The sequence below is a fragment of the Ruminiclostridium papyrosolvens DSM 2782 genome (assembly GCF_029318685.1).
Taxonomy (GTDB): Bacteria; Bacillota; Clostridia; order Acetivibrionales; family DSM-1351; genus Ruminiclostridium; species Ruminiclostridium papyrosolvens.
The window spans coordinates 2,458,014-2,573,356 of the sequence record NZ_CP119677.1; the positions used below are offsets into that span (position 1 = coordinate 2,458,014).

A 115,343-nucleotide genomic window follows, 5' to 3' on the forward strand; every position below is an offset into this window, starting at 1 on the left:
TATTAATTTCCATAAGATGTCTTCGACTATTTTCGTAATTATCTTGAGTTTTCTTAAGCTTTATAAGTGGTTCTTCAAGAGATTCAATTATTCCTTTAACCGTCTGGTATAGGTTTTCTTTTCCCAGTCGCACAACAACCTTTTTTTCACAACAACCTTTTTTTCACAAGCAAGCTTGTGTGTTGGGATAAACACCAAAGAGGGTATATCTTTTTCGGATAACCCCAAAAAATTCTTTAGCTCTGTAATTGAACTCGTATGGGTAACTGCAAGCTCATTTATTTCATCTGTCTTATAGTCAAATGTCGGATATATGCACCTTAGCACTGAGGGCGTATTATCATTTACGAATCGAATTAGTGGATTTGTCAAGGCACGATAATCTTTGGCTTCATGCCACAACAACGAATCAGGAAGTTTTTCTTCACCATGCTTCCCGGCAAAAACAAACAAAATAGTATTCCCAGTCACATCATTTAAAGAATTCCAGTATCTTTTAACTTGCTGATAAGTTTCTTCGGCATCCGCATCTCTTGCCAAAAGACACATAATCCACGAGAAGCCTCGTTCGTATGCACTTTCTAAACTGTATTTTAAAAAATCCACAATCGGTATTTTCACGATTTCCATAGTTTGTTTCTCCTTTGATAAAAGTTAGGTATTGTATTAAAAGTAAGTAAAATGCATAGATATTGCTAAAATCAAAATTTTTGAATTTAGCTCTTATTTTTATACGTTATCACTATTTATTAAAAAAGCATCAAGTACATTATAAATTCCATCAACACCATTTGCATAAGATACAGTATAATTACTTGTATGAACTTCTCTATTCTCACTTCTAGAAATTTTTGATTTTATTATACTCCTATGCTTCTGCCAGTACATAATTAGTTCTTTCTTATCCAAAGATATAGTAAATTCATCTATATTTGGTATATAATTTGTATTACCATAAAGTGTATATGTCCGTGACAAATTAGATAATAAATAATCTATAAAATACTTGCAATTACTTTCACTTATTTCTGGATTAAAGCAATAGCCAAAAATGTAATCATTGACTGTCTTCCGTATCCCTTGATTATCTTTGTACCCTGTTATGTCATAATAACCGCACCCAAGACTATTATCTGGAGACATACTATTTCCTAACTGGTATAATATAAATATTTTCATATTATTCTTTAAGATAAGCAGTCTATTGTCCAAATCAATAATTTCACCTAAATTACCCTTTAACTTAACAAACTCTGAATATTTTCCGCAAACATTTTCAATAGAGAGCTTATCAACCTCATCAAAGATATTTATTTTTTTGTCTATAAAGCGAACTTTAAATATCCGAAAAATCTTTTGAGAAATCTCACGCATTTCTCCAATTAATCGGGTACTAATATCACCTTTAATACTAAAATCACTTGATGGAATAGCTTGAGGATTTCCGTGTATATAAAGTGACCTCTCTAAATTAAACAAATCACTACCTCTTTCTGCACAACAATATAAACGGAATTTCAGTAAATCATATAATCCCATGACGCCTCGTTCTTCTTTACTTAAAGCATTTATAATCCCTTCACTTATATGCTCACCTTCACCAAATATCCACTCTGCAATTCCATGGATATTTTTATTGTCATTATTTAAAAACTCTCCTTCAATATCGTTCCAACCAACTTTATCAAGCAATTTTACAATAAAAAATACCAAAGTACTTCTAAAACCAATGTTAATTTTTTCAATTTTAAGAAGTGAATGTTTATGTAAATTAAGTACCGCATAATTTATTACCTCTTTGGCTTTTTCAGGTGTAAATTGTGCATGTAAAGAATTTACCAATGTCCTCCAAAGTCTCTCATGGCGTTCTTCATTTTCTAAAAAAGAAAATTCTTTACTGTTAAGCACATCTTTTATTGTTTTTACAGACAGAATATCATCTTTTAAGTTAACATAGAACCTATATTGCTCTGTTTTTATAGGATTTGACTGATTAACAATAAGATTTAAATATCTTTCTAAATTTCTATCCCTGTCATTCAATATCGTACCATTAAAGCAAGCATATGATGTAATCATTTCCTGCGTTATTGTTTCTCTATTCAAGGGTTTACCTGTCGAAGAATCTATAAATTTTTGATTTACGCTAAACACTTTATCTATAAGAAATTTTTGCCTTTTAGAAAGGGTTTTGATGTACTCCGTGTAGTAAGTGGAATTCTCATACGAGTTTTTACCATCTTTATCTGAATTTTTGCTTTTTGGATACCCATCTTCATTCTTTGAAACAACCGAGAAGAATCCTTTTCTGCCCTGAGTTTCTGTGTTATATATTTTTCTAAAAACGTTAGGGTAGTTTATGTAAATCAATATTAAATGTATAATATCCTGCTTATCAAAATCACAATTTTGGAAATCCGTTTGTTCAATCCCAAGTAATACAATTGTATTAACAAGCCTCTTCAACTTTCTGGCATCGCCGATAAATGATATGTATAGATGAAAATCCTTTGATTCAAAAATATTTCTTAGCCCTTCTACTGCTTTTGATACAAGTTCATTATTTGCAGATAAGTTTTCGGCTAAAGACGAATCCTTGTTTTCTATAAAATCTTTAAGCAATAACTTTTTGTCTAAATATAGGCTGATTTTCATGTTAACAAATTTTTCTAAAAATTCCGAAATCTTTTCAGTGTTAAAATTCTTTCGTCCACGAGCTGCAATATTTTCTGTATCATAGCAAAGCACATATGAAATATTCGGTAGCATAAAAGATTTTTTCACTACAAAAAGTATTTCTTGAATCTCTAAAAAATCCAATCGGTCTAAATCATCAATAATAATGATAACTTTTTTATCTATATGCAACAATGCTTCTTCCAACTTCTTAAAAACATCATCTATTGACTCATTCTCAATAGATAAATCAAACCGCAATCCTGAGTATGAAAACGACGGTTTAGTATTCTTTAACATTTTGGCATATTTCGAAAGAAGTGACCCAAGTTCAGGCACAAAAACCTGTTTTTTAATTTCTTTAACTAAGCCATCAATAAAAATCCTTAATAAATCCTCTCTATTTTCATATCTTAACGGTTCAAAATTATATACTATTATTTGGCTGATATATTTCCCTTTCCAATACTCCTTGCAAAGATTGATAAAACTTGATTTACCTGTCCCCCACGGTGCATCAATTCCAAATACTAAACTGTCCGGCAATCCGTGATTATAAATGCTCTCAGCAAAACTTTCAGCTTTATCATTAAACATAAATTTATCATCATTTTTATTATTAATTTCCTTATCACTCATGAAAAATGACGTTGCTTTATCATCAAAATTCTGTAAAAGTGATTTTCTCAAAAATCCAGAAAGCCAGAAAACAAATGGCAGTAAAATAATAATAAACAGCTGCCGCCAAGATAAAAAAATCAACCACTTCTTAGTATTATACAAACCAAAGAAATCAAATACGCAAGTGACTATCACTCCCATAAGTAACGGAAATAACAAATCGATTCTATAAGTTATAAATAAAGCTGATGTTCTCTCACTTAATTTGCACTCGTTAAGTGTAAGGCTTTTAAATATAAATGATACTCTTTCCTTGATTTTTGGAAAAAGGCAATAAGTAAACCCAAAGAAATAGGTTATTGAAATCATCCAAAGCCATAAATCCGATATATTATTAATTAGCGTTCCTGCTATTATTTTTAACATATAAATGGATTCAGTAAGAATAACTCCCAACAGAAATGTTTTTATAAATAATATATAGTTTACAGAATATATTTTTTGAGCTTCCTTTTTCATTACCATCCTACTTTCAGTTTATCCTATATTTACTTCCCATCTCACTCAACCAATATTTTACCATAACTTCCTTTAAATTGGCAAAACATATATCCTTCCTGCAAAAACCCTCACATAACCAGAAAAAAAGCCACTATCAATGAATCCCAAAACTCATAAATAGCGACTCTATCTTATATAGGCAATCTATTATCACATAGGCAGTATGCCCGCCGACAGTTCCCCGTAAATCCCACTAATTAATATACGGTAATTTATCAAACTTCCCAAGCAAATACCCTTTCAGTATTGCTAAATCAATAGCATTTATTTCACCATCCATATTTAAATCTCCGACAAACATTTTGTCCTGTACCGGAAAACTCTCAATCTTACCCATCAGGTATTGTTTTAAGAATGCAAAATCAATTGCGTTTATTGTTTTGTCACCGTTATAATCACCCACTATTTCTGTGTCAATTGGTGTTTCCGCAACCCCTTCTACTGTTGGAATGATTACCTTCATTAATCCGCTTTTTGTATCAAACTCTACCTTATCAATACAGGTTTCCCTGTGATACCCAAGTCCGCTGGTATATTGATTCAGTGGTGTTACAAATCTGTGGTAAGCCATATAGTACTCATCCTTGTTGGGAAGCTTTATAATTGATTGATGTCCGGTTCCAAGAATATTCATGTCAGGATTCTTTGATAAAACCGTATACTGATATTGGATAGGCCCATACAGGCTGCTTGAAGTACCGTAGTTTATATGATAATTTTCACTCCCTGTATCGTCACATGACCATGTGAAATGATAGAGACCGTTTCTCTTTATCACTGTAATTGACTCTCTGAAATCAGTAGCACCACTCAGCTTACTCATGGACCCCGCTTTAAGGCTTATCATATCATTATTTAGCTGAACTATGGCAGGTGAACCATTGCCAAAAAGCAGATAGGAAGTTCCATCGTCATCAGTAAAGACTGACGGGTCTATAGTCTGACTTACTGTTACACTGTTTTCCAGATTCTCAGGTGTGATTAAGGGCGATTTCTCTGCTACAAATGGCCCTGTTGGACTGTTAGAGGTAGCAACCCCAATACAGGATTTACCGTCTGAACGCTTTGCACAGAAGTAGAAATAGTATTTTCCGTTCTTTTCTTCAATGGTTGGTGCCCAAGCACTTCCTACCGCCCAAGGAACTTCCTTCCCCACTCCTGCATCAAGAATAACGCCTTCATCTTTCCAGTTAACCATGTCTAATGATGAAAAAGCATGGAACTGCGTTCCGCTCCATCCTGAAAATCCGTCTGTGGTGGGATAGATATAGAATTTATCGCCAAAAACATGAATGTCCGGGTCAGCAAATTGTCCTCCTAAAACAGGATTATTGCAGAGTACGCCTTCTACTGTCCATACCTGAACGCTCCCATCCGGCATTTTGATTTTAACATAAATTGGCTGTGTCAAGTTCACCGTTTGCCCGTTTATTCCATCTATTGTACAACCGCTTGCCAGCTCATATGTCAAAGGCACTGACGAAATGTCCTTTACAGTACTGTTGCTTTTACTGATATATATGGTGGCCTTTTTATTTGAAGCATCACATTTAGTGCCTATAATACTGTAGCCTGTTGCAGATGCTCCTTTAATAATATTATTCTCCATAATTTTTGCTTTAACCTTCACCGTTGACAGTACTTTTCCGTCAGCCATCGGTGTTCCGAAGTTTGGAGTACCGTCACTGTTCCAGAACAATTTCTGAACCCGTGTATGTCTTCCTGCATCATACAGAGGTTCATAGCTGCCGCTAATGTACTTTTCTTCCTGGCGGGCATGGTATACAAGGATATCTTCACTACCATCCTCGGACACCGTAAAGGTATTGTGTCCCGGGCCATACTGTCCGGCTTCTGTATTGAAAGTCATCACCGGATGAGGTGTTTTCACCCATGAATCAGGATTCAACAAATCGCTTGTATCCGAGGCTGTAAGAAGTCCCAGACAATACAGAGCATCAGTACCGCTTGCAGAATATGAAATAAATATTTTACCGTTTCTTTTTATAACGCTTGGTCCTTCATTTACCTTGTAGGCATGAATTTCCCAGTCGTATTGAGCAGAAGCTATCTTGACTGCATTAGTGTCAATTGTATACGGATCTTTCATTCTTGCAATATACAAGTTTGAATTAGGGTCATTCTGTGCCCAAACCATATACATATTTCCATTATGCTCAAATACAGTTTCGTCCAGAGAAAAACCGCTAAAAGCCATATCCGAAGAATTAGTCTTTTTAACAAGTCCCTTGTCCTGCCAGTTTTCCTTTACAGTTGGATCAAGATTTCCCGGACACATTAATACATGGGGGCGTATTTGCCAAACGTCGGTGTTGGATATGGTAGTTGTATAGTAAATATACCAGTTTCCTTTAATAAAATGTATTTCAGGTGCCCAAACATGGGGGCTTTTGTTTCCACCCAGAGGAGCCTTTGTGTAGATTACCTTTTCGGTGGCAGTTTCAAGACCCTGAATTGTTGCTGCCTTTCTAAGTACGATTCTGTCGTACTGATACATACCTATATTGTTGTGTCCGTTTGAACCATCCGTATATGAAGCAGTAAAGTAGTAATTGCCGTCAGTATGTTTATAAATGCATGGATCTGCTCTGTTCAATATTAAAGGGTTGTCGTATTCGTTCTCATATACTGTTCCTTCGATTGTAGCTGTTCCATCAGTTGAATATTGAATCTGACTGATATCGTCCCATAACACTTTCGTATTTCCTGTTGTGCCATTGCTGTAATTGACTTTCACCTTTGAAGGTAATTCAGGTGTCTGACCTGCCTTTTTGGTAACCGTCACATCTTGTGCACTTACTATTTTTATCGGCTTGTTGGCGATGCCGAATTCATCTGCAATTTCTGTTTCATTAAGCGCACGATTGTACACTTTTACATTGTCAAAATAGCCTTTAAAGTAATTATCCGTAGAGTAGAAGGATTTTCCCAAATAAGCCAGCAGGCTTGTGCCCAAATCGGACATTGATATGGACACATTATTATTTCTGCCAAGCATTAAGCCATCCTTATAAATAGCCATACTCGTAGGTGTTATTACCAACTTAATATTCATCCACTTGTTTGCTGTGGATACAGTAGTTGCCTTAACCTCCTGCTCATTTGAGTAGGAATTTATTGTAATGGCATTTCTGCTTTCAGCATCCCGTGTTCTTAAAAACATGTATTTATTTGAATCCTTCCCTACAGTGAAAGTAAAAAAATTCCCGGACACTGTCACAGGCTTAATATCCATAGAAATAGTTACTGTATTCTTGCCATCAAAGAAACCCTGCGGGAATGCCGCAAAGGTGCCGGTTGTTCCATCCAGATATAACACCTGAGAATTCTTTTCAGAGTCTTTTACATAAGTTGAATTTCCATTTAAGGTACCAGTACGGTTATTTCCTGATGTATCAGCGATTGTATTGCCTGTCTTTGCTTCGTCAAATTTATATTCAAGTACAGGAGTTGTCTTGGGTTCTTCAACAGGTGCATAGCCTCCCCATTTAGCCATGACAGCGTTGTATTCAGCCTGTGTTATCTGCATTACTGTTCCATGACGTGGCCCAGTTGGCAACTTATACTCAGAAGTACTTAGTTTCGTAAACACGCCGGAAGTAATGTCTGTGGATACCATCGGATAGTAACCGCCTCCGCCGTAATAGTCTAATAGGAGACACCATTTGTTTTGACCGTTAAACTTGAAGATTGCCGGCCCTTCAACACCTTTCTGGCTTTCAACACTAGTTGATGGTAAAGATACGAAACTCTTATTCAGTAACTGATCACATTTATCTATAAGGATGTTCTTATTAACTTCATCTTTTGAAAACCTGTAAAACATGTTTTTTTGTTTGATGATGGTTGCATCTATTACATCATTACTTCTTTCAATATACAACTTTGGTTCGGTAAAGGTATAAAAGTCTCTTGTCTTTGCTACGTATATTCTAAACTTGCTAAAGTTATCTGCTCCTATTCGTGATGCCCAGAACATCACATATTCTCCTGTCTTTTCATCAAATACTATTTCAGGAGCCCAAGTACAGCCTGCATCATCTCTTGCAACCTTAACCAGCCTTTCTTTAGACCAATTTACCAAATCATTGGATTCCCAAGTAACAACCGATTTACTTCCATATGTTCCGGCTGCATCCCAGCCTTTACCATTTGCTATTCTTAGGTCTGTTGCTACCATATAGAATTTATCACCTTCAGGTGACCTTAAGATATACGGGTCACGTACACCTTTATCTCCAACAGTTGAAGTCAGTACCGGATTGTCCTTATTTAGCTCATCCCAATGAAGTCCATCTTTACTTGAGGCAAAGTATATCTGCTCTGCATCAGATCTGGCGGTGCCATTAAAATATGTAAAGAAATATCCATTATAATCTGATTCACTTATAGCTTTTGGTTTTGCCTTTACAGTAACAGTCAAATCTGCTGTACCGGATGCCGTTCCATTAGTTAGATGTGCTGTTAAGGTTACCTGAGTGTCTTTATCAGGTCTTGTGACGACACCTGCCGGTGTATTGTCATAGCCCGAATTAACTACTTCATTCACATTGACAATGGAAGGTTTATCCGTTGACCACGTTATTTTAACCGTTACTCCATCAGTAACAATTGCTGACGGCAAAGTAATATTTCCGCGTATATCATCTGCATTACGAATAAGAAGCTGCTTTTTGGCATTCTCAATTGTCTGATTCTGCCCTTGTGTCAATGCTTTAACCGTGACTAGAAATGTTTTAGTATCACTTTCATTTCCTCTTGTGATTGTTGCGGTAAGTGTTGCCTGTTTATCCATATCAGGGTAAACAGGGCGTGTAACCTCCCCGGTTGAGGAAATCAGACTTGTGTCAGATGATATCCACGTAATTGAACTGCCGTTTACACCTGATGTCGGCAAGCTGATTTTTGAGGTTACCTGACTCAAATCTCCAAGGGATAGAGCCGCTTTGTCCATTGCAACAATATCTGCTGCCCCTGTGTTGTTTAATTCTGCTATCTCTGTGCTGCTTAATGCCCTGCTGTAAAGCCGGAAATCTGCAACCTTGCCTTTAAAGTAATTATCAGCAGTGTATGGAGCTCTTCCAATAAAATTCGCTACCGTTGCTTCAATATCTTTGGGATTATATGCTATGTTTGCGTTCTCTGCGACCTTTACCCCATCTACATAAAGTGTACCTAAAGTCCCCTTTTGAGTATATGAAACATACCTCCACACCCCGGTGCTGAAGGCCGAGTTTACCTTGGTATTTTGTTCATCCGTCCAGTGTGCTTTTGCAAGCATAACTCTGTATGCTCCTGATTCCAGCAGGAGGCCGAAATAATGTGCATTGGCATCACTTTTTGAATCTGTAGTTGTACCGAAATTAAATACCCAGGACGGGGTAACATTTGACGAATCCACAAACACTCTGGCACTTACGGTAGTTTCTGAGAGCCCTGATAACAGGCCATTCGGCAGCTTTATATACCCTGAACTTCCATCCAATGCTACCGCACCCATTCCATTCTGAGCAGCTATCCAACTGCAGTTGCCATTCAAAATACCATCTCTGCCATTACCTGAGGAATCGGCAACTTTTAATCCTGTTCCTTCGTTAAACCTGTACCAAAGCATTAAGCCGGTATCGGCATTTGCTTTATTTGCAGGCATAAATGAAAATAGTCCTGTAAGAATCGAAGCAATTAGCAGACACGACAAAATACGCAATTTAATCATATGCTTTCCTCCTAAAATTTACTTATTAAAAATTTATGGGAGCTTCTATTTCTACAGATAGATATCATCAAATGAAATGTACAAGAATATTTTATCATAGTTATATACATATAAGTAAATGATTGTATTCATTACAAAAAAACTTGATATGTATTGCAAATATATTCCATTTCAATATATAATCTTTATGATTAAATTACATCGTGGGGTTAACATAAATGAAAAACGAAATTCAGAAGAATTTTCTAAGACAAATGACTGAGGCGGAAATCCAACTTCATGAAGATGCGGAAAAAAGAAACAAAGGAATTTTCACAAATAAACTATTTGAAATGAGGTTTTACGGCTACAATTCTGAATATAAACCGCCTAGCAAGCTATTGCGTGCAGTTATTTATATAGGCTTGCCCATAGCTGTTTTGATGGCTATATCGACTATAATAGACTTTATAGAATTAATATTATAGGACTGAATCCTTTTACGGACTCAGTCCCTACATGTTCTATTTCAGTTCCAGTAATTTTTCAACTATTTCAGCTGAATCTTTAACCAATTTGGGGCAAAGGGTTTTAAAAAGATTCTTTTCGCCAGCTGTGCTCATTTCTTCCGGGATACTAATATCATAACCTAATAATTCTTTACATCTGACTGAACCATTTAATTCTACAAATTGTCTTTTGTATTCCTGAACAAGTGCATAGGTTTTTTCCTTCGCAGCTGTATCATCTACTCGTACTTTTCCATATTTTAAACCGATTAACATTATAGCACCTGTCACCGCACCACAGGTCTCACCAATAAGCCCCATACCTCCACCGAAGCTGCCGGCAATTCTCAAAGCTAATACAGGGTCTAACCCTAATTCTCCTGAGTATGTAGAAAAAACCGCTTGCGCACAATTAAACCCGCTTAAAAAACATTGCTCTGAACATTCAACTTTATTCATAATCAAACCACCTTTCTCTAACAACAGTCTCTTTTATCAATCGCTTCCAACAGAACTCCCAAACTTTCCAATACCTGAACTCTTTTATTATGGGGAATTGAATTGTATATCTTACCAAAATATGAATTCTTGCTTTCTTCGATTTCTGTAAACAGTTTAGCTCCACTATCTGTCAGTGAAATAGTTACATACCTTCTGTCTTTCGGGTCTATATCTCTTTTTGCCAGTTCTGCCTTAACCAAGTTATTCACTGTTCTGCTCATGGTACTGTTTTCAAGATTTAATAATTCTGCCAACTCATTTAAGGAAATACTGCCTGAACGACCTATTTCAACTAAAGCATGACACTGGCCTAAAGTTACACTACAGCATGAAGTTTGGTTTTCCTCTAATACACCTAGTTTTCTCTCAAGTATTCTAATCAGTTCTCTTAATTTCTTTGAATCATCGGTAATGTTAGTCATATGCTTACCTCCTACAACAATTGTACCATACAATAGTTGCAACATGCAACTATTTAATTGAAAAGTATAAATCCATTTCCCTATTTAAAATCCTAAAAGCTCAATAACCTTTTTTTCAACAAGTCTGTTCTTACCTTTGTAGGGGAAATCATGTATATGAAGTGCCGGATTGAAGTTTAACTCGATGATGCTGTATTTATCTTTGGCTGGACTTGCTTTAATATCCATGATGATAATATCTGCTCCGCATATTTTTGCTCCCACAGCTTTTGCAGCCTTTACAGCAATAGTTTTGTACTCATTGATAATATCATCTGTAAAATCAATACTGTCTCCTCCGGTACTGATATTTGAATTTTCACGAAGATAAACTATTTCATCTTTTTCAGGTACAGAATCAAAATTTTTACTCTGAAAAGCCAGGTATTCCTTTTCAATAAACCCTAATTCTATCTTTTCAAGGGGTGTTACATATCCTTTTCCCCTTAATGGATCCTTGTTCTTTTCCTTAACCAGTTCTGCAATTGAGTGTTTACCATCTCCAGTAACATTTGCAGGTACTCTGTGAAGAATTGCTGCAACTTCTTCACCAATTACTAAAAACCTATATTCTTTTCCTGATATAAATTCTTCGATTAAAACAGAACTGTCATATTTAAATGCCTGCTCTAAAGCAGTTTCAACATCGTTCTCTGAATAAGGATTCTTTAGAATTACTACTCCTTGACCAAAGTTTGTTGATTTAGGCTTAATAACTATATCTTTTCCACGGAAACGTAAAATCTTTGCTTTATAATCATCACCGTGTTTAATTGTTACCCCGTCAGGTACACAAATCTCGTTTTCTCTTAATATTTGCTTCGTAACCTCTTTGTTTTCCATAATTAACGGAGAAATATACGAATCAATTGAAGTACGTGTTGCCTGCTTTAAGTATTCAATTTTCCCTGCTTTTTTTAATCTGATAAAATTATCATCCCAATCTAAAACTTCCACCTCAATATCCCTTTGCATTGCCTCTTTTATAATCATTTGAGTAGATAATTCCAAAGCTTCATAACCCTTCAACATTTTTCAGTTCCTCCCCTGTATTGTTTTTATTTTTGTGTTCCATCGCCTTACTAATTCCATAGGTGATAAAAGTATCTCCCTTTAATTTCATATCATTGATAATTTTATTCGAAGGAAGCAACGTTTTATCTATTAACTTTACAGATTCATTCATAACACATTCCATGTATTTGTTGCTATTTGCGGCATCATCCATAACCTTTGCTATATGAAAGAGTTTACAAAAAATGTACTGTCCCCAATCCTCTAACAGTACTTGCCCACCAGTGTAACGGAAAAGAGAAAGCTTGTTCTTCCGACCTGAAATAGCAATCAAATTATGATTTTTATTCATAAGATTCAGCTCTTTTCTTTTTATATTTTTACTATTTTCAAAAAGACAATAGAGCATAAAAACCTGTAAAAAATACATTTGTTCAATACTAATTCCTGCTCTTTCATAAGGATTAACATCTATAATCCGTACTTCAGCATACCCGACACCTCTTTTTTCAAGAGCATCAAGCTGACTTTCTCCTGTCTCAGTAACTTGCTTCAGACGTATAGCAGAATAAAATTCACTATCTTTTTGCAACACGTTATCGCTAAGCTGAATTTGTTTACCATCTTTGAACATTCCAATTTCTGAGTATTTTTTGCTTTTGGTTTTCATCAATTTTCTGATAGTTTCCAAATATTCAGATTTGCTATTGTAAGAAACTGTGAATTTGCCTTGTTCACCATTGGAATAACCGAATCGACTTACTCGTAAGGAGGTTGCATATTTCTTATAATTGTTTATAGGATTGCAACATTCAGGACAGCATTTTCTAATGGTCTTTAGTTCTTTTTGAATTACAGTATTAAATGTTTTATCTGTTGAAGGAGATGCTCCAAACAGGTATATCAACAACCACCTATATCTCAGGAAATTTCTTGCCATAGAAAAGTATGCTTTATCAATAAACTCATATTTACCTTCTCCATTACCCCAGTATTTGTATAAAACATCGAATAGCTCATCAGTGAAGGAAAAATTAAAATGGATACCTGAAATCATTTGCATTTTTTTACCATAGCGGGTTGCAAGTCCATGTCGGTATATTTCCTTCTCTCTACCTTCGGGGGTGTCATCAAATTTTGCGATTGGAATAATTTCTTCTGAAGGTAATCGTGGAGGCATACTTAATGGCCATAATAATTCATTTTTTAGTTCCTCATTAACTTTTAAAGTTAAGATTTCCAGATACTTATAAACCTCCTCAACAGAAGAAAGAGGTGGTGTTACAAGTTCCAGCTGACTTTCTGAAAAATCAGTAGTAACCTCACTGTTTTGAAGTTTATTTCCAAAGGCTACCGGGTGACTGGTTAACGCTAAATATCCGCTTTTAGTGACTCGCTGAGTTTCTCTTTCAATACCCCATTTACCTTTTAGAAAAATACTGCTGTCTGTTTTCTTGATAATGTCCAATACCTTTTCAAACTTCCAATTCATAATACCCTCTCAATCTATAATCTATATTCTAATGTTTCATAACTATCGAACAGTTACATTAAAAATTTTTTCCCGCTTTAAATATCAGGAAAAAATTATTTTAAAAAGTTTTGTATTTCAAAAATTGCTTCCTTATTTATTTTACAAAGAAAGCTTTGACCTTTTCGTGTATAATTAATTAACCCTGCATTCTGCAACTCTTTAAAATGATGAGAAATAGTTGACCGGGACAAGTTCATACAGCAACAGGCTTTTGTAAAACATTTTTCAATTCCGTCAGTACAGGTATATTCCCCATCCATACATTCGCCTTCTTCACACCACTCGTATAAGGCTTTAAATAAGTTAAATCTTTGTTCACATGAAAGTGCTTTAAATATTTTTACCAAATCTAATGTTTTCATAGTTCTATGGTAATCGAACAGTTAGTAATTGTCAATATTCTTTATTTCATAAAATATTTCTTTCTCCAGAATAAAGCCACATTAACCAATCCAATCATAACAGGCACTTCTACAAGAGGCCCTATAACAGCAGTAAATGCCTCTTTAGACTCAATTCCAAATACAGCAACAGCAACGGCTATAGCAAGTTCAAAGTTATTGCTTGCTGCAGTGAAGGCCAATGTTGTAGTTTTATTATAGTCAATTCCTGATTTATAGCTTATAAAGAAGGATGTTGAGAACATTATTATAAAGTAAATCAGCAATGGTAATGCTACTCTAACAACCTCTAACGGCAGTTGGACAATATATTGTCCCTTATATGTGAACATTACAATTATTGTAAATAGTAACGCTATAAGAGCTAAAGGACTAATTTTAGGAACAAATTTTTTAATATACCATTCTGTACCCTTTATCGGCTCCAATATTAATCTGGTGAGCATCCCAAGGACAAATGGAATACCCAGATAAACAGCTACGGACAGTGCGACTTCTCCCATTGAAATATGCACTTCATACCCTGTAAGTCCAAAAACAGGCGGTAACACTGTTACAAACAAATATGCAAATATTGAATAAAAAACTACTTGGAAAATAGAATTAAATGCAACTAAAGCTGCCGCATATTCGCTATCACCATCAGCAAGACTATTCCAGACAATAACCATTGCTATACATCTGGCAAGGCCAATTAGAATTAATCCTGTCATTAAAGCAGAATCTGATTTCAAGAAAAGAATTGCAAGAACAAACATCAAAATAGGTCCTATTATCCAGTTCTGAACCAATGAAAGTATCAATACCTTTGGGTTTTTAAAAACCTTACCCAGTTCCTTGTAGTTTACCTTTGCCAATGGCGGATACATCATAACAATTAATCCAATTGCAATTGGCAATGACGTTGTTCCAACTGACAGTTTTGATAATAAATTTGCTGCTCCGGGTACTGCCCACCCAAGTACTATACCGCATCCCATTGCAAGGAAAATCCATAGGGTTAAAAATTTATCCAGTATTGATAATTTTGAAGATTTCAAAAATTACTCCCCCTTAATTTATAATCTACAATATAAACTATTGCAAATATTATTTCAAGATTAGCTACAAAAAAACAACTATCCATATATTAATATATTCATGAATAGCTGTTATTAATCCTTAATCCTTACTCCTGCATTCCTTTTCCTTATCTTTATATATACTTAAATTATACTTTTTATAGGCCTTTTTATATTCATCAGCTGCTTTTGAGTATTCACCATTTTTATATAGTCTGTAAGCCTTCAAGGAAGGCTCCAAAATCTCAATTTTCGCCTTGCTTCTCAGTTTGTCTAACCAAGTGTTCAGTTTGTCTGAAACGGAAAATTCCCTTACAAGCATCATTTCCTTATATTCGTCTTTTGGGTGGATTGATTTCGGCTTATCTTTGTACTGCTTGGTATATTCGGCGTATTTTGTGTTGAATTCGTTTTCGTCAAGACTTATACCATACTCTTTTGCAATCGCCGGAACACTCTTTAGCTTTAATATGTATAACTCAACATCTTTTTTGTATTCAGCTTCTGACTTGTAGTCAAGGCCCTGACTGATGCTGGAGCCCTCGCCGCCTGCGCCTTCCAAGCTTGGCTTTACGTATTTATTGTAATAGTCATCTACTTCTTTTTGAGTCGCTTTGTAGCCAGAGTCGTTGTAGAAATAGTCATCTGCAAGTACTTTTTTGATTACTTCTTCTAGAATCAAATCATTAACATCTTCATCGGTTTTTTGCATTAGTGCTGAATTCCCTTTGTTTCTTTCAAAGAAAATATTTTTTTCATCAAGAAAAACGCTGGTTTCAACAATTTTACCGTTTATTTTCAGTGCTTGCTCTCCGAATACATATTTTGAAGCTTTATCGGTCTTCTTAGTCATGATGAACACTGTAGTTACAGTGGCGAGAACAAGCAATAAAATTAAGCTTATACAAATTATCCTATTTCGCTTTACAGATAACTTACCTACACTTAGCATAGTATTTCATCTCCCTTTACACAAATATATAGTTAATATTACAATAAATAATAAAAATTTACAATATTATAAAAAATTAAGCCAACCACCTAGTAAAGATGATTGGCTTAATTTTAAGCATATTGTATATGAGGGAAAATTACAATATTTCAATAATAGCATCTGCCATTGATTTTAGTATAAGGTTGCATGAAGTTGCACCTGCATCAAGAACTCCTCTTGACCTTTCGCCAAGTCTTGCTGCTCTGCCTATCTTCGCCACCATATCCCGTGTTGATTCCTTACCCTTTTCAGCTTCTGTTTTCATGTCCTCCAGTGCAGCTTTAAAATCCTTTCCACCAGCCAAAGCTGCCTTGTACCCTTCAATTGCCGGAACCAGAGTATCCATAAGCGTTTTGTCCCCAACCTTTGCTTTATCAAAAGCCTGCATCCCTTTTAAAGCACCTTCCAAGGTTGCTCCAAAAGCCTCTTTGTCTATATCTTCAACATCCTTGCAGGATTTCGCAAACTCCATAAAGAAGGTTCCGTAAAGAGGGCCCATAGAACCGCCGATTTCCAATATCAATGTTTTGCCCAACACATTAAACCCTTCTGATAAACTTACTTCTTTACCTCCAAGTTTATTCTTTGTCATGGTGAAGCCCTTGTTCATATTAACACCGTGGTCTCCGTCACCTATTAAGCCGTCAACTTCACTCAAGTAAGTCCAATTATCAATAATTGTATTTATGACATTATATACTACTGAAGATGCTCCTGAATTTTTAAAGCTGCTCATAGTCAATTGCTCCTTTCAGATTTAATAATAGCTGCTATTTAAACTGCTTCATTCCAACTGTATCTACTTCTTCGTCTACCAGTTCCTTCAATTCTTCATCGACTTTCATCAATGTAAGGGTAGCACCCATCATTTCAAGGGAAGTGAAGTAGTTGCCCACATAAGACCTGTATACCTTGATACCTTTTGCTGCAAGTATTTCTTCAACTTTGTTGTACAGTATATATAATTCCATTATAGGTGTTGCTCCCAGTCCTGAAACCAGAGCCACTACCTCATCCCCGTCAACAAAAGGATAATCCGGGAGAATAATATCAAGCATTTCCTGAGCCATTTCATCAGCTGTTTTAAGTGCTGAAACAGATATTCCGGGTTCTCCGTGATGTCCGATGCCAACCTCCATTGTTCCCGGTTCAATCTTGAAGTTTGAATGTCCTACCGCAGGTATTGTGCATGAAGTAAGACCAATACCCACGCTTCTTGTATTATCTATGGCTTTTTGTGCAGCAGCTATTACTTCATCAAGGTTTCCTCCTTTAGCTGCTTTAGCTCCGCCAACCTTCCACATTAATATTTCGCCGGCTACACCACGTCTTTTTTCCTTTTCTTCTTTAGGTGCAGAAGCAACATCGTCATTGGCTACAACAGTTTTAACTGTTATACCTTCTTCTTCCGCAAAGGTTGTAGCCATTTTTACATTCATATTGTCTCCGGCGTAGTTTCCATAGAGACATGCTACTCCATTTCCGGAATCTGCTTCTTTCATAGCATCCAGAAATGCTTTGGCTGTGGGCGATGCAAAAATCTCACCTACGGCAACGGCATCTACCATGTTTTTTCCGCAATAACCGATAAAAGCCGGTTTATGCCCTGAGCCTCCTCCGGTAACAACACCCACTTTACCGGGTACAGGAGCATTTTTATATTTAATTGTTCTTGGATTGTCGGTTTTAACAACTATATCAGAATGAGTCTTTAGAAAACCTTCCAGCATATCTTCTACACAATTGAATGGATCATTAATAATTCTTTGCATATTAAAATCCCCCTCTTTTCATTTAATATGAATTTATCTGCAGCTTTTATAAAATTCATTTTCGTATTCTGAAATTTTATTTACTTTTGCTTCTGAACCTCCACCGTCAAATTCACATCCCAACCATAAATTCACCAGTTGCTTTGCAAGCTCTATTCCGATTACTCGTGCACCGAGCGTCATTATCTGCGCATTATTGCTTCTTCTTGAACGCTCAGTTGAGAAGGAATCATGGCAGACGGCAGCTCTGATACCGGGAACTTTATTGGCAGCAATGGCCATTCCTATACCCGTTCCGCAAATCAAAATTCCTCTTTCATGTTTTCCCTCAGCTATTGACTTTGCAACGGCAACGGCAATATCAGGGTATAGAACAGGGTCGGTACTATATACTCCAAAATCTTCAACCTCTAACCCTTTTTCTATTAAAAGCTTCTTTATTACTTCCTTAAATTGAAATCCTGCTTCATCACAGCCTATAGCAATTGACATTTTAATCACCTCTATTTTTATTTGGTTAATAATTTTCTATTTTATAGTAAAGCCTCCATCAATAAGAAGGTTGTGTCCCGTAATCATACCTGCTGCACCACTACAGAGAAATGCTATTGTACCTGCAATTTCATCGGGTTCTGCAAAACGTTCTGATGGCATTTCTTTTTTAAATGCATCTCCAACAGGGCCTTCCCATGCCTTTTTACCCAAGTCGGTAAGAACTACTGTAGGTGAAACTGCGTTTACCCTGATACCGTACTTGCCCCATTCATATGCCATTACCTTTGTCATTGCAATAATTCCGCCCTTGCTGGCACAATATGCAACATGTTTGTCAAGTGCAATAACACCTGCCTGTGATGCCATATTAACTATAGAGCCTTTTTTGCCTGCGTCAATCATATATTTACCAACCGCCTGAGCCATCTTGAAGGAGGCTGTCAGGTTTATGCTTATTGTCTTATCCCACATATTATCATTTAAATTTTCAGCACTATCCAATGCTACTATTCCTGCACAGTTTACAAGAATATCAACACATCCGAAGCTTTTTACTGCCGCATCAATAACAGATTGTCTATAATCCGCATTTGTTATATCACCGGAAACACCTATGCAATTTTCACCCAGTTCATGTGCTATTTTATCTGCTTCTGGATTGAGATCCGCTAAAACACAATTAACACCTTTTCCTGCAAAAAAGTGTGCAGTAGCCAGTCCTATTCCTGCTGCACCTCCTGTGATTATTGCTGTTTTGCCTTGCAACGAGAAATTCAAATCTGCTCCGCAGTATTCCAACATAATTAGACCCTCCATTTAGCTACATTTTATTTATCTTGTACATTTCTGATTATAAGGAAAGGGAGCTTTACTCCCCTCCTTATAACTGGAATTATTTATATTATTGTGCTCTTTGCTTGAATTCTGCTACATTGTTCTTTGTTACGGGTTCGAAATCAATCCAGTATTCTTTGTCAACATTTTCGCCTTTAGCTTTAGCAACAGCAATTTCCAAAGCCTTACTTCCCTGTCCTGCGCCATCTTGGAATATTGAAGCTATTAATGTACCTTTTTCTACTGCGTCCAAAGCATCTGTTATGCCGTCAACACCTATTGTCGGGATATCCAGTTTCTTAGCTTCAATAGCTTTTCTTGCTCCAAGTGCCATTTCATCATTTTCAGCAACAACTGCATCTATCTTGTCAAAAGCCTGCAACCAGTTTTCCATAACTGTCATAGCTTCCGAACGTGACCAGTTAGCTGTCTTTTCTGCCAATACCTTGATGTCGGGATATTTCTTAAGTACATTTTGGATTCCCTCGCTGCGCTCCAACTGAGCTGATTGTCCGAGAGGACCATCAAGTATAACGATATTGCCCTTACCACCCAGCTTATCGGCTACTGCCTGCATTTCCAATTCACCTGCATATACATCCTTTGAACCAACGTAGCTGGTGAGTTTTTCGCTGTCAACACGTGTGTTAACTCCGATTACAGGTATGTTTGCGGCTGCCGCCTTATCAACAGCTACCGCACAGGCCTTTGCATCCTGAGGATTAAGGATAATAGCATTCACTCCGTCAGAAATCATTGTTTCAACCTGATTTATTTGTGTGTTTGGATCATAGTTACCATCATAAATTTTGAGCTCAACCCCTAATTCAGCGGCCTTCTTCTTTGCAGCATTTGAAAGGCGGACTGTGAATTCATTTTTCAGACTGTAAAGTGTCATTCCAACAACAAGTTTTTTGTCAGCCGGTTTGTTAGCTTGAGATGATGTGCTTGAAGACTTGGTTTCGTCCGATGAATTTTTACCAGTGTCAGAAGAACAAGCTGCGAAAGAGATTAGCATTATTACAGCTACTAGCATTGCCACGAGTCTTTTCATTGTTTTCATAACTATTTCTCCTTTAAATTTTAATTTAATAATAAACCGTTTTTTATAAACGGATATTAATCATTAGAACTGTTCAGACTATCCATCATAACAGCGGCAATAATTATCAAACCTTTAATAATTAACTGCCAGTAGGAGGATACTGCCATCATATCCAAACCATTATTCAGAGCTGCTATTATAAGAACACCCACAAGAGTTCCCCACAATCTGCCCTTACCGCCTGCCAAACTGGTTCCTCCCATTACAACAGCTGCAATAGCATCAGTCTCATAGTTTTGTCCTGCCATCGCCAAGCCGGAAGACACACGGGAGGTCAATACTACCCCTGCCAGTCCTGCCAAAACCCCTGCTATCATATATGCCGACCATTTTATCTTCTTGACGTTAATACCTGAAAGACGAGCTGCTTTGGCATTTCCGCCTACTCCAAAAATGTACCTTCCGTATTTAGCCTTGTATATAAGAATACTGCAAATAATAAATACTACTACAAGGATAATAACTGGGATTGGTATAATTCCAACATTACCGCCGCCAATTTTCAGAAACCCTTCACTTAATCCCGGTACCGGTTGTGCATTGCTGGCCAGATAAGTAATTCCTCTGGCGACACTTAACATACCCAACGTTGCCACAAATGCCGGAACTTTAAGCCAAGAGATTACTATTCCGTTCAAACTTCCAAGTATAAAACCTACGCCCAAGCCAACCAAAACTGCTACAAACCAAGGAATACTATGATTTTGAGCAACTAGTGCGGCAAATATTCCTGATGCGCCCAAAATTGAGCCAACAGAAAGATCAATTCCTCCGGTTAATACTACAAAGGTCATACCAAGGGCAAGTAACCCATTAATGGATGCCTGCCGTAACAGGTTAAAAACGTTATTTACATCAAGGAATTTGGGTTTTAGTAAAGCAAAAATCAATATAACCAAAAACAGTCCAATCAATGTTGCAAACTTCTCTAAAAACTGACCTGCAGTCATTTTTCTGTAATTTTTTATATTCTCCATTTTTCATACCCCACTATCACATTTTAGATACAGCAAGTCTCATAATGTTTTCCTGTACAAAATCTTCCCTCGTAAGCTCTCCGCCTAATTTGCGATTGCTGAATACAACAATTCTGTCAGCCATTCCCATAACTTCAGGCATTTCAGAGGAAATCATTATTATAGAATTTCCCTGTGCAACAAAGTCACACATAATCTTATAGATTTCAGATTTAGCACCTACATCAATACCTCGGGTAGGCTCGTCCAATATTAACAGTTTAGGCTTTTTTATCAGCCACTTTGCAAGAACAACCTTTTGTTGGTTTCCTCCGGAAAGAGATGATACTAATTGCTCTTTACCTTGTGTCCTGATACGAAGGGAAGAAATCTGTTTGTTAATCACTTCCTCCTCGGCTTTCATGTCAATCAGATAATTCTTTTCAAAGTCCTTCATGGAAGCCAGTGTAATATTAGTTCCTACACTCATATACGGAACAAGTCCTTCGCCTTTTCTGTCTTCCGTAACAAATGCCAAGCCCTGCTTAATTGCTTCCACAGGCTCCTTGGGATTTAGCTTTTTCCCCTCAAAGATTATTTCACCTTCATCTGCAGGACTTAGACCGAAAAGTGCCTGCATTACTTCAGTACGCCCTGCCCCAACCAATCCTGCAATACCGAGAATTTCTCCTTTTCTGACATCAAAATTTATATCAGAAAATTTGTTTTTAAGTGTCAGATTACGTACTTCCAATACCTTCTCGCCTATGGGAACATGCACCTTGGGATAAATGTCGCTAAGCTCTCTTCCAACCATGTTTTTTATGAGTATTTCATTGTTAATATCTTTAGCCTGCCAGGAATCCACATATCCACCATCTCTAAGCACGGTAATTTCGTCAGAAATTCTGAAAACCTCGTCCATCTTATGAGAAATATATATGATTCCCTTTCCTTCTTTTCTAAGATTGTTTATTATTATGAAAAGGTTATCCACTTCTTTATCAGTAATTGCCGAAGTAGGTTCGTCCATAATAATAATCTCTGCATTAAAGGAAATAGCCTTTGCTATCTCTACAAGCTGCTGGTCAGCAACCTGCAAATTCTGAAGCTTTTCTTTTGGGCTTATATTGTTAATATGAAGCTTTTTTAATAATTCTTCTGTTTGCCTGTACAGTGTTCTATAATCAACAAGCCCGCCTTTTCCGGGTTCACGGCCAAAATATATATTTTCAGCTACTGTCATTCCCGGAATAGGAGACAATTCCTGATGAATCATTGCCACTCCCAGATTTTGAGAATCTGTAGGGGAGTTAATTTCTACAATCTTACCATTGATACTGATGCTTCCTTTATCACTCTTTGTTACCCCGGCAAGGATTTTCATGAGTGTGGATTTTCCGGCTCCATTTTCACCCATAAGGGCATGAACTGAACCCTTTTCCAGTTTAAAATGTACATCATGCAATACATTTACTCCCGTAAAACTTTTGCTGATATCTTTCATTTCAAGTAAGCTCAATAATCACACCTCTTTTCCCATAACCTCTATGAAGTTACTCTTATATATTTTATGTCTCCCGCATTTCATGTTTTAATTATATAATTGAATTAACGCTCCAAAAGGTTTACTATTTTAATATTAAGTTTGATTTTTTATGATTTGAAAAGAAAAAATACATGAACCATCAAAATTCATGTACTACTAAATGTTTTTTTTATTTTCTTATACTTTCCTTTAACGTATAGAATTCTGCCTGTAGGTTACGGGGCTTACACCGAAAGTATTCTTGAAGACCACCGAGAAATATTTTGGATTAATGTACCCGCAAAGGCTGCTCACCTCGCCGATAGGGATGCTTGTATCTGAAAGCATCTGCTTTGCCATAGCCATACGTATACTTGTAATATATTCGTTAAAGCCCATTCCGGTACCCTTTTTAAACAGTGCACTCATGTATGCTGAAGTCCTATCAAATTTTTCCGCCACTATATTTAAATTGATATCACTGGCGGCATTTTCCCTGACATACTCTAATACATCCACTATAAGCTTTTTGTTAGGTACCTCAATACCACCCTCATTAGCCGCCCGATGAACTTGGTTGAGATAGCTGTTTATCTCCTGCTTGAGCTGTAAGAAACTCCATAGTTCAAAAAACGGAAGAGGCTTTACGATACTTTCCGTTCTTGTGCTGTTATACTTTAGAAGCTGACGGTCGATAGATTTAATAAGTTTTGTATAGCTTTGCTCAATAACTGACAGAGACTGTAATGATGGAGGTAACATAATTAGTTTTTCAAAAGAATTAATTATTTCTGCGTTATTAATCTTTGCAAGATTATTGGTTAAATTACCCCAGTCACTCAGCTCATGCCTGACCGTCATAGGTATTTCAGAAAACACCTGAACGTTGTTTCCGTTACGATACAATTTATATTTGGTTGCATCATTGGCAAAATTAAAGGTTTTGTTCAATAATATGGAGCCGTAGGCCACATCACCTATACCTGCAAATACATCTACGAGTAAATATTTCCGAATTAAGCTGCAAATTTTATTCAGTTCCTGCTTAGCGCAAAGGAGCATTGCGTCTCTTTTAAGGCCCTCAAATATGGAAACTATTCTACCTTGTTCATATTGAAAGGTAATAACAAAGTCCTCGCCCATTTCCTGAGTCAGAACTTCATCCGCTATATTTTTTATCGCAAAATCAATATAATCCTTGTTTTCATTATTCACTTGATATTGAATGGTGGCGCATAATAAGAGCTTTTCTTTAAAGCTGACACCCAAATCATAAAGCTCGGACAAATAACGCTTTGCTTCATCTCCATCGGCGGAATCCACTAAATTCTTAAGGAGCTTTTGTTTTACGGTCTCAACAACCTTCTTGTTTTCACTTTCACGTACAAATTTTTCATCAATTCTCTGTTTCTCGTTGGCAAGGCTTTTTACATAACCTTCAACCATGGCTACCAGTTCCTGCTTTTTAATAGGCTTTAGTACATACTCTTTAACGCCCAGCTTAATAGCAGACTTTGCATATTCAAAATCTGCATATCCTGAAAGAATAATAAAAGTTGGAGAATAGCCTGTTTCTTTGATGTTTTTAATCAAGCTAAGTCCGTCACAGAAGGGCATACGGATGTCAGTAATGACAAGCTGAGGTAAATGCTCTTTACATAGTTTGAGTGCCTCTATACCATTTTCGGCCTCATAGCAGCAAATATCAATATGTGCCAGTTCTCTTTTGAGTATTACAATTATACCCTTACGTATAACATCCTCATCATCTGCCACCAATATTTTAAACATCTTCTTCCCCTCCGTTTTGAATTCCTGATTCAACAACAATGGTTAAAGTAATTTTTGTTCCGCCATTTTGTTCGCTCTCGATGTGCATTCCGCTTCCGGCAGGACAAATCATCCCCACACGCTGATTTACATTAATAATACCAATTGAGTTTTTTGACTTAATTTTATTATAAATTGATTTGTTTTGTGCAATACAATCATTAATTTCTTCAAGACGTTCAATTCCCATTCCCTTGCCATTATCTTCAACAGATATAATAAGCTTGTTTTCCTTCATAAAAACGTTAACATATATCTCCCATGGCGGAAGCAAATCCTTAAAGCCATGTATAAAGCAATTTTCAACCAGTGGCTGAAGTATCAGTTTGGGAATCATAATATTTCTTAAATGTTCGGGGCATTCCATTTGAAAGATTAGCCTTTTGTTAAATCGCATCCTCATAATCTCTATATACTGCTCGATATTATTGAGTTCTTCACTAATTTTTACTTTCGGGCTTTCCCAATGCAGGCTGTAACGCATTAAATCTCCCAGATTTGCCAGTTCGTTTGCCACTACATAATACTCGTCTATTTCGCATTGCATTCTCATATTTTCAAGGGTATTATAGAGAAAATGAGGGTTTATCTGTGCTTGAAGGGCGTGTATTTCTGCTTCTCTTTGTGCTTTCTCTTTTTGAACCATTGAAACAAGCAGGCCCTGAAGTCTTTCTGCCATATGATTAAAGCTCTCTGATATTCTGGAAATTTCATTAACCCCATCCACCTTTATACGCACATCAAAACGACCCGCTTCAATATGTGTAATCATTTTATCAATTTCTTTGAGCTTTCTGAAAAAGATTCTGGCTGCTACATTGGTAAAAACTACTACAAACACAATACTGAGAATGGCAATCAAAACCAAAAGAGTATCTACTCCTGTAGTGGAAGCAAGAATTTTCTTCTTGTCCATAACTGCAACTCTGGTCAAGCCCGTAGTATCATCCTTGTCATATGCAATAAGATAATCTGCGTCACCCACTGTAATATCCGATGTACCTGATTTTTTAGGGAACTTTATTGCGTCAAATTCCTTCATGCTTTTATCATCCGAGGCAAAAACCAGTTTTTGGTTACGGTCAAAAATCAGATATTTCACTTCGGATGCCTGACTTAAAAGCTCGCTAGAATCAACAAGCTTGCTTATGGTCATATCTACTTCTATAAGGCCGATACACTTTTTTGTACGAATATCTGATATTTTTTGGTAAATAGGTAATACCAATTCTTCTTTATTTTCAAGCTCTTCATAATTAACAAGGTTTCCGAGAGTTCTGTCATATACACGTACGTTCCCGTATATATGTTCACTGTTGCTTTGCATAATTTCAGAATAATAATCGCGGTCAAATAGTCTGTCTATGTGATATGACCAATCAAAAAATTCGTCAATCTGTTTATTTGAAGAATATATAACAAGTCTGTTGAATTGATTGGTATATACATAACGTATATTGAGAAGTTCATTTTGAACACTGTAAACATAATAGTTCTTTTCGTGTGTACTTAGATTATTTTCAGGATTTAAATAATACTGGAATTCCTGACTGAAAACCAATTGATTAAGAGCACTGTTCATATTATTTATATTGGAGTTCATGTTGCTATCCAGCTTTTTTAAATTTTCTTGTACCTTTTTATTTGCTTCTTTCAAAAGATTATCTCTGACAATTTCAAAATATGATGCGGTTGTCACTATTGCAGGAATTATCATTATTAGTGAGAAAACAATAGTAACCTGCCATACCAGACTAAGTCTTGTAAGCTTTTTAATCAGTGTTTTCATAATCACACATCGTCCTATCTTGGTTATTTGAAATGTAGTAGACTATATTTATGATTTTATGTTAATTTTAAATTAAAAGCAAGTTATGTAAGCAATTAAAGGTTAAAACAGCCTAAATATCCTTGACTTTAGATTTCAAGCAAAATATTTCCTCCTGCATTTTATTAATTTTTCCAAGGTTCTCTATATTTTTTATCTGTAATTCATTATAGTCTGATTGAAGCTTAATCAACTCTGCTTTTTTATTCAACTCTGCATCTAACTTTATTTTGGATTCAAACTCTTTCAATTCTTCTGTTCTCTTATTATTTAATTCATTTAAATCTTCATGTAATTGAGTCACTTTTTTATTCAATAAATCATTTTCAAAGTCTTTATCTTTTAATATTTTGTTTAGCCTGTCAATTTCTTTTGATAATTTATCTGTTTCTGATTTAAGAACGTGGTTCTCGGTTTCGGTACTTCTCAAAACATTTATCTGCTCTAAGAGATCAAGATTTCGTTTATTTAATGAATTTATTTCATTTTTACTAGCTGCATCCTTCTGCTGAAATTCTTCAATTGTACTCATCAACTTCTCTTTTTCTAAGGACAGTCCGTTATTAGCAAGCTCCAAAATGTTGTTCTTTTCTTGTAATACGGATAAATTATTCTTCAGTGTCTCAATTTCAACCTTCATGTTTTCGAATTTTTGCTCATAGAAACTTTTTATACTTCCGATAGTGTCCTGACTTTTTACCGTAATAGTAGTAAATACATTTAATATATCATTTAAGCTTGAGGATATGAGGTTAATCTCATTTGCAAAGTTTATATTCTCTTCTCTGTGTTTTTGAGTATCATTTTGAGCATAACTTGTAATCATATTCTCCAAAAGCTGCTTTTTTGTGAACCCTTTTTCTTTAATAAGGATATTAAATATTTCTTTATATTGATTATCAACTCTTACACTTAGTGGATTATTGTTATTTATTATTAAATCATCAGAATTTTGCACCTTTTCATTATTTTCATTCAAAATTATCACCCTTTTTTAATAAAAATTTATTTTAAGGTAATTTTATATAATATTTTTCTCTGTGTCAACAATATAACACTAAACGTTTACATGAATTAACCAAACAAACTACTGTAAACATATAAATGGTTGTATACATTTGTATACACATCTGAATGTTACACAATGTAGTTTTGTAACATTCGGAATGGCTTAAAATCAGGGCTTTGGGGCAATTAAAAAAATTAACACATATTGAATGTTACATATTGTTGGTTTATAATATGATTAGTAACCAAGTTGTTTTTGAGCAACTAAATTGGATTCTGTTTCCAAAATACGAAAAAACTTTGTGGTAGAAGATAAGGAGAAAAATGAATACTGTTGAACCCATCAGAGAAATTAAAGTAATAAGAAATATACGTTCCATACTAAAAAGTCAATCTGTCAGAAATGAACTTCTTTTTATTTTAGGCATAAATGTGGGCCTTAGAATAAGTGATATATTGAAACTAAAAATATCTGATATTCTGAAATCAAATAAAGCACCTAAAGATCATGTTGTAATTACCGAAAAGAAAACCGGTAAAACAAAGAAATTCTATTTAGGTGATATTGTGAAAAAAGTTATTGAATCATATATTAAAGAAAATCCTTCAGTTGATATGGACAGTTTTGTTTTTGTCAGCCGTAAGGGCAGCAACTCCCCCATTACACGGCAACAGGCCTATAGAATATTAAACGGTGCAGCTGAAGCATTAGGCCTGGTAGAAAGAGATGACTTAGGAATCATAGTTACAGGTGAAATTGGCACTCATACCCTTAGAAAAACCTTTGGGTATCATGCTTTTCAAAATGGAACTTCCTTAGAACTGCTAATGGATATTTTCAATCATTCCTCGAAATCCCAAACCTTGAGATATATTGGGATTACAGAGGAACAGAAAAAGGATGTTTATTTACAGTCCAATCTGGGATAATTTATAAAAAAACTGCCACAAAACAATTTTGAAATCGTTGTTTTGTGGCAAGGAATTTTATACTTCTTTTATTTCTTTTTTTCTTCCGCTGAATAAAACTGATAATATAATACTTGACGCAAGTATAAAGAATATTATTCCCAATGAAAGTTCTATAGGAATTTTAATGTCAAACATAAGCACTGACAGCTTAACTCCCGTGAATACAAGAATCATCGCCACACCGTACTTAACATACTTGAATTTTTCATGGAGATTACCAAGTACAAAGTACATACTTCTAAGTCCCATTATGGCAAATATGTTTGAAGTGTAAACAATAAAAGGATCAGTAGTTACAGAAAAAATAGCAGGGATTGAGTCTACAGCGAATATAATATCCGTAAATTCTATTAAAATCAGAACAGCAAACAAAGGTGTAGCATACAAAATTTTGTTCTTTCTTACGAAAAATTTATCCCCTTCCACCTTGTCAGTAACCGGAATGATTTTTCCAAGAACCTTTATAATCTTACTATCCTTTACCGAGTCATTTTCTTCATTCTTAAAAATCATTCTTACGCCGCTGATAATTAGAATAGCTCCAAATACATAGAGAATCCAATGGAACATATTAACAATTGTAACTCCCAGTAAAACGAATATAAGCCTTAGTATCAGTGCTCCGATTATACCGTAGTTCAGTATTCTTCTTTGATATTCCTGCTTTATGCCAAAGCTGCTGAATACCATAATAAATAGAAAAAGATTATCAATGCTTAAGCTTTTTTCTATTACAAAGCCACCCAGAAATTCCAATGCCGATTCCTTGCCCATAAATAAGTATATTCCGGCATTAAAGGCTAAAGCCAACCCTATCCAGAACCCAACCCACTTTAGTGCTTTTTTTGTAGACATTTAATATCCTCCTGTTTTTTAAAATTTATATAAAAAAAGACTTTTAACATAATCAGTTTCTGATTATGTTAAAAGTCTCGTTAACCGTATAGGAAACTAAGCCAGATGCGTTGCATCATGTATGTTGACTTAGTTATTTAATAACTACTCCCCTTTAACGGATTCATTATAATATACAAACCGTATATTCGTCTATTAAGAGAATGTTAATTGTATGTTAATTAATTCTTTTTCCCTGATGAACTCAGCAATTTTTCTGGCAGCCAATGCGCCCTGACCAACTGCGGTAGCTATCTGCTTGAAGCCTCCTGCGCAGTCGCCTGCCGCAAATAGACTCAGAACATCATACATCATTTCATAAAACCCCCTCCAGCTCTTTTTCGAATAATTCCCAGCCAACCCGTTCTACTGTATATCTGAAACGCTCACCCTTTTTCCCGTGTTTTTCAAAAAATCCAAGAGTAATATCTACAATTTCAAACAGCTTATCGTTTGTAAATACTATGGGGAAAAGCTGTTTTCCTATTGCTATTCTGTTTCCGAACAGACCACCGAAGTAAACAATAAGGCCGCTTATACCCTCCCATGCTCCTTTAGGACATACTTTTACACATCTTCCGCAATACTTACATGCAGAGGCAGCGTAGGAAAACTCTTTTGCGGTTTTATTTATAGTTATAGCTCCATGTCGGCAAGCATTCTCACACAGACCGCAATAGATGCAATTATCCTTATTCCAATTTGGTTTTACAGCTCCCTTGACCCCAAGATCATTTTCTTCAGCTTTAAGACAGTTATTACTGCAAGCCGTAATACCAAGCTTGAACTTATGAGGTAAATCCTTGCCGTAATACCTCTTTCCAAACTCATTTGCAAGGTCTGTGGAATCTATAAGTCCATTACGACATACGCCGTTTCCCTGACAGGCTGTAATGGTTCTCACTCTTGGCCCGCTGGCTGCAGGATACAGTTTTGCCTCAGCAAGCTCCTGCTTTACTGCTTCAATGTCTTCTAATTTAATAAACGGGATTTCAATACTTTGTCTGGAAGTCATATGTATATAACCTTGTCCGTACTTACTTGCAATTTCATTTACTTTTTGCAGTTGTTCTGCCTGAATCCGTCCGCCCACAATACCCAATCTCATAGAAAAGTTATTTTTTTGAATCTGCTGAATGAAACCGCCTTTTTTTAGTTCATTGTAATCTACCTGTTCCATATCTTCTCAACTCCGCTATTATTATAATTTTTTAAATAAGCCAAATAGTGAATCAACAACCGCCCCGATATCTGAATACTTGATATTTTCATCAGGCACATAGCTGTCAAATGGTGATTCTCCTATATTAACAATTAATATTTCGTTATTTTCATTCAGTAACTTTAGCTTTTCTGCTTCATAATCATCCAAATTGAATACAGAGGTAATAAATATTTGTCCTGCATCGGTAAATATTCTGCCAATTTCACCAAGCTTTGCTATCTGGCTGTCCCTGTCACCGGAAGCATCTTCAAGTCCTGCTATACCGAGATAATTGGTAACATAATTCGATTTGAACAATTTGTACTCAAGTTCTTTTCCGATTTGGTGTAAGGAATGTGAATATTCTTCATTACCGGAGGTTAATACAACGAACTTGGCTTTGTGCCGGTAAATATCTTCTCTCAAATTTGAAGAAACCAGTCCCTGTTCCCAGTTGAATTCTCTTTCATTAATATGACTCCGGTGCGTTATACCGCTTTCGGAAGTACCCTCTTGAATAATTCCGCCGCCTGAAATCTCATAATTATCCACAATAACAAATCTACCAGTCATTTCCATTTGAGAAATAGGGTCAAAAGGAATAGGTTTGACGGTTTCAAGTATGCACTCAGCAACATCGTGTCTTTCAACCTGTTCCTTGAAGGTATCTATATTCAGTTCTGCTGCATCAATTATATTCAAAATTTCCGCCAGCTTTACCGTAATCCTTAGAGTTCCTATTTTGAGTTTATAATTCTTATTTTTAATCAGCGGAAATTTGCCTACCCAAAAAATATTTACTCTGAAACGTGAGCTTAAAACAGGCTGAATTTCATCTGCCCTGACCATTAACTCTCCTGATTTTATGTATATCTGCGTTTTCAGTGTTACACCTATTGCCTGTCCGGCATCGGCTTTATCCGCCGGAGATACATTAAAGCCCTCAATACTGTTTACAATACTTTTTTTCTTTGAAGGCAGGAATAAAACCTCATCTCCAGCCTTTAATGTTCCGCTGAGAATAGTACCTGCAACAATTCTTCGATCATCATTTTCCTCAGTAAATTTGTAGATATCCTGTACGGGCATACGGAAGGGCAGTTGGCTATCTTCCTTTCTGTTGGCGAAGGAATCTAATTGCGTCAGTACTGTAGGCCCCTTATACCAAGGTGTAAATTCGGATTTCTCTGCAATGTTGTCTCCGTTAAATGCACTTATGGGAATGAAGTTTATTGGTTTTATATTAATTTTGTTAAGGAATTCTGTAAACTCTTCGGTTATAGAATTAAAAACATCTCCATTAAAATCTACCAAATCCATTTTATTAACCAAAACCACAACCTGCTTAATACCAAGCATTGAAACAATGTGTCCGTGACGTTTTGAGTTCTCTTTGATTCCTTCATTGGCGTCTATTACCAGAAGTGCTGCTTCTGCTCTGGATGCACCTGTTACCATGTTTTTCAGGAATTCTATATGTCCCGGTGCATCTATAATAATGTAGTCTCTTTTATTTGTTTTAAAAAAACATCTGGCAGTATCAATTGTGATTCCCTGTGCCTGTTCATCTTTTAGCGCATCTAAAAGAAATGCATATTCAAAGGGTCTGGAATTCTTCCTGCAGTATTCTTTAACCAATTCCAGCTTACCTTCGGGAAGTGAACCTGTATCTGCCAGCAATCTGCCTATTACGGTACTCTTTCCATGGTCCACGTGTCCTACAATAACTATGTTCATTTGCTCTTTGTTGTCCATATTACATATAACCTCCCCTACGAAGTGTTTCAAGTCCGCCACCGTCATCTTTATCCTGTGCACGGCCGGATCTTTCTGCTATATTTGCAAATTTACCGCTTTTTAACTCTTGGATTATCTCGCTCACATTTTTCGCTGTAGATTCTACAGGAGATGTGCATGGGTAGCATCCAAGGGATCTATAACGTTTTCCGCTGCCCTGATCGAAATATAGCGATGTAATGGGAATATTCTCCCTTTCTATGTATTCCCAAATATTCAGTTCCGTCCAATCCAATAGAGGATGTATTCTGATATGTGTTCCCGGAGCAAAATCCGTTTTAAACTGATTCCAGAATTCCGGCGGTTGATCTCCCACATCCCAGTCGTTTTCCTTGTCTCTTGGTGAAAAATATCTTTCTTTTGAGCGGCTGCCTTCTTCGTCCGCCCTTACACCTACAATAACTCCTGTATATTGCTCTCTCTTTGAATCCAGAACATATTTGCCCTTGGCGTGGTCTAAAGAATATCTGTTCCATTCACCTGACAGTGTATTTTTTAATGCTTCTGATTTAAGCTGTTGGCAGCAGCTTATACGGTCTGCATTTCCGTCCGGAAAGGTTTTTTTCTGTGCCAGTGCTTCACTGTTTTCCCCATAAACCATGGTAAGTTTCCACTTTAACGCCAAATCGTCTCTGTATTTTATCATTTCAGGAATCTTATAATGTGTATCAATATGTACAAGGGGCATAGGTACATGTCCAAAAAATGCTTTTCTTGCCAGCCATAAAAGAACAGTACTATCCTTTCCTATAGACCAGAGCATACATATGTTTTTAAATTCTCTATATGCTTCTCTCAGTATGTAAACACTCTGTGCCTCCAATTTATCCAAGTGATTCATAACCAACCTCCATATAATGAATATTATTAAACTTCTCTAATGATTTGCAGAATGTGCTGTTCCCAAATGGAGACCGCACTCTTTTTTATCAGGATCCTCCCACCACCATCTTCCGCTTCGTATATCTGCCCCGGGTTGTACGGCTCTGGTACAGGGCTGACATCCGATACTTCGGAATCCGTTCCGGTACAAATTACTGTAAGGAATGTTATGAGCTTTTATATATTCCCATACATCTTCTTCTGACCAAAATACTATTGGGTTAATTTTGTAAATAGAATTGCCGTTATCCCACTCAAATATTTCCACGTCTTGTCTGGTAGGCGATTGTTCTCTTCTCAGACCACAAATCCATCCGTCCACAGTGCTGAGTACTCTTTTAAGAGGTTTGACCTTTCTGATTTCACAGCATTTTTTTCTGGAATCCACACTTTCATAGAAAAAATTCGGGCCTAGCTTTGAAACAGCTTCTTCGATATCTTCCCTTTCAGGAGCATATACTTCGTAGGTAAATTTATAAGAGCGCATTGTTTCTTCCATCAGGTCATAGGTTTTTTGAAAATGTCTTCCCGTATCAATGAAAAATATCCTCGCCTTGGGGTTAACATTTAAAATCATATGTGTAAGTACCTGATCCTCTATGGACATGCTGGAAGCCAGTGCTATATTGGAAGGCCCCATTGTTTCCAGAATATAACTGATAGCCTCTGCCCCATTCTTCTTTTCAGAGTTTAATGCTTTTAAATCTAGTTCTCTCATTTTTACTTCTCCTTTTATGAATTATTACTAAAGCTCATTACCCAAAAATTTTTCCAATACAAGGGCACTGGCCCCAATAGCAATGGCAATTTCATTAAATCGCCCTCCTCTGTTGAAAACAACCCTTCCGTCTTTTTGCAAGTGACTTTTTGTAAAAGCCATATCTGTGCATATATCATAAAAAAGCTGAGAATTTCTGATAAGAGGCCCGCTTAAAATTACAATACCGGGGTTCAGCAGCTTTATAAGATTGGCAAGGCCTTCTCCCATGTACTCCGCTGCATATGTTATAACATCTTGTGCCGGAGTCTTCATCATTTCTGCAGCTTTACAGATTTCAACATAAGAAACTTCATTGGTTATGGCTCCGGGGTCAGATTTCTCATTTAGTTCTTTGAATCTTTCAACTATAGAATAGATAGATGAATAAGTCTCAATACAGCCTTTGTTTCCGCAGGAGCATTTCATGCCATTAACATTCACAACCATATGTGCAAAGGCATCTTCTGCATCATTAATATTTCTTACAAACCTTCCTGATGCAATAACACCCATACGTAACCCTATACCGCAATTAATATAAATTACATTTTTTATTTCTTTTGCAATTCCAAATTTGGCTTCAGCAAGTACTGCCGCATTTGCCCCATTGTCTACTACAACCTGAACTCCGAGCCTTTTTTCAAATATTGATTTCAAGGGTATATTTTCCCAACCGGGCGCTACAAAGTTTTCCGGATTTAGTACCATTCCTCTTTTTTTATCAATAGGACCTACTGTACCTATGCCAACACCTATAATAGTGCCGTTTTCTTCTTTCAGTTTATCTTTGACTTCCTTTATCCAGCTTAGTATTTTGCTAAGTACAATTTTGGGAGTTGATTTACTGTCCATATCAAATCTGTACTTTTTAATAGGTTTCATTTTAAGGTTAGTTAAAACAATCTGAGTATACGTTCTGGAAATGTCTATTCCGACTATGTAGTAACCTAAAGGATTTACATCATATAAAATCGGTTTCCTGCCTCCAGTTGATTCTCCGGTTTCTGATTCCACCAGCAGTTCCATTTCCTCCAGAGGCTGCATCATTCGATTAAGGCTTGTGAGTTTTATGCCAGATAGTTCTGACAGAGTGCCTTTGGTTGATGCCCGGTTGTGTAGAATTAAACTGAATATCATTTTTGATTCCGGACTTAACCTGCTGAAAATATCATTATCAATCATTAAATCACATCCTAACTTTTTCCCACTATAGGCAAAAGTATCCAAAACTTTTATATCATATAATCTTCAGGAATAAATACTTTAAAATCCTTTGGCTTGACAAATACAGTCTGTCTTTCCTTTAGTGCAAGTTTTTTATAAATATCTTTGCTGATTTCAGCTTCTATGTATTCTCCGCTATCAATTCTTTTCATTTCGAGGTTTACAATAGGCCCAACCGCTCTTATAAAAATAACCTCGGCTGCAACGAATTCATTTTCATATTGCTCCAGACTTATTTCGATATCGTGAGGGCGAATATAACTAATGATTTTCCTGTCAACGGCTTCCGAATGTTCAGGAGAATCCAGCTTCAGGCTCCCAAGCTCAATTATCCCGTTGTGCACCCTCCCGTGAAACAGGTTTACATTTCCCAGAAAGTTATAGACAAAGGGATTTGTCGGATTATCGTATACTTCTTCCGGCGTACCCATTTGTTCGATTTTTCCCTGATTTAGAATTACAATCCTGTCAGCTACATCAAGGGCTTCCTCTTGGTCATGTGTAACAAATACACTGGTAATCGGATATTCATCATGAAGCTTCCTGAGCCATCTTCTAAGGTCTTTCCGCACCTTTGCATCCAACGCACCAAAAGGTTCATCCAGCAAAAGTACTCTAGGCTCAACAGCCAACGCTCTTGCAAGTGCTATTCTTTGACGCTGTCCTCCCGATAGCTGACTGGGATAACGCTTTGCCAGTTCCTCCATTTTTACCAGTGACAATAGCTCATTAACCTTTTTTTCTATAACCTCTTTTGAAGGCCTGAGTTTAGACGGTCTTACTTTAAGTCCGAAGGCTATATTCTCAAATACTGTCATATGTTTAAACAATGCATAGTGCTGAAAAACAAAGCCCACTTTCCTATCCTGTGTACTTTTTCCGGTATTATCTTCTCCATCAAACATAATACTGCCGCTGTCAGCTGTTTCAAGTCCGGCAATAATTCTGAGAAGCGTTGTTTTCCCTGAACCTGAAGGGCCAAGCAAAGCCACAAGCTCCCCGGTATTAATTTTGAGATTTATATCAGAAAGAGCTTTGAAGGATTCAAATGTCTTTGAAATACTTGTTATTTCTATACTCATATTATTCACTCCGATTAATTGTAAATTTAGATTTGCAACTCTTTTATTTTTCCTGCTGTTTGATTTTCCAATCTGCGATATTTTTAATTACGAGATTAATGATTGCAATTACTGTCAAAAGTGAAGCTACTGCAAATGCAGCCGAAAACTTGTATTCATTGTACAGAATCTCAACGTGAAGGGGGACGGTGTTTGTTAATCCTCTGATATGTCCTGACACCACAGATACTGCACCAAATTCTCCTGCTGCCCTTGCCGCCGTAAGCATGATACCGTAGGTCAATGCCCACTTTACATTTGGAAGTGTAATAAGCGCAAAAGTTTTAAAGCCACTTGCTCCCAAGGTCAGGGCAGCTTCTTCTTCAGAGGTTCCCTGTGCTTCCATAAGAGGAATAAGTTCTCTGGCTACAAAAGGCAGAGTTACAAATAATGTAGCAAGAATTATCCCGGGAGGGGCAAAAATTATTTTGAGTCCAAATTTATTTAGAACGGGAGCCAGAATTCCATGACTTGTACTAAAAAGCAAAACAAAAATCAGGCCTGCCACCACCGGAGAAATCGCAAAAGGTAAATCTATAACTGTTATGAGAAGGTTTTTGCCCCTGAATCTGAACTTGGAAACAGCCCATGCTGCTACCAACCCAAACAAAGTATTTATTGGAACCACTATAATAATTGTCAGTAATGTCAGTTTAATTGCTTCAAGTGCTACAGAATCAGTCACGGCTGCAATATAAACCTTGACTCCCTGCTGGAAGGCTTTTACAAATACCGATATAAGCGGAACAAAGAGCATTAGTATAAAGAAGAGTAAAGCCATTACAGTAAGTACTATTTTTACAGCACCGGAGGAATTCTTTGTAGTCCTTTTCTGATATGTATTGAGAGTCTTATTGTTCAAAGGTAAGCTTCCTGCCATTGTGTCCTCCTTTATTGAAGTATAAATTTATGTCTGTTGACTGCCCACCACTGAAAGAGATTTATGGCTAACAGCATTACAAACGATATTATGAGCATAATTGCCGCAACGGCTGTCCCACCCGCATAATCATATTGTTCCAGCTTTGTCCTTATCAAAAGTGGTGTTATTTCTGTTCTCATAGGCATATTCCCTGATATGAATACTACTGAGCCATACTCTCCCAAGGCTCTTGCAAAGGATAGGGCAAAACCTGTAATGATAGAAGGAAAAAGTTCCGGAATAATTATTTTGCAAAAGGTTTGGAATCTGCTTGCTCCGAGACAGGCTGCCGCCTCCTCCACCTCTCTGTCTATACTTTGAAGAACCGGCTGAACGGTTCTGACTACAAAAGGAAAACTGATAAAAATCAATGCCACAGTTATTCCCAAAGGCGTATAAGATACTTTAATGCCTAATGGCTCCAGAAACCTTCCTATCCATCCATTTGGTGCATAAAGAGTTGTAAGTGATATACCGGCAACTGCTGTAGGCAATGCAAATGGCAGGTCAATCAACCCGTCTATAATCTTCTTGAAAGGAAAGGAATATCTCTGCAGAACCCATGCCAAAAGAAGTCCGAATACAGTATTTATTGCAGCTGCAAGTAATGAAGTCCCGAAAGATATTTTCAATGACGCCGTTACTCTGGTGCTTAATGCTATATCCAAAAAATTTTTAAGACCCAGACTTGAGCTTTTGATAAATACCATTGATATTGGTATCAGAACCAAAAGAGTTATGTACAGAAGTGAAATTCCCATGGTAATTCCAAAGCCAGGTATAACACTTTGTTGTTTAATTTTTAACGTCTTTATTGTCAGATTCATAATTTCACCTCCAGTTCTTAGTTATTTTTTTATGTATATTTGGTCAAATACTCCTCCATCGCTGAAATGTTCCTGCTGCGCTTTGCTCCAGCCTCCGAAAACTTCATCAATGGTAAAAAGATTGATTTTGGGGAATTGTGCCGCATATTTCTTTTCAATGTTCTGATTTCTTGGTCTGTAATAATTTTTTGCTGCTATCTCCTGACCCTCGTCACTGTAAAGATATTGAAGATATGCCTCGGCAACCTTTCTTGTACCTTTTTTATCAACAACAGAATCAACCACAGAAACCGGAGGTTCAGCTAATATGCTCATTGACGGTATAACAATCTCAAATTTATCCTTTCCAAGCTCATTTATGGAAAGAAAGGCTTCATTCTCCCATGCTATAAGGACGTCACCCAAACCACGTTCTACAAATGTTGTTGTTGCTCCTCTGGCTCCTGAGTCCAGAACAGGGACATTCTCATAAAGCTGTTGAACAAAATTTTTGGCTTTTTCACTGTCATTATTATTTTTTTTCAGAGCATAACCCCACGCTGCAAGATAGTTCCAGCGAGCACCGCCGGAGGTTTTGGGATTTGGAGTTATTACCTGTATTCCCGGTTTAACAAGGTCATCCCAATCTTTTATATTCTTTGGATTGCCTTTTCTTACAAGAAATACTATGGTTGAGGTATAAGGGGTTGAATTATCAGCTAAACGTTTTTGCCATTCCTTGTTAATCAACTCTTTATTTTTATTGATTGAATTGATATCGTACGCCAATGCCAATGTAACTACATCCGCCTCATTTCCGTCTATTACGGTTCTTGTCTGGCTTCCTGAACCGCCATGTGACTGCTGGACGGTCACAGTTTGTCCTGTTTTTTCCTTCCAATGTTTTACAAATGCTTCATTGTATTCCTGATAAAGCTCCCTTGTGGGGTCATATGAAACATTTAATAGGGTTATGGTACTGTTTTGTACATTTTTGGTACTACCGCACCCCGTCAATGCTGAAATTAAAAGCAGTATGCACATAGTAATCACACTTAATCTATTAATTTTATTTTTCAATACAAATCACTCCTTCATTTAAATAATAGTTTACATATATACATAGTATGCATTCGCTTAAAAAATTATTTGATGGATTAGGCAAACCAGATAAGCTTAAAATGATTAAAATTATACCCAAGTAATCCAATATGTTTTATAAGTTATCCAAATGGTAACATGTGGTCAAAAGTATGTCAATTACTTTTTAACATTTTTTGTAATTTTATTTTTACCTATGGCAAAAAATAAACAGAGAACTCTTAAATGTAAAAATTTAAGCATTTCTCTGTTCAGCTCATTACCAATGGATATTTACTTGCTTTTTCTCACAAAACTCATATTATTTATGGTAACATCTGTACCGTTAAATGTATTTCCCCCAAGGCTTATTGTAAGAGCACAGTTGGAGTCTGCGGCAGGTGCTTTTATAACTGTCTCGTAATGTTGTGGCTCCTTTGTGGCTTTTAACTCACCTGAATAGTATGGAGTCCATGGTGAATAATTCTGCTGAATACATATTGGCATCTGACGGGGTTCACTGCAACTGTAATCAAAAGAAAGTACGTATTCCGCACCTTTTTCCAGCATAAAGCCGGATGCAGCTATTTGAGTATTCCAGCTTTGGGCTCCTGCATTTTTAATTGAGACAGCCAGCCCTATGTCAGGTAGCATTTTATAGGTTAAATCTACATCCGATGTATTTGACAGAGCCAGAATTGGGCTTATCTCAAGTAAATTTGAGTTTGCGGTTAATTGCTTTCCCTTGTAGTTTACAAATATCCCATTTTTAAAATCCTTGCTGTTTATATATCCGGTCAACCATTTTATACGCTTGTTCAACCAACTGCTAAGATAGTTATAATGCATTTTGAAGGTTGTAAGCGCCGATATTTCGGCAGGCTCAATGTACACCTGTTTACCTAATACATCCCATTTTTCGAAGTTTCTGCAATAAGACTTGTAATTTGTTTGAGCTTCTTTTATAACCGATTTAGGCAAGGCATTAATTTGACCTTGCAGCTTATTCCAGCGTTTTTTTACTAAATCACGGAACCAGCTCTTTGAAAGTGCATGGCAGAACCATGGATTGGAATTTGCATTTACATTGAGGACGTTATATGGATTAAAGCCTGACCATGCTTCAAACCCCATTACACAGTTTGCATTACCCATTGCCAAATCAAAATCCCACATTGGGCCAAAACAGAGCTTTCCTCCGGCGTCTTTGTAGACATAGAAGCTATCCCAGCCTGCATCAACATTATTTACAATTTCATTGCCTATATATATGTCCACTAAAGAATCAAGGTCTATGTATTTTCTCAAATCCTTTTCGTTGCCGCTTTTTAATGCATTGTAAGCCTTTTCAATGTACTTTGAAATGTAATTAATCTGTTGATTTTTTATTGATTGTGTTTTGGATAAATCACTTTTCACTTCGTAGGTGGCCGTATCAATGTCGAACTTATTATCTTCGGCGTATCTGCTCATTTCAACAAGATAACCGTTATTTTCAACTTTATCCGGTTCTTCAGAAATTGCCACACGGTTCTTATTTATGTTAACATCTTCACATAACAGATATACACCTTGATATTTTTTATTTACATAAAGTTCTATAGAACGACAGTTGGGTGAATATGAAATACCGTCCAGTACTTCAGCAAAATGATATACGGTAAGATTTCTTAAAAGAGACCCATCATAACAGTTTGAAATCAAACACCACGTCTTAGCTTTTCCATCACCTATATTCAGAAGATTTTGCTTCTCTTCAAATTTTATTTTGTAGCTCTTCTTTTCGGCATACATAGAACTGTTTCCACGCAGCTTTACTGATGTAGCTATGTCAGACATTTCATATTTACCGTCACTATTAATCAGGCTTATTTTTGCATTAGTGTAAACCTCTTTAGAATCAATTTTACTATCTGAGTCAGTATTTATTGTAACAATTGGCATTTCATACTGTTTATATTCTGATGAGTCAGGTGTTTCAGCAGCAAAGGCCTTAGTACTGAACCCCACCAAATTTGTTGTAAGTAAAGAAAAAATCAGTATTCCCGCTATAGTTGACAATTTTTTTCTCATAATTATAACCTCCTATAATTTTAGGCCTAGTATTGATGTCAAACTGTTTAGTATAAAAGACAAGGGCCAAAAATTAATTTTTCGGCCCTTGTCGTGTGCAACCAGGAAATCAATAAGGAGCTTTACTTAATTAACTAAAATTCAGATGCTGTTCCAAGGATATACTTTTTGAGTAATGCAAGGTCTATTGCATTAACTGAATCATCCTTATTTACATCTGCTCTGATTTTGCTCTCTGAATCCAATTGTAAAGAACCTAAGAGAAATTTTTTCAGTAATGCAAAGTCAATAGCATCTACAGTACCACTACCATCTACATCTCCGAGCTTGATATTAACAACCACAGGTTCAACTCCGTACTTGAGTTCACCCTTGATATAAGCAGTGATTTTTTCATTATCCCCATAAGCACTTTCCATTTTAGGATTACATGAATAATCATTTGTATGGTCATAATCGGACGAGCCATCTATCCTAAAAGGTATATCTCCTGTGCTTGCGCCTGGTACAAGTTTGCCTGCAGCATCTTTAAATGAAATCTCACAATATGTATCGGCACCCCCCACAGCATTGTCTACTTTGTAGCAATTACCCGTTACATTTTCAGCACCGCAAGGTGCATATTCACATGCAAATGTATTCTGCTCACTACCATCACATGTAAACCAATAGCGTAGCTTTATGTCTGATAAATTTACAGGAACAGTTCCATTATTTACTATATTAACTGTAGACCTTAATGTATTTGTTAGGTTGTGAGCTGCGCCATACTTATACTGAACCTTTATTGAAGGCGGTGTAGTATCTGGGTTATCATCAGGATTTGTTGGAGTAAGTTTTGGAGCTTCCTCCCCATATACTAGAACGCCATTCATGTATACGGGAACATTTTTAGTTAACACATAATCACTGGTAAGATTCTTTCTGCTCCAGTCATTAGTTGGGTTCCAATGTGTCATATAATTTGAATCCTGTTTTGCTGTTAACGTAAATGCCAACTCTCTATCCCCATATATTTCTCTGCCGCTCCAATCAAATTCATAATAATAGGTTCCAGCATCATCCCACTTTATTGGACCTCTATAGGTAATAGGTTCCTGCTGCAGTGAAATCTGTTCATCATAAGCAATAGTCATTTCAACATCCTTTATGGACTGTCCGCATGCAAGCAGTTCACTAATATTAAAGAAATATCTTGCTTTCATACCTGTTTCATAATGTGGAGGCTGGCTTGACTCATTGTGTAATTTAATAACTACCTGTGAGCTTTCCTTAATCTCTCTTTCTATACGTGCCTCGCAATAGTAATCGTCAGTCTTTGGTTCTTTTGGTGGAAAATTAGGTATTACCTGCTGTCCCTCACCGTAGTATTTATATAATCCCGCACAAGCACCTACAAATGCAGCATTATAGTCAACAGCAACCTCATTGTAAACGAAATCAGTTGTTACATCCTGATGGTAATCCTCCTTATCAGGCCCGCCAACAAGAGCACCCCATATAATATGCCTGTGTTCTGGCGGGTCATTCATACTCAATGTTTTTGATCCATGAGCCGCCCTGTGATGCGGATGTTTTGCAGAAGGCAAGCCATGTTCATAGCCGTACCCAACTATGTATGAGTACCCCATTGGATTTCTTCCCATAAGGTATTCCATCTGATTCTTTGCCCATGCTCCAAAATCTGTTCTATCAGGGTGGTGTTCCATATATACAAGTGCGCATAATTGAGCAGCCGTATTGTAACGAGCTGATCCCCATCCATTTATCATCGTATATCCTGCAGGTGATGTTGAAGTATAGCCATTATCGTTGGCTTCCTTATGCTTCGCCATACCACCAGACAAATACTCTGTATTCCAACGAGCAATGTAGTCATATAACTTATTGTCTGGGAATAAAGCATTCAGCTCTACGAACACTCCTCCCCATACTGCATCCCAACAATGAGTCCATGTGTTGAACCACATATTTGTGTTAAAGGTATCTGGTATAATTTTTTTCATATATCCAGTATAATATTTACCGTCTTCTGATACTGACATAATATCATTTATATAGTCCATATTACCAGTGCAAGTATATAACCATACTGCAGCCCAAGCCATTTCATCATCGTCATATGCTGATGTATAGTAACCATCACCATTAGACATTCCTCTGTTTTCCTTTGCGAATTTATACATAGCCTTTGCAACAGTCAAACACTTTTTCGCATAATCAGGCTCGTCATCCTTAAAATTCAAATAAGATGTGGCAAGTGCTGCAGCAGTACTACCACAAACATCACTACCAGGAGTTTCAGCAGTGGCAAAATCTGCTGGTCTTGGTATATTATCGGGATATAATTCAGGTGGTCCCCAATAGGAGTGATCTAAATCCCCTTCACCAACCATGTAACAGAAAGCAATCAAATCTCCATTTTCATCCAGATAGGAGCAACGTAAAAAGGTATCAGTAAAGGTCTTTAAAATATCAATCATATGTTCTTCTTGCCCTGATTTCTTGAAGGCATCTCTAAATTCATAGAAACTCCATCCAAGAGTACCTGCTGTATAGCTCTGAGGAAGTCCAAACCGTACATGGTCTCCAGCATCATGGAATCCACCATGTACATCTACTGTTCCATCCCCATCAGGGTCGAGTATTTTTCTATACTTTTCTATGAATTCAGCGGAAAGAGAAGTGTTTTTAAGGGGAATATTGCAATCTCCCACATGGCAATCGCCTCTCCATTCAATTTTACCTCCTGAAACCCCTGGTCCGCATTTTTCTGCATCGTAGAAGTAAATTGATTTTTGCAATGCTTCAGCAAAATTAAAGTAGTTATAATCTTCCCATCCTTCTTTAGGAGTGAATTTTGATTCTGCTGTTGAAGTAGTACCTGAATTAGAATCAGTATTTTCCATTGCTAATGCATTACTCGATAATAGAAATTGTCCAGCAATCATGCTAACACTCAAAAGCATTGCTGCAATACTTTTCCGATTTAAAACTTTTCTAGCCTTTATAAATCTGTTCAAGCTTAATACCTCCCTCTTGAGAATTTATTATAAGAAAAATTAAAGATGTAAAATTTTTTCAGAAACATGATTTTACAAAAGACCGTACTCTCTAGTTTACATACATTCAATTTGAATAAGAGTACGGTCTTTATAGATTATTTTAGATTCAAATAATTTTGAGTTATCACAGATGTTAGTCTTCTACGAGAATGAAGATATTGTTCCCAGAAGATACTTTTTGAGTAATGCAAGGTCAATTGAATTAACTTCATTATCTTTATTTACGTCCGCTCTGATTTTGCTCTCTGAGTCCAATTGCGTAGAACCAAGAATATGTTTTTTCATTAATGCAAAATCTATAGAATCTATAGTTCCACTGCCGTCTACATCTCCGAGCTTGATATTAACAACCACAGGTTCAACTCCGTACTTGAGTTCACCCTTTATGTAACCTGTCATTTTTGTATTATCGCCAAGTTCAGTCATTTTTGAATCATATGAATAGTCGTTTGTCTTGTCATAATCTGACGCGCCCTCTATTCTGAATGGTATAGCCCCGGTACTTCCTCCCGGTGAGAGCTTTCCGGCTGCACTTGTAAAACCGATTTCACAATAGGTGTCGGCACCCGGAACAGGACTGCTTATATTGGAGAAATTACCTGTGACATTGCCGCTTCCCAACGCTGCGTATTCACATGTAAAGGAGTTCTGCTGGTTCCCGTCATTTGTAAACCAATAACGAAGCTTTATATCAGACAGATTTATGGGAACTGTTCCGGTATTCTTTATATTGATTGAAGACCTTATGGTATTTTTCATCACATCTGCAGTACCGCACTTGTAGGAGACACTTATTGATGGCGGTGTATTATCGGGATCTTCAGGGTCGGTAGACGGATCAAGCTTTGGAGCTTCTTCTCCATATACCAGAGTCCCGTCCAAGTATACAGGTATATTCTTTGTTACTGCATACGTGGTTGTCAGGTTTTTCTTACTGTAGTCGTTTGAAGAATCCCAATGGGTCAGATAATTTGGATCCTGCTTTGCACGGAAAGATATTTGAAGTTCTCTGTCTCCATATATTTTACTTCCGCTCCAATCAAATTCATAATAGTATGTTCCTGCTTCATCCCATTTGAAAGGCCCTGTGAGCTTGATAGGATCCTGCTGCATGGAAATCTGCTCATCATACTCTATTGAAAATATTACATCGTCTATATCTTGTCCACTTTTTAACAATTCTTTAATGTTAAAGTAATATCTTGCCTTCATGCCTGTTTCGTAATGAGGTGGTTGACTGGATTCATTATGAATTTTTAAAACTACCTGTGTACTGTCAGTAGTTTCTCTTGCTACACGAGCTTCACAGTAGTAATCATCAGTTCTTGGTTCCTTTGGCGGGAAGTTGGCTATTGGTTTTTGTCCCTGTCCGTAGTATTTATACAATCCGGCTAAAGCGCCAACAAAAGCAGCATTATAGTCAACTGCAACTTCATTGTAAGCATACTCGGTAGTTGAATCTATATGATAATCACTTGAATCCGGCCCCCCTGACAAAGCGCCCCACAATATATGTCTGTGTTCCACAGGGTCATTCATACTGTTGGTTTTTGAGCCATGTGCTGCTCTGTGATGTGGATGATGTGCAAAAGGAAGTCCCTGTTCATAGCCGTAGCCTACTATATATGAATATCCCATAGGATTTCTTCCCATAAGGTATTCCATCTCCTTCTTTGCCCATTCACCGAAATCAGTTCTTTCAGGATGATGCTTCATATAAACAAGAGCACATAACTGTGCAGCAGTATTGTAACGAGCAGAACCCCAGCCGTTTATCATGGTATATCCGGCAGGTGATGTTTTATAATAGTTATGGTCATTTGGATCTTTATGCTTTGCATCACCGCCGGACAAATATTCTACGTTCCAGCTTGCAATAAAGTTGAATAATTCATTGTCGGGTAACAATTCATTGAGCTTTAAGAAGGTTCCTGCCCATACTGCATCCCAGCAATGAGTCCATGAATTATACCAGGTATTGGTATTATAGGTTTCAGGTATAATTCTCTTCATATACCCTGTATAGTTTCCCTTTTCATCAACTGAATCAATATCTTTTATGTAATCCATATTTCCTGTACACTGATAAAGCCATACAGCAGCCCATGCCAGCTCGTCTTCATCATAATCAGAAGTATAGTAGCCATCACCAGCGGCCTTGCCTCTGTATTTTTTAGCAAATTCATACATGGCTTTTGCAACCTTCAAGCACTTTTCTGCATATTCAGGCTCTGAATCTTTAAAGTTCAGATATGATGTACAAAGTGCTGCGGCAGTACTGGCACATACATCACTTCCCGGAGTTTCTGCAGTTGCAAAATCAGCAGGTCTGGTCTTCTGATACTCTTCGGGATAAAGTTCCGGCGGGCCCCAGTAACAGTGGTCAACGTCACCTTCTCCTACCATATAGCAAAATGCAATTAGATTTCCATCCTTATCAAGATAGGAACAGCGCAAGAAGGTATCGGTAAAGTATTTCAAAATATCAATTATATGTTCTTCTTCGCCTATTGCCTTGTAGGAATCCCTGAATTCATAGAAGCCCCAGCCAAGGGTACCGGCGGTATAGCTCTGTGGAAGACCGAAGCGGACATGGTCTCCTGCATCGTGGAAGCCTCCGTGTACATCTACTGTACCGTCTCCGTCAGGATCAATTAAACCTTTATACTTTTCTAAAAAAGCAGCGGACAGGTTAGTGTACTTCAAGGGTATCTTTGCATCTGCTTCATGGCATGAACCCCTCCATTCAAGCTTTCCTCCTTTGTCATAACCGGCTGCTTCGCCGCATTTCTCTGCATCGTAAAAATAAAGTGATTTCTGTAGTGCTTCTGCAAAGTTGAAATAGTTGTAGTTTTCCCAGCCCTCAGCCGGAGTAAACGTAGCTGGCGGAGCTTCCGCCGATACCGAAACTGCCGAAAAAATCTGTCCAGCTAAAAGCGCAATAGCCAGCAAGATCGACAGTCGCTTTTTCCTTCCTTTTGTAACTCTTGACATTTTTTAACTCCCCCTAAAAATTATTTTGATATGGATTAAATGTATCCAGAGCCCTTTATACCCTTAATATGGTAAAACGAGTCCTCTACTACAATTATACCAAATTAATACATTATTAAAATAATTTTGCATAAGGTTGTACAAAAAAATGCAACAATTTTGTAAAAATTTTTATATAAATTGCTATATACTATATTTGGGATAACACTTCTGCCATTTTTACTTCAGATTCTAAAATAAATGAAAAGTTATTTGATAATCTATTAAGGATATCTTTATCCTGAGGATTGTTCATATATCTCAAAACAAGTGCTTGATTAATTTTCCATTTATTACTTATATTTTTAAATTCTTTTGATATATTGAGTAACTCAGTATTATTATATCTCTCACCTAAATGCTCTAAAAATAAACTGAAAAGTGCTCGCCCACCGGATATTCTCAAAAGCCTCCATATTATATAAGACGCACGTGCTTCATGTCCATGAGCGGTTTTTATTTCTGCTTCTACATCAAAGTAATTATTAAAACTGTTTACAAATTTTGATAATGAGGAAAAAGTGTTATTTTTATTTGCTCGGCTTACTCCATTATGCAGAATTGCTCTCCAGTCAACATCAGTGTTTATATACTTATCTAAATTTATAGTTATGCAACCCTTACAACTTTCATAAAAGTCTTCAATTTTCATAATGGCCCCATTACATGGTGGCGCTGAATCAACACAAAACAGATTTCCTTTTTCATCCAAATCTACTATAGTACATGAATGATTTATATGTACTTTCTTGAACACATTAGTCCATACACAATTATACATATCTGTAAAAATAATTACGGGCATGCCTTTGGATGTTTCTTCTTTGATTAACTCATAAATTTCCTCTGTGGTAATTTCGTAGTGTCTGTTAATCTCCACATTGTAAAAATCAGCCAGACAGTCAAATATATTATTGAAGCCTTCTTCGATTCTTGGACCCAATGCTCCGGGAAAACTCGGATTTTCATCAGAGAACGTAAAACCCCAAATGTATGCAAACGCTAGTCTATACTCCAGTTTTTTTGATGCCATAAGTGAGATTATAGGACTTGAAATACAATTAAGTTCACTGTTAAAAATCAGTGGTAAACTCCTCATGTTTACATCCTCCCTATAAATATAGTTTTCTTAACCTTAATTTCACAACATACCATATATTACATAATTATACTTATATTATATCTTATCAGGCTGTAGTATAACAATATCTATCGTTAGCTTAATTAAATACATCAGAATTAACATAATTGTAAAATATATTTGCTATAATGTTATTTGGATATTACCAATAAATTCTAAGGTGGTTTTGACATGATAACAACTAAAGTCATTATATTATTCATATCAGTATTGGCGGGTTTTCTGGGCTCGCTCCTTGGGCTTGGGGGTGGAATAATTATAACCCCCGCACTCACTCTTATGCTAGGCATTGATATTAAATATGCAATCGGTGCAAGTATAATTTCGGTTATAGCTACTTCAAGCGGTTCTGCTATTGCATATCTTAAAGACAGAATAACTAATGTAAGAGTTGGAATGTTTCTTGAAATTGCTACAACAACAGGAGCTCTTACAGGTGCTTTTTTAGCAGGTTTGTTCAGTACAAAATACCTGTATCTTATATTTGGCTTACTGCTTTTATACTCCGCTATCAGCATGTTTAATAAAAGAAAACAGGAACTTCCCAAAGATATTTCACCCTCACCGTTGGCTGAAAAATTGAAACTTAGTGGTGCCTATTATGACAAGGTACTCTCGGAAACGGTGGAGTACAATGTGACAGGAGTTTACGGTGGCTTTGGAATGATGTATGCAGCAGGAATTATTTCTGGACTTCTTGGTATAGGCAGCGGTATTTTCAAAGTAATGGCTATGGACTCTTTTATGAAACTGCCTATGAAGGTTTCAACGGCAACAAGTAATTTTATGATAGGTGTTACCGCTGCCGCCAGCGCAGGGATTTATCTTTCAAGAGGTAATATTAATCCCGGTATTGCCGCACCTGTAGCATTGGGTGTTCTCCTAGGTGCTTCTATAGGTACAAAAGTAATGCAAAGGTTAAAAAGTTCAACTCTGAGACTGGTATTTATTCCTGTTTTGCTTTATGTATCAATAGAAATGATAGTTAAAGGGGTGAAATTATGAAATCAAAAATTGAAGGCACCGAGATATTTATAAGCAAAATTCTGAGAATTGGAGTAATTGTCAGTGCTTTAGTAATAGGCTTCGGGCTTATACTCCTTTTTGCAACGGGTAAGAGCGGTTATCCCGGAAGCTCCTTTCCAACGTCCCCGGTTGATATTTTCAGAGGCTTGGCGGTATTAAAACCTTATGCGGTGATTCTTACGGGATTGTTGATTTTAATAATTACTCCGGTTTTCAGAGTCGGTATATCCATTTTTACATTCCTGAAAGAAAAAGATTATACGTATGTAATTATAACAGCAATAGTTTTTGTTATTTTGATTATTAGTTTTTTACTTGGAAAAGTTGAATAAATTATACAAGCCTGTATCAAATTAATTCAGATTGATACAGGCTATTTTATTTATTGGAGAATGACTCTTTTGGCACCTATATATAACCCTTTATACTGGGATAATTTTTGTATACGGACGGAACCTTTTGAAGAGGAGGCGTGGATGAAAGCATCACCGCCCAAATAAATACCTACGTGATCCACTGCTCCGGCTCTGTTTCTGGTTGAAGCATCAAAAAACAGTATATCACCTGCTTTTAATGCATTTTTAGGTACATTTTTACCGTTGGAGTACATGTTTTGCGCAGACCTGGCCAGTTTTACACCGAAATTTTTATAAACATACCCGATAAAACCTGAACAGTCAAAGCCTTGGGGATTTGTCCCACCATAAACATATTTTACTCCCACAAATTCCTTTGCATAATCAACAACCATTCTTACAATGTATCCGTCATAATCAATTGGGTCTAAAATCTGTGTATTTCTTATATCAATACTTTTTATTGCAGCCTCTGGCCGACTGTTTGATGCTATTACGTCAGTTGAAACAAAAAAGAGTAATACGCTCAACATACAGCCTGTCAGAAGCTTTGTATAGCTGCTTGACATTAAATCCTCCTTTTAGTGCTTTTCTAAATCACATTTTTTATAAATATAGTTTGGTAATTCCAACACGAAGAATTTATGGAGTTTTAGCAAAAATTATTCAAAACATTTCTGGAATACTTTTCATGGATAACCTTGTAATGTAACTGCACATATTATTGAATAACACAAAATATAAGGAATGATGGAATGTTTACAGATAAAAGATTGCTGAAAGCTTATAGAAACGCAAAGCTTCAACTGTTTGACAATAATTCCAAATATATATTTTTCAGCGATTCCCATAGAGGAGACGACAGCATTTCCGATGAGTTTGCCAGAAATCAGAATATTTTCCGTCACGCATTGAATTATTATTTTGACAACGGATATGTATACGTTGAAGCTGGCGACGGGGATGAATTATGGGAATATACTAAGTTCAGACATATCAGATTAGCTCACAGTGACGTTTTTATAGTGCTTAAAAAATTCTTTGAAGACAATAGATTTATTATGCTTTATGGTAATCATAATATTTATCTAAAAAACAAGGACTTCGTCAGCAAGAATTTTTACAGCTATTACGACGATTACAGTCAGGACATTCATGATTTACTAAAGGGAATGACACCCATAGAAGCACTTGTTTTGAAAAATAAAGTCACGGGTCAGGAAATACTTATTGTTCACGGACATCAGGGTGATTTAATGAATGATCAGCTCTGGTTTGTCTCTATGTTCCTTTTACGTTATTTCTGGCGTTATATACACGTTATAGGCTTTCACAGTCCCTCCAGCCCTGCCAGAAACCATTTTAAGAGACATAAGATTGAGAGAAACTATAAAAAGTGGATTCAAAAACATAAAATTATGCTTATTTGCGGACACACTCACAGACAAAAATTCCCAAAGAGCAAAGAATTACCTTACTTTAATACCGGCTGCTGCATACATTCAAAAGGTATAACAGGTATAGAAATTTTAGAAGGTAAAATATTAATGGTTGATTGGAGAGTCCGTGCAGACGAAAACGGTGTTCTGCAAATTGAAAGATATGTTATGCGAGGCCCTGTACCTATTGACGAATTTGATATGAACAGCAATCACGACTATGAAGATTGTATGAATAAAGACCTCAAATATGACGAGGAAGATTGCTGAAAACCCCCTTCTTATGTGATATACTAATGGATATATGAATTATATGGTATCTGTATCTATTAATATTATATAGGGGTCTTACATATGAAAAATATTTATGATTTTGAAATGCCTGCAGTTTTAAGAGATTTCTTGAACTACATGCAAACTATAAAGGGTAAATCTATAAACACCATTCAGGTGTATTTTTATGATCTTCGGATATTCTTCCGTTTTCTGAAAATACATAGAAATATAGTTGATAAAAATCTCGAATTTGACACTATCGAAATCACAGATATTGATATACCTCTTTTAAAGACGGTTACACTCAGTGATTTATATACATATATGTCCTTTGTCAGCAACAAAAGAGACAATACCTCTCATGCACGTGCAAGAAAGGTTGCCAGTCTCAAATCCTTTTTCAACTACCTTTCCACAAAGGCAAAGCTGCTGGACATTAATCCTACTATTGAATTGGAATCTCCAAAGATTTTGAAGAGACTCCCCAGATATCTCAATTTTGATGAGAGTAAAAAGCTCTTAACCTCTGTAACTGAAGCTAATCATGAATATTCAGTGAGAGACTACGCTATAATTACAATTTTTTTAAACTGCGGAATACGTCTTTCAGAACTGGTTGGAATAAATCTTTATAATATCAAGGATAATACTCTGACGGTATTCGGAAAAGGTGGTAAAGAACGCAGTATACCTTTAAATAAAGCATGTCTTCAGGCTATTGAAGACTATATGAAGATACGTCCCGTAAACGGTCTCAAAGACAAAAGTGCTTTGTTTATAAGCAGGAGAAATCAGCGAATCAGCAAGGAATCCGTACAAAAAATAGTAAAAAGATACATAAAAGAAGCCGGCCTTGATCCTCAGCGTTATTCTACTCACAAGCTTAGACATACTGCGGCAACCCTGATGTACAAATACGGAAACGTTGATATCAGAGCCTTGCAAGAGATACTTGGCCACGAAAGTATTTCTACTACTGAAATATATACTCATTTGGACCAACAGCAGCTAAAAGAAGCTGTAAATAAGCATCCCCTTTCGGATTTTAGTGTGAACATAAAAATGTAGAAAAAATTTTTAATAAAAAACCATAGATTTTTGAACTTTATTAGAATCCCTAACTTTCTTCGATTCTCTCATGTCTGCTAAGCAGCTCCATCCATTGAGAATGGTGGAACATAACCATTGGTTGAATGTGTCCTGTGACGGTTATAGAACAGCTCTATATATTCAAAGACAGCTTTTTTTGCCTCATCGCGAGTATTAAAAGTATAATCATTAAGCCATTCCATTTTTAGTTTACCCCAGAATGATTCCATTGGTGCATTGTCGTAACAGTTGCCTTTTCTACTCATACTGCAGATAAAGCCGTGCTTTTTAAGTAATTTCTGATACTCATTGCTAGCATATTGTACTCCTCGGTCTGAATGTACTATCAATCCTTCCTTTGCTCCGGTTCGTCCGATGTCTTGCTTGAGAGCAGATGATACAAGAACGGTTTTCCTACGGCTATCCATGGCCCAGCCAACCAAGCCTCGACTGTATAGATCCATTACTCCTGCAAGGTATAGCCAACCCTCTCTTGTTGGTATGTATGTTATGTCAGATACCCATTTTTCATTGGGTTTATCTGCTTTGAAGTTTTGATTCAGTATGTTATCAGCAACTGGCAGATTATGCTAGAGTTGGTGGTCGCCTTGTATTTCTTTATTACTTTTGACCGGATGCCATTTGATTTCATAATTCTGGCAACTCGGCCTCTGCTTGCTTTTTGTCAGCAGGCAGATTATTAGTAATTTGAGGCGCACCGTAGATTCTATGGCTTTTCTCATGAATGTCTTTGATTGTTTTGATCAGCTTACGATTGTTTACTCTCACCTCTGGATGCATAAGCATAATAGCCGCTTCATAATACTTCTAAGGCCTTACACATCTTTGCAATCCGAAATACGAAGCGATGTCCAAAGATAAACTTGAACTTTACTATTTCTGATTTTTCGCAAAGTAGGCCGCGGCTTTTTTTAGTATTTCGTTTTCCTCTTTAAGATCGGCCAATTCACGGGAAAGTTTTCTGATTTCATCATATTCAGGTTTCAAGTAGCCACTGCCAGAAAAAGCATTGCTGCCATCCTTTTTGTAATATCTTACCCAGTCCTTGACTGTAGTATAATGAACATTAAGTTCCTCAGCCATTTTACTAACAGTTGTTTCACTTGATAAAATCCGTAATACTGCTTGTTCCTTAAATGCTTTGTCAAATTTCCTAGGAAAGTGCTTATCATAAAATTCTCTTTTATTTTTATATTCTTCACTGCCATATTGAATCATTCTAACAAACCCATGAATTTGTAAAGTTCCAACACATATTGCAACATAAGGATTATTTTTAATGTTAATGCACTTTAACGTATTGGAATAACTTCCAAAATAAAGATGTAGATTTTGATCATATGCAAAACAAACAGCTGAATTATCTGGAAATCGATTATTTGTTGTTGCTAAATATAGAATTTTTTCTTCATAATATCCTAAGAATAGTATCTAAATCAAGTTTCATGTTATTACCTCCACCAAAAGAACTAAATTTTACTACTATACTATATTGATTTAAATATTATATCGCAAGCATCTATCATTTAGATACTATATTAAAAACAATACATTAGTAAAATTTAATCATATAATGAATAATATAGCGTCGTTCGTACTTCATCATCCACTTGTGGTCTACATTATTGAAAACCCATATTCTTTCTCACTCCATCTACACCGGCAGCCTTGTTTGCTTCAAGTGCTTTGTCGCATTGTATCAGCATCTACTTCATTCAGCAAATGATACAGTGAGGTAAATACCTCTTTGGGTTTGTGTACAGCATGCCCGGCTCTTTGAACCCGGGGAAGCAAAGCCGTGCTCGTCATTAACGCCCGGCTTTGTACTGCCTTTCTGGTAAGTGAGCCAGTCGGCCTTTCCCTGAATGTCAAGAGTGTTTTGAGCCGCTGATACAGATAAGCTGAGGATGTGATATCACACCACCGTCGGTAGTCTTCAAAGCAGAAAAACGTCTAAAACACTGTGGTCGTGGTAACACATATTTTGTATTATGAGGAATTTAGACTGATTGTAATTTCTTGTAGAGCACATCCGCTAATTCTCCTATGTTGTTTGCTCCAAATAACTCCACACGAGGAATTTGTAGGGACAAAGACTCCAGTGTCATCGTTATAATCTCAGCCCGGTCCACAGAGTTTGCCCCTAGGTCCACCAATCGATCGCTGGGCTTAAATTCATAGCCTTCCAATTCTGGAATTACCTCACAACTGTGGCATATGATAAGCTGAAAAATCTCTTCTTTTTTCATTTTGTTCTCCTTTACATATAGAGTTTATAGGCATTTGCGAATGCCCCAAACCCTCTGAATTTATTTTGTGGTCTGCAAGTCCGTGGACTTATACCAATCGCTTGTTACCTAAAAGATGATTTTTACTTTAATGGATTCAATAACGCCTCTCTCTTTTCTAGTATTATACTCTTTTCAAACAAATTGAAGTGTTGATTCCACCAAACCCCATACTTAAGCTTAATGCATTTTCAATTGCGTGCAAAACTGATTGACCCTGTACCCAGTTGAACAAGGGGTGTATAGGTTCTTGCAGGTTTCTTGAAGGGTGAAGCCGTGTCTCTTTCATTTGTAAAAGAGTTGCAATGACTTCCACAGTCCCTGCCGCACTCAAACCATGGCCGGTAATCGACTTGGTCGCATTGATATAGGCGTGTGAGAGCGCGCAATCACGAATTGCCTTTAATTCTATCTCATCTCCAATCACCGACCCTGTCCCGTGGGGATTGATATAATCAATATCTTTAGCTGATAGTTGTGCATGTTCCAATGCTTTTTTAATTACCTGCACCTCTCCTTCATATGAAGGATTTGGATTCCGGTTTTTATCCATCCCCACGGCCCAGCCTGATATTTTTGCGTAGGGACTCACATGGCGCCTCATGGCAGAATCGGCTCGTTCTATCACAACCGCACCGCAAGACTCTCCGTAAATAAACCCGTCCCGATTCTTGTCAAAGGGACGGCAAGCATTTGCAGGTTCATTGGCATATCGATCAGTCCCCATTGCTCCTAAAGCTCGCAGTGCCTGGCATTCCCAGTATGAGAGGTCCATTAGGGCTCCTAAAGCTATGCAGATATCAATCTGACCCGTCTGTAGCGCTTGAGCCGCCTGAATAATTGCCATTTGGCCACTGGCGGAAGCGCCTCCCACAGTATACGCGAATCCCTGAATTCCAAATTGCTCTGTACAGATACCGCATAAATCGGTATCCATAAAATATATTCCGTAGGCTGGCCGTATAAATTGAGTTCGTTCTGCATAAGTCTCATAAGTTTTGACTAATGTTCGCTGCTGAAGGTTGGAGCCGCCAATCACCAGCCCGATGCGACCAGGATCAATGTCATCCAGCTTCGCTTCTTCCCAAGCTTCATTGAGAGTATTCATGGCCACCTGTCCGCAAAAAGATGCTGTACGTAATAATTGTTTTGAAAGACGGTCAGAAAAGACTAATGAAGGAATCTCTGCACCCAAAAATGAGGTTCCTTTCTGCCTGCCAGGACGCTGCATCACTCCAAAAGCATGCTGTCCTTGCATCAATGCCGAGACGAAGGCGGTTTTCCCTTGCCCAATGGCCGAAGTGATACCTATACCCGTTATGAGCAGTTCCGGTTGATTGTAATTTCTCATAGAGCACATTCTCCTGCTCCTTTCTAATTTTTTATTTCCCTGAATATAATTTTTCGCACAAGTCAAGTATTACTCCAAGTGGTTTGGAATCCATCAAGAGCGTCATATGATTGGAAGAATCCACATCCATCATATGAAGATTAGGAAACTGCTGCTTCCATTCCTCCCAGTAATTAACATGATCCAGTGTGTAATCATCGTCTTCGATTGAATAGTAGGGTTCCAATTCTCCCAAAAGCAATCCACTCTTATTGCGAAAATAATAACAAGTTACCGATTTGGAATCAGGTAATGCTAAAATGCGAAAACGACTCGCTTCGTAAGCATCTTGAATTTTTTTATTTTGCTGAACCTTATCATATAACTGAGCTTCTGTATTGTCTAATCCACGTGACCTGGCAAGCATAATTACCTGCTTAAAAAACTCTTCATCATCTACATTTGGGTTTACTTCATCCTTATGAATCAATACTTGGGCAATTTTTTCCGGTTCTTCTAAATTCGCAGAAACCAACGCTGTGTTAACTGCTTGTAAAATCATAGTTTTTTCACATAAATTTATTTTTTTGAGTCCGGTACTATCTATTGAATCCAACATTACAATCGTATGGACCATTTGTCCCAGCTCTTGCAACTGACGCGTGACTTCATATGCCAAATTCCCACCTAAAGAATATCCACCTAAATCGTAAGGTCCCTCCGGTTGAACAGACTGGATAATATGAACATAGTAAGAGGCCATGGCCTGAATTCCATATAAAGGAGACCGGTTGGCAATCCCCCCTCGCGCTTGAATACCATAAAAAGGCCGTTGAATCTTGTGAGCAATTGTATGATATATTTCCACTCCGCCCAAGCCTCCATGAAACCAAAATACGGCTCGTCCTTCAGTACTCTGATTGAGATGAATAAGCTCGGGAAATTGAGGCCAGGTGGCGGGAGCTGAATTCCTGGCTTGTTGTCCCGACGACATACGTTTGTCTAAATTCTGTGTCGGTAAGATATTTATAATATCTTGCGTTGTTTTACATTCCCGCAATTTTTCAAAAGTGATTGACGAATCTACCTGAGATTTCAATTGTTGGAAAATTGACATGAAAACAATTGAATCAATACCATACTTATCCAATGATGCATTTGTGTTAAATTCGTTAACTGTCAATCCCAGCAAACGGGTTATAATAACAATTACCCGGTCTGGCAGTGAGGCATGTAATTCGGCAGCGCTGGTGCTATTATACAATGACATATCAGATTCTATATTCAATCCAGATTCCATCGAAGACTGAATCCAACAGCGCCGTTTCTCAAAAGGATAGGTTGGCAAGGGAATCTTGAGGACTTGTTGTCCCTCATAAAGTGATTCCAGTGGAAAATAACCTCCCTGAGTCCAATAGAGGGCGATTTTCTCCAGGTCTTTTTCTTCCAACAGCTTTTGAACCAGTGTCTCCCCTAATTTACCGGAAAACAGGCCCCTAATTTTCGAGTTCTCTTCCATATCTCCTGTAAAAGTTGGTATGCAAGCTTCTTTCTCTTTGTCAAGATACCCCTTCATACCCTGGATCAACTCTTCGCGGCTGCTGACTACCATTGCCAAACGGGACTCCATCGCTTCTCGCCCTGCCAAGAGCGTATAAGCAATATCCAATATAGAAATATCCTTTCGAAGTTCCAAAAAGTCAAGCATTTGTTGGATTACTGACACTAATTGATTTTGGTTTTTAGCAGAAAACACTACCATCTGGGGTAAGCTTGCAGAATAATGGATATTATTCACCCCTTTTTGAGCAGGGATGTATTCTTCGATAATCAAATGTGCATTTGATCCTCCTGCCCCAAACGAACTAATAGCTGTGCGCAGAGGAAACTCACATTTTTCTCCATCAACCTCTACCACAGGCCGTTTCCATTCTTGAAGTTCTTGTTGCAAGTAAAAAGGGGTATTTTGAAAGCATATATTGGAATTCAGAGGTTCTGCTTTTATTGATGGAACCAGTTGTTTGTGTTGTAATTGTAAAATAACTTTAGTAAGCTGGGAGATTCCCGAAGCCGCTTCAGCATGCCCAATATTGGATTTTACTGACCCAATTGCACAAAACTGCCGATCACACGTGAATTTCTGAAAGGCTTTATTCAATGCTGCAATTTCAATTGGATCTCCCAAAGCAGATCCATTGGCGGCCGCTTCAACATAACTGATAGTCCGAGGGTCAATCCCGGATTTTATAAAATTGTTTTCGATTAACTGTGCTTGTGCATTAGGATTGGGTACATTGAATCCACTGGCGTGCCCCCCATGATTAGTTGCTGTCGATTTAATAACTGCAAGAATGGAATCCCCGTCATTGATTGCTTTAGTGAGTGGTTTTAATAAAACCGCACCAACACCTTCTGCAGGAAGAAATCCATCCCCGTCTCCAAAGCTTCTGCTGTTATAATGGGAACCAATCATTTGAGTCAGGCTTAGTCCCAGGTATTTTTTCGGATGGATTGAGAGATTTACCCCTCCTGCGATTGCCAGCTTACAATCTCCATTCGTCAAGCTTTCGCAAGCCATATGAATTGCAATGGCAGAAGAAGAACAAGCAGTATCAATAGCTATACTGGGTCCCTGAAGATTAAAAAAGTAAGAAACTCGATTCGCAATAGTGCTATAGGAAGATAAAGAAATGGCTGATTCTCTAATAATATCTGTTTTTAAAAAATGATATTGCTGATACATTGCGCCGACATAAACCCCAACGCTGGATTGATATTGGCGTTGCAAAGCTTCTCGTGTATATCCTGCATTTTCAAGCAAATTCCAAACAGTTTCCAAAAAGAGTCGATCCATAGGATCCATTATTTCTGCTTCCCGCGGTGAGATATTGAAGAACAGCGGATCAAAATTATCCACATCATCTAAAAAGCCTCCCCACCTGCAGTAAGTCTTTCCCGCTCTGCTCTTATCCTCATCGAAATATAGGCTATGATCCCAGCGGTCTTCAGGAATTTCGGCAATACAATCCCTGCCCTCTTTTAGGGTGCTCCATAGCTCCTGGATGTTTCTTGCCCCAGGGTAACGTCCAGAGAGACCGATTATAGCGATGTCCCGAGATTCTGTTCCCTTTTGTTTTAATAACAGGCTTTCTTCCGTATACACTGACTTGTTGTCTGTTTTTTTAACAGGTTCATAATGAGAACAGCCGCTTTCTTCGACCTTTGTTTTTATTGAATCGATTAACTCTCTTATATTATTGTTTTCAAACAATAATATGGGGCTTAAGGATAGGTTAAAAGAGTTTTCAATTTCTTTCACTATAGACAATAACTGAGATGATTCCAGACCGATTTCAAAGAAGTTTCTATTTATGTCAATCTGTGAAGCTGCCTGATTGATGTAGCTTGAAAAGATTTTTCGCAAAATGGCTTCCATATGCTTTGATGCTGTCTCAATTTGGTGTTGAGGAGATATTTCAGGTAAAACAGGATTTTCTTGAATATTGTACGAAACACTTTCCGTTTTGACTACCGGTTTGATTTGTTCTCTAAACCGTATCTTTTTTCCAGTTATCCCCTTTAACTGTGCAACTTGTTTTCCGGCTGTGGTAAAAAATGATATATCCATTGTGCGAACATCGTTAACCTTATTAAGTGATTCTGATCTCACCACAGCATAGCAACGGGTATCCAAAGGTTCTATGCAAGAGAACGATTCATAATATAACGGTATGTAAAGATCTTCATTATTCCCGGTATTGGTGTTGTTTTCAATGGCACCCGCTGCAATTGCAGCACCATCTATAAGAGCTGGATGGAAAAGGACTTTTTTACCTTTATCATGGCAAGCATCATCCACATTTACTTCAACCAAACAAATGGGGCCTGCCAGATAGACATTTCCTTTAGCCTTGATCATCCCCTGATGAACCAAGCCTAGTTTCCTCGCTTCTTCATACAAAACGTCTAAATTCAAACGTCGCCTGACTGCTTCTTTCATAGCTTCAATATCTATTTGTTCCTCAAAACATATTTTTTCTTCATAAAATTTAGCCGTGATATACAGCTTTTCCGGCAATGATTTACCATGACTATCTGTTTCCGTACCTTGTACGGTGATATTCCAATAATCAGATACCTTGTTAAACAAGATTTCAAGCCTTACCGGCCGGTCTTTTTCCACAATCAATGGATTGTAAATAGTCAAATGCTTCAAACTATGCTTGTCATAATCCATTCCCAAGCCATCTTGTGCTAATTGATACAGCATATCAATATAGGCCAATCCCGGCAGTAAATTTTGTTCAAAAACCATATGGTTTTTGATTATCGGATGCTCTATGGTTAAAGTCAAGTTATACTTCTTTTTCATAATATTCCCCCCATATGTTTGTTATTGCCACACGGCTGTGCTTCGTGTTTTCCATATCAGAAGAAAGTTCAGGCAAAGATATGGGGAAGCGTTTTTTCACCATACCCGGGGCTTTCCTGGGGAAATATTTCTGCTGATAATTACCATCAGACACAAATTCTTCTAGAATAACATGGCAATTAGTACCTCCGTCCGGAAAAGAGTTCAGTGCAGCAATGCGTTTCTTCCCATAATCCACCGTCCAATCAATTGTTTTCCTGTTAAACTCAATACGCGATGAGGAAAAATCATAGCTGCTGAATGGGTCTAAAGTAGATAAAAATGGCGGAATCTTTTTATGATATACGCTTAACACGCAACGTATAAATCCTGCCATCCCGGCAGTCAATAGCAGATGTCCTATAATGGGTTTGACAGAGCCAATACCACATGGCTTTAATGCTTTATTTCCAAGGTTATACACATTACTCAGAGCTTTAATTTCAATGGAATCAACGATGGCAGAGCCACCCCCATTGACCTCGATATACCCTATATCCTCCAGTTGTTTTCCGCTTAATGTCAGTGCATCTCGCATCACTTGCTCCTGGGCATTAATATTGGGCGATCCGGGGCCAAGCGTTTGTCCGTCGTTATTCACTGCTATAGCCTTGATAATGCCATAGATATGGTTCCCGTCTTTGATGGCGTCGCACAGCCGCTTTATCATGACAACCCCGGCTCCTTCCCCAAGCACTTCCCCGTTGGAACGTTTGTCAAAGATATGAAATTCGCCATTCCTGCTTAAAATATTACGAGCGGCAAAAAGGTCATGAGCATAAGGATTGACCAGTAAGCTTACCGCACCAATCAACGCCATATCAATTCGCCTTTCCCGTAAGGAATCGCAGGCAAGCAGCATGCCGGTTATTCCGGACGAGCAGGCTGTATCCACTACCAAGCTTGGCCCTTTAAAATTAAAACATCTCGAAATATTTGCTGCCAAATAGTTTTGACCAATTCCCAGGACAGGGTTGGGAGCCCGTAAGATAGCATCTACATTAGTATTAGGCTGATAACGTCCCCCAATATAGACTCCCACCTTTTGTCCTGACAATTGTTTGTGTTCATATCCGGCATCATAAATTGCATGCATACTTTCTTCCAAAATGATCCGTGCCTGTGGATCCATAATTGCCGCATCATTTTCATTAATATTAAAGAATTGAGGATCAAACAGATCGATATTCTCTATCCATCCGCCATAATCCTGGCGATTATTTTTAGAGCTCCAGCGCTGTGGAGGTACAGGCTCAATCGCAGATACTCCTGTTGTCAACAACTCCCAGTATGCTTCTTTGGTAGGTGAGCCTGGCAATCGGCACGATATTCCAACTATAGCTATATCTTCTTCTGATTTTTTAGGCTCGCTTATCACTTTCGGCTGGTTTACAGAGATACGGAAATCCTCTTTAACGCACTTTTTTTCATGTCCAAGATTTTTTTGCAAGTCTTCTGCATGATTAGCCAAAAAATAATCCGTGAGCGCGGTTATGGTGCTATATTCCAGGATGAGTGAAGGATCTATTTTTTTACTGACCTTTTCTTGTAACAACTGTACAAGCTGAGCCATAATAATGGATTCAACCCCATATTCATCAAACGGTTTCTCATCATTCAACTGATTAGCCGATAATTTTAATTCTGAACAAAAAACTTGTTTCAGCCACTGCATGGTACACGTTCGCAGGTCTGCCCGGGATTGCTGTGCCGGTGATGCCTCAGGCTTTTGTTCCGATGATCTCTGCAGCTCCAAGCCGTATTTTTGCATGCCCGGCATGATCTTCGTTTTAAGCAGGTGATCCGGCGTAAATTCACCTGGAACCACCATACAAGGAAGACTTACAATATGAGGCATCCTTTTAACCATATCCAAAAGGGCCAATCCATCATTTATTTCAAGGGATGTAAGACCTGCCGCCTTATAAGCCGCCGTATGTACCCCTCCCGCTGCCATACCTGTTCCGCTCCACGCCGGCCATTGAACGGACTTAAAATAATGCTTTTCTTCCCCCACTTGATTCATCGCAAAATAATCCATATAGGCATTGGCCATGGCATAATCACTTTGTCCGGTTGATAATGTCGGTACAATACTGGATATGGAGGAGAACAAAATAAAAAAGTCTAAAGGTTCTTCTTCAAGCGCTCTGTGAAGGATTACCAGTCCTTTCATCTTCGGTTCACAGACTGCCTCGAAATCTTTTATTGATTTTTTAAAGAAGGCCGGATTCCTGCTGGTTAATCCTGCACAGTGGAACACACCTGTGATATGGCCTAAATGTAGGTGAATATCTTGTACCATAGCCTTCATTCCATTTTCATCCGATAAGGGCGTTCTGTAATAGCGAATTCTTACTCCCCGGTTGATGAGAGATTGCATGCGTTTGAGTTTTTGTTCAATCTCAAGCTTTCCATTTCCATCCAGGATATTATTCCATTCAGAAGGTTCCGGCAAGGCTTCTCTTCCCATGATTACAAGATTTTTAATCCCCTGGGAAACGACATGCTCCGCAATAGAAGCACCAATCCCGCGTGTTCCGCCTGTAATTAGAACAACATCATGTTCATCATATTTTTCTGGAATACCAAGTTTATCCTGGATTACACTGTTCGTTTGTGAAATCGCCAAATAAGGTTCATATCTTTCATTTTTCCGATAACAGCATTCGGTTGGATTTACTTTATCCATATTCAAAAACTCTGTTTGGATTTGCTGTGTTAATATTATATGATTTTCAACCGAACAATCGCTGTCCATGGACATGGCCTGAATTTGTTTATACTCAGCACCTAACATTCGATACAAGCCTGCTGTACGAGCTCCCTGTATTGTTGCTGCAGCCAATTGAAAGGCATGCAATTTATACGTTGCTTGTAAAAGTCTATAGCCCTCATTTCTATCATACTCTATAAGCTTTTGCAGGAAAGTTATTTTCCCGGATTCTATCGTTGTTGACTGTTCATATGCACTATCATGAGCTGTAATATCGATAACACCGAGTATTTTTCGACCTTTCAGCTTGTCTTTAAACTGTTCATAGAGTGATTCACCTGCCGAAGATGAATAAAAATCGGTCAATATTTCTTCGTCAGAACCGATTTCATCATGTATAACCTGTATAACCTGAAGCCCTTCCATATCTTCAAATAATGCAAAGGCAAGCTTCCTGGTTGCAGGTGTGCCTAAAACAGCTACTACACCTGATTGTATGGGAGCCTTGGTATCTATCGCTTTTGCATGCCATTCTTTTGTATGTATAACTATTTCTGTATTAAAAGGCCAACTATCTTCCGCTAAGATTGGACTCTTATTGCCACCTTCATATTTTATCTGGGGAATCCAATAACGCTCCCTGAAAAAGGGGTAAGCAGGCAGGCTGATTCGGTTGGGTTTGATCCCACTGTAGAGCTTGTTCCAATCAAAGGCTAAGCCTTTAACCCATAGCTCTGCTATTCTATAATATAATCTTTTTTGAATCAAAGTTTGGAACAAAACTTCGGCATCTTCATCAGTTTTAAAGGCAGCCACTCCATCTTTGCTTTTTTTTACCTGAGCAGTCAGTACTTCTGTTGTTGAATTGTTATTGATGAAATCCTTTAATGCTTTTAGCAAGGTCTCTCTTGAATCTGCCAGAAAAGCCAGTCGGTATTCCATTGCTTCGCGTCCCACTTGCAACGTATAGGCCATATCCACAAGGTTGAGGTCTGCATGTGATTCAATATATTCTTTCATATTTTTTGCATGGAATCTTAACTGTTGCTCGCTTTTGGCAGATAAAGCAAACAGGATCGGGGTGTTTTCATTGACTGGAATCTGTGCTTTGGCTGTAGCAAGCTTGGGAATGTATTCTTCGATAACAATATGTGCATTTGTCCCACTGAAACCAAAAGAACTCACACTGGCACGCCGAGGCATACCCTGGCTAACTTTCCAGGGCCGCAATTCGGTATTTATATAAAACGGAGACTCTTTAAAATTGAAATGTTCATTAGGATTTTGAAAATTTAATGTTGGCACAAGTTTTCCATACTTCATGCATAATAATACTTTTTGAACACTGGCAATACCTGACGCTGCCGATGTATGACCAATATTGCTTTTTACAGAGCCTATGCCACAGTATTCCTTATGAGTTGTTTTTTCCATAAAAACCGTTGATAACGCCTCTAATTCAATTGGGTCTCCCAGCTTTGTTCCAGTCCCGTGCATTTCTACATAGCTGATGCTTTCCGGATGTATTTTATTTTTATTGTATATCTCCCTTTCCAGTTCAGCCTGGCTATTTGCGCTAGGTGCAGTAATCCCGTTTGTCTTTCCATCTTGATTTATACCTGAACCGATGATAACGCCATATATAGGATCATTATCGGCTTCTGCATCTTTTAATCTCTTTAATACCAATGCTCCTGCGCCCTCTCCCGGAACAAAACCATTGGCATTCTGATCAAAAGTTTTGCATTGTCCGTCGGGTGACAACATCCCTGCCGCACACATACCGATATATGGCTCTTGTGTCAAGTATAAGGTTACACCTCCAACCAAGGCCATATCTATATCATGGCTTAATAAAGCCTGACATGCCAAATGTGTCGCTACCAATGATGAAGAACATGCTGTATCGATTGCAATCGCAGGTCCTTTTAGATTAAGAAAATAAGCTATACGGGCTGCTGCGATAGAATAGCTATTACCTGTTATATTATTTGTTGAAGCCTGGTTTTGCCACAACATTATGCCATACTCGGCGTTCATAATTCCCAGGTATACACCACATTTTTTGCTGTTCAATAACTGACGGCTATAGCCTGCATCTTCAAATGCCTTATAGCCTTCCTCTAAAAAAATTCGGTGTTGGGGATCCATAACTTCTGCTTCTGTTGGGGAAATATTAAAAAACAACGGGTCAAAGCATTCTATATCCTCCAATAGCCCGATCCATTTGGAATATACTTTCCCTTTTTGAGACGGACGCGGGTCGTAATATTTATTTACATCCCAACGAGATTTGGGAACTTCTTGAATTGAATTTTTTGCTTTGGCCAAATTAACCCAATACTGTTCCAAATTGCCCGCTGCAGGATATCTTCCAGACATCCCGATAATTGCAACAGCTTCCTTATTGTCAATAAAGCGCTTCTCTTCACCTATGGACGCTATTTCCTGATTTGATTCTTCACTTAATGATTGTTCCGGCACTGTTTTTATTTTTCTTAGTTCTTTTTTTGCGTCTTCAGGACTTATTTCCTTTGCTTGCAGTGCAAGAAAAAACTCTTCTAAATTCATTATGCCCTCCTCACAAACTTCCTTTGAGCTAATATACGCAACTTTCCCAGCCACTGTGGGCAAGTTGCGTAATATATTATTACTTCCCAAATAATCTGTTAATCCGCTCCTTGACCTCTGCTTGATGAAATGTCATTTCATGCATTTTAACCTCCTGCTTTATAACATCAGGAAGCTGTTCCCGAATAGGGGTTACCAAATGATTCTTTAATGTGATCAGCGAAATTCTAGGTTTTTCAGCTACTTGCCGAGCTAATTCAAGCGCATAAGCCATAACTTCTTGCCGGGGTAATACAGGAAATGGAATCCCACGTTTTTCAAGCTCCGCCCCGCGATAATTACCTGCATTTAACAACAGCTCCTCTGCCAAACTAAACCCCAATTTCTTGGATAAAATGTAGGTCGCGCCCATTCCAGGCGTAAATCCATATTTCATAAAGTTAGTGGTATATACATTTTCCCTGCCCAAAATCACAAAATCAGCAAACAGTCCCATAATGAATCCGCCCCCAATCCCATGTCCTTGCATCGCGGCAATCACTGGAATCTCACAGTCCAAGGCAAGACTGTAGACGTTTACATCATCAAATTTCACCTTGCTGTTATGCATGGCTAATAATCCCTCCTTGGTCCCTCCAGAGGCAAAGTAGCTGTCATAACCTGTTAGGATAACCACCCTATAGCTTAAATTGGCTTTAATAGTCTCAAATGTTTTGATCAGGCCAAGAATTAATTCTTGCGAAAATGTATTCTTATGAACCCGGTCATGCATTGTCACTTGAACAATGCCAGGTTCGACCTCACATAAATCCACCACAGATTGTATCAATGTATATCTCTCCTATCATAACTCATTAATCCTCCCATGGAAATTCTCCCTTTTCTACAAACCGAAAAATCCCCTCCAGGACGCAAGGGTCGGAAAAAAACTCTTGATTTGCAGCCACAGCTGGAGATTTGGATTGAATCAGTAAATCATTCAACCCATTCATATAGCGTTTGTATCGTAGAATAGCTGTTTTAGATAAACGTCTGAGGCATACCAAGTGTTTGCGAAGCAATGCCTCACTTTCAAAATCATAGGCATCAACCAGACCCATTTCAAATGCCTGTTGAACTGATATCGGCCGAGTCATCAACGTCAAATAATTAGCTTTTTGAAATCCAATCCGCCGGATCAAAAATGGCAAAACACAAGCTGGGAACAACCCGAATAATAGTTCAGATAAGCTGAGCTGTGCGGTCTGATCAGCAAGCACTATGTCGCTGGCTGCAACGAATCCTAAGCCTCCGGCATTAACCTTTCCTCTGAGATGAGAAATTGTTATGTAAGGTCCGGTTGCTAATTTCAACCACAGATCATATAAGGAGCCCGGGCTCTGTTCACTTGGTTTTCCACTTGCTATCTGTGCATGTATTCCTTCAAAATCAACCCCAAAACAAAATACTTCGGGTAAGCCTTCCAATATCACCACAGTAATTGATTCTTCGCATAATGCCAGAACCTGATGGCATTCCTCAATCAATATATCGTTGATCGTATTATTGGCTTTAGGACGATAAAATTGTAGGAAGCACATTCGATCCTGAAACCGAACATTAATTGTTTTATAGCTCATTATATCCACCTGTATTCACGATGAAATTCCCGGATTTCATCCAGTATTAATCTATTTTTTCCCTGGAGCGATGTTAGCACGCCTGGGTGTACATCCAGCTTGGCATTTCGGGTACCGAATTTCACCATGCCACTGCCCATTAATAAAGCATCATATTCATCCATAGACAATTGATAGCGTTCATTCAACTGTGTACCAATCCCCCAACGGCGCTGGCGTTTCTGGCCTTCAGCCGTGACAATACCACTGTAAAACTCGGAGCAGCAGCCCGACCCATAAGAAAAACAACCTATTCGTTTTGAAGAATCAAATTGGCCATTATCTATAATACTTGCCATAGAGAGGAACACAGTACCTCCCATGATATTTCCGACTCGTTGGCAGTAAATTATTCCCGGCATCACCCTTTGCTCAAAATCGGCCTCTATTTGAGCAGGCTTGGCTTGAGTCATTTTGCGCATCATGGTTCGATGCGCCCCTTTCACCATTCCCCCAAAAGGAGTATGAAAAGCAAGGTACTGGAATGTATCTTGATAATCTACATCCGCTATCCGCCTTTGATATTCCAGATACGCCTGCTCACAACAATCCAGATAGGACAATAAGGATAAATCTGCATTCCCAGCTTCGCTGTCAGGAACAGGCCGGCAAGTATCCATCACCTCATAGCCATAATATCCGTTAGCCCCTACATCCACTTCAAATACATAAGGGGTTTCACTGACTATGATCGCAACAGCCCCCGCACCCCCACTCGGTTCAGCGAATGACCAATCCGCAGTCACAGCATCCATTTCATCGACTGCCATAAAACGAGAAATATCACTTGCAATCACCAAGGCTTTAGCTCCGGGAGATGCTTGGGATAAAATAAAATTAATTGCTGTCTGAAATCCGGCAGTTCCAGAATAACAAGCATTTTTGAGTTCAAACAACCGGCAATTTCGATTCAATCCTAAATAATGATGGATATATGTACTTATGGACTTTCCAAAATCAATCCCGGATTCCGTACAGGTAACCAGCATTTCAATACGATCTTTCTCTGCTTCAGAGAGAGAGTCCACCAGTGGTTTAGCCGCATTAACACCAAAAGTGACTGGGTCTTCACAAGGTAGTGCTACGGTCTTTTCTTTCATTAATAAATTTTCAAATCTTTTAGTATCCAATTGACGGTGATTGGCTAATTTAATCACATCCAGATACGCTGTTCCTCCAAAAACATTCATCGCTTCAATTCCAACTGAAATCATACTCTTCCCTCACCTTTTTTTCATATCGTTTCTTCATCAGAAATATATTGATTAAATATTTTTAATGCATGCTTAGCATCTAAATTTCCTTGATATACCTGTTGCAGCAATTCATCCAAAGAACATACTTTCCCCTGTTTATTGAATTCCTTTCCCATAAATACAGCAAACTCACTGATATTTGGGTAATCATAGATTTTGCTTACCGGAATTGATGTACCGTATTTATTGTTAATTGCATTAACCCATTCCACACCTATAATCGAATCAACACCCATGGAAGTAAAGTCTTTATCAACATCGATACCGCTTCTTTTCATATACAAGGCTTCCGCCAGGCTTGTTGCAAGCTCTTCTTGTAAAGATTCCGCTGAATTGGCTATTTGGTTATGCGTTACAGGCTTTAATTCATTCTTAATTGCTGGCCATTGCAGCACATCACATGACGCTGGGGAAGGATTTTTACTCAATTCCTTTTCCAGGAAACTGGCAAACTCACAAATATTCGGATAATCATAGATTTTGGTTGCCGGAATTGAAGTACCGTATTTCTTGTTAATTACATTAATCCATTCCACACCTATAATCGAATCAACACCCATGGAAGTAAAGTCTTTATAAACATCGATATCGCTTCTTTTCATATATAAGGCTTCTGCCAGGCTTGTTGCCAGTTGTTCCTGCAATGCTTCCAGCGATATACCCGTTTGAATATGCATGGCAGCTTCTGGTTTATAGTTGACTTCCGGCTGCAATGTAAAAGTCCCTGTAGGGGATAATGCCACTGACCGTTTTATTTGATCTATCGGTTTATATGATGGGAGCTCTTCTGAAATAGACCTCAATGATATCCCGGCGGGCTTGCCCGTTTTTGCAGGTTTGTTTGGAATAGCCTGCTTTATTACCGACACGGGCTTTAAAGAATTAGGGGAAGTTGATGATTGCAATCCTTCCTTGTAGTTTAGACCTTTCGTCTGGGCACCAACGATACCTTTATCCTCGCATATATCTGTCTCCCGTATCCAGTATCGCTCTTTTGCAAAAGGATAAGTCGGCAGGCTGATGCGCTTAATCCTTTTTCCGCCGAAAAGCCCGCTCCAATCAATCTCATAGCCTTGACAATAAAAATCTGCCAAGGCAAACAGCATTTCCTGATATTTGCTCCTGTCACACTGTAACGACTTGCTTTGTTTGAGCATATCCTGGGCATACTGTTGTACCACCTTTTGGCCTTTAAAATCCTGTGGGACTTTTCCCTTGAACAGGTTCGGCAGTCTTTCCCTGCTGCCTGCCTGTTTCCATACGTATATAGCATCGTCGTGGTCCTGAATAACGATGGCACAGCGATGGTTGAAGTGCTGACGCCCCTCAAGCCCGGTGTAGCTTATCCTCAGCAGGTCCTGTCCCTTGTTTTGCAGTACTGTAATCATGTCCTGTATTTTTTCCTGCAGGGCATCCTCGGTCTTGGCCGAAAGGACAAGAAGATAGTACGGGGGCTGCTCCTGAAATGATCCGGTGTCTTTCCCGGAATAGCTCCTGACAACCATGTGGACGTTGGTGCCGCTCATTCCAAATGCGCTCACTGCACCAGTACGGACTTTGCCATCTCTCTTTGGCCAGGGTTTGGCAGCCTTGTTGACATAGAAGGGGCTTTCTTTCCAGTTGATATAGTCATTTTCCTGTTCGCAGTGTAAGCTGGCAGGAATCGTTTCATGGCGTAATGCCTCCACCAGGCTGATTAGACTGAGCAGTCCGGATGCCGCAAAGGTATGTCCGAAATTGGTTTTCGTTGAGGTAAGTGCACAATAGCCTTGTTTGCTTGTATAGCCTTTAAAGGCATCATACAAGGCATTGATCTCAACAGGATCACCGAGCCTGGTCCCGGTACCATGGGTTACAATGTATTCTATTTCTTCCGGGTTCACTTTGAACTGATCGTAGACCGCCTTCAGAAGGCTGGTCTGGGCAACCCCGCTTGGAGCGGTGATTCCGTTAGTTCTGCCGTCATAATTGACAGCGTTGCCCTGGATGACGGCATAGATCGGGTCTCCGTCTGCTTCAGCCCTGGATAACCGTTTGAGTACTACTGCAGCCACCGCTTCTCCAGGGACCAGGCCGTTGGCCCGCTTGTCAAACGCAAAGCACTTGCCGTCCGCAGACAGCATACCGGCCTGGCTCATCCCTATATACGCCTGTGGTGTGAGCATCAGATTGATGCCCGCGGCAATAGCGGTATCACACTCATGGCCGCGCAGGCTCAAGCAGGCTTGATGAGCAGCCACCAAACCGGATGAACAGGCGGTATCAATCGCCATCACGGGGCCGCTGAGATTCAGGAAGTATGCCAGGCGGGCAGCCAGAATTGCGTTGTTGTTGGATGTTACACTGGCCTTTTCTTTGACAAGCAGCTGGTAGTCTCCCTGTTCAGCACCCACAAACATTCCGATCCTGTTTGTTTTAATCTGTTTGGCTCCGTATCCGGCATCCTCCAGTGCCTTCCAGGCTTCCTGCAGCAAAAGCCGCTGCCTTGGGTCCATGACTTGCGCCTCTCTCGGTGAGATTTCGAAAAACTGTGAGTCAAACTGATCCGGATTGGATATAAATCCTCCCCACCTGGAATTGGTTTTGCCATTTTCCTGATGAGGGTCTCCATAATATTTTTGCCAGTCCCAGCGGCTTGCAGGTATTTCTGTAATACATTCCCTGCCGTCCTTCAGGTTGTTCCATAGTCCCTCGACTGTGTCGGCTCCTGGGAACCGTCCGCTCATCCCGATGACAGCGATGGACTCCGGAACACCTTGGGGGGTACTCCCTGTGGCAAACCTGAACCTTCCGGTTCTCTGCCGGGATGAAGCTGCTGCTTGCGGGGCTCGTTGCAGAACGTCCTGCGCAGCAGCAGCCTCCCGATAAAAATCCTGGATAGCTTGTTGATGCTCTGTAAAAAAGTATTGTGTCAGTCTTTCAATGGTGGAATGTCCAAAAAACACGGCAGGGGTAATTTCAATTCCATAATGACCGTTAAGCATGGTTGCAAACCGGGCCAGGCTGATGGAATCAAAGCCAAAATCCGCAAAGTTCTCCTCTTTGTCCAGTTTCTCCCGTGGGATTTTCAGTACATTCCCGGCAATCTCTTTCAAATCCCACTCCAAACACTGCTCAAGGCTTAGCCCCTTCATCTCGGTTCGTCTTCCCTTGCCTGAAGGCTTGTATATGTCAGGGGTCTGTGCTGGGGATTGGTTCCCGGCAAGCCCTAAAAAGCGGTACACCCGGCTGGGCTGTCCCGCCAGTACCAGATGCTGTATATCGTTCTGCGCCAGTAAGCGGTCGAACATGAAAATGCCCTCTTCGGTTTCCAAAAAACGTTGTCCGCTGGATTTGAGATACATTTCAGCATTATCGCCTTCTTTAGCTCCCATTCCGCCTTCCTTCCAGAGCGGCCAGTTAATGACAACCGTCTTGCCGGGCTGCTGATTATTACGATAATGCCCATAAGCCATCAGAAAACGGTTGCCAACGGCATAGTCGCAGGAGCCGAAATCACCCAGTATTGCTGCACTTGAAGAGAAATAACAGATAAAATCAAGGGGTTCCCGGCAAAGTAGCTCATCGAGTACGAGCGTTCCCTTGATCTTGGGTCCCAGCACCTCTTCAAAGCTTGAAATGTCCTTGTCCAGGATGCTTCCTCCCCCTGCAAGCCCTGCCGCATGCACGACTCCCCGTATCTCCCCGAAGCGTTCCTTCGCCTGACTCAAGCCTTCCTTCATGCGGGCCTGGTCACAAACGTCCGCCTGCAGGTACAATACCTGGCCGCCTAAGTCCTCCAGTATTTTTATCTTCATTTGTTTTTCTTCATCCATGGGGGACCGACCGGTCAGTATGAAATTTGCGTGCTGCGTTTTTGCCAGATGTCCTGCAAGCTGGAGTCCCAACCCGCCGCAGCCGCCTGTAATGAGGTAGGTTCCTCCAGGCTTCAGCAGGCTGTTTCCCGGCTGCATTTTTGTTGGACGTATCCGGCAAATATACCGCTTGCCCTCCTGGTACAGGATACTTGAGTTTTTTGGGGTCGGCATCTCTCTCCAGAGCTTCTGCAGCCAGTCCTTTATATCCGGTTCCCGGTTTTCTTCGCTCTCCTGCATGATTGCCGCAATTCGGGTATCTGGCATAACAAGCCCCAGGGAGCGCTCAAAGCCAATCCACGATTCAAGGTGACACCGTTCCAGCATGTCCTCATATTGAGCAGCCAGAAGGATGTGGCTGGGTTTTAGTTTTGAGAAGGAAATTCCCTGCAGGATATGTACGATACAGGAATAATCCCTTATATGTTTTTTGTCCTCCAAAGGCCATAGATAGAGGACGGCATCTATATTTCCATAATCCTCACGTATGCTCTTGAAGGCATCCTTATAGGTGTCCGGGTCTTTGGGTGATATGTGGTAGGCCTGTTCGGATTGTTTGCGGTAGCTGGTGCTTTGGGAGATGAAAATCACCCTGGTCTGCCCGTCAAGAGCCTGCACTGCTTCAATTGCCGCTTGCTGCTTTTTAGAATCCGAAAGAAAACAGACCATGGCTTTAATCCTGGCTGAAGAATTGTCCGGCAATACCTGCTCCTGCCATGTTTCTTCAAAGGTCATCAGTTCAAAGGCTTCCTGTGCTTCCTGAACCGGGTTGCTTTTTGATGCTGCATGATCCAGCTTCCGGCCGGTAAGTGTTGAAGCGGACCTCTTTTTAAAGAGGTGGGAAGTATTTTTATGCACGGCTGGAGTGCTCTCAATGTCAGGCATCCAGTAACGTTCCCGGGCAAAGGGATATGTGGGCAGGCTGATACGGCAGGGTTTGGTCTCTCCATAGAGTTTGTTCCAGTCAAATATCAAGCCTTTGACCCAGAGATCTACAAGTTTTACATGCTTCCCTTTAACGACCCAGGCCTCAATAGCTTTTTGCATATCCTCATCCGCTGTAAAAACAGCCAGGGTCTCCCTGTTGTGCTTGACCTGCCCGCGATACAAATCAGGAATGTCATCCTGACCTTCCAGAAAGCTCTTTAATTTCTCCTCAAGTTCTTTGATACTGCCTGCAATCACAGCCAGACGCTCTTCCATACCTTCGCGTCCCACCTGCAGCGTGTAGGCAATATCAGCCAGATCATTGTCGGAGAACCCCTGTACCTGAATTGCATTAAGGAGTCGCTCCACCTGCTCGTGAAGACGGTCTGCGTTTCTGGCGGACAGCACGACAATAGCCGGATTCCCGCGTGCAACCTGTATTTGAGGTCTTTTTAGTTTTGGAATGTATTCTTCAATCACCGCGTGGGCGTTTGATCCTCCGGCACCAAAGGCGGAGATGCCGGCAATTCTGGGGTATTCACTGGTTTCTCCATCAATCTTGATCTGTGGTCTCTTCCATTCCGCAAGCTCCTGCTGGACAATAAATGGAGTACCGGCAAAATCAATGTTGGGATTCAATTCACTGGAATGCAGGCTGGGAGCGATCTTCTGGTGTTTCATTTGCAGCAGGATTTTAGCTATCCCTGCAATTCCGGCTGCTGCTTCCAGATGGCCTATATTGGCTTTTACGGAGCCTATGGCGCAGAAGCCTGTATCCTGGGTATCCTTCCGGTATGCTCGGGTAAGCCCTGAAATTTCAATTGGGTCTCCAAGTTCTGTCCCGGTACCATGAGCCTCAATGTAGCTGATTGTTCTGGCATCCACCCCTGCTTTCTCGAGTGCTGTACGAATAAGCTCTCCCTGAGCGGTTGGATTGGGAACCGTGTATCCATTGGTCTTGCCACCGTGGTTAATACTGGTCCCCCGTATGATGGCATAAATGTGATCCTCATCTGCCACCGCCTGAGACAAGCGTTTTAACAAAACACATCCTACCCCTTCGCCTGGTACAAACCCGTTGCCCCCCCTTCCAAAGCTCTTGCACTTTCCGTCTGCAGACAGCATATTCTGCGCACAAAGTCCGATATAGCTTGCAGGATGAAGATATAGATTTACCCCGCCTGCAATAGCCATTTCACATTCTCCATTATGGATATGCTCACAGGCTTCATGGATTGCGACCAATGAGGAGGAACACATCGTATCAATGGGCATACTGGGACCTTGCAGGTTTAGCAGGTAGGAAACCCTATTGGCCACCGAGCTGAAGGAAGTGTAGGGAAAAATGTTTTCACCCTGCTTCCATAAATCAGGGCCATATAAATCAAATCCTGTTCTGGTGATTCCTGCAAAGACACCGATCCTCTGATTATACTTCGTTGCAAGCTGCTCCTTGGTGTATCCCGCATCCTCAAGCACTCCCCAGCATGACTCAATAAACAATCGTTCCTGCGGGTCCATATTGATCGCTTCGCGGGGCGAGATATTGAAGAAAAGTGGGTCAAAGTCTGCAAATCCCTCTATAAAACCTCCCCATTTGCTGTAACTTTTACCTTGAGGTATAGCTCCTTTGGAATTCGGATAATAGAATCCCTCCAGCGGCCAACGCTCTTCAGGTATTTCAGTGATACAGTCTTTGCCCGATTCTAAATTTCTCCAATACTCTTGTATATTTTTTGCCTGTGGATAACGCCCACTAAGGCCTATGATGGCAATGGGTTCCATGACTCTATTGGCTGGAGCCATAACAGTAAAACTGCGTTCCTGTTTTTTTTCTGCTTTGAATGAAGCTAGTTTACGAAATACACCTTTGACAGGTAGCGTTGTTGAGGATACTTCAGGAATTAGCTGCACCTCATCTTCGATCCCTGTCCACCGCATACATTTTTGGGGGTAATCTGTCACCAAATATTCTACCAGAGCTCCCATGGTCTGGTATTCATAGAATAAGGTTTTTGACAATCCTCCAAAAATATCTGCAAGCTTATAATTGAGTTGGGTAATCACAATTGAATCAATTCCGTAATTTTCCATGGACTCGTCGGGGTCTATCTTGGCAACACTCAGCTTGATGACTTCTCCGAATAGAGCTTTGAATTGGTGCAGAGTTTTTTCGCGCAGCAGACCCGGATCTATTTGATGAATTTTATTGGTTGTTTCAAAAGCTTCCTGCTCGAATCGTTTTACAAACACATTCTTATATTCTGCAATCAGGTATTCTGCAAGACTGTGGATAGTCCGTTGTTCAAAAAGTACAGCGGGGGTAAGTTCAAGGCTATATTTCCTGTTAATTTCATGGGCCAGCTCCGCCAGCTTGACATTGTCGAACCCATACTCGCTCAGCTCGGCATCCGCATCAATATCCTGAACCTTGACCTTGAGCAATATGGAAACGGTCAGCTCAACGTCAGACTGCAGCTTAATGAGCAAGCTGCCTGTATTGATTTCTGTGGTAGAATCAGATCCAGCAGGAGTTTTTTGAGGTCGTGCAGCAGCAGGAACCGCAATCAGCAGCTTCTGCTTCATTTGTGCTGCATTGCCTTCCATCACTGCCATCTGAACCTGTCCCGAGCCAATGCCCCGGTACAGGGCACGGATGCCGCTCCCTGTCTCCATGGCGACCATGCCCATGCTTTGCCTCATCATCCTCTTTGTCTCTTCATCGACGCGCATCCCGCCCTCTTTCCATAACGGCCAGTTTAGCGACAATGTACGACCGCAGCGTTGCTCCGAAACCTTCAATTCATTCCGGTAGCCGGCATACGCATCCATGAAGGCATTGGCTGCCGCGTAGTCGGCCTGACCAGCGTTGCCTATGACTCCGGCTAACGAAGAAAAGAGGATGAAGAAGTCGAGGCTCTGGTCTTTGCTTGCCTCATCCAGGTTCACCGCTCCCAAAACCTTGGGGGCCAGAACCGACATGAGCTCCTCTTTGGTTTTCTTTATGATGAAATTGTCCTTGATCACTCCGGCGGCATGAATGATGCCGTTGAGGCTGCCGAATTCATTTCTGATGCTTTGGATCAGGTCGGTAACAGCCTGTCTGTCGCTCACATCGACTTGCCTGTATGCGATGCGGGCACCCAGAGCCTCCAGTTCTTCAAGCCTGGCCTGCCTGTCTTCGCCCAGCGGAGTGCGACCGGCAAGGATTAGAGCAACACCCTTGGCTTTCTTGGCAATCTCTTTAGCAAATATGAGTCCCAGTCCACCGGCTCCTCCCGTAATCAAATAGACTCCCCCGGCTTTCCATGGAACGGTCTCTTCTTCCTCTGAAGCTTCAACTTCATTCCACCCGGCAACCAGACGTTTACCGGACTGATACCGGATTTGGCTGTCAAGGGGACATTGGCTGTTCTCCTGCAGCTTCTTTACAATCCTTCCTGAGTCTTCCTCAGGCTCCACTTCAATCATCTGTCCTGTCAGCTTCGGATTCTCCAGTTGAGCGGTTTTCAGCAAGCCGGAGAGTGCAAAGAAGAGCTGCTGTTCCTTCTGGGTGGAAATTACTATCTGAACCAGTATTTTGTCCTTGGACTTGTCCCTGAGGATATTTTTTATCTCCTCAAAGACTTGTGCAGTATATGTTTGAAACCGCTCACCGATCCCCTGCTGCGGGGATTGCAGGGCGAGGCAGTATATCTTGTCCATCCTGTCTGTAATGCTTTGAGGGGTAATTTCAGTCTGTTCGCAAAGAATCACCAGGTGCCGCCCATATTCATGGGACTGGACTTTCCCAGCCACGGCTTGTTCCCTCCAGCAGGGTTTAAGCATCAGTGTTCCATGAATTGCCGAAGATTCTGTTAATCCCGGTTCCCCATCTGTTACCCTGGCCGTGAATCCCTTCATCCGCACACACACCTTGCCTTCATCATCGCAGAGGTCGATATCCAGCTTCTGCAGCCTGTCCCCTGCCTGGCTGCCCTCACTGCGGCGAACCAAGGCCCACATGGTGGGGAGGCAGCTTTCAAAGACTTCAAACTCCTCTAGGGCAAAGGGCAGGGCGGGCCTTCCGGGGGTGTTGCTATTGTATGGCATTATTTCGCCATCATTCATCATCAAGCACATTGAGGCCTGCAGGGCGGAATCCATCAGGCTGGGATGCAGTACGAACTGGTCTTTGGTGGCAGCCACTGACGGCGGCAGTATAAGCCTGGCCAATACCTGACTCTGCCCTACAAAGACCTGCTCAAGCCCGCGGTGGGCAGAGCCGTAGTCAAATCCCATCGCCTTAAAGGCCTCGTAATATTGTGAAGAGGAAAGGGAGCTTTGGCTACACTGTGCCTGTAAGGCAGATATGTTCAAGACAGGAGCCTCCCGGTCAGTGTCCAGCACCGCCAATCCCTGGCTGTGCACTATCCGTTCTTCGCCTGCTTCATCCGGTTTGCTGTAAATCTCGTAGGCAATCCAGCCCGTTTCCTCAGGGTATAGTCCGATATGTATCTGGATGTACCGATCACCTATAACAATTGGTTCAGCCCATGCCACATTCTTAAGCCGCACCTTGGCTTGTTCCAAGGCTCCTGCTGCCTGCTCGACGGCTGCCCGGGCCATCTCCAGACAGGCTGCTTCAGGCAGGAGCTGCTGTCCATGTACTACATGATCTGCCAGAAAGAACTCCCGGCCGGTAAATGTTGAAGTAAACCTCTGTTCGGAGAGATCGGAGGTGTTTTGATGCAAAAGGGGGTGAATGGAATAAGGCTTATTAAAAATAGCTTGAGTTTGAAATTGACGTATCAAACCTATCGCATCCATTTTCGACAATCGATTGTTTTTTACTTCACCAAAAATGTATCGCATAAAATCTTTCATAATTCTCCTCCTAATACCGGGAATCCATTTTGCATAGATATAAAATCTTCTGCCTTTTGAATAGCAGTATCAATGCTTATAGTATCTTTCATGATTTCATCAATAAGTAGATCATAAAACTTTTCATCAAATTGGATGCTACTTTGAAGAGGTAATGAGGTCGTCTCTATCTGTTTTTTACTTTCCGGCACCCAGTAACGCTCCCTGTCAAAGGGATAGGTGGGCAAGCTGATACGGCAGGGCTTGATATCGCCATAAAGCTTGTTCCAGTCAAAGCTCAGGCCCTTGACCCATAGATTCACAAGTTTTGTATGCTTCCCTTTTACGGCCCAGGCTTCAATAGCTTTTTGCATATCCTCATCCGCCGTAAAAAAAGCCAAGGTATCCTTGTTGCGTTTGACCTGCCCGCGATACAAATCTGGAATTTCATTTCGACCTTCCAGAAAGCTCTTTAATTTCTCCTCAAGTTCTTTGATACTGACCACAATCACAGCCAGACGCTCTTCCATGCCTTCGCGTCCCACCTGCAGCGTGTAGGCAATATCAGCCAAGTCAGTGTCGGATAACCGCTGTACCTGAATTGCATTAAGGAGTCGCTCCACCTGCTCGTGAAGGCGGTCTGCGTTTCTGGCGGACAGCACAACAATAGCCGGATTCCCGCGGGTAACCTGTATTTGAGGTCTTTTTAGTTTTGGAATATATTCCTCAATCACTGCGTGGGCGTTTGATCCTCCGGCTCCAAAGGCGGAGATGCCGGCAATTCTGGGGTATTCACTGGTTTCTCCATCAATCTTGATATGTGGCCTCTTCCATTCCGCAAGCTCCTGCTGAACAATAAAGGGGGTACCGGCAAAATCAATGTTGGGATTCAATTCACTGGAATGCAGACTGGGAGCAATCTTCTGGTGTTTCATCTGAAGCAGGATTTTAGTTACCCCTGCAATTCCGGCTGCTCCTTCCAGATGACCTATATTGGTTTTTACAGAACCTATGGCGCAGAAGCCTGTGTCATGGGTATCCTTCCGGAATGCCTGGGTAAGTCCTGAAATTTCGATCGGGTCTCCAAGTTCTGTCCCTGTGCCATGAGCCTCAACATAGCTGATTGTTCTGGCATCCACCCCTGCTTTATCCATCGCTGTCCGAATGACCTCTCCCTGGGCGGTTGGGTTGGGAACCGTGTATCCATTGGTCTTGCCACCGTGATTAATTCTGGTCCCCCGTATGATGGCATAAATGTGATCCTCATCTGCCACCGCCTGAGACAAGCGTTTTAACAAAATGCATCCTACCCCTTCGCCTGGTACAAACCCGTTGCCCCCTCTTCCAAAGCTTTTGCACTTTCCGTCTGCAGACAGCATATTCTGCGCACAAAGTCCAATATAGCTTGAAGGATGAAGATATAGATTTACCCCGCCTGCAATAGCCATTTCACATTCTCCATTATGGATATGCTCACAGGCTTCATGGATTGCGACCAATGAGGAGGAACACATCGTATCAATGGGTATGCTGGGACCTTGCAGGTTTAGCAGGTAGGAAACTCTATTTGCCGCCGAGCAGAAGGAAGTATAGGGAGAAAATTTTTCATCCTGCTTCCATAAATCAGGGCCATATAAATCAAAACCTGTTCTGGTGATTCCTGCAAAAACACCGACCCTCTGATTATGCTTCGTTGCAAGCTGCTCCTTGGTGTATCCCGCATCCTCAAGCACTCCCCAGCATGACTCAATAAATAATCGTTCCTGCGGGTCCATATTGATCGCTTCGCGGGGCGAGATATTGAAGAAAAGTGGGTCAAAGTCTGCAAATCCCTCTATAAAACCTCCCCATTTGCTGTAACTTTTACCTTGAGGTATAGCTCCTTTGGAGTTCGGATAATAGAATCCCTCCAGCGGCCAACGCTCTTCAGGTATTTCAGTGATGCAGTCTTTGCCTGCTTTCAAATTCTCCCAATACTCTTGTATGTCTTTTGCCTGTGGGTAACGCCCACTAAGGCCTATGATGGCAATGGGTTCTCTATACTGTTGCGATTCAGGATTTTCAATTGGCCGTTTATGAAGTACAAATGGGTGTTCAGATACTCTAAATGTGTAATTCTGATGTAGCGGGTTGGGCGGTATGAAAATTTCTTCATCACTACCTTGCCCCTCGGTAGGATTATTATCTTCCAATCCTGTTAAAGATATTAACGAACTCCTTTGAGTCTTCATAAAATAATCAACTATGGCATCAATGGTTTGATACTCAAAAAACAGGGTACTGCTTATATTTTCGAATACTTTACGCAGGGTATTGCTCAACTGAACAATCAGAATTGAATCGATACCGTATGATTCCAATTGTTCTGAAGAATCTATCTCATTACACGGAATTTTTAAGATATCACCTATTATTTTTTTGAAATATGCCGTACTCTTCTCCCGTATTAAATCCTGGGTTGGTCCACCCACTTTTCTCACAGGAAATTTCTGTGGTTTCTTCAACGTCATCCCGTCCTTCTTTTTCTCAGTATCCGGTTCAAGAAGTTTTTGCCGGACCACCCCATCACTTTCGGCAGCAATGTTTTGCTGGCCATATACGTGCCCTTCCTGCGCCGTGAAGAAAACCTGTTGGAATCCCTCATCTTCCAGTACTGATTGCCAGGTTTGGGAAGATAGTCCGGGGCACCCTGGTATGCGTAGCGCTGTATCCTCGTACAACCACCAGCCATCCAAAAGACCGAAGGTCAAGTGGGTAAACAGGGTATTTCCACTTATCTCGTTTAAGAGGAGCAGTCCGTTTTTCTTCAGAATTGCTTTGATGTTGCGCAGTGTTTGCCTGATGTTCTTGGTGGCGTGCAGGACATTAGCGGCAATCACCACATCGTATCCTCCCGCAGATATATTTTGCTTGGCAATCGGAGCTTCCACGTCAAATATCTGAAACGTCAGATAGGGGTTGTCCGAACCATACTCTTTTTCAGCATGCAACAGGAATGCCTTGGAGACATCGGTATAGCAATATTCTTCTATGTAATCCCTAAAAGGCTTTATTTTCTCAAAGACCATTTCGCTGGTCCCCCCAGTGCCGGCGCCAATCTCAATTATGCGCAACCGCCCAGACTGGTCCTGCCTACGTTTTTCAATATACGCAACCAGAGTATCCGCCAGATTTCCATTGAAGTAGTCCGAAATCGGATTGTTCTTGTAAATTCCCTCGACCAATTCCATGGAGGAGTTCGGGAACATGACGTCTGTAGCAGGTACTTTTCCAGTGAGGATGTCCGGTAATGCCCGTAAAGTAGCCTCTACCAGTATTATCTTGTCTCTTGTATTGGGCTCGTTTAGCCATGGGTGTTTTTTTAGGTGCCACTCATTCCATACAGCCTCGATACCTATCGGGGTGGGGTCTGCTACGGTATATACCTCTTTGTCAAAGCTGAGATAATTATTACTGGTTAAAACCACTATGCTTTCTGCCAGCCACCTTTTCAATAGATGATTCAGACCTTTTGTTTCCAGATCGTCTATCATAAAGTTCTTTTCCGTAAACAACCCGATGGATTGCAATTGACCAAAGAGTAACTTGCAGAGGAGGCTATCTATCTCCTGCATGTGCACGCCAATTTCCAATTTCATATTTTTGTCCTGTAAACCCTGCTTCAAGATGCGGTTCTTTATTTTATGGATATACGAGTGGATATTTTCCGGGTATATCACAATTTGTTCCTGAGGGTTGATTCTCTCCATGACAAGAGGTTTGGTGGTTTTTACCAAGGCAATCTGGTCTATTGGTCCGGTCAGGAGTCTCTCCAAGGCATCCATAGCTTCCGAGGGCTCGATAGAGCTGAGTCCTGCCATAGCTATGCTATTCTTAAAAACCTGAGGGATAACACTACCGACGCCAACATTACCCCAATATCCCCAGTTCATAACTTTCACCGCACAAGGCCATTCCCGGGAGAGGTAATTGGCAAAAGCATCCTCAAAGGAGCATCCTGCAGAATAATTGCTTCTTCCATGATCTTTTGCAAATGCACCGATGGATGAGAAAAACAGTGCAAAATCCAAGGGTTCCTGTTTAAAAACCTGAGCCAGGCGCACACTCACATCAACTTTGGCTAAAAGCCCGCCCCTAAAGCGTTCTTCTTCCATATTTGCCAGACTTTGATCCAGTAAACCGATTGCCGAGTGGATTACCCCATTTATCTGTCCATACAGCTGTTTGACCTGTTCGTATGCTTTTTGCAGTGCATTCCGATTGGCGGCATCAGCTGAGATGTATTGTGGTTCCGGCCCCAGGGCGGCCAGTCTGTCAATTTGGGCCTGGATAGTTTCATCTTTTTGCCTGCGTCCGATCCAGATGATTCTCGCGTGGTAGGTGCTAATCATATACTCGCTCCAAGCTTCGCCGATACCTCCGGCACCTCCAATAACCACATATACTCCTTCCGGCTTGTATAGGGTCCATTCAAATGGAGGGCTTTGAAATGGAATCAGCTTTTGGCGATGCCATTCCTGTCCTCGATAAATCCATGGGTTGCCCTGAGGATTTGGAAGCAGTGTAAAAATATCTTCCATAGGCCAGGTACAGTCAGCTTCCAGGTCAACCAGCCGCACCTGCCAGTTTGGGTACTCCTTGGCCATGGAACCCACAAGTCCGTGAAGCGAAGCATGCGTTGGATTCACCACATCATTTTTATTAATAGGCTGGGTCTGGACGGTAATTATAGTCCATCCTAAGACTTTATCGCCATAGTCCAAGCGTAACAGGGCCTTGATCATTCTGAAAATCTGGAGGACACCCTTTTCTTGCTCCTCAATCAGGGCCTCATCTGCCTGGGATTTCAATGGGCGATAAGGAACAATATACAGGATGTGATCAATGCTGTCCTGCTCTTTAATTCTTTTGACTATTGCCTCTATGGTATCATCGGACTGAATATGCAATACCTGCGCGTTGGGATAGTATTGCATTATGACACTTCTGTCGCCTTTATCGTCTCCTGCAATTACAACCCTATCGGTTGGGTATGGCAGGGCTTGGCCCTTTTCTATAAGGTCCACATCCCATACCGGTTTCATCATAAAGGTTCCTACGAGCGGCTTGATGGATGTTTCATAAGAAACTGCTTTCTCTGGATTACCAATCTGGATATCTCCTTCCAGCATTATTAACGAAACTGCTTTCATCCGAACGCAAACCCTACCTTGTTCATCGCACAGATCGATATCGAGCTTTAGCACCCTGTCCCCAGATACATTATCATCATTATAACGGATATGAGCCCACATGGCAGAAGTGCAGCCTCCAAATATCTGAAGTTCGTTCAGGGCGAAGGGTGGAGATAGTTTCGAGCCAATACCACCACCGGACGATACCATACTCATCATTAGACCGATCGAGGCCTGAAGGGCAGAGTCCATCATGCCAGGGTGCAGAACAAACTGACATTGAGTATCGGAGATGGCTGTGGGCAAGGATAATCTGGCTAACACCTGACCCGAACCCACGTACACCCGCTCTATCCCCTTGAGGGTAGGACCATAGTCAAACCCTGCAGATTTGAAGGCCCCGTAGCATTGTGAGGCTGAAAGGATGGTTTGGGTACATTGAGTCTGCAGCGTTTTGAGTACCAAAACCGGAGGCTCCTTTGCAATGCCCAGCACTGCTGCTCCCTGGCTATGCACTATCGGCTTGGTGTTGTTCTGGTCTGGCTGGCTGTAAATCTCATAGGCAATCCGGCCGGTTTCCTCAGGGTAGAGAGCGATGTGCACTTGGATTGGCTGTCCCTCCACAGTAATTGGCCTAACCCAGACCACATCCTCAAGCCGTATCAGAGCTTCATCCGAGGCTCCGACAGCCTTTTCAATTGCCACGCGGGCCATTTCCAGATACGCTACACCGGGTAAGATATTCTGACCATTTATTTTGTGATCTGCCAGGAATAACTCCTGTCCAGTGAAGACAGAGGTGAAACGTTGTTCGGCAAGAGTAGAGGTGTTCTGGTGCAATAGAGGATGAATAGCTGGTGCAATTGCTGCCGTGCTGCTGACTGGTTTGACCTCAATCTCCGGTATCCGATAGCGTTTTTTTGCAAATGGGTAGGTAGGCAGGCCTGGTAATCGCCTAACTGCTCCTTTTTGATATATTACTTTCCAATCGATCTGATTGCCGTTGACCCATAGTTCGGCTAATTTTCTTGTGTTATTATTCTTAATTAATCTTTGAATATACTCTTTCCCTTCTTCTGTATCACCTAAATTTATGACATTATTTTTTCCGGTTTTTCCAAAAAAACTATCTATTGGAACATTACCTTCTATAAATTGCTCCAATTTCGCAAGCAACATTTCTTTGTTATTGCTCAGCAAAGCTAAACGATATGACATGCTTGCCCGGCCAACCTGAAAAGTATAAAGTAAATCGGCCAGGTTAAAATCGTTGCAAGCTTGGATAAATTCCTTTGTCTCCCTTGCATACTCCCGCAATACTTCTTCACTCTCTGCAGATAGAACAAGCAATCCCGGTGTAGCTCCTTCAACCTTTACTGAGCCTTGGGAATTTGCCGGATACTCTTCTACCACGATATGGGCATTGGTACCACTGAACCCGAAGGAATTTATGGCTGCCAAGCGGCTGCCCTTAGAATTTACCGGCCATTCTTTCAAGGTCGTATTCACAACAACAGGGCTATTTTCAAAGTCAATATGTTCATTTCCCTTGGTAAAGTTAATGGAGGGCGCCATCTCTTTGTTTTTCATGCTCAGGAGCACTTTTATCAAGCTCAATACTCCTGCAGCTGCCGTTGTATGGCCGATATTGGCTTTCATGGAACCGATTGCACAGAAACACTTCCTTGCCGTGAATTTTTTGAAAGAATCGCTTAACGCATCTATTTCTATGGGGTCCCCCAGCTTGGTCGCAGTACCATGTGCCTCTATGTACTGAATGTCTTCAACAGCAATATGGTTTCGCCTATAAACCGATTCCTGCAATTGACTCTGGGACAGAAAACTGGGGGCGGTGATCCCTGATGTCTGTCCATCCTGGTTGGTGCCGCTGCCCCGGATGATTCCATATATGAAATCGTTATCACGCTGAGCTTCCTTAAGTCTTTTCAAAATAACAACCCCAACGCCATCTCCTACAACAATGCCATTAGCTTCATTGTCAAAGGGGCGGCATTCTCCTGTAGGAGAAAGCATCCCAGCGTTATTCATCGTTATAAATGCTCCTGGATTTGAATAAATCGTAATTCCTCCGGATATTGCCAGATCGATCTCATGGTTTTTCAATTTATTACAAGCTGTATCAACAGCTACTAGGGAGGATGAGCAAGCGGTATTTATTGCCATGGCAGGTCCCTTCAGATCTAAAAAGTAGGCAATACGTGCCGCTAGTATGCTGGTATCATAACCCAACATGGAAAAATGAGAAAAATCCTGAGTTACTGAAACATTTCCCATAGTGCCGATTATTGTCCCCACTTGCCGCCCCTGCAACGAAGAAGGGGTATAACCGGCATCCTCCAAGGCTTTGTAGCATTCCTGCAAAAGGATTCGTTGCGCAACATCCATTGATTCTGCTTCTTTTGGAGAGATTTTAAAAAATAACGAATCGAAAAATTCGATATCTTCTATGGCTCCGTATCTGCTGGGAACCATATTTAAAGAATTTGCATCAAAGAAGTCAAGCCAGGATTGTTTCTTAATCTCCTGAATACAATCTTTTCCCTGTCTCAACAAGTCCCAAAATTCATTCTGTCCATTAGCTCCCGCACATCGGCAGGAAAGGCCAACCACGGCAATATCATCAGTTGATTTTTGGAGTTGTGTGTCCAAATTGCTGACAACGTTTACCTTTGTATGTTTTTCCTCAGAGAGGACTTCCTGTAATTGGCCGGCCGCTTGATTTACAGACATAATTTGTTCTGTTAGCTCAGGTACATATTCTGCGATATACTTTGCCAATGAATCCAATGTATTAAATTCAAATATGACACTTGTAGGTAAATCCAGATTGAATCTGGTATTAATCGCTTCTAACAGCTTAACTGCATTGATTGACCCAACCCCTAGCCCTTGAAATGTTTCTGCCTCTTCCAAGTCCGTCCGCTCCAAGCCCAATACCGTGAGAAACTCTTCCCTCAGTATTTCACTAATTATTGTCAGATCCTTTAGTATCCCGGTATGAATCTTGTTATCAATGAGCTGATGATTTTTGCTGTCATTTTGCTGATTTGAAAAAGTCTTGTCCAGACTTTTGGGATAGGGAATATATCCCTGGTCAAGCATCTCTGTCAATGCTTTAGAGTATGGCGTCTTATGCGCAAGTTTGTATGCATTATCCTCCAGAAGTTCTGATTTAGAGCGTTTTGTATCCTTTTTCAGCTTGAACAGGCAATAACTGAGCCATCCCTGTTCAATAGAGAGAGATTGGTTTGCATAGTTCCTCAAGGAATTCTGTGATACCTCCGGCAGGTGTTTGATGTTTTGTTCCAATTCTAGATCATAGGTATAATTGGCAATCTGCCTGGATACATCAATGATCTCATCGATCACCAGGTTATATGTAGAAAAAATATCAATCCAATCTTTGCTGGTTGCAATGCTGATTTCAATATTGGGATCTACAATCGACCCGCGTAAATTGGCTATAAAATCCATTAAAAGTACTCTTCCATCCTCATCAAGGGATGCAGAAATGTTCTTGAACAAGCTATGCTTGTCGCGGATATGGCAACAGACTTCGATTCCAATAATGAGATCATAGCAATCAGGAAAAGGTGCTTTCGAGCTGTCTCGATTGAATACCTGTGCGCGGGAACCCAGTTTCATCTCAGCAATTCGTTGGTTCCCCAACTCTGCCTGAGCTTTTGTGATGGTGAAGCCATGAGTTTTAATATTGGGGTAGAGCGCTGCTATTTGAATGATATCCGTCGCATGTCCACAGCCGATATCAAGCAGTTTTTTAATTTGATTAAAATCCTCCTTGCAAAAGAGCACCTGGCGCATTTCTATTTGTTTTGCTTTCACCAACTCTGCTTCGGCAGCGAATTGCTCAGGATGCAAAAAGACGCGGCTCATAGAAAATCCAGGGATTTTTTCTTCAAAGGGGCAAAACGTTAGATATTCTTCCTGAAACTCTTTTTTACTATCTCTGGTTATAATTGTATACAACTCTACTGCTTTGTTTTTATATTCTTGCTCCAGCGTTGCTGCACATTTTTCTTCGGGATTATTGTTTTGGTTAATATCTATCCAGCATCTCCTTTTTGCAAACGGATAAGCAGGCAACGAAATTCTCTTTACTGCTTCATCCTGATGTAGCTTCTCCCAAGGAATATTAAACCCTTCCACCCAAAGTAGAGCGAATTGGTTCAAGTTCCGCCCCTCCAGAGCATTCTTAATTATAATTTCAATTCCTTCCCTGTCAGATAATTGTTTCTTGCTGTCTTCTTTTATCTTTTCAATATTTCCCGTGATAATTTCTTTTGGAAACATCTCCGCATGGCGAGAAGAAATAATGGCTTCCAATTTTGAACACAAATCTTGTTTTGAGGAAGCAACAATTGCCACTCTCTCTTTCATGGCATCCCTTCCCGTCTGAAGAGTATAGGCTATATCCGGCAAGCGTATGCCGGCAGATGACTCACTATTTAAAAAATCAAGCATTTGTTGGATAATTACTCGCAATCTGTCCGGGTTTTTGGCAGAAAAAACTATAATCTGCGGCAAATCTTTCAAGGGACAAATGGGTTCTTCCTGCGGAGGAAGATATTCTTCGATTACTGCATGGGCATTAGTACCACTGATTCCAGTACTACTGATTGCACCTAATTTTTTCTGACCATTTTCAGTAATCCATGCTTGATTCTCTTTGCTTATAATAAACGGGCTTTCTATAAAATTTATATATTCGTTTTTAGCTTCATGGTTAGGCAAAGCCGGAATGGTATGATATTTCATCGCCATGAGCATACTGATTAAGTTAACTACTCCGGAAGCAGCAAACGTGTGTCCGATTAAAGGTTTAACGGAGCCTAAAGTACAGAACTGCTTTTTATTTGTGTATTGCTTGAAAGAATTTGTTAAGGCTTCGACCTCTATAGAATCTCCAAACTTTGAGCCCACGCTGTGGGATAATACATACTGTATATTGCTTGGATTGATATCATATTTATTATAAATGTTTTTAATCAACTCCGTCTGGCTCACAAGATTCGGGGCTGTTATTCCATTACCCCTGCCATTGTAATTTACTCCGCTTGCTTTAATACATCCATATATATGGTCTTTATCTGATATCGCTTTAGATAAAGGCTTGAGCAGAACAACAGCTGCTGCTTCACCAGGCACTAATCCGTCAGCACGCTGTTCAAATACATAGCATTTTCCATCCGAGGACAGCATATCAGCTTGACTTAATGCTAAATATATCATAGGGGTAACCAATAAACCGATACCACCTACCAGTGCCATATTGCAATCCCCTTGACGCAAGGCTTGACATGCATGGTGAATAGCCACCAAACCGGATGCACACGCGGCTGTTAACGCTAGATTCGGACCTTTTAAATCTAATAAATAGGCGATACGAGCAGATAGGGTGGCATTCTGGTTACTGTTGAGCTGTCCTTTCCCACCAGTTACCATTCCATACTGGCTCTCTTCGACGCCAACATATACTCCGCATGACGTTCCTCTGATTTTTTCACCCATATAACCTGCATCCTCCAAGGCATGCCATGCTTCCTCCAGAAATATACGCTGCTGCGGATCCATGACTTCTGCCTCTTTTGGTGAGATTTCGAAAAACAGGGGGTCAAATTGATCCGGATTGGATATAAATCCCCCCCACCTGGAATTGGTTTTGCCATCTTCCTGATGAGGGTCTCCATAATACTTTTGCCAATCCCAGCGGCTTGCAGGTATTTCTGTAATACATTCCCTGCCATCCTTCAGGTTATTCCATAATTCACCGACCGTATCGGCTCCCGGAAACCGCCCGCTCATCCCTATGACTGCAATGGGCTCCGGAATACTCTGGGGAGTGCTATCTACGGCAAGCATGAAGCTTCCAGCTCCCTGCTCGGACGAAGCTGCTTGCGGGGCTTTTTGTAGAACTGCCTGCTTAGCAGCATCCTCCCGATAAAAATTCTGGATAGCTTGTTGATGCTCTGTAAAAAAGTATTGTGTAAGTCTTTCAATGGTGGAATATCCAAAAAACACGGCAGGGGTAATTTCAATTCCATAATGACCGGTTAATATGGTTGCAAACCGGGCCAGACTGATGGAATCAAAGCCAAAATCCGCAAAGTTCTCCTCTTTGTCCAGTTTCTCCCGTGGGATTTTTAATACATTCCCGGCAAGTTCTTTCAAGTCCCACTCCAAACACTGCTCCAGGCTTAGCCCCTTCATCTCGGTTCGTCTTCCCTTGCCTGAAGGCTTGTATATGTCAGGGGTCTGTGCTTGGGATTGGTTCCCGGCAAGCCCTAAAAAGCTGTGCACCCGGCCAGGCTGTCCCGCCAGTACCAGATGCTGTATATTGTTCTGTGCCAGCAAGCGGTCGAACATGAAAATGCCCTCTTCGGTTTCCAAAAAACGTTGTCCGCTGGATTTGAGATACATTTCAGCATTATCGCCTTCTTTAGCTCCCATTCCGCCTTCCTTCCAGAGCGGCCAGTTAATGACAACCGCCTTGCCGGGCTGCTGATTATTACGATAATGCCCATAAGCCATCAGAAAGCGGTTGCCAACAGCATAGTCGCAGGAGCCGAAATCACCTAGTATTGCTGCACTTGAAGAGAAATAACAGATAAAATCAAGGGGTTCCCGGCAAAGTAGCTCATCGAGTATGATCGTTCCCTTGATCTTGGGTCCCAGCACCTCTTCAAAGCTTGAAATGTCCTTGTCCAGGATGCTTCCTCCCCCTGCAAGCCCTGCCGCGTGCACGACTCCCCGTATCTCCCCGAAGCGTTCCTTCGCCTGACTCAAGCCTTCCTTCATGCGGGCCTGGTCACAGACGTCCGCCTGCAGGTACAATACCTGGCCGCCTAAGTCCTCCAGTATTTTTATCTTCATTTGTTTTTTTTCATCCATGGGGGACCGACCGGTCAGTATGAGATTTGCGTGCTGCGTTTTTGCCAGATGTCCTGCAAGCTGGAGTCCCAACCCGCCGCAGCCGCCTGTAATGAGGTAGGTTCCTCCAGGCTTCAGCAGGCTGTTTCCCGGCTCCATTTTTGTTGGACGTATCCGGCAAATATACCGCTTGCCCTCCTGGTACAGGATACTTGAGTTTTTTGGGGTCGGCATCTCTCTCCAGAGCTTCTGCAGCCAGTCCTTTATATCCGGTTCCCGGTTTTCTTCGCTCTCCTGCATGATTGCCGCAATTCGGGTATCTGGCATAACAAGCCCCAGGGAGCGCTCAAAGCCAATCCACGATTCAAGGTGACACCGTTCCAGCATGTCCTCATATTGAGCAGCCAGAAGGATGTGGCTGGGTTTTAGTTTTGAGAAGGAAATTCCCTGCAGGATATGTACGATACAGGAATAATCCCTTATATGTTTTTTGTCCTCCAAAGGCCATAGATAGAGGACGGCATCTATATTTCCATAATCCTCACGTATGCTCTTGAAGGCATCCTTATAGGTGTCCGGGTCTTTGGGTGATATGCGGTAGGCCTGTTCGGATTGTTTGCGGTAGCTGGTGCTTTGGGAGATGAAAATCACGCTGGTCTGCCCGTCAAGAGCCTGCACTGCTTCAATTGCCGCTTGCTGCTTTTTAGAATCCGAAAGAAAACAGACCATGGCTTTAATCCTGGCTGAAGAATTGTCCGGCAATACCTGCTCCTGCCATGTTTCTTCAAAGGTCATCAGTTCAAAGGCTTCTTCTGCTTCCGGAAATGTTGAAGTGAACCTCTGTTGGGAGAGGTTGGAGGTGTTTTGATGCGGCAGCGGATGAACGGAGGTTGCTACAGGTGCTGCTGTAGCTGTTTTAGCCGCCCAATAACGCTCCCTGGCAAAGGGGTAGGTGGGAAGACTAATGCGATGAGGCTTGATGCTGCTGTAGAGCTTGTTCCAATCAAAAGATAGACCATCAACCCAGAGGCTGAGCAATTTGCCGTACTTGCCTTTTGTAATCCAAGCCTCAATAGCTTTTTGCATATCCTCATCCGCTGTAAAAATAGCCTGGGTCTCCTTGCTGCGCTTGACCTGTCCGCGATACAAATCGGGAATGTCATCCCGACCCTCCAGATAGCCTTGCAGCTTTTCCTCAAGTTCTTTGATACTGCCCGCAATCACAGCCAAACGCTCTTCCATAGCTTCGCGTCCCACCTGCAGAGTATAGGCAATGTCGGCAAGGCTGTCTTTTGAGAATTGCTGCTCGTGTACGGCGGACAACAATCGCTGCACCTGCTCACCGAGGTGGTTCTCATTCCTGGCCGATAACACAATAATAACAGGATTGTGAACTAAAATGTCAATTGACCGCCGAGCCTGGTCTTTGGGTATATATTCTTCAATGACTACGAAGGCATTGGCTCCTCCCGCTCCAAAGGAAGAAATACCCGCAATCCTCGGCCACTCTGCTGTCTCACCATTTATGGAAATTACAGGCCGTTTCCATGGAGCAATTTCTTGCTGTACTACAAACGGGGTGCCGGCAAAATCAATATTGGAGTTAAGTGTTTGGGAATGCAAGGAAGGCATCAGCTGCTGGTATTTGAACTGCAGTAATATTTTAGTCAACCCAGCAATGCCTGCCGCACTCTCACAATGTCCAATATTCGACTTTACCGATCCGATAGCACAGAACTGCTTGACCGTGGTATCTTTCTCAAAAGCCTTGGTCAGACCAGCGATCTCGATGGGATCTCCCAGCGCCGTACCTGTCCCGTGGGCTTCAATATAGCTGATTGTTCTGGCATGAACCTTTGTCCGCTGCAATGCTTCGGAAATCAACCGTGCTTGGGCATTGGGATTGGGTACAGTATACCCGTTGGTTTTTCCTCCAGCGTTAATCATACTTCCCTTAATTATGCCATAAATATGATCTCCATCTTCAATTGCCCTTGCTAAAGGTTTCAGGACGATTGCCCCTACGCCTTCACCATCAACGAAACCATCCGCCTGATCTCCAAAGGACTTGCAACTGTCGCCTGCTGAGAGCATTGTTGCCGCTGCTAACCTCATATAATGGACAGGGTCTACAATGAGATTGACCCCACCGGCAATGGCACACTCGCTTGTACCGCTGTATATGCTTTCCAAAGCCAGATGAACAGCCGTTAAGGAAGATGAGCAGGCAGTATCTATGGCTATACTTGGTCCCTGAAAATTGAAAAGGTAGGAAACCCGATTGGCTATAGACCAATAACTAGCCCCTGAAGAATAGTTCCCATTCATAACTCCTGCAAATACACCGATTTTACCGCTCTCACAAAGGTTTGCAGGTGTGTATCCCGCATCTTCGATACTGGCATAGCACGTTTCCAGGAACAAGCGCTCCTGGGGATCCATGTATTCAGCCTCAGCAGGAGAAATATGAAAGAATAACGGGTCGAATTTATCAATATCTCTTATAAATCCACCCCATTTTGTATATACCGACCCTGGTTTACCTTTGGCTTGATCAAAATATTCCCGCCAATCCCAACGGTCTCCAGGAATTTCTGTAATGCAATTTTTCCCTTTTTTTAAATTTGCTCCGAATTCGTTAACATTATCCGCACCGGCGTAGCGTCCGGAAAGCCCTATAATTGCAATATCCTGAGCAATGAAATTGGACGGTGCGGGCTTCTCAGGCTCTGTTTCAGGCAATTGGGAACGCCTGGTTTTTCTGTATCCCGGTAAAGCAGGCATTGGCGGGAGTCCCGGCGACCCTACATTGCCGAAGCTTTCCCTGCCCGGTTCCTTTTCTTCCAGTCCTACCAGAGCAATTAATTTATCCTTCTGTGTTTCCATGAAATATTGTATTAAATCATCAATGGTTTGATATTCAAAAAACAATGTACTGCCAATGTTCGCAAATACCTTGCGTAAAGTATCAGTCAACTTAACCACCAAAATTGAGTCTATGCCGTATTTCTGCAATGGCTCTGACGAATCTATCTTATGAACCGGCATTCCAAGAGTTTCGCCAATTAATTTCTTGATATATGCCGTACTTTTTTCTCGCAACAAGTCTTGCGTAACCATTTTTCCAGGTGCTGCCGAAGGTTCATGCACAGGGGCCCGCTTAACCGGAACCGTCGGCCTGTCTAGCCGGGCAACAGGCATTTCAGGAGATCTACCCAGTTTTAATCCCTGTTTTTGGCGGACAACACCATTACTTTCGGCGGCAATAATCTGCTGGCCTAAAGCCCCGGCCTCTTCCACCGGAAAAAATACCGACCGGAAGCCTTCACTTTCCAGTACTGCTTTCCATGTTTGAGGAGATAACCCGGGACAGCCCGGAATGCGTAACCCTGCATCTTCATATAGCCACCATCCCTTTAAGAGTCCAAAGGTTAGGTGGGAAAACAAGGACTTGCCGGTAATCTCATTTAGTAGGATTAAACCATTTTTCTTCAAGGCAGCTTTCGCGTTTTGTAAAGTTTGCCTTATATTTTTGGTAGCATGCAGCACATTTGCTGCAATGACAATATCGTACCGGCCGGCACTCATTCCTTGCCCAGCCATCGGCTCTTCGACATTAAAGATTCTATATTTTAAATAAGGGTTCTGTGTACCATACACTTTTTCAGCATGCTGCAAAAATGCTTGGGATATATCGGTATAACAGTACTCCTGGATATGTTTACTGTATAGCTGAAGCTTGGCAAAGACCATAGCGCTCGTTCCCCCAGTTCCGGCACCAATTTCAAGGATACGTAACTGCACCGTTGAATCCTGCCTTATGCGCTCTTGGACATAGGAGACTAAAGTATCGGCAAGGACTTCATTAAAATAGTCCGCAACTACATTATGCTGGTAAACCCTTTCAACCAGCTCCATGGATGAATTTGGGAATATCACATCAGTGGCTGGGATTTTACCAGTCAGAATTTCCGGTAGAGCAATAAGTGTTGCCTCGCTTAAAACAACCTGGCTATATATTTGGGGATCTTTAAGCCATATTTCTTTTTTTAGATCCCACTCTTTCCATACAAGGTTAGTGTCTACTTGGGTTGTACCTGTTGCAGCATATGTTTCCCCATCATACAGGAGATAGTTATTTTTCGTCAGAACCTCTATACTTTCTTCCATCCACCTATGGTATAAATCAATCAGTCCTCCTTTGGTTTTGAGGTCTGCAATAGAACCCTTTCCCGAAAAAACACCCATCAACTGTAACTGGCCCCAAAGCATTTGGCAGAGAAATTGATTCAACTCCTTAATTTGCTGGCTTATATCTGCGCTCATGAGCTGTACCTTAGGTTCTTGTTCGAGAATGTACTTTTTTATATTTTGAATACTTGAGGGAATGTCATCAGTATAAACCGTAATTAATTCATTTGATTTTGCTTCTAAATTTATTTTCATTGTTATACCCCCTATTGTCGATTTAAGAAGTTGGGTTTAGTGGTTTTTACAAGCGCTATTTGATCCATTGTTCCAGCAAGAAGAACCTCCAAGGCTTCCATGGCTTCGGGGGGTTCAATGGAGCCTACGCCCACCTGCGCCATCCTGTCCTGATAAGCTTTGGCAGCAACCACTCCAACACTGCCCCAATACCCCCAATTCATTACTTTTACCACACATGGCCATTCCTGAGACAGCCGACTCGCAAAAGCATCCTCAAACGCACAGCCGGAGGCATAGTTGCTTTGTCCCGGAGATTTAGTAAATGCTATCAAACCAGAAAAAAATAAGACGAAATCCAAGGGTTCTTTTTGAAAGACCTGGGCCATCCGCACACTCACATTAACCTTAGCCGAAAGTGCGTTATTGAAGCGTTCTTCATCCATGTTTGCCAGGCTTTTATCCAACAGTACAATTGCAGAATGAACCACCCCATGAATCTGCGGGTATAATTTTTTAATCTTCTCATAGGCTTGCTGTAAAGCCTTCTGGTCAGTTGCATCTGCTTTGATATATTGCGGAGAAGGCCCCAAGCTTGCCAGCCTATCCAGCTTGGCCTGTATGGTTGCATCTTTTTCCCGTCTGCCAATCCAGATAACATGGGCCTGATATGTGCGAATCATATATTCAGTCCAGACTTCACCGATACCTCCAGCGCCACCTATCACTACATACACACCTTCCGGCCTGTACAGTGTCCGCTCTGGTGCAGGGATATGAAGTTGAATTAACTGTTGCCGGTACCATTCCTTGCCGCGGTAAGCTAAAATGTCTCCTTCAGGGTCAGCAGGCAGGTTAAGAATATCGTCAATCGGCCAATCGGATTCGGCATTCAAATCTATAAGGCGGACCTTCCAATGGGGATATTCCTTAGCCATTGAACCAATCAATCCATGCAGACTGGCATGGGTTGGGTTTATCGTTTCATTTTTATGGACAGACTGGACTTGAACAGTGATTAAGCTCCAGCTTAAATCGTTATCCGCATAACCCAAACCAAGCAGAGCCTTAATTATTCTGAAAACCTGGAGAACACCCTCATTCTGATCCGTAATGAGGATATCGTCCGAAATTGTTGTTACGGGTTTATAGGGGGCAATCCATATAATATGATCAATGGCACCACGTGCCAGTAGTTTCTTGGATATTATTTCTATAGTATCCCTTGGCTTTATTTCCAAAACCTGTGCATCAGGATAGTATTGCAAAACAGCACTCCTGCTGTCTTCTCTTCCTCCAACAATCACTACCCGTTGAGCCTTGGCAGAGAAATCCCGACCTCCTTCTACCGCGATTACATCCCACACAGGGGTCATCATGATGGTTTCAGATTGCCAAGAGTCCCCCCCCCGCATCCTGGTTGAGAACCCTTTCATCCGTATACAAACTCTTCCTTGATCGTCACATAAATCAATATCAAGTTTCTGTACTTTGTCTCCGGCTTTAGTACCGTTACTGTATCGAAGCAGTACCCACATTGTGGAAGAACAACCTCGGAAGATTTCCATCTCTTGCAGGGCAAACGGGAGGGACATCGTCGAGGGGACATCCCCTCCGGACTGTATCCTGCTGTCTGGTGCAAGCAATAAACCTATTGATGCCTGCAAAGCTGAATCCATTAAGCTGGGATGCATGACAAACTGATCTCCGGTACCGCAAACGGATGAAGGTAATGAAATTTTAGCCAATACCTTGTCTGAACCAAGATATACTTTTTCCAATCCTTGATATCCCGGACCATAATCGAACCCCATCAGGCTAAAAGCCTCATAGCATTGGGCCGATGAAAGGACACCCCGGTCACACTCAGACTTTATGGCCTGAAGGTCCATGCGTTGACCTTCTCCAACCGGGCCGAGCATCGCAACCCCCTGGCTGTGTATTACCCGCTCGGTGTCGGCCTCATCATGCTGGCTGTAAATTACGTAGGTAATCTCGCCGTTTTCCTCAGGATAGAGTCCGATGTGTACCCGGGCAGGATTATGCCGCACAGTGATAGGGTGCATCCAAACGATATTTTTCAGACTTATCTGTATCTTCTGACCTTCCAAGGCTCCGGTTACCTGCTCAACAGCAGCGCGAGCCATCTCCAAATAAGCTACCCCTGGCAGGAGATGCTGCCCCTGCACCACATGATCTGCCAGTAAAAACTCCTGGCCGGTAAAGGTGGATGTGAACCTCTGTTCAGAAAAATCCGAAGTGTTTTGATGTAACAGAGGATGAATGTAGCCTGTAATCGGTGGTGATGCGTTAGGGGTAGTCTCTGTCTCCCGTACCCAGTATCGCTCTTTTGCAAAAGGATAAGTCGGCAGGCTGATGCGCTTAATCCTTTTTCCGCCGAAAAGCCCGCTCCAATCAATCTCATAGCCTTGACAATAAAAATCTGCCAAGGCAAACAGCATTTCCTGATATTTGCTCCTGTCACACTGTAACGACTTGCTTTGTTTGAGCATATCCTGGGCATACTGTTGTACCACATTTTGGCCTTTAAAATCCTGTGGGACTTTTCCCTTGAACAGGTTCGGCAGTCTTTCCCTGCTGCCTGCCTGTTTCCATACGTATATAGCATCGTCGTGGTCCTGAATAACGATGGCACAGCGATGGTTGAAGTGCTGACGCCCCTCAAGCCCGGTGTAGCTTATCCTCAGCAGGTCCTGTCCCTTGTTTTGCAGTACTGTAATCATGTCCTGTATTTTTTCCTGCAGGGCATCCTCGGTCTTGGCCGAAAGGACAAGAAGATAGTACGGGGGCTGCTCCTGAAATGATCCGGTGTCTTTCCCGGAATAGCTCCTGACAACCATGTGGACGTTGGTGCCGCTCATTCCAAATGCGCTCACTGCACCAGTACGGACTTTGCCATCTCTCTTTGGCCAGGGTTTGGCAGCCTTGTTGACATAGAAGGGGCTTTCTTTCCAGTTGATATAGTCATTTTCCTGTTCGCAGTGTAAGCTGGCAGGAATCGTTTCATGGCGTAATGCCTCCACCAGGCTGATTAGACTGAGCAGTCCGGATGCCGCAAAGGTATGTCCGAAATTGGTTTTCGTTGAGGTAAGTGCACAATAGCCTTGTTTGCTTGTATAGCCTTTAAAGGCATCATACAAGGCATTGATCTCAACAGGATCACCGAGCCTGGTCCCGGTACCATGGGTTACAATGTATTCTATTTCTTCCGGGTTCACTTTGAACTGATCGTAGACCGCCTTCAGAAGGCTGGTCTGGGCAACCCCGCTTGGAGCGGTGATTCCGTTAGTTCTGCCGTCATAATTGACAGCGTTGCCCTGGATGACGGCATAGATCGGGTCTCCGTCTGCTTCAGCCCTGGATAACCGTTTGAGTACTACTGCAGCCACCGCTTCTCCAGGGACCAGGCCGTTAGCCCGCTTGTCAAACGCAAAGCACTTGCCGTCCGCAGACAGCATACCGGCCTGGCTCATCCCTATATACGCCTGTGGTGTGAGCATCAGATTGATGCCCGCGGCAATAGCGGTATCACACTCGTGGCTGCGCAGGCTCAAGCAGGCTTGATGAGCAGCCACCAAACCGGAAGAACAGGCGGTATCAATCGCCATCACGGGGCCGCTGAGATTCAGGAAGTATGCCAGGCGGGCAGCCAGAATTGCGTTGTTGTTGGATGTTACACTGGCCTTTTCTTTGACAAGCAGCTGGTAGTCTCCCTGTTCAACACCCACAAACATTCCGATCCTGTTTGTTTTAATCTGTTTGGCTCCGTATCCGGCATCCTCCAGTGCCTTCCAGGCTTCCTGCAGCAAAAGCCGCTGCCTTGGGTCCATGACTTGCGCCTCTCTCGGTGAGATTTCGAAAAACAGGGAGTCAAACTGATCTGCATTGGATATAAATCCTCCCCATCTGGAATTGGTTTTGCCATCTTCCTGATGAGGGTCTCCATAATACTTTTGCCAGTCCCAGCGGCTTGCAGGTATTTCTGTAATACATTCCCTGCCGTCCTTCAGGTTGTTCCATAGTCCCTCGACTGTGTCGGCTCCCGGGAACCGCCCGCTCATCCCTATGACAGCAATGGGCTCCGGAACACCTTGGGGGGTGCTCCCTGCGGCAAACCGGAATCTTCCGGCTCTCTGCCGGGATGAAGCTGCTGCTTGCGGTTCTCGTTGCAGAACGTCCTGCACAGCAGCATCCTCCCGATAAAAATCCTGAATCGCTTGTTGATGCTCTGTAAAAAAGTATTGTGTCAGTCTTTCAATGGTGGAATGTCCAAAAAACACGGCAGGGGTAATTTCAATTCCATAATGACCGGTTAATATGGTTGCAAATTCTGCTAAACTAAAAGAATCAAAGCCAAAATCCGCAAAGTTTTCCTCTTTGTCCAGTTTGTCCCGTGAAATTTTTAGTACATTCCCGGCAAGTTCTTTCAAGTCCCACTCCAAACACTGCTCCAGGCTTAGCCCCTTCATCTCGGTTCGTCTTCCCTTGCCTGAAGGCTTGTATATGTCAGGGGTCTGTGCTGGGGATTGGTTCCCGGCAAGCCCTAAAAAGCGGTGCACCCGGCTGGGCTGTCCCGCCAGTACCAGATGCTGTATATCGTTCTGCGCCAGTAAGCGGTCGAACATGAAAATGCCCTCTTCGGTTTCCAAAAAACGTTGTCCGCTGGATTTGAGATACATTTCAGCATTATCGCCTTCTTTGGATCCCATTCCGCCTTCCTTCCAGAGCGGCCAGTTAATGACAACCGTCTTGCCGGGCTGCTGATTATTACGATAATGCCCATAAGCCATCAGAAAACGGTTGCCAACGGCATAGTCGCAGGAGCCGAAATCACCCAGTATTGCTGCACTTGAAGAGAAATAACAGATAAAATCAAGGGGTTCCCGGCAAAGTAGCTCATCGAGTATGATCGTTCCCTTGATCTTGGGTCCCAGCACCTCTTCAAAGCTTGAAATGTCCTTGTCCAGGATGCTTCCTCCCCCTGCAAGCCCTGCCGTGTGCACGACTCCCCGTATCTCCCCGAAGCGTTCCTTCGCCTGACTCAAGCCTTCCTTCATGCGGGCCTGGTCACAGACGTCCGCCTGCAGGTACAATACCTGGCCGCCTAAGTCCTCCAGTATTTTTATCTTCATTTGTTTTTTTTCATCCATGGGGGACCGACCGGTCAGTATGAGATTTGCGTGCTGCGTTTTTGCCAGATGTCCTGCAAGCTGGAGTCCCAACCCGCCGCAGCCGCCTGTAATGAGGTAGGTTCCTCCAGGCTTCAGCAGGCTGTTTCCCGGCTGCATTTTTGTTGGACGTATCCGGCAAATATACCGCTTGCCCTCCTGGTACAGGATACTTGAGTTTTTTGGGGTCGGCATCTCTCTCCAGAGCTTCTGCAGCCAGTCCTTTATATCCGGTTCCCGGTTTTCTTCGCTCTCCTGCATGATTGCCGCAATTCGGGTATCTGGCATAACAAGCCCCAGGGAGCGCTCAAAGCCAATCCACGATTCAAGGTGACACCGTTCCAGCATGTCCTCATATTGAGCAGCCAGAAGGATGTGGCTGGGTTTTAGTTTTGAGAAGGAAATTCCCTGCAGGATATGTACGATACAGGAATAATCCCTTATATGTTTTTTGTCCTCCAAAGGCCATAGATAGAGGACGGCATCTATATTTCCATAATCCTCACGTATGCTCTTGAAGGCATCCTTATAGGTGTCCGGGTCTTTGGGTGATATGTGGTAGGCCTGTTCGGATTGTTTGCGGTAGCTGGTGCTTTGGGAGATGAAAATCACCCTGGTCTGCCCGTCAAGAGCCTGCACTGCTTCAATTGCCGCTTGCTGCTTTTTAGAATCCGAAAGAAAACAGACCATGGCTTTAATCCTGGCTGAAGAATTGTCCGGCAATACCTGCTCCTGCCATGTTTCTTCAAAGGTCATCAGTTCAAAGGCTTCCTGTGCTTCCTGAACCGGGTTGCTTTTTGATGCTGCATGATCCAGCTTCCGGCCGGTAAGTGTTGAAGCGGACCTCTTTTTAAAGAGGTGGGAAGTATTTTTATGCACGGCTGGAGTGCTCTCAATGTCAGGCATCCAGTAACGTTCCCGGGCAAAGGGATATGTGGGCAGGCTGATACGGCAGGGTTTGGTCTCTCCATAGAGTTTGTTCCAGTCAAATATCAAGCCTTTGACCCAGAGATCTACAAGTTTTACATGCTTCCCTTTAACGACCCAGGCCTCAATAGCTTTTTGCATATCCTCATCCGCTGTAAAAACAGCCAGGGTCTCCCTGTTGTGCTTGACCTGCCCGCGATACATATCAGGAATGTCATCCTGACCTTCCAGAAAGCTCTTTAATTTCTCCTCAAGTTCTTTGATACTGCCTGCAATCACAGCCAGACGCTCTTCCATACCTTCGCGTCCCACTTGCAGCGTATATGCAATATCGGCAAGGTCATTGTCGGAGAACCCCTGTGTCCGAATGGCGCTCAAGAGTCGCTCTACCTGCTCGCGAAGACGGTCTGTGTTCCTGGCAGACAGCACGACAATAGCCGGATTCTCATGGGTGACCTGGATTTGAGGTCTTTTTTGTTTTGGAACGTATTCCTCAATCACCACATGGGCGTTATTTCCTATCATACCAAAACTACTTATGCCTGCACGCCTGGGAGTACTTCCCTCTGTTTTCCATTCCAGAACTTCAGTATTAATGTATAAAGGGGAATCCTCTAATTTAATAATTGGATTCATTTCTTTATAATTAGGCATTTGGGGAATCTTTTTATGCTTCATCGACAAAATGACTTTTAAAACACTGGTTAATCCCGCGGCTCCTTCCAAATGCCCAATATGAGCTTTTGCAGATCCTATAGCGCAAAAATTCGTTTTTGAAGTATGTTTCCTAAATGCCTTTTGCAGAGAACTAACTTCAATTGGATCACCTAAAGCTGTTCCAGTTCCATGGCATTCTATATAACCTAATGTTTCAGGGGAAATATTGGCGTTTTTCCATGCCTCCAGAATTACTTCCGTTTGCAGTTCGGGACGAGGAGATGTAAGATTATTTGAACGTCCCCCATGATTGATTGCAGTTCCTTTAATAACTGCATGAATGTTATCCTGGTCTTTGATCGCTTTGGATAACGGCTTTAATAAGACAGCTACAACACCTTCACCGGGAACATAGCCATCTGCCTGTTTATCAAAGGAATGACATCGGCCTGTAGGAGAAAGTGCTTGCATACGTGAGAAATATACATGGTGCAATGGACTGAGCAATAAATTTATACCTGCTACAACTGCCAGATCACATTCCCCTGTTTTCAAGGCTTGACAAGCCAAGTGCATTGCTGTTAAGGATGATGCGCATGCGTTATCCAATGGAATACTGGGACCATGCAAATCGAAAGTATAAGAAATGTGTGCACTTAATGTCGACATTGAGCTACTTACATGTTCATAACTTGTTATGGGGATTCTTTTCCTTACAATTTCATCCCAATACTCTTGAAAGCAAACTCCTGTATACATCCCTGTTTTGCTTCCTTTAATTTGATTAATGTAGCCCGCATCTTCCAACACACCATAAACAACTTCCAATAAAATACGAACTTGTGGGTCCATCCAAGTGGCTTGCCGAGGCGAAATATCGAAAAATAAAGGATCAAACTTGTCAACATCTTCAATAAAGCTACCCCATTTTGAATATGTTTTATTATCAGCATGTCGGTTTTCATCAAACCATGGTTGATAATCCCAATGACTCATTGGGATTTCGCTAATAAGATCTTTGCTATCCACAATATGCTTCCAAAAGCTATTTAGATCAGGAGAACTAGCTAATCTCCCATCCATTCCAATAATAGCAATGTCATCTTCCGAGTATGAGTATGCATCTCTCAGTTTTGATTCCTTCAAAGCAGCTTGCTGCCTTTGAACCAAGGTGCTTTTTATAATGTTATTAGCTTGCTCCTGAGAGAAGATAAGATCGGTTGACTGTTGTACCCCAAAATAAGCAGCAAATTGGGCTGATTGTTCCTCTGCAAAATAACTGCTGAGCTCTACAATATTTTGATATTCAAAAAATACGGTTGGAAGTAATACAAATCCTATTTCTTCTTGTATTTTCTGCGAAACAGCCATGATAGTCCGGGAATCTGCACCCATTTCCATAAAGTTTTTATCTATACCGGTTTCTTTTCTAGATATACCCAATACTTCTGCAATTGTCTTTTTTAAATACTCTTGTATCTTCTCCTTTATGGGAACTGAGTTATTACCAATTGGCTCATTAGGTTTTTTATGTAAAACCACTGTAGAGTCTTGGGTATACTTCAAGTTTGGCGAAGAAATATTCACAGAACTTATTCCCAAAAATGCTTCCCTGGAAGGAATACGTTTTGTACAAAGCTGTTTAACATTAATTATCTGCTTCCCATTTTGATTGTATACTTTACAGTTAAATTCTTTAATCTCCGAATTTGATTTGATTAGTTCTGCATAACAATAGAGCTTGCCATATATATCTTCTGAAACCCCATTATTAATCTGAAGTTCATTAATTACAAATGGAACCCAATGGTGAATGAGGGGATTGTCCGGGTCAACTGCAAAAGTAGAAGTGACATGTATCGCGTCAAATATAGCAGGGTGGCATAAATAGTCTTTTGCCTCTTCTTTCATCTCAGGGGCCAATTCAATTTCACTGAAAACGCCCCGGCTTAACACATGTACTTTCCTTACACTAAATAGGGTATCACCGTAGGTGTCTTGTGTTGCTGCCTTGTAGAATATATCGCTGGATATTGTTTTTATAGCAAGACTTATCCAATCTGAAATAACAATAGTTTCATCCAGTCGCATAATATTGTCAGCTATAATTTGGCCACTTGCTGCAACAACCATCTTCTGAACTGATCGTTTAAAATATTGGTTTTCAAACAAGATTGACTTGTTTTGATGTTTTAATACTACATCTAATTTAACTGTTTCCGAAGGCAAAACCTGAATTGGATCTAAAAAGATGATATTACTTAAAGCCATATCACATTTCTCAGACATTTGGACCAATGCCTGCAAAACCAAACTGCAGTGCGCAACACCCATTAAGATTTGATTTCCAAATATCTTATGGTCTTTCAACAAATTTTCATCATAAACAAATTGTTTTCCAAAGACAACCTCCCCAATTTTGTTTTCTTTGTCACTGGTTGTCATATTCTTCTGGTATTTTAATTTTTTTATTTGATCTATAGCATCCTTATCTGTTATTTTTCTTTCTTTTATTTCGTTAAATAATTTATTGAATTGATCAGCCATCCCCTACCCCCCTATGTCCATAATTGAATTTTTAAACTGATCTTCTGATATATCGCCTCTTAATATTTTTTGAATAATATCTTCGTAATCTTTATTAATTTCAGACATTTCACTATATATCGCAGAATCATTGTGATCAAAAGCAAAATTAATATTATGATCAAAGGCATACTTGGGTAATTTTATCAAAGGGATTTCGGAATTATGGTTCAATTGCTTAAAATCTACTTCCAACCCCTTCACCCAATATTGGGCAACTTTCCTTAAATTTTTCTTTTCCAAGGCTTGCTGGATCATTGTTGAGTCTAAACAACTAGTATCAGATGAAATATCTATCGAGGTATAAATCCCTGGATCTGTCAATCCCTGACCGGTTTGGAGAAAATTTAATTTTTCTAAAAGCTCGGTGATAGACGATACTACAATCGCAACTCTATGCTCCAGATTATGGTTGGTTATGTGCAATGACCGTTCAATATCTTCAATTTCCAGATGCAGATTCTTTGCTAAGAAAACCTGCATTTCTTCAAGATACTTCATCAGACTCCATTCTGTCCTGGCAGTAAAAATAATAAGGTATTCCTGCCGAGATGATATGCCTGGAACTTGAACAGAAGCTTCTTTTATAAATTCTTCTACAATCAAGTTGGTATAAGCCCCTCCAGCGCCAAAAGAGTTAATCATACTTCTTCGTGGCAGGCTCTCTCCTGTTTTGAAATCCTTTAACTGGTTCCATGGCTCTATTGTTTCTTGAAGATAAAATGGGGTGTTTTCCAGCTTGATATTTGGGTTTCTGGGATTTGCGTTTATCGACGGCACAAGGGTTTTATGTTTCAGCTGCAGGAGTACTTTACTGAGCTGAGATATACCGGAGGCAGCTTCCAAATGACCAAGGTTGGATTTTACAGAGCCTATTGCACAGTATTGTTTTTTACTGGTATGCTGGCTAAACGCATTGGCAAGAGCTATCAACTCAATGGGATCTCCCAGTTCCGAACCATTGGCTGCCGACTCAACATAACTGATAGTCAAGGGATCTATTCCAGCACGCTGGATAGAATTCAATATTAATTGCGCCTGCTGCTTCGGGTCAGGAGCAGTATAGACCTGTCGTCCCCCACTATGGTTGATAAAACTGCTTTTAATCACTGCATCAATACGATCATGATCTTGAATTGCCAGAGAGAGAGGTTTTAGCAGTACAGCCCCTACACCTTCTCCTGGAATATATCCATCACCAGTTCCAAAGCTTTTACTTTGGTTGCTACTTCCTAGAAATCTCGTCCGTTGTAATGAATCATACTTGGAAGGATCCATGGTTAAATTAACCCCACCGGCGATCGCCATAGAGCATGTATTCTGTTTAAGACTCTCACAAGCGAGATGAATCGCAGTTAACGAACTGGAACAAGCAGAATTGATTGAAATACTCGGTCCAGTGAGATTAAAGAAATGAGAGGTCCGATTAGCAATTTGCCAGTCAGTTCCATTTGAGTTTAGCAATGCAAGCTCTAGTGAGGGGATGCTCCATGGATACTGACTGTACATGGTGCCGACAAATACCCCAACCCCTTTTTGATATCTGGCTTGCAGTTCTTGTACTGCAAGTTTGGTATAGCCCGCATCCTCGAATGTTTCCCAGACAATCTCTAAAAACAATCTGATTTCCGGTGACAATTCCATGACTTGATTCTGGGCAATTTCAAACAAATGATGATCAAATCGATTAATATTATCCAAAAAACCGCCATAATACTTCTTGTCCTGGTGGCGTAATTGCTCTCCCGACAACACTTGGGCTAACGAAGTGCTCCACCTTTTGTCAGGGGCTTCTGTAATACAATTGCGTCCTGCTTTTAAATGCTCCCATAGCTCTTCTAAAGTATTGGACAGGGGATAACGGCCACTAATGCCAATAATGGCAATGTCGTTCCCCAACTCTTCTTTTTGTAATATGTGATCTGTTACCTGTAACTTAACAAAACGGGACTGTTTGTTAATATGTGGAAGCACAGTCACATTTGTATCAATAAAAATATTTTGTTTTTCTTGCGATATTGGGCTAAATAATTTCTCCGAATGATTCTCAACAAGATAATCAACCAATTCCAGGGTATTACTATATTCAAACAACAGGGTTTTTGAAAGCTCTCCAGTTACCTTTTCCAGCTCACGGATTATATTCATTTGCATAATAGAGTCAATTCCATACTTTTCAAACTGTGTTTCCAGGTTAATCCTTTCCTGAGTCAGACCAACTGCCTTAGCCACTATCTTTTTAACAAGATTTAAGGCCTCCTCTCTTATAGAATCCTCAGATACACTGACTTTTTCTTTGGGTTTCGTAATCTCGCAGGGAATTGAATCCACTTCTAGTGTTCCAAGGGTTGGCGAAGATTCTGTTGATCCGGATTCCCCATCCGGCACCCTGGCCGTGAATCCCTTCATACGCACACAAACCTTGCCATCCTCGTCGCAGAGGTCTATATCCAGCTTCTGCAGCCTGTCCCCTGCCTGACTGCCCTCATTGCGGCGGACCAGAGCCCACATGGCAAAGAGGCAGCTTCCAAAGACTTCAAGCTCCTCCAGGGCAAATGGCAGAGCGGGCTTTCTGGGGGTATCGCTGTTGTATGGCATTATTTCGCCATCATTCATCATCAAGCACATTGAGGCCTGCTGAGCGGAATCCACCAAGCTGGGATGCAGTACAAACTGGTCTTTGGTGGCAACGACTGACGGTGGCAGTATGAGTTTAGCCAATACCTGGTTCTGCCCCAAATAGACCTGCTCAAGTCCCTGATGGGCAGGTCCGTAGTCAAACCCCATCGCCTTGAAGGCTTCGTAATATTGGAGAGAGGAAAGGGAGCTTGGGTTGCACTGTGCCTGCAAGGCAGATAAATTCAAGCCGGGAGTTTCCGGGGCAGTAGCCAGCACCGCCACTCCTTGGCTGTGCACTATCCGCTCCTCGCTCGCTTCCTTCGGCTCACTGTATATCTCGTAGGCAATCCGTCCTGTTTCCTCAGGGTACAGTCCGATATGTACCCTGACTGGCTGTTTCCCTACTTCGACGGGCCGCACCCAAGTAATGTTCTTCAAGCATATCCACGCCTTTTCCTCTTTCAGGGCTCCGGCTGCCTGCTCGACGGCCGCTCGGGCCATCTCCAGAGAGGCTGCTCCGGGCAGGAGACGCCGGCCTTGTACTATATGATCTGCCAGAAAGAACTCCCAGCCGGTAAATGTTGAAGTAAACCTTTGTTCGCAAAGGTCGGAGGTGTTTTGATGCAGCAGCGGATGTATGAAGGCTGCTGCAGGTAATGCAGTTGTTGGGCTGCCCACAATCCCGGACACCCAGTAACGCTCCCTGGCGAAGGGATAGGTCGGCAGACTGATACGGCATGGTTTGTTTTTGCCATAGAGTTTGTTCCAGTCAAAGCCCAGACCCTTAACCCAGAGATTCACAAGCTTTGCAAGCTTTCCTTTTTCCACCCAGACATCAGTAGCTTTTTGCATATCCTCATCCGTTGTAAAAGCAGTAAGGGTCTCCTTGTTGCGACTGACCTGCCCGCGATACAAATCAGGAATGTCATCCCGACCTTCCAGACAGCCTTGCAGCTTCTCCTCAAGTTCTTTGATACTGCCCGCAATCACAGCAAGGCGCTCTTCCATGGCTTCTCGTCCTACCTGCAGCGTATAGGCAATGTCAGCCAGGTCGGTGTCGGAGAACCGCTGTGTCTGAATGGCGCTTAGCAATTGCTCCACCTGTTCGTGTAAACGGTCTGCATTCCTGGCGGAAAGCACGATAACAGCCGAGTTCCCATTGGTGACCTGGAATTGAGGTCTTTTTTGTTTTGGAACATATTCCTCAATCACTACGTGGGCGTTTGATCCTCCAAATCCAAAGGAGCTCACACCGGCTCGCCGGGGAAGGTTTTGCCCCTTGGTATCTTGCAGAAATTTCCATTCCTTAGTTTCTTTAACTATGTAAAATGGGCTGTCCTGGAGTTGTATATATGGGTTAACTGTATCGCAATGAAGACTTTTAACCAGCGTTTTATGTTTCATTTGCAATAGTACTTTGATTACACCTGCAATTCCGGCGGCAAGCTCCAGATGACCGATATTGCTCTTTACTGAACCCAACCCACAGTGAGTACTGATAACGTTGGAGTCTCCTGTGGTTTGATATAGTTCTTTGAAAGCTGCCTTCAATCCATTGATTTCAATCGGGTCACCAAGCTCCGTTCCTGTTCCATGCGCCTCTATGTAAGTAACCGTTCTGGGATCTATTCCAGCCTTGGTGTACGCTGCGATCAATAATTCCGCCTGGGCCTTGGGATTGGGAGCGGTCAAGGAAGTAGCCCTACCTCCGTGGTTCTCAGCGGTGCCTTTAATTATTCCGTAAATATTATCCCCAGCTTCTTCCGCATCCTTCAGCTTTTTAAGGAAAAGCATCCCCACCCCTTCTCCTCGCACATAGCCATTGGCTTTATTCGAAAAGGTTTTGCACCGCCCATCCTCACAGAGCATTCCAGCCTTATTAAAACTGATATAATTCTCTGGTGTCACTATCGTATTGACGCCTCCAGCTATAGCCATATCGCAGTCCCCATTCTGTATGGCAACTACTGCCCGGTGGATTGCCACTAGCGAACTGGAACAGGCAGTTTCAATTGGTTCGCTTGGGCCATGAATATTGAGAAAATAGCTCATTCGGTTGGGTCCCACCGAAGGTACAATACCGGTGGAAGAATAGCCTTCAATTGGCACATTTGCTTGAGAAATCAATGCATTATAACCAGTGCCCGTTGTTGCCGCAAATATCGCTGTTTGGCTTCCCGAGAGGCTCTCTGCGGCATAACCGGCATCTTCAATAGCCTTCCAGACATAAGTCATCAATAAACGCTGCTGCGGATCCATAAGCTCGGCTTCTCTGGGAGAAATTCCGAAAAATAGGGGATCAAACTCAGCTACTCCGTCAATAAATCCGCCCCATTTGATGTTTGTTTTATTTATTTCTGTTAGGGGATCACCGTAATATTCTTGCCAGTTCCAACGGTCATTTGGGATTTCCATGATGCAATCCTGGCCTTCTATAAGGTTTCTCCAAAATTCATGTACATCCCGGCTCTTAGGGAATACGCCGCTCATTCCCACAACCGCGATAGGTTCGGAGGCAGTCGGACCTGGCATTGAAACTGTTTCAACCGCTGCCTCCGCAAACCGTGCACGCCTTTTTTTTAGTATCGGGACCTCTTCCACTTCGTCTTCCGTGGCATATATATGGGTCACACTCTTGGCCTGTGCTGCAAATACACCTTTGTGTTCTTGTATCAGGTATTCTGCAAAACTATGGATGGTCGGGTACTCAAAAAAGATGGTGGGGGTAAGCTTGAACCCATATTCCTGGTTGAGCTTGTTGGTAAACTGAGTAAATGTAAGCGAATCAAACCCGTACTCGCTCAGCTCGGTATCCGCATCGATATCCTGGACTTTGGCCTTCAGCAATTTGGATACGGTCAGTTCAAGGGCAGACTGCAGCTTAATGAGCAAGCTGCCCTTGTCGATTCCTGTTGTAGTTTCAGATGCAGCAGGAGTTTTTTTAGGCTGTGGTTGAGCAGGTGCCACCAGCAGCAGCTTCTGCTTCATTTGTGCTGCATTGCCTTCCATCACCGCCATCTGAACCTGGCTGGAACCCAGACCCCGGTACAGAGCGCGGATGCCGCTCCCTGTCTCCATGGCGACCATGCCCGTGCTTTGCCTCATTATCCTCTCGATCTCTGCATCGACACGCATCCCGCCCTCTTTCCATAACGGCCAGTTCAGTGACAACGTCCGACCGCAGCGTTGCTGCGAGCCCGCCAGTTCATTCCGGTAACCGGCATACGCATCCATGAAGGCATTGGCTGCCGCGTAGTCGGCCTGACCAGCGTTGCCCATGACTCCGGCTAACGAAGAAAAGAGGATGAAGAAGTCGAGGCTCTGGTCTTTGCTTGCCTCATCCAGGTTCACCGCTCCCAAAACCTTGGGGGCCAGAACCGACATGAACTCCTCTTTGGTTTTCTTTATGATGAAATTGTCCTTGATCACTCCGGCGGCATGAATGATGCCGTTGAGGCTGCCGAATTCATTTCTGATGCTTTGGATCAGGTCGGTAACAGCCTGTCTGTCGCTCACATCGACTTGCTTGTATGCGATGCGGGCACCCAGAGCCTCCAGTTCTTCAAGCCTGGCCTGCCTGTCTTCTCCCAGCGGAGTGCGACCGGCAAGGATTAGAGCAACACCCTTGGCTTTCTTGGCAATCTCTTTAGCAAATATGAGTCCCAGTCCACCGGCTCCTCCCGTAATCAAATAGACTCCCCCGGCTTTCCATGGAACGGTCTCTTCTTCCTCTGAAGCTTCAACTTCATTCCACCCGGCAACCAGACGTTTACCGGACTGATACCGGATTTGGCTGTCAAGGGGACATTGGCTGTTCTCCTGCAGCTTCTTTACAATCCTTCCGGAGTCTTCCCCAGGCTCCACTTCAATCATCTGTCCTGTCAGCTTCGGATTCTCCAGTTGAGCGGTTTTCAGCAAGCCGGAGAGTGCAAAGAAGAGCTGCTGTTCCTTCTGGGTGGAAATTACTATCTGAACCAGTATTTTGTCCTTGGACTTGTCCCTGAGGATATTTTTTATCTCCTCAAAGACTTGTGCAGTATATGTTTGAAACCGCTCACCGATCCCCTGCTGCGGGGATTGCAGGGCGAGGCAGTATATCTTGTCCATCCTGTCTGTAATGCTTTGAGGAGTAATTTCAGTCTGTTCGCAAAGAATCACCAGGTGCCGCCCATATTCATGGGACTGGACTTTCCCAGCCACGGCTTGTTCCCTCCAGCGGGGTTTGAGCATCAGTGTTCCATGAATTGCCGAAGATTCTGTTAATCCCGGTTCCCCATCTGTTACCCTGGCCGTGAATCCCTTCATCCGCACACACACCTTGCCTTCATCATCGCAGAGGTCGATATCCAGCTTCTGCAGTCTGTCCCCTGCCTGGCTGCCCTCACTGCGGCGAACCAAGACCCACATGGTGGGGAGGCAGCTTTCAAAGACTTCAAGCTCCTCCAGGGCAAAGGGCAGGGCGGGCCTTCCGGGGGTGTTGCTATTGTATGGCATTATTTCGCCATCATCCATCATCAAGCACATTGAGGCCTGCAGGGCGGAATCCATCAGGCTGGGATGCAGTACGAACTGGTCTTTGGTGGCAGCCACTGACGGCGGCAGCATAAGCCTGGCCAATACCTGGTTCTGCCCTACATAGGCCTGCTCAAACCCGCGATGGGCAGGGCCGTAGTCAAACCCCATCGCCTTGAAGGCCTCGTAATATTGGTGAGAGGAAAGGGAGCTTTGGCTGCACTGTGCCTGTAAGGCAGATATGTTCAAGACAGGAGCCTTCCGGTCAGTGTCCAGCACAGCTACACCCTGACTGTGCACTATCGGTTCCGTGTCCGCTTCATCCGGCTCGCTGTAAATCTCGTAGGCAATCCAGCCCGTTTCCTCAGGGTATAGTCCGATATGTAACCTGACTGGCTGTTTCCCTACCTCAACAGGCCGCACCCAGGCAATGTTCTTCAGGCTTATCCGCGTCTTCTCCTCTTTCAGGGCTCCGGCTGCCTGCTCGACTGCCGCCCGTGCCATCTCCAGACAGGCTACTCCAGGCAGGAGACGCCTGCCCTGCACTACATGATCCGCCAGAAAGAACTCCCGTCCGGTAAATGTTGAAGTAAACCTCTGTTCGCAAAGGTCTGAGGTGTTTTGATGCAGCAACGGATGTATGAAGGCTGCTGCAGGTGCTGCCGTAGTTGGGCTGCTCTCAATCTCCGGCACCCAGTAACGCTCCCTGGCGAAGGGATATGTCGGCAGGCTGATACGGCAGGGCTTGGTATCGCCGTAGAGTTTACTCCAATCAAAGCTCAAACCCTTGACCCAGAGATTCACAAGCTTTGCATGCTTTCCTTTTTTCACCCAGACATCAATAGCTTTTTTCATGTCCTCATCCGTTGTAAAAGCAGTAAGGATCTCCTTGTTAGGCTTGACCTGCCCTCGAAACAAATCGGGGATGTCATCCCGGCCTTCCAGGCAGCCTTGCAGCTTCTCCTCAAGTTCTTTGATACTGCCTGCAATCACAGCAAGGCGCTCTTCCATGGCTTCGCGCCCCACCTGTAATGTATAGGCAATATCGGCCAGATCGATGTCGGAGAACCCTCGTGCCTGAATAGCGCTCAGGAGTCGCTCGACCTGCTCGTGGAGGCGGTCTGCATTCCTGGCGGACAGCACGATAACAGCCGGACTCGCATTGGTGATCTGGAATTGGGGTCTTTTTTGTTTTTGAACATATTCTTCAATCACCGCGTGGGCATTTGATCCTCCGGCACCAAAAGAAGAGATGCCAGCAATTCTGGGATATTCTCTGGTTTCTCCATCAATCTTGAGCAGGGGTCTCTTCCATTCCGAAAGCTCCTGCTGGACAATAAAGGGGGTGCTGGTAAAATCAATATTGGGGTTCAGTACCTCGGAATGCAAGGATGGTACAATTTGACCATGCGAGAGCTGTAATAAAATCTTGGTTACGCCGGCAATACCCGCCGCACTTTCGCAGTGCCCGATGTTGGATTTGGCAGATCCTATAGCGCAGTACTGTTTATCTTTTGAGTATTTCTGAAAGGCTTTTGTCAAGCCTGCAATCTCAATTGGGTCTCCCAGGGAGGTTCCAGTGCCATGAGCCTCAATGTAGCTGATCGTCCTGGGATTAATCCTCGCCTCTTTAAGGGCCTTTTCGATAACGCTGGCCTGCGCGTTGGGGTTTGGGACTGAATACCCATTTGTTTTTCCCCCGTGATTAATAGCGGTTCCCTTGATGATTCCATATATATGATCACCATCGACAATGGCTTTGGACAGTGGTTTGAGCAGCACCGCTCCCACGCCTTCTCCCGGCACGTAACCGTCTCCGCCTTGCCCGAAGCTTTCACAACGGCCTTGGCTGGATACAAACTTGCCTTGGCTGAGCATCAGGTATTTGTTGGGATGGATCGAGATATTGACGCCACCGGCGATTGCTATCTCGCATCCGCCCTGATTCAGGCTCTGGCAAGCCAGATGAATAGCAGTCAAGGATGAGGAGCACATGGTATCTACAACCATGCTGGGGCCGCAGAAATTACAAAAATAGGAAATTCGGTTGGCAATTGACGATGCATTCCCGTGAAGGGCAATCGGTCTGCCATGAATTTGCTCCTGAGCTCCATATAGCTGGTATTCTTCGTACATCACTCCCACGTAGACCCCTACGTTGCCTTCCGTTCCAAATCCGTTGTTCATACCAAGTGTTTCCCGGGTATAACCTGCATCCTCCAAGGTTTCAAAGACACATTGCAAAAACAAACGCTCCTGAGGATCCATTAATTCTGCTTCTCGCGGTGATATATTAAAGAACAGGGGGTCGAATTGATCCACTCCATCCAGGAAGCCGCCCCATTTGCTGTAGGATTTTCCCGGCTTGTTCTTATCCTTGTCAAAGTATAGGTTGTAATCCCAGCGTTCTTTGGGGATCTCAGTGATGCAATCCTTGCCCTCTCGCAGGTTTTTCCACAAATTCTCTATGTTTTCCGCCCTGGGGTAGCGTCCAGAAAGGCCAATGATAGCAATATCCAAGGCCTCTTTTATATTTTCTTTTTTCTCCGCGGATTCTCTGTGCAGGGAGGCAAAACGTGGGCGCCTGCGGCTTTCCATGATCGGCTTTACTGATTCAGTGGCAGCATGAGCTTTTGAATTTTCGATACTGACAACTTTCTCCTCAACTCCCACTAATGCTGTCAACAGGTCACTATAAGAATCAAGAAAGTACCCGGTTAGCTCCTTGATGTTTTGGTACTCGAAGAACAGGGTCTTTGGCAGGGTACCAAAAATCTTTTCCAGTTGATTGGTCAATTGCATGACCATGATTGAATCGATCCCATACCTCTCCATTGGGGCATCCGCTTCGATGTGGTTCTCCGAGAGTTTGATAACTGATGAAATCAGCTTTTTAAAGTAATCTATAGCTTTTTCCTGCAGTAAATTCCGGTCAATGGAAGGAGCTGCTCTATTTACCTCGGCTGAAGAAACCACAGCTTCAGGCGATATTTGTAAAGCTTCTTCCGGAAAATGTTTCGCCAATACATCCATGTATTCTTGAGTCAGGTATTCTGCAAGACTGCTAAGAGTCCGGTGTTCAAAAAGTATAACGGTGGTAAGCTTGAGCCCATATTCCTGGTTAAGCTTGCTGGTAAACTGGGTCAATGTAACCGAATCAAACCCATACTCGCTCAGCTCGGTATCCGCATCGATATCCTGGACCTTGACCTTGAGCAATATGGATACGATCAGTTCAAGCGCAGACTGCAGCTTAATGAGCAAGCTGCCCGTATTGATTCCTGTTGTAGTTTCAGATGCAGCAGGAGTTTTTTGAGGTTGTGCAGCAGCAGGAGCCACCATCAGCAGCTTCTGCTTCATTTGTGCTGCATTGCCTTCCATCACTGCCATCTGAACCTGTCCCGAGCCAATGCCCCGATACAGGGCACGGATGCCGCTCCCTGTCTCCATGGCGACCATGCCCATGCTTTGCCTCATCATCCTCTTTGTCTCTTCATCGACACGCATCCCGCCCTCTTTCCATAACGGCCAGTTTAGCGACAATGTACGACCGCAGCGTTGCTCCGAAACCTTCAATTCATTCCGGTAGCCGGCATACGCATCCATGAAGGCATTGGCTGCCGCGTAGTCGGCCTGACCAGCGTTGCCTATGACTCCGGCTAACGAAGAAAAGAGGATGAAGAAGTCGAGGCTCTGGTCTTTGCTTGCCTCATCCAGGTTCACCGCTCCCAAAACCTTGGGGGCCAGAACCGACATGAGCTCCTCTTTGGTTTTCTTTATGATGAAATTGTCCTTGATCACTCCGGCGGCATGAATAATGCCGTTGAGGCTGCCGAATTCATTCCTGATGCTTTGGATCAGGTCGGTAACAGCCTGTCTGTCGCTCACATCGACTTGCCTGTA

The 115,343-nt window shown here is 41.3% G+C and carries 54 protein-coding genes and 1 pseudogene (2 of these 55 cut by a window edge); 6 read left to right on the forward strand and 49 right to left on the reverse strand.

Annotated elements, in window-relative coordinates:
• The 4 genes from P0092_RS11270 to P0092_RS11285 form a co-directional block, all read right to left on the reverse strand.
• Positions 1 to 133: the 5' portion of a TIR domain-containing protein gene (locus P0092_RS11270; protein WP_004619415.1), read on the reverse strand. 830 nt of this gene lie to the left of the window's left edge; 133 of the gene's 963 nt are visible here — the first part of the coding sequence; its start codon is at positions 131 to 133; its stop codon lies beyond the left edge, outside the window.
• A complete protein-coding gene (locus P0092_RS11275) occupies positions 88 to 630 on the reverse strand; it encodes a hypothetical protein (RefSeq protein WP_004619414.1) in 543 nt (180 codons plus the stop codon). Before P0092_RS11275 ends, P0092_RS11270 begins: the two co-directional genes overlap by 46 nt.
• A gap of 99 nt (positions 631 to 729) precedes the next feature.
• Positions 730 to 3,816, reverse strand: coding sequence for a KAP family P-loop NTPase fold protein (locus P0092_RS11280; RefSeq protein ID WP_004619413.1), 3,087 nt, complete (start codon positions 3,814 to 3,816; stop codon positions 730 to 732).
• Positions 3,817 to 4,051: 235 nt separating this feature from the next.
• Positions 4,052 to 9,595 (reverse strand): family 43 glycosylhydrolase, encoded by a 5,544-nt coding sequence (locus P0092_RS11285; protein ID WP_004619410.1) that lies wholly within the window; start codon positions 9,593 to 9,595, stop codon positions 4,052 to 4,054.
• Between the two features lie 218 nt (positions 9,596 to 9,813).
• Between P0092_RS11285 and P0092_RS11290 the strand changes: the two genes are divergently transcribed.
• Positions 9,814 to 10,062, forward strand: a complete 249-nt coding sequence (locus tag P0092_RS11290; RefSeq protein WP_004619408.1) for a hypothetical protein — start codon at positions 9,814 to 9,816, stop codon at positions 10,060 to 10,062.
• Between the two features lie 36 nt (positions 10,063 to 10,098).
• On the opposite strand, the gene P0092_RS11295 is transcribed toward P0092_RS11290, so the two are convergent.
• From P0092_RS11295 to P0092_RS11375, 17 genes are all read right to left on the reverse strand, one after another.
• Positions 10,099 to 10,542: a C-GCAxxG-C-C family protein gene (locus tag P0092_RS11295; RefSeq protein ID WP_004619406.1), complete on the reverse strand. Its 444-nt coding sequence runs from the start codon at positions 10,540 to 10,542 to the stop codon at positions 10,099 to 10,101.
• 17 nt (positions 10,543 to 10,559) lie between these two features.
• Positions 10,560 to 11,006, reverse strand: coding sequence for a MarR family winged helix-turn-helix transcriptional regulator (locus P0092_RS11300; RefSeq protein WP_004619404.1), 447 nt, complete (start codon positions 11,004 to 11,006; stop codon positions 10,560 to 10,562).
• Positions 11,007 to 11,090: 84 nt separating this feature from the next.
• Complete coding sequence (gene gshAB / locus P0092_RS11305) at positions 11,091 to 12,077, reverse strand: bifunctional glutamate--cysteine ligase GshA/glutathione synthetase GshB (protein WP_004619402.1); 987 nt, start codon at positions 12,075 to 12,077, stop codon at positions 11,091 to 11,093.
• Positions 12,061 to 13,551 carry a glutamate--cysteine ligase gene (gene gshA, locus P0092_RS11310; RefSeq protein WP_004619400.1) on the reverse strand — a complete coding sequence of 497 codons (1,491 nt, stop codon included), beginning with the start codon at positions 13,549 to 13,551 and terminating at the stop codon, positions 12,061 to 12,063. The genes gshAB and gshA overlap by 17 nt, the downstream gene beginning before the upstream one ends.
• Positions 13,552 to 13,646: 95 nt before the next feature.
• On the reverse strand, positions 13,647 to 13,955 hold the full coding sequence (locus P0092_RS11315) for an ArsR/SmtB family transcription factor (RefSeq protein ID WP_004619398.1): 309 nt from the start codon (positions 13,953 to 13,955) through the stop codon (positions 13,647 to 13,649).
• A gap of 41 nt (positions 13,956 to 13,996) precedes the next feature.
• Entirely contained in the window at positions 13,997 to 15,034 is a 1,038-nt protein-coding gene (gene arsB / locus P0092_RS11320; RefSeq protein ID WP_004619395.1) for an ACR3 family arsenite efflux transporter, read from the reverse strand.
• A gap of 121 nt (positions 15,035 to 15,155) precedes the next feature.
• A complete protein-coding gene (locus P0092_RS11325; protein WP_004619393.1) occupies positions 15,156 to 16,007 on the reverse strand; it encodes a hypothetical protein in 852 nt (283 codons plus the stop codon).
• A gap of 139 nt (positions 16,008 to 16,146) precedes the next feature.
• Positions 16,147 to 16,785 carry a dihydroxyacetone kinase subunit DhaL gene (gene dhaL / locus P0092_RS11330; RefSeq protein ID WP_004619391.1) on the reverse strand — a complete coding sequence of 213 codons (639 nt, stop codon included), beginning with the start codon at positions 16,783 to 16,785 and terminating at the stop codon, positions 16,147 to 16,149.
• A gap of 34 nt (positions 16,786 to 16,819) precedes the next feature.
• Complete coding sequence (locus P0092_RS11335; RefSeq protein ID WP_004619389.1) at positions 16,820 to 17,821, reverse strand: dihydroxyacetone kinase subunit DhaK; 1,002 nt, start codon at positions 17,819 to 17,821, stop codon at positions 16,820 to 16,822.
• Between the two features lie 33 nt (positions 17,822 to 17,854).
• Positions 17,855 to 18,313 (reverse strand): ribose 5-phosphate isomerase B, encoded by a 459-nt coding sequence (rpiB, locus tag P0092_RS11340; protein ID WP_004619387.1) that lies wholly within the window; start codon positions 18,311 to 18,313, stop codon positions 17,855 to 17,857.
• 36 nt (positions 18,314 to 18,349) lie between these two features.
• Positions 18,350 to 19,117 carry a GolD/DthD family dehydrogenase gene (locus tag P0092_RS11345; RefSeq protein WP_004619385.1) on the reverse strand — a complete coding sequence of 256 codons (768 nt, stop codon included), beginning with the start codon at positions 19,115 to 19,117 and terminating at the stop codon, positions 18,350 to 18,352.
• 100 nt (positions 19,118 to 19,217) lie between these two features.
• A complete protein-coding gene (locus P0092_RS11350) occupies positions 19,218 to 20,213 on the reverse strand; it encodes a substrate-binding domain-containing protein (protein ID WP_004619383.1) in 996 nt (331 codons plus the stop codon).
• Between the two features lie 56 nt (positions 20,214 to 20,269).
• Complete coding sequence (locus P0092_RS11355) at positions 20,270 to 21,232, reverse strand: ABC transporter permease (protein WP_004619382.1); 963 nt, start codon at positions 21,230 to 21,232, stop codon at positions 20,270 to 20,272.
• A 16-nt stretch (positions 21,233 to 21,248) separates the two neighbouring features.
• Positions 21,249 to 22,733 (reverse strand): sugar ABC transporter ATP-binding protein, encoded by a 1,485-nt coding sequence (locus tag P0092_RS11360; RefSeq protein ID WP_004619381.1) that lies wholly within the window; start codon positions 22,731 to 22,733, stop codon positions 21,249 to 21,251.
• A 216-nt stretch (positions 22,734 to 22,949) separates the two neighbouring features.
• Positions 22,950 to 24,530, reverse strand: coding sequence for a response regulator transcription factor (locus tag P0092_RS11365; protein ID WP_004619380.1), 1,581 nt, complete (start codon positions 24,528 to 24,530; stop codon positions 22,950 to 22,952).
• The gene (locus P0092_RS11370) at positions 24,523 to 26,358 is read right to left on the reverse strand and encodes a sensor histidine kinase (RefSeq protein WP_004619379.1); all 1,836 of its coding nucleotides are present in this window, start codon (positions 26,356 to 26,358) and stop codon (positions 24,523 to 24,525) included. Before P0092_RS11370 ends, P0092_RS11365 begins: the two co-directional genes overlap by 8 nt.
• 112 nt (positions 26,359 to 26,470) lie before the next feature.
• Positions 26,471 to 27,376, reverse strand: coding sequence for a hypothetical protein (locus P0092_RS11375; protein ID WP_004619378.1), 906 nt, complete (start codon positions 27,374 to 27,376; stop codon positions 26,471 to 26,473).
• Positions 27,377 to 27,729: 353 nt separating this feature from the next.
• Here P0092_RS11375 and P0092_RS11380 point away from each other — a divergent pair, with 353 nt between their 5' ends.
• Complete coding sequence (locus P0092_RS11380; protein ID WP_004619377.1) at positions 27,730 to 28,335, forward strand: tyrosine-type recombinase/integrase; 606 nt, start codon at positions 27,730 to 27,732, stop codon at positions 28,333 to 28,335.
• A 57-nt stretch (positions 28,336 to 28,392) separates the two neighbouring features.
• On the opposite strand, the gene P0092_RS11385 is transcribed toward P0092_RS11380, so the two are convergent.
• The 15 genes from P0092_RS11385 to P0092_RS11455 all read right to left on the reverse strand — a co-directional run bounded on the left by P0092_RS11385 (position 28,393) and on the right by P0092_RS11455 (position 48,271).
• On the reverse strand, positions 28,393 to 29,232 hold the full coding sequence (locus P0092_RS11385; protein ID WP_004619376.1) for a TerC family protein: 840 nt from the start codon (positions 29,230 to 29,232) through the stop codon (positions 28,393 to 28,395).
• Between the two features lie 195 nt (positions 29,233 to 29,427).
• Positions 29,428 to 29,586 carry a hypothetical protein gene (locus P0092_RS11390; protein WP_479692054.1) on the reverse strand — a complete coding sequence of 53 codons (159 nt, stop codon included), beginning with the start codon at positions 29,584 to 29,586 and terminating at the stop codon, positions 29,428 to 29,430.
• Between the two features lies 1 nt (position 29,587).
• Positions 29,588 to 30,451, reverse strand: coding sequence for a 4Fe-4S binding protein (locus tag P0092_RS11395; RefSeq protein WP_004619375.1), 864 nt, complete (start codon positions 30,449 to 30,451; stop codon positions 29,588 to 29,590).
• 21 nt (positions 30,452 to 30,472) lie between these two features.
• On the reverse strand, positions 30,473 to 32,230 hold the full coding sequence (locus P0092_RS11400; protein WP_004619374.1) for a sulfate adenylyltransferase subunit 1: 1,758 nt from the start codon (positions 32,228 to 32,230) through the stop codon (positions 30,473 to 30,475).
• A gap of 1 nt (position 32,231) precedes the next feature.
• Positions 32,232 to 33,113 carry a sulfate adenylyltransferase subunit CysD gene (cysD, locus tag P0092_RS11405; RefSeq protein ID WP_004619373.1) on the reverse strand — a complete coding sequence of 294 codons (882 nt, stop codon included), beginning with the start codon at positions 33,111 to 33,113 and terminating at the stop codon, positions 32,232 to 32,234.
• A gap of 36 nt (positions 33,114 to 33,149) precedes the next feature.
• Positions 33,150 to 33,872 (reverse strand): phosphoadenylyl-sulfate reductase, encoded by a 723-nt coding sequence (locus P0092_RS11410; RefSeq protein WP_004619372.1) that lies wholly within the window; start codon positions 33,870 to 33,872, stop codon positions 33,150 to 33,152.
• Between the two features lie 27 nt (positions 33,873 to 33,899).
• Positions 33,900 to 35,096 (reverse strand): ROK family protein, encoded by a 1,197-nt coding sequence (locus tag P0092_RS11415; protein ID WP_004619371.1) that lies wholly within the window; start codon positions 35,094 to 35,096, stop codon positions 33,900 to 33,902.
• Positions 35,097 to 35,146: 50 nt separating this feature from the next.
• The gene (locus tag P0092_RS11420) at positions 35,147 to 36,220 is read right to left on the reverse strand and encodes a sulfate/molybdate ABC transporter ATP-binding protein (protein ID WP_004619370.1); all 1,074 of its coding nucleotides are present in this window, start codon (positions 36,218 to 36,220) and stop codon (positions 35,147 to 35,149) included.
• 43 nt (positions 36,221 to 36,263) lie between these two features.
• A complete protein-coding gene (cysW, locus tag P0092_RS11425; RefSeq protein WP_004619369.1) occupies positions 36,264 to 37,139 on the reverse strand; it encodes a sulfate ABC transporter permease subunit CysW in 876 nt (291 codons plus the stop codon).
• An 11-nt stretch (positions 37,140 to 37,150) separates the two neighbouring features.
• The gene (cysT, locus tag P0092_RS11430; RefSeq protein WP_004619368.1) at positions 37,151 to 38,008 is read right to left on the reverse strand and encodes a sulfate ABC transporter permease subunit CysT; all 858 of its coding nucleotides are present in this window, start codon (positions 38,006 to 38,008) and stop codon (positions 37,151 to 37,153) included.
• A gap of 21 nt (positions 38,009 to 38,029) precedes the next feature.
• Positions 38,030 to 39,031 (reverse strand): sulfate ABC transporter substrate-binding protein, encoded by a 1,002-nt coding sequence (locus P0092_RS11435; RefSeq protein ID WP_051132014.1) that lies wholly within the window; start codon positions 39,029 to 39,031, stop codon positions 38,030 to 38,032.
• Between the two features lie 330 nt (positions 39,032 to 39,361).
• Positions 39,362 to 41,140, reverse strand: a complete 1,779-nt coding sequence (locus P0092_RS11440; protein WP_004619366.1) for a CotH kinase family protein — start codon at positions 41,138 to 41,140, stop codon at positions 39,362 to 39,364.
• Between the two features lie 134 nt (positions 41,141 to 41,274).
• Positions 41,275 to 44,109 (reverse strand): glycoside hydrolase family 9 protein, encoded by a 2,835-nt coding sequence (locus P0092_RS11445; RefSeq protein WP_051132013.1) that lies wholly within the window; start codon positions 44,107 to 44,109, stop codon positions 41,275 to 41,277.
• A 237-nt stretch (positions 44,110 to 44,346) separates the two neighbouring features.
• Positions 44,347 to 47,199 carry a glycoside hydrolase family 9 protein gene (locus P0092_RS11450; RefSeq protein ID WP_004619364.1) on the reverse strand — a complete coding sequence of 951 codons (2,853 nt, stop codon included), beginning with the start codon at positions 47,197 to 47,199 and terminating at the stop codon, positions 44,347 to 44,349.
• 190 nt (positions 47,200 to 47,389) lie between these two features.
• Complete coding sequence (locus P0092_RS11455) at positions 47,390 to 48,271, reverse strand: cysteine peptidase family C39 domain-containing protein (protein ID WP_276187206.1); 882 nt, start codon at positions 48,269 to 48,271, stop codon at positions 47,390 to 47,392.
• A 279-nt stretch (positions 48,272 to 48,550) separates the two neighbouring features.
• Between P0092_RS11455 and P0092_RS11460 the strand changes: the two genes are divergently transcribed.
• Both P0092_RS11460 and P0092_RS11465 read left to right on the forward strand, forming a co-directional pair.
• Positions 48,551 to 49,384, forward strand: a complete 834-nt coding sequence (locus P0092_RS11460; protein ID WP_004619362.1) for a sulfite exporter TauE/SafE family protein — start codon at positions 48,551 to 48,553, stop codon at positions 49,382 to 49,384.
• Entirely contained in the window at positions 49,381 to 49,737 is a 357-nt protein-coding gene (locus tag P0092_RS11465; RefSeq protein ID WP_004619361.1) for a DUF1634 domain-containing protein, read from the forward strand. The genes P0092_RS11460 and P0092_RS11465 overlap by 4 nt, the downstream gene beginning before the upstream one ends.
• A 50-nt stretch (positions 49,738 to 49,787) precedes the next feature.
• On the opposite strand, the gene P0092_RS11470 is transcribed toward P0092_RS11465, so the two are convergent.
• A complete protein-coding gene (locus P0092_RS11470) occupies positions 49,788 to 50,330 on the reverse strand; it encodes a C40 family peptidase (protein WP_004619360.1) in 543 nt (180 codons plus the stop codon).
• Between the two features lie 186 nt (positions 50,331 to 50,516).
• On the opposite strand from P0092_RS11470, the gene P0092_RS11475 reads away from it, so the two are divergent.
• Complete coding sequence (locus tag P0092_RS11475; RefSeq protein WP_004619359.1) at positions 50,517 to 51,470, forward strand: metallophosphoesterase family protein; 954 nt, start codon at positions 50,517 to 50,519, stop codon at positions 51,468 to 51,470.
• Positions 51,471 to 51,554: 84 nt separating this feature from the next.
• The gene (locus tag P0092_RS11480) at positions 51,555 to 52,544 is read left to right on the forward strand and encodes a tyrosine recombinase XerC (protein WP_004619358.1); all 990 of its coding nucleotides are present in this window, start codon (positions 51,555 to 51,557) and stop codon (positions 52,542 to 52,544) included.
• A 77-nt stretch (positions 52,545 to 52,621) separates the two neighbouring features.
• Here P0092_RS11480 and P0092_RS11485 read toward each other — a convergent pair.
• The 12 genes and pseudogenes from P0092_RS11485 to P0092_RS11540 form a co-directional block, all read right to left on the reverse strand.
• A pseudogene (locus tag P0092_RS11485) lies at positions 52,622 to 53,804 on the reverse strand (IS3 family transposase).
• A 782-nt stretch (positions 53,805 to 54,586) separates the two neighbouring features.
• Positions 54,587 to 54,835: an acyl carrier protein gene (locus P0092_RS11490; protein WP_004619356.1), complete on the reverse strand. Its 249-nt coding sequence runs from the start codon at positions 54,833 to 54,835 to the stop codon at positions 54,587 to 54,589.
• A 163-nt stretch (positions 54,836 to 54,998) separates the two neighbouring features.
• Complete coding sequence (locus tag P0092_RS11495) at positions 54,999 to 56,225, reverse strand: beta-ketoacyl synthase N-terminal-like domain-containing protein (RefSeq protein ID WP_158498419.1); 1,227 nt, start codon at positions 56,223 to 56,225, stop codon at positions 54,999 to 55,001.
• Between the two features lie 31 nt (positions 56,226 to 56,256).
• A complete protein-coding gene (locus tag P0092_RS11500) occupies positions 56,257 to 60,576 on the reverse strand; it encodes a beta-ketoacyl synthase N-terminal-like domain-containing protein (RefSeq protein ID WP_004619354.1) in 4,320 nt (1,439 codons plus the stop codon).
• Positions 60,560 to 65,902: a type I polyketide synthase gene (locus P0092_RS11505; RefSeq protein ID WP_004619353.1), complete on the reverse strand. Its 5,343-nt coding sequence runs from the start codon at positions 65,900 to 65,902 to the stop codon at positions 60,560 to 60,562. The genes P0092_RS11500 and P0092_RS11505 overlap by 17 nt, the downstream gene beginning before the upstream one ends.
• Positions 65,903 to 65,981: 79 nt before the next feature.
• Positions 65,982 to 66,731: a polyketide synthase gene (locus tag P0092_RS11510; protein ID WP_004619352.1), complete on the reverse strand. Its 750-nt coding sequence runs from the start codon at positions 66,729 to 66,731 to the stop codon at positions 65,982 to 65,984.
• Between the two features lie 25 nt (positions 66,732 to 66,756).
• Entirely contained in the window at positions 66,757 to 67,521 is a 765-nt protein-coding gene (locus P0092_RS11515) for an enoyl-CoA hydratase/isomerase (RefSeq protein WP_004619351.1), read from the reverse strand.
• The gene (locus P0092_RS11520; RefSeq protein WP_004619350.1) at positions 67,521 to 68,774 is read right to left on the reverse strand and encodes a hydroxymethylglutaryl-CoA synthase family protein; all 1,254 of its coding nucleotides are present in this window, start codon (positions 68,772 to 68,774) and stop codon (positions 67,521 to 67,523) included. Before P0092_RS11520 ends, P0092_RS11515 begins: the two co-directional genes overlap by 1 nt.
• Positions 68,775 to 68,794: 20 nt before the next feature.
• Positions 68,795 to 78,463, reverse strand: a complete 9,669-nt coding sequence (locus P0092_RS11525) for an SDR family NAD(P)-dependent oxidoreductase (RefSeq protein WP_276186891.1) — start codon at positions 78,461 to 78,463, stop codon at positions 68,795 to 68,797.
• Positions 78,460 to 94,971 carry an SDR family NAD(P)-dependent oxidoreductase gene (locus tag P0092_RS11530; RefSeq protein ID WP_276186892.1) on the reverse strand — a complete coding sequence of 5,504 codons (16,512 nt, stop codon included), beginning with the start codon at positions 94,969 to 94,971 and terminating at the stop codon, positions 78,460 to 78,462. Before P0092_RS11530 ends, P0092_RS11525 begins: the two co-directional genes overlap by 4 nt.
• An 11-nt stretch (positions 94,972 to 94,982) precedes the next feature.
• Positions 94,983 to 104,270: an SDR family NAD(P)-dependent oxidoreductase gene (locus P0092_RS11535; RefSeq protein WP_276186893.1), complete on the reverse strand. Its 9,288-nt coding sequence runs from the start codon at positions 104,268 to 104,270 to the stop codon at positions 94,983 to 94,985.
• 3 nt (positions 104,271 to 104,273) lie between these two features.
• Positions 104,274 to 115,343 carry the 3' portion of an SDR family NAD(P)-dependent oxidoreductase gene (locus P0092_RS11540; RefSeq protein ID WP_276186895.1) on the reverse strand. Its footprint extends 5,118 nt past the window's final position, so 11,070 of the gene's 16,188 nt are visible here — the last part of the coding sequence; its start codon lies beyond the right edge, outside the window — the gene reads right to left on this strand; its stop codon occupies positions 104,274 to 104,276.

What these genes read in the sequence shown, in the direction of transcription:
- P0092_RS11275 (WP_004619414.1), bottom strand. Translation starts at nt 630, where the DNA reads ATGGAAATCGTGAAAATACCGATTGTGGATTTTTTAAAATACAGTTTA.
- P0092_RS11280 (WP_004619413.1), bottom strand. Translation starts at nt 3,816, where the DNA reads ATGAAAAAGGAAGCTCAAAAAATATATTCTGTAAACTATATATTATTT.
- P0092_RS11285 (WP_004619410.1), bottom strand. Translation starts at nt 9,595, where the DNA reads ATGATTAAATTGCGTATTTTGTCGTGTCTGCTAATTGCTTCGATTCTT.
- P0092_RS11290 (WP_004619408.1), top strand. Translation starts at nt 9,814, where the DNA reads ATGAAAAACGAAATTCAGAAGAATTTTCTAAGACAAATGACTGAGGCG.
- P0092_RS11295 (WP_004619406.1), bottom strand. Translation starts at nt 10,542, where the DNA reads ATGAATAAAGTTGAATGTTCAGAGCAATGTTTTTTAAGCGGGTTTAAT.
- P0092_RS11300 (WP_004619404.1), bottom strand. Translation starts at nt 11,006, where the DNA reads ATGACTAACATTACCGATGATTCAAAGAAATTAAGAGAACTGATTAGA.
- gshAB (WP_004619402.1), bottom strand. Translation starts at nt 12,077, where the DNA reads ATGTTGAAGGGTTATGAAGCTTTGGAATTATCTACTCAAATGATTATA.
- gshA (WP_004619400.1), bottom strand. Translation starts at nt 13,551, where the DNA reads ATGAATTGGAAGTTTGAAAAGGTATTGGACATTATCAAGAAAACAGAC.
- P0092_RS11315 (WP_004619398.1), bottom strand. Translation starts at nt 13,955, where the DNA reads ATGAAAACATTAGATTTGGTAAAAATATTTAAAGCACTTTCATGTGAA.
- P0092_RS11325 (WP_004619393.1), bottom strand. Translation starts at nt 16,007, where the DNA reads ATGCTAAGTGTAGGTAAGTTATCTGTAAAGCGAAATAGGATAATTTGT.
- dhaL (WP_004619391.1), bottom strand. Translation starts at nt 16,785, where the DNA reads ATGAGCAGCTTTAAAAATTCAGGAGCATCTTCAGTAGTATATAATGTC.
- P0092_RS11335 (WP_004619389.1), bottom strand. Translation starts at nt 17,821, where the DNA reads ATGCAAAGAATTATTAATGATCCATTCAATTGTGTAGAAGATATGCTG.
- rpiB (WP_004619387.1), bottom strand. Translation starts at nt 18,313, where the DNA reads ATGTCAATTGCTATAGGCTGTGATGAAGCAGGATTTCAATTTAAGGAA.
- P0092_RS11345 (WP_004619385.1), bottom strand. Translation starts at nt 19,117, where the DNA reads ATGTTGGAATACTGCGGAGCAGATTTGAATTTCTCGTTGCAAGGCAAA.
- P0092_RS11350 (WP_004619383.1), bottom strand. Translation starts at nt 20,213, where the DNA reads ATGAAAACAATGAAAAGACTCGTGGCAATGCTAGTAGCTGTAATAATG.
- P0092_RS11355 (WP_004619382.1), bottom strand. Translation starts at nt 21,232, where the DNA reads ATGGAGAATATAAAAAATTACAGAAAAATGACTGCAGGTCAGTTTTTA.
- P0092_RS11365 (WP_004619380.1), bottom strand. Translation starts at nt 24,530, where the DNA reads ATGTTTAAAATATTGGTGGCAGATGATGAGGATGTTATACGTAAGGGT.
- P0092_RS11370 (WP_004619379.1), bottom strand. Translation starts at nt 26,358, where the DNA reads ATGAAAACACTGATTAAAAAGCTTACAAGACTTAGTCTGGTATGGCAG.
- P0092_RS11380 (WP_004619377.1), top strand. Translation starts at nt 27,730, where the DNA reads ATGAATACTGTTGAACCCATCAGAGAAATTAAAGTAATAAGAAATATA.
- P0092_RS11385 (WP_004619376.1), bottom strand. Translation starts at nt 29,232, where the DNA reads ATGTCTACAAAAAAAGCACTAAAGTGGGTTGGGTTCTGGATAGGGTTG.
- P0092_RS11390 (WP_479692054.1), bottom strand. Translation starts at nt 29,586, where the DNA reads ATGATGTATGATGTTCTGAGTCTATTTGCGGCAGGCGACTGCGCAGGA.
- P0092_RS11395 (WP_004619375.1), bottom strand. Translation starts at nt 30,451, where the DNA reads ATGGAACAGGTAGATTACAATGAACTAAAAAAAGGCGGTTTCATTCAG.
- P0092_RS11400 (WP_004619374.1), bottom strand. Translation starts at nt 32,230, where the DNA reads ATGGACAACAAAGAGCAAATGAACATAGTTATTGTAGGACACGTGGAC.
- cysD (WP_004619373.1), bottom strand. Translation starts at nt 33,113, where the DNA reads ATGAATCACTTGGATAAATTGGAGGCACAGAGTGTTTACATACTGAGA.
- P0092_RS11410 (WP_004619372.1), bottom strand. Translation starts at nt 33,872, where the DNA reads ATGAGAGAACTAGATTTAAAAGCATTAAACTCTGAAAAGAAGAATGGG.
- P0092_RS11415 (WP_004619371.1), bottom strand. Translation starts at nt 35,096, where the DNA reads ATGATTGATAATGATATTTTCAGCAGGTTAAGTCCGGAATCAAAAATG.
- P0092_RS11420 (WP_004619370.1), bottom strand. Translation starts at nt 36,220, where the DNA reads ATGAGTATAGAAATAACAAGTATTTCAAAGACATTTGAATCCTTCAAA.
- cysW (WP_004619369.1), bottom strand. Translation starts at nt 37,139, where the DNA reads ATGGCAGGAAGCTTACCTTTGAACAATAAGACTCTCAATACATATCAG.
- cysT (WP_004619368.1), bottom strand. Translation starts at nt 38,008, where the DNA reads ATGAATCTGACAATAAAGACGTTAAAAATTAAACAACAAAGTGTTATA.
- P0092_RS11435 (WP_051132014.1), bottom strand. Translation starts at nt 39,031, where the DNA reads ATGTGCATACTGCTTTTAATTTCAGCATTGACGGGGTGCGGTAGTACC.
- P0092_RS11440 (WP_004619366.1), bottom strand. Translation starts at nt 41,140, where the DNA reads ATGAGAAAAAAATTGTCAACTATAGCGGGAATACTGATTTTTTCTTTA.
- P0092_RS11445 (WP_051132013.1), bottom strand. Translation starts at nt 44,109, where the DNA reads ATGCTTTTGAGTGTTAGCATGATTGCTGGACAATTTCTATTATCGAGT.
- P0092_RS11450 (WP_004619364.1), bottom strand. Translation starts at nt 47,199, where the DNA reads ATGTCAAGAGTTACAAAAGGAAGGAAAAAGCGACTGTCGATCTTGCTG.
- P0092_RS11455 (WP_276187206.1), bottom strand. Translation starts at nt 48,271, where the DNA reads ATGGCATCAAAAAAACTGGAGTATAGACTAGCGTTTGCATACATTTGG.
- P0092_RS11460 (WP_004619362.1), top strand. Translation starts at nt 48,551, where the DNA reads ATGATAACAACTAAAGTCATTATATTATTCATATCAGTATTGGCGGGT.
- P0092_RS11465 (WP_004619361.1), top strand. Translation starts at nt 49,381, where the DNA reads ATGAAATCAAAAATTGAAGGCACCGAGATATTTATAAGCAAAATTCTG.
- P0092_RS11470 (WP_004619360.1), bottom strand. Translation starts at nt 50,330, where the DNA reads ATGTCAAGCAGCTATACAAAGCTTCTGACAGGCTGTATGTTGAGCGTA.
- P0092_RS11475 (WP_004619359.1), top strand. Translation starts at nt 50,517, where the DNA reads ATGTTTACAGATAAAAGATTGCTGAAAGCTTATAGAAACGCAAAGCTT.
- P0092_RS11480 (WP_004619358.1), top strand. Translation starts at nt 51,555, where the DNA reads ATGAAAAATATTTATGATTTTGAAATGCCTGCAGTTTTAAGAGATTTC.
- P0092_RS11490 (WP_004619356.1), bottom strand. Translation starts at nt 54,835, where the DNA reads ATGAAAAAAGAAGAGATTTTTCAGCTTATCATATGCCACAGTTGTGAG.
- P0092_RS11495 (WP_158498419.1), bottom strand. Translation starts at nt 56,225, where the DNA reads ATGAGAAATTACAATCAACCGGAACTGCTCATAACGGGTATAGGTATC.
- P0092_RS11500 (WP_004619354.1), bottom strand. Translation starts at nt 60,576, where the DNA reads ATGAAAAAGAAGTATAACTTGACTTTAACCATAGAGCATCCGATAATC.
- P0092_RS11505 (WP_004619353.1), bottom strand. Translation starts at nt 65,902, where the DNA reads ATGAATTTAGAAGAGTTTTTTCTTGCACTGCAAGCAAAGGAAATAAGT.
- P0092_RS11515 (WP_004619351.1), bottom strand. Translation starts at nt 67,521, where the DNA reads ATGAGCTATAAAACAATTAATGTTCGGTTTCAGGATCGAATGTGCTTC.
- P0092_RS11520 (WP_004619350.1), bottom strand. Translation starts at nt 68,774, where the DNA reads ATGATTTCAGTTGGAATTGAAGCGATGAATGTTTTTGGAGGAACAGCG.
- P0092_RS11525 (WP_276186891.1), bottom strand. Translation starts at nt 78,463, where the DNA reads ATGAAAGATTTTATGCGATACATTTTTGGTGAAGTAAAAAACAATCGA.
- P0092_RS11530 (WP_276186892.1), bottom strand. Translation starts at nt 94,971, where the DNA reads ATGAAAATAAATTTAGAAGCAAAATCAAATGAATTAATTACGGTTTAT.
- P0092_RS11535 (WP_276186893.1), bottom strand. Translation starts at nt 104,270, where the DNA reads ATGGCTGATCAATTCAATAAATTATTTAACGAAATAAAAGAAAGAAAA.